The organism is Sphingobacterium sp. UBA1897, assembly GCF_002337775.1.
GTDB lineage: Bacteria > Bacteroidota > Bacteroidia > Sphingobacteriales > Sphingobacteriaceae > Sphingobacterium > Sphingobacterium siyangense.
This window is the reverse complement of the sequence record NZ_DDGR01000004.1, coordinates 160,025-255,749: the sequence shown is the minus strand read 5'-3', so window position 1 is coordinate 255,749 and position 95,725 is coordinate 160,025. Positions and strand designations below refer to the sequence as shown.

Annotated in this window: 89 protein-coding genes; 44 read left to right on the top strand and 45 right to left on the bottom strand. The window is 37.6% G+C overall.

Annotated elements, in window-relative coordinates:
* Window positions 1-726 precede the first annotated feature (726 nt).
* The 5 genes from B4N43_RS03900 to B4N43_RS03880 all read left to right on the top strand — a co-directional run bounded on the left by B4N43_RS03900 (window position 727) and on the right by B4N43_RS03880 (window position 4,597).
* On the top strand, window positions 727-1,560 hold the full coding sequence (locus B4N43_RS03900; protein ID WP_286732888.1) for an AraC family transcriptional regulator: 834 nt from the start codon (window positions 727-729) through the stop codon (window positions 1,558-1,560).
* 137 nt (window positions 1,561-1,697) lie between these two features.
* Complete coding sequence (ygiD, locus tag B4N43_RS03895; RefSeq protein WP_286732886.1) at window positions 1,698-2,555, top strand: 4,5-DOPA dioxygenase extradiol; 858 nt, start codon at window positions 1,698-1,700, stop codon at window positions 2,553-2,555.
* A 204-nt stretch (window positions 2,556-2,759) separates the two neighbouring features.
* Window positions 2,760-3,059: a SelT/SelW/SelH family protein gene (locus B4N43_RS03890; protein ID WP_075993960.1), complete on the top strand. Its 300-nt coding sequence runs from the start codon at window positions 2,760-2,762 to the stop codon at window positions 3,057-3,059.
* Between the two features lie 67 nt (window positions 3,060-3,126).
* Window positions 3,127-3,963, top strand: a complete 837-nt coding sequence (locus B4N43_RS03885) for a methylated-DNA--[protein]-cysteine S-methyltransferase (protein ID WP_286732883.1) — start codon at window positions 3,127-3,129, stop codon at window positions 3,961-3,963.
* Window positions 3,964-3,985: 22 nt separating this feature from the next.
* A complete protein-coding gene (locus B4N43_RS03880; RefSeq protein ID WP_286732882.1) occupies window positions 3,986-4,597 on the top strand; it encodes an alpha-ketoglutarate-dependent dioxygenase AlkB family protein in 612 nt (203 codons plus the stop codon).
* 121 nt (window positions 4,598-4,718) lie between these two features.
* Here B4N43_RS03880 and B4N43_RS03875 read toward each other — a convergent pair whose 3' ends face one another.
* Window positions 4,719-6,599 (bottom strand): M1 family metallopeptidase, encoded by a 1,881-nt coding sequence (locus tag B4N43_RS03875; RefSeq protein ID WP_075993962.1) that lies wholly within the window; start codon window positions 6,597-6,599, stop codon window positions 4,719-4,721.
* A gap of 198 nt (window positions 6,600-6,797) precedes the next feature.
* Here B4N43_RS03875 and B4N43_RS03870 point away from each other — a divergent pair, with 198 nt between their 5' ends.
* The 4 genes from B4N43_RS03870 to B4N43_RS03855 all read left to right on the top strand — a co-directional run bounded on the left by B4N43_RS03870 (window position 6,798) and on the right by B4N43_RS03855 (window position 14,419).
* Window positions 6,798-8,108 carry a BamA/TamA family outer membrane protein gene (locus B4N43_RS03870; protein ID WP_201667367.1) on the top strand — a complete coding sequence of 437 codons (1,311 nt, stop codon included), beginning with the start codon at window positions 6,798-6,800 and terminating at the stop codon, window positions 8,106-8,108.
* 107 nt (window positions 8,109-8,215) lie between these two features.
* Window positions 8,216-9,007, top strand: a complete 792-nt coding sequence (locus B4N43_RS03865) for a hypothetical protein (protein WP_286732880.1) — start codon at window positions 8,216-8,218, stop codon at window positions 9,005-9,007.
* A gap of 18 nt (window positions 9,008-9,025) precedes the next feature.
* On the top strand, window positions 9,026-11,095 hold the full coding sequence (locus B4N43_RS03860; protein ID WP_286732879.1) for a TonB-dependent receptor: 2,070 nt from the start codon (window positions 9,026-9,028) through the stop codon (window positions 11,093-11,095).
* A 9-nt stretch (window positions 11,096-11,104) separates the two neighbouring features.
* Entirely contained in the window at window positions 11,105-14,419 is a 3,315-nt protein-coding gene (locus B4N43_RS03855) for a DEAD/DEAH box helicase (RefSeq protein WP_286732876.1), read from the top strand.
* 74 nt (window positions 14,420-14,493) lie between these two features.
* Here the strand turns inward: B4N43_RS03855 and B4N43_RS03850 are convergent, their stop codons facing one another.
* Both B4N43_RS03850 and B4N43_RS03845 read right to left on the bottom strand, forming a co-directional pair.
* A complete protein-coding gene (locus B4N43_RS03850; protein WP_286732875.1) occupies window positions 14,494-14,979 on the bottom strand; it encodes a hypothetical protein in 486 nt (161 codons plus the stop codon).
* A 110-nt stretch (window positions 14,980-15,089) separates the two neighbouring features.
* Window positions 15,090-15,575, bottom strand: coding sequence for a hypothetical protein (locus tag B4N43_RS03845; protein WP_145328686.1), 486 nt, complete (start codon window positions 15,573-15,575; stop codon window positions 15,090-15,092).
* A 130-nt stretch (window positions 15,576-15,705) separates the two neighbouring features.
* On the opposite strand from B4N43_RS03845, the gene B4N43_RS03840 reads away from it, so the two are divergent.
* From B4N43_RS03840 to B4N43_RS03830, 3 genes are read left to right on the top strand one after another with little or no spacing between them, the layout of a single operon-like run.
* The gene (locus B4N43_RS03840) at window positions 15,706-16,152 is read left to right on the top strand and encodes a MarR family winged helix-turn-helix transcriptional regulator (RefSeq protein ID WP_286732873.1); all 447 of its coding nucleotides are present in this window, start codon (window positions 15,706-15,708) and stop codon (window positions 16,150-16,152) included.
* A gap of 47 nt (window positions 16,153-16,199) precedes the next feature.
* Window positions 16,200-17,261: an HlyD family secretion protein gene (locus B4N43_RS03835; protein ID WP_286732871.1), complete on the top strand. Its 1,062-nt coding sequence runs from the start codon at window positions 16,200-16,202 to the stop codon at window positions 17,259-17,261.
* A gap of 2 nt (window positions 17,262-17,263) precedes the next feature.
* Window positions 17,264-18,808 carry an MFS transporter gene (locus B4N43_RS03830; protein ID WP_286732870.1) on the top strand — a complete coding sequence of 515 codons (1,545 nt, stop codon included), beginning with the start codon at window positions 17,264-17,266 and terminating at the stop codon, window positions 18,806-18,808.
* Here the strand turns inward: B4N43_RS03830 and B4N43_RS03825 are convergent, their stop codons facing one another.
* On the bottom strand, window positions 18,809-19,558 hold the full coding sequence (locus tag B4N43_RS03825) for a class I SAM-dependent methyltransferase (RefSeq protein ID WP_088162758.1): 750 nt from the start codon (window positions 19,556-19,558) through the stop codon (window positions 18,809-18,811).
* Between the two features lie 17 nt (window positions 19,559-19,575).
* Complete coding sequence (radC, locus tag B4N43_RS03820; RefSeq protein WP_075993971.1) at window positions 19,576-20,274, bottom strand: RadC family protein; 699 nt, start codon at window positions 20,272-20,274, stop codon at window positions 19,576-19,578.
* Between the two features lie 164 nt (window positions 20,275-20,438).
* Here radC and B4N43_RS03815 point away from each other — a divergent pair, with 164 nt between their 5' ends.
* Together B4N43_RS03815 and B4N43_RS03810 are read left to right on the top strand one after the other, a co-directional pair.
* A complete protein-coding gene (locus tag B4N43_RS03815) occupies window positions 20,439-20,897 on the top strand; it encodes a peptidylprolyl isomerase (RefSeq protein WP_046671802.1) in 459 nt (152 codons plus the stop codon).
* Window positions 20,898-20,923: 26 nt separating this feature from the next.
* Complete coding sequence (locus B4N43_RS03810) at window positions 20,924-21,328, top strand: DUF5606 domain-containing protein (RefSeq protein WP_075993972.1); 405 nt, start codon at window positions 20,924-20,926, stop codon at window positions 21,326-21,328.
* A 67-nt stretch (window positions 21,329-21,395) separates the two neighbouring features.
* Here B4N43_RS03810 and B4N43_RS03805 read toward each other — a convergent pair whose 3' ends face one another.
* From B4N43_RS03805 to guaB, 5 genes are all read right to left on the bottom strand, one after another.
* A complete protein-coding gene (locus tag B4N43_RS03805) occupies window positions 21,396-22,328 on the bottom strand; it encodes a hypothetical protein (RefSeq protein ID WP_088162760.1) in 933 nt (310 codons plus the stop codon).
* Window positions 22,329-22,456: 128 nt separating this feature from the next.
* Entirely contained in the window at window positions 22,457-23,782 is a 1,326-nt protein-coding gene (murA, locus tag B4N43_RS03800; protein ID WP_070565984.1) for a UDP-N-acetylglucosamine 1-carboxyvinyltransferase, read from the bottom strand.
* A 210-nt stretch (window positions 23,783-23,992) separates the two neighbouring features.
* Window positions 23,993-24,823 (bottom strand): DUF4290 domain-containing protein, encoded by an 831-nt coding sequence (locus B4N43_RS03795; protein ID WP_070565986.1) that lies wholly within the window; start codon window positions 24,821-24,823, stop codon window positions 23,993-23,995.
* A 53-nt stretch (window positions 24,824-24,876) separates the two neighbouring features.
* Window positions 24,877-27,156: an ATP-dependent helicase gene (locus tag B4N43_RS03790; RefSeq protein ID WP_070565989.1), complete on the bottom strand. Its 2,280-nt coding sequence runs from the start codon at window positions 27,154-27,156 to the stop codon at window positions 24,877-24,879.
* 143 nt (window positions 27,157-27,299) lie between these two features.
* Window positions 27,300-28,775, bottom strand: a complete 1,476-nt coding sequence (gene guaB / locus B4N43_RS03785) for an IMP dehydrogenase (RefSeq protein WP_075993975.1) — start codon at window positions 28,773-28,775, stop codon at window positions 27,300-27,302.
* 224 nt (window positions 28,776-28,999) lie between these two features.
* On the opposite strand from guaB, the gene B4N43_RS03780 reads away from it, so the two are divergent.
* From B4N43_RS03780 to rodA, 11 genes are all read left to right on the top strand, one after another.
* Complete coding sequence (locus B4N43_RS03780; protein WP_070565992.1) at window positions 29,000-29,473, top strand: hypothetical protein; 474 nt, start codon at window positions 29,000-29,002, stop codon at window positions 29,471-29,473.
* Between the two features lie 259 nt (window positions 29,474-29,732).
* On the top strand, window positions 29,733-32,714 hold the full coding sequence (gene secDF, locus B4N43_RS03775) for a protein translocase subunit SecDF (protein ID WP_088162762.1): 2,982 nt from the start codon (window positions 29,733-29,735) through the stop codon (window positions 32,712-32,714).
* Window positions 32,715-32,828: 114 nt separating this feature from the next.
* The gene (locus tag B4N43_RS03770; RefSeq protein WP_286732867.1) at window positions 32,829-33,266 is read left to right on the top strand and encodes a MarR family winged helix-turn-helix transcriptional regulator; all 438 of its coding nucleotides are present in this window, start codon (window positions 32,829-32,831) and stop codon (window positions 33,264-33,266) included.
* 2 nt (window positions 33,267-33,268) lie between these two features.
* Window positions 33,269-34,273 (top strand): NAD(P)/FAD-dependent oxidoreductase, encoded by a 1,005-nt coding sequence (locus tag B4N43_RS03765; RefSeq protein ID WP_153847710.1) that lies wholly within the window; start codon window positions 33,269-33,271, stop codon window positions 34,271-34,273.
* A 2-nt stretch (window positions 34,274-34,275) separates the two neighbouring features.
* Window positions 34,276-34,608: a 2Fe-2S iron-sulfur cluster-binding protein gene (locus tag B4N43_RS03760; RefSeq protein WP_286732866.1), complete on the top strand. Its 333-nt coding sequence runs from the start codon at window positions 34,276-34,278 to the stop codon at window positions 34,606-34,608.
* Window positions 34,609-34,861: 253 nt separating this feature from the next.
* On the top strand, window positions 34,862-36,172 hold the full coding sequence (locus B4N43_RS03755) for an NAD(P)/FAD-dependent oxidoreductase (protein ID WP_286732864.1): 1,311 nt from the start codon (window positions 34,862-34,864) through the stop codon (window positions 36,170-36,172).
* Between the two features lie 441 nt (window positions 36,173-36,613).
* Window positions 36,614-37,639 (top strand): rod shape-determining protein, encoded by a 1,026-nt coding sequence (locus tag B4N43_RS03750; protein WP_046671815.1) that lies wholly within the window; start codon window positions 36,614-36,616, stop codon window positions 37,637-37,639.
* 91 nt (window positions 37,640-37,730) lie between these two features.
* Window positions 37,731-38,573 (top strand): rod shape-determining protein MreC, encoded by an 843-nt coding sequence (gene mreC, locus B4N43_RS03745; protein WP_075993981.1) that lies wholly within the window; start codon window positions 37,731-37,733, stop codon window positions 38,571-38,573.
* Entirely contained in the window at window positions 38,566-39,084 is a 519-nt protein-coding gene (locus B4N43_RS03740) for a hypothetical protein (RefSeq protein ID WP_046671817.1), read from the top strand. Before mreC ends, B4N43_RS03740 begins: the two co-directional genes overlap by 8 nt.
* 27 nt (window positions 39,085-39,111) lie before the next feature.
* Window positions 39,112-41,094: a penicillin-binding protein 2 gene (mrdA, locus tag B4N43_RS03735; protein ID WP_248932476.1), complete on the top strand. Its 1,983-nt coding sequence runs from the start codon at window positions 39,112-39,114 to the stop codon at window positions 41,092-41,094.
* Complete coding sequence (gene rodA / locus B4N43_RS03730; protein ID WP_075993982.1) at window positions 41,087-42,352, top strand: rod shape-determining protein RodA; 1,266 nt, start codon at window positions 41,087-41,089, stop codon at window positions 42,350-42,352. Before mrdA ends, rodA begins: the two co-directional genes overlap by 8 nt.
* A 102-nt stretch (window positions 42,353-42,454) precedes the next feature.
* On the opposite strand, the gene B4N43_RS03725 is transcribed toward rodA, so the two are convergent.
* The 4 genes from B4N43_RS03725 to B4N43_RS03710 are packed head-to-tail and all read right to left on the bottom strand — an operon-like array spanning window position 42,455 to window position 45,280.
* Window positions 42,455-43,309, bottom strand: a complete 855-nt coding sequence (locus tag B4N43_RS03725) for a nucleoside phosphorylase (protein WP_286732860.1) — start codon at window positions 43,307-43,309, stop codon at window positions 42,455-42,457.
* Complete coding sequence (locus B4N43_RS03720; RefSeq protein WP_286732859.1) at window positions 43,306-43,923, bottom strand: IMPACT family protein; 618 nt, start codon at window positions 43,921-43,923, stop codon at window positions 43,306-43,308. The genes B4N43_RS03725 and B4N43_RS03720 overlap by 4 nt, the downstream gene beginning before the upstream one ends.
* Entirely contained in the window at window positions 43,920-44,789 is an 870-nt protein-coding gene (locus tag B4N43_RS03715) for an EamA family transporter (RefSeq protein ID WP_286732856.1), read from the bottom strand. The genes B4N43_RS03720 and B4N43_RS03715 overlap by 4 nt, the downstream gene beginning before the upstream one ends.
* 14 nt (window positions 44,790-44,803) lie before the next feature.
* Complete coding sequence (locus B4N43_RS03710; protein WP_083663844.1) at window positions 44,804-45,280, bottom strand: thermonuclease family protein; 477 nt, start codon at window positions 45,278-45,280, stop codon at window positions 44,804-44,806.
* Window positions 45,281-45,852: 572 nt separating this feature from the next.
* Between B4N43_RS03710 and B4N43_RS03705 the strand changes: the two genes are divergently transcribed.
* The 5 genes from B4N43_RS03705 to B4N43_RS03685 all read left to right on the top strand — a co-directional run bounded on the left by B4N43_RS03705 (window position 45,853) and on the right by B4N43_RS03685 (window position 51,238).
* Window positions 45,853-46,677, top strand: a complete 825-nt coding sequence (locus tag B4N43_RS03705) for a prephenate dehydratase (RefSeq protein WP_046671823.1) — start codon at window positions 45,853-45,855, stop codon at window positions 46,675-46,677.
* A gap of 46 nt (window positions 46,678-46,723) precedes the next feature.
* Window positions 46,724-47,836 carry a chorismate mutase gene (locus B4N43_RS03700; RefSeq protein WP_046671824.1) on the top strand — a complete coding sequence of 371 codons (1,113 nt, stop codon included), beginning with the start codon at window positions 46,724-46,726 and terminating at the stop codon, window positions 47,834-47,836.
* Window positions 47,836-49,086, top strand: a complete 1,251-nt coding sequence (gene aroA / locus B4N43_RS03695; RefSeq protein ID WP_286732853.1) for a 3-phosphoshikimate 1-carboxyvinyltransferase — start codon at window positions 47,836-47,838, stop codon at window positions 49,084-49,086. Before B4N43_RS03700 ends, aroA begins: the two co-directional genes overlap by 1 nt.
* A gap of 204 nt (window positions 49,087-49,290) precedes the next feature.
* A complete protein-coding gene (gene aroC, locus B4N43_RS03690; RefSeq protein ID WP_075993987.1) occupies window positions 49,291-50,397 on the top strand; it encodes a chorismate synthase in 1,107 nt (368 codons plus the stop codon).
* Complete coding sequence (locus B4N43_RS03685) at window positions 50,384-51,238, top strand: ROK family protein (protein ID WP_286732851.1); 855 nt, start codon at window positions 50,384-50,386, stop codon at window positions 51,236-51,238. The genes aroC and B4N43_RS03685 overlap by 14 nt, the downstream gene beginning before the upstream one ends.
* Before the next feature lie 62 nt (window positions 51,239-51,300).
* Here B4N43_RS03685 and B4N43_RS03680 read toward each other — a convergent pair whose 3' ends face one another.
* Entirely contained in the window at window positions 51,301-53,715 is a 2,415-nt protein-coding gene (locus tag B4N43_RS03680; RefSeq protein WP_286732849.1) for an alpha-ketoacid dehydrogenase subunit alpha/beta, read from the bottom strand.
* 227 nt (window positions 53,716-53,942) lie between these two features.
* Between B4N43_RS03680 and B4N43_RS03675 the strand changes: the two genes are divergently transcribed.
* From B4N43_RS03675 to B4N43_RS03665, 3 genes are read left to right on the top strand one after another with little or no spacing between them, the layout of a single operon-like run.
* Window positions 53,943-55,133 carry a DEAD/DEAH box helicase gene (locus tag B4N43_RS03675; protein WP_286732847.1) on the top strand — a complete coding sequence of 397 codons (1,191 nt, stop codon included), beginning with the start codon at window positions 53,943-53,945 and terminating at the stop codon, window positions 55,131-55,133.
* A 52-nt stretch (window positions 55,134-55,185) separates the two neighbouring features.
* Window positions 55,186-55,932, top strand: coding sequence for a hypothetical protein (locus B4N43_RS03670; RefSeq protein WP_075993990.1), 747 nt, complete (start codon window positions 55,186-55,188; stop codon window positions 55,930-55,932).
* 38 nt (window positions 55,933-55,970) lie between these two features.
* On the top strand, window positions 55,971-56,426 hold the full coding sequence (locus B4N43_RS03665; protein WP_075993991.1) for an NUDIX domain-containing protein: 456 nt from the start codon (window positions 55,971-55,973) through the stop codon (window positions 56,424-56,426).
* A 455-nt stretch (window positions 56,427-56,881) separates the two neighbouring features.
* Here B4N43_RS03665 and B4N43_RS03660 read toward each other — a convergent pair whose 3' ends face one another.
* Window positions 56,882-57,331 carry a hypothetical protein gene (locus B4N43_RS03660; protein WP_286732846.1) on the bottom strand — a complete coding sequence of 150 codons (450 nt, stop codon included), beginning with the start codon at window positions 57,329-57,331 and terminating at the stop codon, window positions 56,882-56,884.
* A 253-nt stretch (window positions 57,332-57,584) separates the two neighbouring features.
* Between B4N43_RS03660 and B4N43_RS03655 the strand changes: the two genes are divergently transcribed.
* Window positions 57,585-58,310, top strand: a complete 726-nt coding sequence (locus tag B4N43_RS03655; RefSeq protein WP_286732845.1) for a hypothetical protein — start codon at window positions 57,585-57,587, stop codon at window positions 58,308-58,310.
* On the opposite strand, the gene B4N43_RS03650 is transcribed toward B4N43_RS03655, so the two are convergent.
* From B4N43_RS03650 to B4N43_RS03640, 3 genes are all read right to left on the bottom strand, one after another.
* A complete protein-coding gene (locus B4N43_RS03650; RefSeq protein ID WP_286732843.1) occupies window positions 58,311-58,760 on the bottom strand; it encodes a hypothetical protein in 450 nt (149 codons plus the stop codon).
* A 2-nt stretch (window positions 58,761-58,762) separates the two neighbouring features.
* Window positions 58,763-59,227, bottom strand: a complete 465-nt coding sequence (locus tag B4N43_RS03645) for a M15 family metallopeptidase (protein WP_286732890.1) — start codon at window positions 59,225-59,227, stop codon at window positions 58,763-58,765.
* 289 nt (window positions 59,228-59,516) lie between these two features.
* On the bottom strand, window positions 59,517-59,756 hold the full coding sequence (locus tag B4N43_RS03640) for a helix-turn-helix domain-containing protein (RefSeq protein WP_286732841.1): 240 nt from the start codon (window positions 59,754-59,756) through the stop codon (window positions 59,517-59,519).
* Window positions 59,757-59,831: 75 nt separating this feature from the next.
* Here B4N43_RS03640 and B4N43_RS03635 point away from each other — a divergent pair, with 75 nt between their 5' ends.
* Window positions 59,832-60,125 carry a hypothetical protein gene (locus B4N43_RS03635; RefSeq protein ID WP_286732840.1) on the top strand — a complete coding sequence of 98 codons (294 nt, stop codon included), beginning with the start codon at window positions 59,832-59,834 and terminating at the stop codon, window positions 60,123-60,125.
* Window position 60,126: 1 nt separating this feature from the next.
* Window positions 60,127-60,642: a hypothetical protein gene (locus tag B4N43_RS03630; RefSeq protein ID WP_286732838.1), complete on the top strand. Its 516-nt coding sequence runs from the start codon at window positions 60,127-60,129 to the stop codon at window positions 60,640-60,642.
* A 158-nt stretch (window positions 60,643-60,800) separates the two neighbouring features.
* On the opposite strand, the gene B4N43_RS03625 is transcribed toward B4N43_RS03630, so the two are convergent.
* From B4N43_RS03625 to B4N43_RS03570, 12 genes are all read right to left on the bottom strand, one after another.
* A complete protein-coding gene (locus B4N43_RS03625) occupies window positions 60,801-61,337 on the bottom strand; it encodes a hypothetical protein (RefSeq protein WP_286732837.1) in 537 nt (178 codons plus the stop codon).
* Between the two features lie 42 nt (window positions 61,338-61,379).
* The gene (locus tag B4N43_RS03620; protein ID WP_286732836.1) at window positions 61,380-61,805 is read right to left on the bottom strand and encodes a hypothetical protein; all 426 of its coding nucleotides are present in this window, start codon (window positions 61,803-61,805) and stop codon (window positions 61,380-61,382) included.
* Complete coding sequence (locus B4N43_RS03615) at window positions 61,805-62,362, bottom strand: hypothetical protein (protein ID WP_286732834.1); 558 nt, start codon at window positions 62,360-62,362, stop codon at window positions 61,805-61,807. The genes B4N43_RS03620 and B4N43_RS03615 overlap by 1 nt, the downstream gene beginning before the upstream one ends.
* 8 nt (window positions 62,363-62,370) lie before the next feature.
* Complete coding sequence (locus tag B4N43_RS03610; RefSeq protein ID WP_286732833.1) at window positions 62,371-64,209, bottom strand: hypothetical protein; 1,839 nt, start codon at window positions 64,207-64,209, stop codon at window positions 62,371-62,373.
* A complete protein-coding gene (locus tag B4N43_RS03605) occupies window positions 64,193-64,519 on the bottom strand; it encodes a hypothetical protein (protein WP_286732831.1) in 327 nt (108 codons plus the stop codon). The genes B4N43_RS03610 and B4N43_RS03605 overlap by 17 nt, the downstream gene beginning before the upstream one ends.
* 107 nt (window positions 64,520-64,626) lie before the next feature.
* Window positions 64,627-65,217: a hypothetical protein gene (locus B4N43_RS03600; protein ID WP_286732830.1), complete on the bottom strand. Its 591-nt coding sequence runs from the start codon at window positions 65,215-65,217 to the stop codon at window positions 64,627-64,629.
* 12 nt (window positions 65,218-65,229) lie between these two features.
* Window positions 65,230-66,129, bottom strand: coding sequence for a hypothetical protein (locus tag B4N43_RS03595; protein ID WP_286732828.1), 900 nt, complete (start codon window positions 66,127-66,129; stop codon window positions 65,230-65,232).
* Between the two features lie 24 nt (window positions 66,130-66,153).
* Window positions 66,154-66,741, bottom strand: coding sequence for a hypothetical protein (locus B4N43_RS03590; protein ID WP_286732827.1), 588 nt, complete (start codon window positions 66,739-66,741; stop codon window positions 66,154-66,156).
* A gap of 32 nt (window positions 66,742-66,773) precedes the next feature.
* On the bottom strand, window positions 66,774-67,385 hold the full coding sequence (locus B4N43_RS03585) for an XkdF-like putative serine protease domain-containing protein (protein ID WP_286732824.1): 612 nt from the start codon (window positions 67,383-67,385) through the stop codon (window positions 66,774-66,776).
* A gap of 61 nt (window positions 67,386-67,446) precedes the next feature.
* Window positions 67,447-70,188: a hypothetical protein gene (locus B4N43_RS03580; RefSeq protein WP_286732821.1), complete on the bottom strand. Its 2,742-nt coding sequence runs from the start codon at window positions 70,186-70,188 to the stop codon at window positions 67,447-67,449.
* A gap of 109 nt (window positions 70,189-70,297) precedes the next feature.
* On the bottom strand, window positions 70,298-70,663 hold the full coding sequence (locus tag B4N43_RS03575) for a hypothetical protein (protein ID WP_286732820.1): 366 nt from the start codon (window positions 70,661-70,663) through the stop codon (window positions 70,298-70,300).
* Between the two features lie 14 nt (window positions 70,664-70,677).
* Window positions 70,678-72,906, bottom strand: a complete 2,229-nt coding sequence (locus B4N43_RS03570) for a hypothetical protein (RefSeq protein ID WP_286732819.1) — start codon at window positions 72,904-72,906, stop codon at window positions 70,678-70,680.
* A gap of 117 nt (window positions 72,907-73,023) precedes the next feature.
* Here B4N43_RS03570 and B4N43_RS03565 point away from each other — a divergent pair, with 117 nt between their 5' ends.
* The gene (locus B4N43_RS03565) at window positions 73,024-73,464 is read left to right on the top strand and encodes a hypothetical protein (RefSeq protein WP_286732818.1); all 441 of its coding nucleotides are present in this window, start codon (window positions 73,024-73,026) and stop codon (window positions 73,462-73,464) included.
* Here the strand turns inward: B4N43_RS03565 and B4N43_RS03560 are convergent.
* Complete coding sequence (locus B4N43_RS03560) at window positions 73,461-73,874, bottom strand: hypothetical protein (protein ID WP_286732817.1); 414 nt, start codon at window positions 73,872-73,874, stop codon at window positions 73,461-73,463. The two genes, B4N43_RS03565 and B4N43_RS03560, sit on opposite strands and share 4 nt — an antisense overlap.
* Window positions 73,875-73,944: 70 nt before the next feature.
* Here B4N43_RS03560 and B4N43_RS03555 point away from each other — a divergent pair, with 70 nt between their 5' ends.
* On the top strand, window positions 73,945-74,436 hold the full coding sequence (locus tag B4N43_RS03555) for a hypothetical protein (protein ID WP_286732816.1): 492 nt from the start codon (window positions 73,945-73,947) through the stop codon (window positions 74,434-74,436).
* 185 nt (window positions 74,437-74,621) lie between these two features.
* On the opposite strand, the gene B4N43_RS03550 is transcribed toward B4N43_RS03555, so the two are convergent.
* From B4N43_RS03550 to B4N43_RS03525, 6 genes are all read right to left on the bottom strand, one after another.
* On the bottom strand, window positions 74,622-78,395 hold the full coding sequence (locus B4N43_RS03550) for an alkaline phosphatase D family protein (protein WP_286732814.1): 3,774 nt from the start codon (window positions 78,393-78,395) through the stop codon (window positions 74,622-74,624).
* A 3-nt stretch (window positions 78,396-78,398) separates the two neighbouring features.
* Window positions 78,399-79,643 (bottom strand): hypothetical protein, encoded by a 1,245-nt coding sequence (locus B4N43_RS03545; RefSeq protein WP_286732813.1) that lies wholly within the window; start codon window positions 79,641-79,643, stop codon window positions 78,399-78,401.
* A 57-nt stretch (window positions 79,644-79,700) separates the two neighbouring features.
* Window positions 79,701-80,333, bottom strand: coding sequence for a hypothetical protein (locus tag B4N43_RS03540; protein WP_286732811.1), 633 nt, complete (start codon window positions 80,331-80,333; stop codon window positions 79,701-79,703).
* 182 nt (window positions 80,334-80,515) lie between these two features.
* On the bottom strand, window positions 80,516-81,052 hold the full coding sequence (locus tag B4N43_RS03535; RefSeq protein ID WP_286732809.1) for a hypothetical protein: 537 nt from the start codon (window positions 81,050-81,052) through the stop codon (window positions 80,516-80,518).
* Between the two features lie 29 nt (window positions 81,053-81,081).
* A complete protein-coding gene (locus B4N43_RS03530; protein WP_286732808.1) occupies window positions 81,082-82,314 on the bottom strand; it encodes a terminase large subunit domain-containing protein in 1,233 nt (410 codons plus the stop codon).
* Window positions 82,307-82,672, bottom strand: a complete 366-nt coding sequence (locus B4N43_RS03525; RefSeq protein WP_286732806.1) for a hypothetical protein — start codon at window positions 82,670-82,672, stop codon at window positions 82,307-82,309. The genes B4N43_RS03530 and B4N43_RS03525 overlap by 8 nt, the downstream gene beginning before the upstream one ends.
* Before the next feature lie 127 nt (window positions 82,673-82,799).
* On the opposite strand from B4N43_RS03525, the gene B4N43_RS03520 reads away from it, so the two are divergent.
* Window positions 82,800-83,210, top strand: coding sequence for a hypothetical protein (locus B4N43_RS03520; RefSeq protein ID WP_286732805.1), 411 nt, complete (start codon window positions 82,800-82,802; stop codon window positions 83,208-83,210).
* Window positions 83,211-83,318: 108 nt separating this feature from the next.
* Window positions 83,319-83,507, top strand: a complete 189-nt coding sequence (locus B4N43_RS03515) for a hypothetical protein (RefSeq protein WP_286732803.1) — start codon at window positions 83,319-83,321, stop codon at window positions 83,505-83,507.
* Between the two features lie 51 nt (window positions 83,508-83,558).
* Here the strand turns inward: B4N43_RS03515 and B4N43_RS03510 are convergent, their stop codons facing one another.
* The 4 genes from B4N43_RS03510 to B4N43_RS03495 all read right to left on the bottom strand — a co-directional run bounded on the left by B4N43_RS03510 (window position 83,559) and on the right by B4N43_RS03495 (window position 86,778).
* Window positions 83,559-83,939 (bottom strand): hypothetical protein, encoded by a 381-nt coding sequence (locus B4N43_RS03510; RefSeq protein WP_286732800.1) that lies wholly within the window; start codon window positions 83,937-83,939, stop codon window positions 83,559-83,561.
* 3 nt (window positions 83,940-83,942) lie between these two features.
* Window positions 83,943-84,629, bottom strand: coding sequence for a hypothetical protein (locus B4N43_RS03505; protein ID WP_286732797.1), 687 nt, complete (start codon window positions 84,627-84,629; stop codon window positions 83,943-83,945).
* Between the two features lie 273 nt (window positions 84,630-84,902).
* A complete protein-coding gene (locus B4N43_RS03500) occupies window positions 84,903-85,712 on the bottom strand; it encodes a phage regulatory protein/antirepressor Ant (RefSeq protein WP_286732795.1) in 810 nt (269 codons plus the stop codon).
* A 112-nt stretch (window positions 85,713-85,824) separates the two neighbouring features.
* The gene (locus tag B4N43_RS03495) at window positions 85,825-86,778 is read right to left on the bottom strand and encodes a hypothetical protein (protein WP_286732793.1); all 954 of its coding nucleotides are present in this window, start codon (window positions 86,776-86,778) and stop codon (window positions 85,825-85,827) included.
* A gap of 951 nt (window positions 86,779-87,729) precedes the next feature.
* On the opposite strand from B4N43_RS03495, the gene B4N43_RS03490 reads away from it, so the two are divergent.
* Window positions 87,730-88,206, top strand: coding sequence for a hypothetical protein (locus tag B4N43_RS03490; protein WP_286732791.1), 477 nt, complete (start codon window positions 87,730-87,732; stop codon window positions 88,204-88,206).
* A gap of 5 nt (window positions 88,207-88,211) precedes the next feature.
* The gene (locus tag B4N43_RS03485) at window positions 88,212-88,502 is read left to right on the top strand and encodes a hypothetical protein (RefSeq protein ID WP_286732790.1); all 291 of its coding nucleotides are present in this window, start codon (window positions 88,212-88,214) and stop codon (window positions 88,500-88,502) included.
* Between the two features lie 102 nt (window positions 88,503-88,604).
* Here B4N43_RS03485 and B4N43_RS03480 read toward each other — a convergent pair whose 3' ends face one another.
* Together B4N43_RS03480 and B4N43_RS03475 are read right to left on the bottom strand one after the other, a co-directional pair.
* Window positions 88,605-89,735 (bottom strand): tyrosine-type recombinase/integrase, encoded by a 1,131-nt coding sequence (locus tag B4N43_RS03480; protein WP_286732789.1) that lies wholly within the window; start codon window positions 89,733-89,735, stop codon window positions 88,605-88,607.
* Window positions 89,736-89,877: 142 nt separating this feature from the next.
* Window positions 89,878-90,591 carry a class I SAM-dependent methyltransferase gene (locus tag B4N43_RS03475; RefSeq protein ID WP_075993992.1) on the bottom strand — a complete coding sequence of 238 codons (714 nt, stop codon included), beginning with the start codon at window positions 90,589-90,591 and terminating at the stop codon, window positions 89,878-89,880.
* A 141-nt stretch (window positions 90,592-90,732) separates the two neighbouring features.
* On the opposite strand from B4N43_RS03475, the gene B4N43_RS03470 reads away from it, so the two are divergent.
* The gene (locus B4N43_RS03470) at window positions 90,733-91,644 is read left to right on the top strand and encodes a LysR family transcriptional regulator (protein ID WP_237241803.1); all 912 of its coding nucleotides are present in this window, start codon (window positions 90,733-90,735) and stop codon (window positions 91,642-91,644) included.
* A gap of 83 nt (window positions 91,645-91,727) precedes the next feature.
* Here the strand turns inward: B4N43_RS03470 and B4N43_RS03465 are convergent, their stop codons facing one another.
* Window positions 91,728-94,244, bottom strand: a complete 2,517-nt coding sequence (locus tag B4N43_RS03465) for a TonB-dependent receptor (RefSeq protein WP_286732785.1) — start codon at window positions 94,242-94,244, stop codon at window positions 91,728-91,730.
* A 226-nt stretch (window positions 94,245-94,470) separates the two neighbouring features.
* Here B4N43_RS03465 and B4N43_RS03460 point away from each other — a divergent pair, with 226 nt between their 5' ends.
* Window positions 94,471-95,607 (top strand): serine hydrolase domain-containing protein, encoded by a 1,137-nt coding sequence (locus B4N43_RS03460; RefSeq protein ID WP_286732784.1) that lies wholly within the window; start codon window positions 94,471-94,473, stop codon window positions 95,605-95,607.
* Window positions 95,608-95,725 lie beyond the last annotated feature (118 nt).

Genomic DNA, 95,725 nt, shown 5'->3' with positions numbered 1-95,725 from the left:
TATTCCGATAGGCATTGCGCCCCTCTTTATCGTTTTGTTTTCCCCTTCGTTTCCGTTGGGACTGCAAAGGTAGAAATCTTTTCTGAACTTCCAAAAACTTTTTGAAGTTTTTTTTCTTTTCCCTTTTTTCGATTTCCGCGTTTAACTCTCGTTAAACCCTTCTTTTTTCATGGCTCCTTCTCTCGAAGTAACCGTCCCTCCCTTGCGGAGTGGTGCAAAGATAGGGAGTTTACTAACAAACTTCCAAGCCTTTTGTTCTTATTTATTTCATTTTGCCCTTAACTGCCTGGAACGGTGCGAGATTCTTTTTGTAAAACAGGTGATCGGAAGGCTGGGATGGCTGATCCGGCTGCCAGATTGGGCCTTCACAGACCCCCAGGTCATCATATATAGTATGGAGGCAGGCTTCGCGTCGGATCTATTACCAATTTCGTTTAACTTTTGTTCCTAATTAATAGGGGTATTACAGGGGGATAACAGGGGGTTAACAGGGGGTTAGCAGGGGTATAACCCCTATTAACCCCCTGTTAAAGCGGTGTAATAGTGCTGTTAATTACAAATCAGTATTCAATTTGAGCCTAAGCAACGCAACAACAGCCCTCCCCTCTTTGTCAAAACTGCCGCTGAAACAAGCAAAATATCAATATGAAAAGCCAAATGGTCTTTGACAAACAAAATGTAAATGAAACCGTATATTCGTAATAGCAAATTAAAATCTTCCTTATTTTGAACGGACTTTTCAAAATTTACAAAGTTGACGCCGATGAGGCACTGCGCATACAACAATCCAAAAACGAAATACATCAACATGATTTCGAGGAATTGATTATTGGTGTGGCAGGAAAGCTCGAACATTTTATCGATTTTAAAACAAAAACCTACACCGCTCCATTTATAAGTTTTGTCACTCAGGGCAAAACCCACCGCGTCAAACCTCTTTTGCATAATAATAACATTGAATTTTGGGTCGTTCGATTTAAAAGTGAATTTATCCCCGAAACGACTTTCCAGCTCTACGCCCACTTTCATGAAAATGCGACATTCACCTTCGCCAGCCCCAACTGCTTTGGGCGATTGATCGTCTTGTGTGAGCTAATGCAACAGGAATGCTCACAAAATAGCGTAGACTATGCGGTTATCAAGCAGCTATTGAGCACCATCTTTACCATGATTGAATCTGAACGAAAAAGGCAATTTCCAGACAGCCAACAGCAATTGAAAAATCAGAGTACAACGTTCACAAGCTTTCTATCTATACTGGAAGAGAACTACCGCCGTCCTGAAGGCGTTAATTTTTACGCGGAGAAGCTTTTTATGTCGACACGAAACCTAAATTTAATTTGTCAGAGCATATTACAACAAAGCGTTTCTGAGATTATCGAAACACGGAAACTTATTGAAGCAAAAAACCTCTTGTTGACAACGACTAAAACGATCTCGGAAATTGGTTTTGAACTCGGTTACCAAGATAAAGCCTACTTTACCAATGTCTTCAAAAAGAAAGCAGGCATGACGCCTTCGGAATTTAGAAATGAGATCCAAAAACTTATTTCCGAATAGCGTACAACAGATTTCCGAATAGTACAACAGATTGACAGGATAATGATACCGCCTAGCCAAGCCCATCCCCTACCTTTGTAGTAAAAATTGACGCAGCCACATCATATCAAATGCGTAGAAAGGATTTTATTAAAATTATGGCAACATTACCATTAGCTGGAGTAGCTCATAAAGCAAACTCTTTATATAAATTTTCCGAGGAACTGGAGGCAACGGACAAATTTCCGGTCTTATTTTTAGGACATGGAAGTCCCATGAACGCCATAGAGGACAACGAATTTGTCCGCGGATTCAAAAAAATTGGCCAAACTTTCGAAAAACCGAAGGCGATTCTTGTTGTCTCGGCACACTGGGAAACACGTGGAACATTTGTCACAGCGATGGAGCATCCCGCCACCATTCATGACTTTGGCGGTTTTCCTCAGGCATTATTTGATGTCCAATACCCAGCTCCGGGCAGCCCGGCGCTCGCTTTAGAAACACAGCGTACTGTCAGCAAAACAGACGTTCATCTCGACGACAAATGGGGGCTGGACCATGGATCATGGTCTGTAGTCAAACATCTATACCCTGATGCAGACGTTCCTATTATTCAAATGAGCATCGATTACACACAGCCTGCAGCATACCATTATGAAATTGCACAGCAATTAAACGCGCTAAGAAAAAAGGGTGTACTCATTATCGGTAGCGGCAATATGGTGCACAACTTACGGATGGTCGCCTGGGACAAACTCGATACGGCAGGCTATGCGTATGAGTGGGCTACTATAGCCAATGAAAAAATGAAGAAATTTATTCAGAACGGCAACCATCAGGCGCTCATAGATTTCAGAAAACAGGGCAAAGAGTTCGACTTGGCAATTCCAACTCCTGAACATTACCTCCCTTTAATCTATACCTTGGGTTTACAGGAGAAAAATGATGAGTTGTTTCTCTTCAACGACAATTCAGTGGCTGGATCACTGACCATGACCTCTTTGAAAATCGGTTAAGCCTCCAGCATACCTATCAGGAATATCCAACAATACCAGCCCATTCCATTAACCGAGAAAAAGGCCAATGGAATGGGCTTGTTGTATACAGTACTCCGCTGAGTTGGAAATAATCTCGAAATTTCCATGACAAAAAGTGCTTTGATTGCAGCGCTAGGATCGATAAATTTGTTTGAAACAAAACAACGTACTTGAACTTAACTCATGGCAACAAAACCTGTTATTGAAATTGAATATTGTCCAAAATGCAATTGGATGCTGCGCGCCGCCTATATGGCGCAGGAGGTACTGAGTTCGTTCACCGATGAGATCCATGGAGTGATGCTGGTCCCCAGCGAAATTGCAGGCCGTTATACAGTACGGGTAGCGGATAAGGAGATATTCGATCGAAAAAGAGCCGGTCGATTCCCCGAAATAAAAGAACTCAAACAACTGATCCGTGATCTGGTCGCACCAGATAAATCCTTAGGTCATTCGGACAAATCTCCTTCATCCAACATGTAATTTAGCATAAATCGGATTTTAAAGACTTCTTCTTATTAGCAACTTTGTATAAATTAAATGAACAATCATGACTATTCAACAAGAAGTAGATTTTCAACGTATCGCCAAGGCCATACATTTCTTACAGGAAAACTTTAAGTCTCAACCTACATTGGGTCAGATCGCTTCTCATGTTTACATGAGTGAAGCTCATTTTCAACGCATGTTTACCGCATGGGCAGGTACAAGTCCCAAGAAATTCTTACAGTACGTAAGTATAAATTATGCAAAATCATTGCTCAAGGAAAAAAACATTGCTGAAACAACATTCCAGCTTGGCCTTTCCAGCAGCAGTAGACTTCATGAACTATTTATCAACATTGAGGGGATGACTCCCGCTGAATATAAAAATGAAGGCTCCAATTTATTGATTTCCTACGCGTATTATCAGAGCTTATTCGGCACAATGCTAATTGCATCCACCTCAAAAGGTATTTGTCATATTGCCTACGCTGATGATAACATAACAGCTTTTGACGCTCTTCAGCAACGATTTCCGAACGCAACATACCTACAACAGGGGAACAGCATGCACGAGAATGCACTCAGCGCATTAAATCCCCAAGATAAAGATATCCGTCAGGTAAAATTACATTTAAAAGGCACTGATTTTCAATTGAAAGTCTGGGAAGCTTTATTAAAAATCCCTATGGGTAACTTAAGCACTTACGGTGCTATCGCTTCTCAAATCGGAAACCCCAAGGCTTCCCGTGCTGTCGGCACAGCTGTTGGAAGCAATCCGATAGCTTACCTTATCCCCTGTCATCGTGTTATACAAAACAGCGGTATATTTGGTGGTTACCGATGGGATCCAATGCGGAAAACAGCGATGATCGGATGGGAGACTTTGCATACGGCTATTTAGTAAACACACACAATACGATAACATGGAACTTTTCGACAATCTCTTCGATGGCAATAGAAATCTACTCCCTTACGATGGGACTGTCAATTATTATGGTAAAATACTACCTCCACAGGAAGCAAACCACTATTTTGATAGACTCATGGACTCGATCGAATGGGTAAATGACCGTGCCATTATTTTTGGAAACGAAATCGTCACCAAACGAAAAGTGGCTTGGTATGGCGACCAGGCTTTCGAATATAGCTATTCCAACACCACTAAAAGGGCGCTTCCCTGGACAAAGGAACTTCTTGAACTGAAAAAGATTGCCGAACAACAAACACAGGAGACGTATAATTCCTGCCTGTTGAATCTTTATCACAATGGCGACGAAGGAATGGCCTGGCACAGTGACGGTGAAAAAGACCTCAAAAAAAATGGAGCAATTGCTTCTTTAAGCTTTGGTGCTGAACGAAAGTTTGCCTTTAAACATAAAACGAGCAAAGAAAAAATAGACATCATCTTGGGCCATGGAAGTTTATTGGTGATGAAAGGTCTTACACAAACGTATTGGTTGCATCGGCTTCCACCGACAAAAAAGGTGTTCAGTGCACGAATTAATCTGACATTTCGAAGCATCGATCAGCTGTAATCTTACAGCCCCAGGGTAAGGCTTACAGGAATGGACACCTAGTTGTAGGCAGACTTCAACAGCATTCAGTCACCAATCGTGTCAACCTTTTCAAACATAAAGGCTGACACGATCGATCGGGTTATTTAATAACGTCCCAGCTGTTGTCCTTGGCGGTGTAATCCATAAAAATGCCACCGTCCAAGGTAATATTTTTCACCTTTTTAGTCGAAGTCCAAGTCAGGATTACCTGTTTTTCATTGTGTTGCCAAATTGACGGAGTTTGATGTTTTGTCTCCACCGATCCATCCGTATAGGTAATCAACACATCAAACGGAATTGCAAATCCCCCGATATTGGTGATCGTCAGTGTATTTTTACCAGCAAGCTGTTTAAAACCATTCACCTTAAGGTCAATGTAATTATTGGTGAAATACCAATTTTTCCAATACCAGTTTAAATTCTGCCCAGCTCCAGCATTGATGCTATAAAAGAAGTCCCAAGGCGTCGGATGTTTTCCATGCCATAGCTCCATGTAATGGTGTAGTGCTTTTTTAAACAGTTCATCACCCAGGTAATCCCGTAACGCAATATAAGACAATGCGGCCTTGATGTAGGCATTGTTGCCGTACCCTAAACCACTCAACTGAGAGGTCATGGTAATCAAGGGTTGGTCTTCTTCGGTAGAGGGGTCAAAGATATAGCGCTTTACACGGGCATCTTTGAAAAGTTCTTTATTTTTTTCGGCACCAATCTCCGCATTTCCAATCCAGAATTCCAATGCAGTAGCCCAGCCTTCATCCATATAACCGTATCGCGTCTCATTGATACCCATGTAAAAAGGGAAATAGGTATGTGCAATTTCATGGTCCGCTGTTTGCCGTGCGTCCACAAGATTATCTGGGACACTCGAATCGTTAATCATCATCGGATATTCCATATCTGCAAACCCCTGAACGGCTGTCATTGTTGGGTACGGATAGGTGACACCAGGCCAATTTTTAGAAAACCAGTCAATGCAATATTGCTGCCAACCAATGTATTGTTCAAAATCTGCTGTTCCGGCGACATAGCTTGACTGCACACTCACGCGCTTACTTCCCAAATCTACACTTCCGCCATCCCAGATATAATTATCACTCACACTGAAACAAAAATCAGGCACATAGGTTGCTTTAAATTTCCACTTATTCCAGGCTTCTTGTGTTGTCACTTTCCCCGCTTTCATTTCGGCATCTGTCGCGATATGTATTGGCGTATCGCTGACTTTTGATTTTTCGAAACGGTCCAGAATAGGTTTCTGCAGTACATCAGCCGCATTTGTCAATTCACCTGTCGCCCAAACAACAAAGTTCTTCGGAACAGATATCTCAAATTGATAATCGTTGAAACCATTGTAGAATTCTTGTCGGCCATTATGTTCCAAAAGATCCCAACCATTATAATCGTCGTATACAGACACACGCGGATAAGAGTAAGCACAATAAAAGGTGGAAGCATTCAACAGCCCTTCACGGTCGCTTTCGACAGATAACGGATATTCCCAGCTAATGTCCAATGTTGCAGTCCTTCCCGGAAGGATTTTCTGCCCAAAATCACCTAACTTCACCGTTCCCCAGTCCTTGCTGTTTACGTCGTAAACTTGACCATTCAGTTTAAACGATTTAATCTTTAGGCCCGAAGTCAGGTAGTCGTCCGAAGCGTATGCAGCACGTACCGCATTAGGTTTGTGCACATTGTTCACAAATCGGATAGCCAAGCGTTTCAATGTATCGGGACTATTGTTTGTGTACAGAATAGTCTCTGTTCCACTCACCATCTTTGTAGCCGGATCCAATTGCACCCGCACATCATACTTACCAAAATTCTGCCAATAGTTTTTCCCTGGTAGACCCGTTTTGGTACGGGTTCCCTTCTCGATCGCTTGCTGAATATTTCTCGGGGTATACAGTTCTTGCGCATGAGCTACCCCTGTCAATAAAAGCAAAGTCAATCCATAATTAAATATAGTGCGTCCTATCATATCCTAGTTTAAATAATCAAACTAAGATAAATTTGCTGTGATTTGCAAGTTTAATTCTCCTGCTTCGCAAGAAAAATAAACTTCTTCAACACAATACCACATTTGCATTTGTTCAGAGATCAAAAAAAGACAGGCTCCGAGTACTTGAGAAAACATTTTATTTTTTTTGACGTTTAGTTTTAAGATAGACCCGAATGTATGCATCAACTTTTACGTTTTAACGATTTCTTCCGACATGCTTTTTTAGGAATACTTTTAATTTCAATCCCTACGCTGCTCGCTGCTCAAACCGATGCAAAAACAGACTCTCTTGCACAGTACAAACATCAGCGTGACTCGGCCATGGCAAGTCAATACGATATATCGGATTTAATCGGAAGAATAATCCATCCCAAACGAAAAAAGGAACACGCGAGTAAACGCTCTCCCATCACCTTAATGCCCAACATTGCCTACAACCCAACCATAGGTGGTCAGATCGGAATCAAGGCTGTCGCGGGGAAAGTACTGGGTGACCCCAAAACAACGACCATGTCGATCGCAGCGACATCCGCCTCAATCACCACAAAAAACATCATGGTCTTCTATATTAGTCATAATATCTTTACCCCCAACAATAAACTAAATTTTCAGGGCGCTTTTGCACTTGTCAAAATGGTCGCTTTAGATGCGGGTTTGGGCATGACTCCCCATGGAAAATGGAACAATGCCGATGAAGAGATCCTTGCCAACCCCGACCATAAGAAATACGGAGCAAAATATAACGCGTTTACATTTAATGAAAAAGTCTATAAACGTATCGCCGACGGACTATTTGTTGGAGCCGGATTGGCGTTTGACTTACGACGAAAAATAACCAGCAGCGGCCCCAATGGCAACATTACACCCAATACCATCTACACCGAAAAACATGGCTTCGAGCCCGACAGTTATAATTCCAATGGACTATTGCTCAATATGCAATACATGACAAGAGACAACCCCAATAGGCCTTACAAGGGTATCTATTCGGATATCGGTGTGCGATGGAACACAACGCTGTTGGGCAGTAGCAAAAGTGCTGTACAGCTTACCACCGACTTTCGAAAATACTTTAGTTTATCTCAGTCCGACCCGGCTCATGTACTTGCCTTCTGGTATTGGGGCTCCTATAAACTCGGTGGTACACTCCCCTATTTTGATCTCCCCGGAACGGGAAGAGACGTAGCCGTCAGAAGCGGCCGCGGTTACACCATTGGTTATTTCAAAGGAATTTCTTTCGGTTATGCCGAAACAGAATACCGCTTCCCAATTTTAAAGAATCGCTTTTTGAGCGGAGCTGCTTTTTTTAACCTACAGACTGCCAGCGACGAACTGGGCACCAAACTTTTTGAAAGGTGGCAACCTGGGGGTGGTGCCGGATTACGGGTACTCTTTAACAAAGCAACACGCACAAATCTATGTCTGGACTATGCCTTTGGAAAATATGGTTCCCGTGGTTTCTTTTTGGGGCTGAATGAAGCTTTCTAATTCCAGATTGCGACAGCTTTGTTTGCCATAAAATAACTAAATTAGCCGATGTTGTTGCTCTTTCTATTCACGAAGAGTGACTGAATTGGCATTGACGATATTTCATCATGAATTTAAAAACCTTTTTTCTATACATTGTATTATTATCAGGTCTTGTTTCCTGTCATCAGACAAAGACGCCAAAAACAACGAAAAATGACGTACAAAAAAAAGAACAGGTAGTCCCTCCTGCATCACCACCGCTCCCATCGGATACTTCGAGCTACGATAGCCCCCGTTTTGCAGACCGAATAAAGGAACAAACGCAGCAGTTAATGAAAATGAACGATGCCGGCCTCTTCGATAAACTTCACCAGAAGTTAACGACAACACTAAGTGCAGACCAGAAAGATTATTTTCTTGGGCATCCTAACTTGGCTGTTTTAGCGATCGCGAAAGGGAATATCTTCAAAAATGGCCCCGGAGACTTTGGGTATATGCTGTACAACAAAGATAATCATCACATCGAGATCACCTTGTTCGATCATAAAAACAATACATACAACACACTGTATAAAGAGTTAAAAGTTGTCAATACCCTTCAAAATCTGGATTGTTCATCCAGCTTTGGATCGCTCGATTATCTCGTTGCTTCCGAACTGATTTATCAAGAGGATTATATTCGATTAAACAATTCAAATTACCTGATTGACGACAATTCCTTTGATGTGACCGATATTTCGACGAACAAAAACTTTGATTTGCAGCGGGGATGTCTGAACAAAAAATTCTCAAAAGAAGCCATGGCCAACAGTCTTTGTGTACCGACCAGCTCCGTATATGCGAATTTTCAATGCCTAAAATACAATAAGAAAAAGCAGATTTTTGAAATTTATTTCAGTCAGGAATTTGCAGACTAAGCCGACCAAACCCTAACGATGAAAAGATATTACCTACTTGCTACCCTTGGTTTATGTAGCAAATTATATGCGCAGGAAGTGGATACTACGACTAATCGGCTAGAACAAGTCGAAGTTAAAGCCTACTTCAATAAACAACCGCTATTGCGATTGACATCTTCTGCGGCTGTGTTAAGCAGCCAAATGATCCAATCCCAGCAGTCGCCCTCCTTTGTTTCAGCAATGAACAGGGTGCCGGGTTTACGCATGGAAGAACGTTCCCCTGGGAGTTACCGGCTAGCACTCCGTGGGAGTATGATCCGTTCACCTTTTGGTGTTCGCAATGTCAAAATATATCTGGACGACTTTCCATTTACTGACGCAGGCGGGAACACCTACCTTAACTTGATAGATCCATCCGCAATAGGGCAAATAAATATATTGAAAGGTCCAGATGGATCGATCTATGGGGCCAATTCAGGCGGTGTACTCTCCTTTTATAGTAAAGGATTTGATCGATCTGACAAACCTGAAGTCAACCTCCAATTAACGGGGGGCTCCTACGGTCTTTTCCAGGAACAGTTCAATGCAATATTACCCATCAACCAGACTCAGCAACTTGCTATCAATCAAAGTTGGACAAGAAGTGACGGTTATCGCCAGAATTCAGCCTTAAACAAAAAGAATATCCAACTCAATTACAATTGGCAATATGCAAAAACATCCGAATTAAAATTCACCGGTTTCTATTCGGATCTCGGTTACCAAACTCCGGGAGGGCTCACCGCAGCACAAATGGAGAGCGACCGCAGGCAGGCCCGGCCTAAGGGCGGACCAAATCCTGGTGCTGCTGAACAAAAAGCAGCAATCTACGATAAAACATTCTTTGGTGGACTGAGCAACCAGACGCATCTCAGTTCTAAGATGACCTTATTCGCCAGTGTATTTGGTTCATCCAATCAGATCAAAAATCCCTTCATCACCAATTACGAGAAAAGAGATGAAAAGAATTTAGGAACGCGCCTGTATTTATCTTATGTGGATCTGTTGAGCCAAGATTTAAAATATGAAGTCCAACTGGGCTTGGAAGCGCAAAAGGGATGGTATGCTATTGACAATTATGACAACGCCCAAGGTGTCGCTACCGATCCTCAGGCCAAGGACAAATTGGAAAACAGTCAGCAATCATTTTTTGCACGCACCCAACTGGAATGGCTAGAGCGTCTCCAGGTAGAGCTGTCGCTCGGATTAAATGAGAATAAAATTGGCTACCAGCAACGTTATCCTGTCGCACAAGAAAACAAAGAAAATATCGATTTCGGGAGTACCTGGATGCCACGAGCAGCACTATCCTATTTGATCACTCCAATGCTTGCACTTAGAGCATCGATTTCTAAAGGTTTCTCTGCACCAACTGTTGCTGAAGTCCGTTCGTCAGACAATACAATTAATACGATGCTGAAACCAGAAACAGGTACAAACCATGAATTTGGGCTTCGTTGGCATTTGTGGAATCGCCGGATTATTTTAGATGCAGCGGCCTACACGTATCAAATGAACAATGCCATCATCCGACAGGTACGGGATAATGGTGCTGAATATTTTCAAAATGCGGGTAAAATAAACCAAAAGGGATTGGAAGCATCGCTATTCATGTATTTGATCAGGCCTCAAACAACCGGTACGGTCCGTAGCCTACAGCTGACCAGTAATTTTTCCCTCAATGACTACAGTTTCAAAACCTATCAGGTAGGCGACAAAAACTATAAGAACAATAAACTTCCTGCGGTTCCTAAAACGGTATGGGTAAATTCGTTGAATATACTTTTCCCGGATGAATTCCAGTTGGATCTTCTTTCCAATTTAACAGCAGCAATACCACTGGATGACGCAAACACTGTTTATGCCAAACGGTATCATCTTTTACAAGGCAAATTATCCTGGAGCAAATCTGTCTGTTCACAGCATAAAATTAGATTTTTTGTTGGGGCCGACAATCTACTCAATGAAAAATATAGTCTTGGAAACGATATCAATGCTTTTGGAGGACGGTATTTTAATCCTGCCCCTTTACGTAATTATTATGGCGGAATGAGTTTTAATTTTTAACCAAGCATTATGGACTTCCATCAGTATACATTGACCGATATCGATTTCACCAAGGTGAGCCGTTATTCTTATTTTCCTTGGATGGACCTGACACTGGCCCATTTTCAGGTCAATGCGATGGAAATGGAGGTCAATCAGGCAACTTTTCAGGTACTGGAGAATTATACCGATTTTGAAGTGATGATCATCCATACGTTGCCCACAACAGCCGTCTTTTGCAATTGTCCACAAACAGGATTCTGCCGTCATCAAAAGGCGGCTTTAGGTAAACTATTTACACAGGAGAATTGGCTGGCATTTTTTGATCACAACCGCTATCAGCATCTACTCAAGAAGGTTGCGGCACAATATGGACTGGAAAAGGAATCGTCTTTAGAAAACTATTTTTCAGCCCAGATCAAAGCAGGGAAGCTGGAGTTTCTATTAAAAGACAAACAGCTAACCTCCATTGATGACTTTGATCTAGTGGAGGAATCTCTTGCCCCAAAGGCCAAGACGACAGCCGAACAGCAGCAGCATTTTGTGGTGTTAACGCGCAACCGGTATTACAAAAATCTACAAATACTCCTGTGCCAAGCTCCAATGACGAAATCCGGCCTACCTAAAAACCCGATTTCCGCCAGTGAGAGCCAGTCACGTATCTGGCAAAGCAGCTCGATTGAGGAAATGCAATTTTACACCGCTGTTTACCAATTTTCTCAAGCTGTACAACAGGATATCGAAATCAGCTCCAGTCTGAAGGCGGTTGCAAAAAACCCATTACACCTCGATTTTTATCTGCATGACTATGAAAAATCCGACAATATAACAGCCTCCACCTTATCGCCTGTTCAATTTAACCTAAACAAAGGTGATATTAAGCTCTTTATTTCAAAAAAAGGTGCGTTTTATACCATTCAAGGAGAAATTCATATTCATACGATAGCCTACAATTTACAGGATTTAGTCGTTCTTTTGGACCATTTCATTCTCATCAAAAATCAGCTTTTTCTGATTGAAAATAGGTTTCACCTCAAGTTGATCCGTTTGTTTGGCAACAAAGGTGAGCAATTGTTGATCCATCAGCGTAAGTTCGAAGAATTCAACAGGTTGTTTTTGGAACAGATAGCACATTCCGTGGAGTTAAATTTTAAAGATATTCCCAAAGCAAGCAAGCCACAGCTGAAGGAAAATCTGTATTATCAGGACATGCAGCCACTTTTGTTTCTGGAAGAATCGGAAGATTTTGTCAACCTTATTCCTGTCATGCGTTATGGTGAGGTCGAAATTCCTATTTTAAGTAAGCGGAATATATTTGGTACAGACAGCAAGGGTACACAATTTTTGGTCGATCGGAAACGTGAAGCTGAAACAAAAGTTATTTCCCTGTTACTGAAGCAGCATCCCTATTTTCAGGAGCAAATGGATGAGGGAAGCTTTCAGCATTTTTATTTGCATCGCAAATACTTTCTGGATAGCAACTGGTTCCTGGATGCTTTTGAGGAGTGGCAGCATCAGGGTATACAGATCATCGGATTTAATACGTTACGTGGAAATAAATTAAGCCGGTTTAAAGGGAAAATACATGTGGAGGTCCTCAGTGGACAAAATTGGTTCAACGCCAATATACAGGTCAAATTTGGCCCCAAAAGTGTCTCCCTAAAAAAACTTGAAAAGGCAGTACGGAACCGCTCGCAATTCATTACCTTGGATGACAGCACCCAGGGCATTTTACCGCAACAGTGGCTCGATAAATTTGAGGCCTATTTTAATGCAGCAGAATCGATAGCTGATGATTTCATTGAAATTCCAAAATACAAATTCAATGAGATCGATCACTTGTTTGATCAGGCTGAGCTAGACCCTATCGTGTTGGCGGAGCTCAGCACGTTGAGAAAGCAGCTCGCTAATTTTTCTTCGCTATCCGAGGTCCAGGTACCACCAACTTTTGTCGGAAACTTACGCCCCTATCAGCAACAAGGGCTACAATGGCTGCATTTCTTGGATGGGCTTAATTTTGGTGGCTGTCTTGCCGATGACATGGGACTTGGCAAAACGATCCAAATATTAGCCTTTCTGGCTACTCAAAAAGCAAAGGGACAATCTGCACCAACATTACTTGTACTTCCCACGACCTTAATTTTTAATTGGCGGCATGAAATCCAGCAATTCCTTCCATCTTTCCAAACGTTGGTTTTAGATGGTCCAAATAGAATAGAAAAAGGGATGCAGTTTGAACAATATGACCTTGTTTTAATTTCTTATCACAACCTGCTGACGGATATTAATACGCTAAAAAAAATAACCTTCAATTATGTCATATTGGACGAATCGCAGCAAATCAAAAACCCGGATTCCCAGCGATACAAAACGGTAAATTTATTAAAATCAAGAAATCGCATCATCTTAACAGGAACTCCTATCGAGAATAATACGATGGATCTTTATGCCCAGCTTTCCTTTATTGTGCCGGGTCTGCTAGGAAGCAAAAAATATTTCAAAGATGTCTATACGACTCCTATTGATGCTTTCCATGACCGCAAGAGAAAAAAAATGCTGAAAGAGAAAATAAAGCCTTTCATTCTTCGTAGAACAAAGCAGGATGTATTACGTGATCTTCCTGCAAAAAATGAACTGGTCCTTTACTGTGAGATGAAAACTGCCCAACGGCGAATTTATGATCTTTATGAAAAAGAGTTTCGGGATTTTATCTCTGCCAAAGATGGCGATGAAATCAAGAAAAGCCCCATGCATGTCCTAAAAGGTCTAACAAAATTGCGTCAGATATGTAATTCAAGCAAACTGCTCCAAAATGAAGATCTGACTAGCGCTGCGGACTCTGCCAAAATAGAAATGCTTATCGAGCAGATTCAGCATAAAAAAGACCAGCACAAAATGATCGTGTTTTCACAGTTTGTCAGTATGCTCAATCTGATTAAAGAGGCTTTGGATAAACAGGGTATTCGCGCGTTGATGCTCACGGGCCAATCCAAAAATCGAGGTAAATTGGTTAGTGACTTTCAATCCGACAAGGATATCCCCGTTTTTCTGGTTAGTCTAAAAGCCGGTGGTACCGGACTTAATCTTACCGCGGCCGATGTCGTGTACCTGGTAGACCCCTGGTGGAATCCTGCTGTTGAACAACAGGCGATCGATAGGATCTATCGCATGGGGCAACAAAAGACGGTCACCGCAGTCCGATTAATCAGCCCTAACACGGTCGAAGATAAAATTCAGACCTTACAGCAACATAAAAAGGAGATTAGCAACAGTATTCTGGATGACGGCGGAAGTTTAGATGTCTTTTATCTCGACAAAAGCTATTTAATGAATTTGCTACGCTAAACTATTGAAATCAAAAAAGGGGACATCGATCTGGACTGTCCCCTTTTTTGATATAATTCGTTTTCAGCTGCTCTTTACTTTTTGTCAGAAATGTACGTTTTGTTACCATTTCCGTTGATATAATATTTGCCACCTTTTGGACCGAGATAAACTGTATGTCCATTATATTTTTCACTTGTTGCTTTATCAGCTGTAGCTACGGCATCCTTTTTAACAGCAGCGGCTTGTTTTTCAGCTTTAGCACTTTCTTTTTTTACGGCTTTTTCCTTCGCTTCCATTGGTGCTGCTGGCGCTGTTTTTGTATCAGCCATCTTTTTCGTCTGCACTGACTTTTCCTTGACTGCAGCTTCCTTCTTCGCAGTAGCTTTCACCGGCGCTGCCTTCATTTTCGTTTCGGCCTCGTTGGCTTTAGTCTTTACTTCTTTTGCTTTTTGTTCAGACTTTTTGGCTTCTTTTTCCATTTTTTTAGGAGCCGTTTGTGCATAGGATTGTCCCAATCCCACTGCAGCGATCAAAGCTAATGCAGCTGTGATTTTTTTGAAACGATTTATTGCTTTCATAACTCAATTGTTATTTAAATAATTGTAAATAAAAGTATAATACAAATGCCGTATTTCGATTTAATTACCTGAAAAAATAATTTTAACAAATTTTTAACCTAGCCAAGGAATTATTCGACAACTTGTTTTCTAAATTTCGAATCAATTACATATTTTACCCCCTTCGCATCTATAAATACAGGCTTTCCATGGTAGTGCTCATTACTGCGTCGATCAATGGCAACACGATACCGGGTGGCGGAGCTAGTGGAGCTGTAGGTTATATTGCCAACCGATTCTCCAGGGCTCACGATTACTTCCGAACCTTCATATACGCGCTCACTCACCCTGCCGTTAAAACGCTGTTTTCCCGTTGACGTTTTTATTTTCTCCTGCTGCTCGGGCTCTTTATCGATCGGCGCAACGTCCAAGGTCATCACATCGACCTGTGGGCTTAAAGGGAAGAATGGATCTACCCACCGATATACAAAATGATAATCGGTTTCTAAGTTATTAAAAGCATGCATTTGCTGTGCCCTTACAACACTTATCCCACCTCCTAAAATCAGCAATGGCAGTAGGCAACGTCTAAAGAAGATTAATTCAACTCTTAACATATCTTTTTTTCCTTTCGTTTAAGTGCTTCCAAATAAAATGCCATCTCTCTCTAAAGCACTCATCTTTAACACATTTTTAACTAAAATAAATTAGTTTGATATTTAACTGTTTTATATTTAACTTTGTGCTATGAAAAACGAATCCATGAATCCAGTAAAACCCTTAGTGGATAGTATCATTGCTTTGCGAACGAGCTTAAAACAATACTATATCCAGAAAATAAAGGAACAGCAATTGGATATCACCTATGAAATGTTGCAAGTATTGGCAGCACTGTGGAAAAAGGAGCAAATGAATCAGCAAGATATAGCCACAGCAATACAGAAGAACAAAGCAAGTGTCACTCCGCTGATCGATAATCTTTGTAAACGGGATCTGGTTAGACGCGTCAGCGATCCCAGTGACAGGCGAAATAATTTAATCGAATTAACGGTAAAGGGAGACGAATATAGGACATTATTAGATCCCGTCCAACAAGACCTCTACCGTGTGATCCTGCAGGAGATATCAGAAAAAAAAGTATTGGAAATTACAGAAACTCTCGAAAAATTGACCGCAATTATTGATAAGCAATAGTATCGGGAGCCTTGATTTTCAGAAAAAAGAAGATAAGTAATTGAGTCATGAGCAATTCAACATTAAGTGAGAAAGAAATAAAACGAAGGCGGAAGATATGGATCATCAACATCCTATCTGCTGTCGTCATTGTGGTAACAATTATCTGGGGTATCTTAGTCTTTTTCCACATCAACGAATCTGTTTATACAGATGATGCCCAGGTAGATGCCCATATTACCCCTATAAATTCGCGTATCAGCGGTTATATCAAAACAATTCGATTTGATGAGCATCAAAAAGTTCACAAAGGCGATACACTCGTCATTATTGATGATGCTGAGTACAGAATTTTATTACAAAATGCACAAGCCACTCTTGCCGATGCCAAAGCAAGTAAAACTATATCGCAATCTGGAATTGCCATTGCCGGCAATAGTACTGCGATAGCAAATGCCAACATCGATGAGATGAGAGCCCGGCTAGATAATATGGAATTGAATTATAGGCGTTACGAGAGTCTGGTAAAAGATGAAGCAGTAACGCAATATCAATTCGATCAGGTAAAAGCAGATTATGAGGCCATGTTAGCCAAATATAAGGCACTTTTGGCGCAAGAGCGTGTATCGAAACTTAACACACATGAATCTGAACAGAAGCTGTCAATCAATGATGCCTCATTACTAAAGGCCGAATCTGCGATTGATCTAGCCAAGTTAAACCTTTCGTATACGGTTATCACGGCACCGTACGATGGTGTATTGGGACGGCGGACGATAGAAGAGGGCCAATTGGTACAAAACGGCACGCCATTGGTCAATATTGTACGTGATAAGCAGAAATGGATTACCGCAAATTATACCGAAAGTCAACTAAAAAATATTGCCCTCGGGGCAAAAGTCAACATTGAAATTGATGCATTGGCCGGGAAGACATTTGAAGGTGAAGTAGCCGCCATATCCGAAGCAACAGGATCTAAGTATTCTGCTGTTCCGGTTGACAATTCTACGGGGAACTTTGTTAAGGTACAACAGCGCATTCCGGTTAGAATTAATTTTACAGCATCCAATACCCCAAAAGATCTCGCCATGCTTCGCGTAGGTATGAATGCTATCATACGTATTAAATAATCATGAAAGATCGTATATTCAGAGATTGGTTGAGTTCAGGTTGGGAATTGTTCTTTCTGTTTGTACTCAATATTTTATTTTCGTTCAATAATGGAATCCCAACATCCATTAACACGTATGTCATGAATGGATACGCCGGTATCACCGCAGATCTGAGTATGGCTACATATTGTTATTATGCGGGAATGGTATGTGCCATACCACTGGTATTTAGGTTGTTGAAATTATTTTCCAAAAAGACGATATTAATTGTATCTATCTTCATTATCCTCGCTTCCAATGCGGTTTTGGAACATGCTAATAATGGTGTTAACATCTGTATGGCCACATTTTTTATCGGGAGTGCCAAGATTATTGTCACGATGGCTATCATTGGGGAAATGATCCCTTTTCTCATGCCACGTGGAGAACGGTATCAATTATATGCAGTCTACTACCCCATGACAATGATCATTCCTGCCTTGGCAAGTTATGTATCTGTTCTATTTGCAACACGTTTCTATTGGGAAACTGTCTTTTTATTTCAAAATATACTACTTGCAGTAGCGTTGTTAATCTGCATCATCTTTATGAAATCGTCAGATTTTAAAAAGGTACCGCTGTATCAATATGACTGGTTTGGAAGTATTTTACTTTGTATTTCATTATTGAATTTTGCCTATTTCAGCACATATGGTCTGACACAAAATTGGTTTCATTCCAGGTTTATTTTGGTCACCGGAATCGCATCGCTCTGTTTTTTTATACTTTTTATAAATAGAAGTGTACTAATCCGAAAATCACTCTTAAATTTTGAAGCCTTTTCAACACGGATTCTGCCTATCTCCATTGGAACAATTTTTATTTTCGGCATTTTTTATAGCTCGACCTCGCTGTACTCCTCCCTTTTGGGAATTACGCTTGGTACAAACCCCTTGGAAGTCGCCGAAATAAATACCTATGTAATTCCTGGTTATATGATCGGCGCAGTAATCGCTTATATTTATTTCAAAATAACAAAAAAATGCAAGTTCATTTTGGCATTCTCCGCAGCGTGTTATGCCCTATCTTGCTTTTTCTTTGCAAGGATTATCGACCAACAAACAAACACGGCTTTGTTCTATCTCCCTTTGACATTAAGAGGAATGGGCGTGATCACTTCCTACATTGGAATAGGCGTATATATGGCCGGTAATATTCCCAGCAAATATTACCTCTCTGGCTTAGTATTTTTGATTCTTACACGTTCATTTTTGGTGCCTGTAGTCTGGTCAAACATCATTACTAATTGGTATTACCACCTACAGATCCTTAATGCCAATAATCTTGCTGGTATAATCGATCGAACAAATAGCTTGGTGCTACAAAGAGGAAATATAATGAAATCGGTCCAAGTCCAAGCCTCGCTACTATCCATACGCGACGCCTACTCCGGGCTATTTATTATCGGGGTAATCCTAACGTTATTCATCTTAATCTTCCCTTTTCATTCTTCGCCTATACGAAGAGTTTTCGACTGGAAGAGAAAAAATGCAACGAAAGAAGCTTTGCAAATTCCCATTTCTTAGTTAACTGATATAAATTTCGGTTATATACTTGAATACGATACGCTCAGAGATTGCGTACTTATCGAAAAGTGTACGGAGATCGTCATAGAGCGTTTTGTTTTCAGCCTGCTCTTTGGGAAAATAAGATGATGAACGTACTCTTCCCAAAAACGACCGAAGGTCCAATATCTGTTGATTTGGTAAGGTTACCTTGGTCATTGAACGTGATCCAAAAAATTGTTTGAGATCATCATCACTGATATTTTTGTGGCTGACAGATTGATAACTTGGTATATGACTGAGCAGAAAATCTTCGTACTCCTGTTGAAAAGCATCGCCGGGATCACGCTGGTTCCAGACCAGTACAATACGTCCATTTTCTGTGAGAATGCGAGCGAACTCCCTCTTACATGCTTCCCGGTCAAACCAATGAAACGATTGCCCTGCAAAAATGAGATCTACGCATCCAGACTCAATAGATGTATCTTCGGCAGTCGCATTCAGCGCGATTAAATTCCGATAGGTTTTAAAATGATGCAGTAAAGATTCACGCATTTCCCGATTGGGTTCAACAGCAAAAACGTCATTCCCATTTTCGAGAAAAAGTTGCGTAGATAGCCCTGTACCACTACCGATATCGGCAACCAACCATTTTTTATCCAGCCCTATTTGTTCTTTAAGCACCTGAATAATCTCTTTTGGGTAACATGGTCTAAATTTCTCGTAATCGACAACCCTGTCCGTGAATCTATCAATACTGTTTTTGTTCATAATAAGAATTGCTGTAACTAGTCGATTATACCTTCATCTTTAAAACTATAATATCCGTTATCGGTAAAGATTAAATGATCGGCAACTCTAATATCCATAATTTTAGAGGCTTCAACAATTTTTTGCGTCAGAATTTTGTCAGCATTGCTTGGATACAAGGTGCCCGAGGGATGGTTATGAACTAATATAATTGCATGTGCTTTAAGGCTAAGTGCAGATCGTAATATAATCCGGACATCAACTGGCGTAAAATCATTACCCCCGCGTCCGATCAGTTGTTTGTCTAATATTTTATACCCCGTATTGAGATACAGAGTCCAAAACTCTTCATGGGGCAGATCCTGAAGTATGGGTTTCATAAAGTTGTAAACGAAGCGGCTGCTATTTACGAGCTTACGCTGTTCTACGGGCAGGTCGTTTTTCCGGCGTGCGAGCTCCAATGCGGCAAGAATAGCGATGGCTTTTGCCTCGCCTATCCCTTTATACATGCTCAGTTCTGAAACCTCCATCATCGAAAGCGTCTGCAGGTTGTTATTGACATCGGCCAATATGCGCCGGCATAATTCAACAGCACTTTCATTTTTGGAACCAGACCCGATTAAAATAGCCAGTAATTCGGCGTCGGTAAGCGCCCTACGGCCCTGGCTCAATAGTTTCTCTCTCGGACGATCGGCCTCTGCCCACTCCCGAATGACTAGTTTGTACGGATTTGACATCTACAGTTAATTATAATTGGCTAGCGTACATAAATATACAAAAATACTGTTACTTAATATCCTGAGAAATACACAATCTATCAATTAAAAAAAATTGGCAATCGGGATTTACTTCACATTTCACTCTGAAACGTTATCTTTGTATTTCATAAAAATTTTTGAATATGAGTAAAGCGATTATTAAAACAGAAAAAGGCGACATGACTGTGGAGTTCTACACAGCTGATGCTCCAAATACAGTAGCCAATTTTATCAAACTTGCTAAATCAGGATATTATGATGGATTGGCATTTCACCGTGTAATCCCCGATTTCGTTATCCAAGGTGGATGTCCAAATTCACGTGAAGGAGCTGCAGGAATCCCTGGAACGGGTGGCCCTGGTTATAAAATTGACTGTGAATTAACAGGCGAAAACCAATACCACGATAGAGGTGTATTGTCTATGGCTCATGCAGGCCGTAATACTGGTGGTTCTCAATTTTTCATCTGTCATAGCCGTAACAACACTGCTCACTTAGATCGTAACCATACTTGTTTTGGAAAAGTTATCGAAAACGTAGACATTGTTGACGATATCAGACAAGGTGACCGTATTTTATCAATTGAAGTTATCGAAGATTAATTCTTGGAGATTTAAATAGTATTAAAATGAATTTAAGAGCATTAGTATCCGTAACTGGTAAACCAGGATTGTTCAAATTGGTTGGACAAAATAAAGGTGGTTTTATTTTAGAAACCCTTGATCAGGCAAAAATTAAAACTGTAGTAAGTTTATCTTCTACAAAAATGGCGACTTTGGAAGATATCACCATCTATGGTGAAGAAGAAGAAATTCGTCTATTGAATATTTTTGAAACAATCAAAGAGAAAGGCATCGCTCTGCCAGATACAAAATCTGATGGCGCAACATTAAGAGATTTCTTCCGTGAAGTAGCTCCTGGCCATGATGAATCACGTGTTTATTCTTCGGATATTAAAAAGGTTATCACATGGTATAACATTATCAAGGAATTCCCTTTATTTGAAGAAGAAGCACCTGCTCCTTTAATGTAAACTTTTACATATATCCCAAATAAAAAAGGAGTTGATCATGTGATCAACTCCTTTTTTATGGTGTTTTCTAATGAAACACGACATCAAGTACATTTTTTTCGATGCTGTTTTGATCTTTGGCCCCGTCAAGTTTAGCATGGGCTTTTGTAACCTCAAATTCTTTGGGTTCAAATTGCTTTTCGACGACAGCTGTGGTTGTAAAGCGCAATAGGGAATTTTCATCTTCATTGAGATAGGCATCAATTTCAAGAATCCCTTCGTTTTCATCAAACACATAGGGGTGCAGCAGATTGATTCCCTTCGGGATCCGTGGGCTCTTCCAAACGACAAATTTAGGGAGCGTTTTATCCATTGCATCAATTTTATTGTAAATGGCCTGCTGACAGGTAATTCCGGCAATTACTTTTGTTTTTCCGGTCTTATCGATCATATACTCTTTGGGATTTATTCGTATCTGCACTTTCGCCAATCCATTAAGTTTCCCTTCTGGATAGTTCAGTCCTACATTGATAGTCTCGTTGCCACTATTTGCTAAAAAAGCCTCGCCTGAACCTTTGCTATAATTCACATAATTTTCCAGGCGGTACGTCAGGCCCGCAGCATCAGATTTCGCTTGTTGTTGATCAAATTTAATTTCCATCTTACGTAAAGGGGCAAGCATCAGCTCCATACGCTGCAGGGGATTTTCAATATCAAAGCTATCTTTCTTCATTTGTTCCGCCTGGGGTAGCGTGGATATTGCCTTCCACAATGCAGCAGGTGAACTATCTTTGGTCAGATTCATCAACCTGATTAGTTCAGCAAAAGGCATATTGGGAAAAGTAACTTTTTGTACGATTACCGCAGCATTGATCCGTTTAGAAGAGCGGATATCCGTTGTTGTATTTGATTCTTCATGTAGTTTAACCTCTTTAGGTGTAGAGGATTGACAATTGTGAAAAAGAAGTACTATGCCTAATAATGGGAAAACTAAGGCGTACTTTTTTAGATATTTTTTCATATCTATAGCTGTTTAAATGTAGTATAGACAAATTTACCTTATTTGACGCAGATATCACAAAAAAAGCCCCAGAATTTATATCCGGAGCTTCTTTTATCTTACACTAGCACATAGGCTATTCGCTTTAATTAATGACCTTTTGGTTCGGCATCGATACGTTTAATATCTGCTCCTAATTTACGCAAGCGTTCTTCGATATCTTGATAGCCACGCTCAATCTGTTCGATATTGTGGATCACAGATTTTCCTTTAGCAGATAGGGCTGCAATCAATAAAGAAACCCCGGCACGAATATCTGGCGAAGTCATCTCAATACCTCTCAGGTGGTGTGATTTATTCAGTCCAATAACGGTTGCGCGGTGCGGATCGCACAAGATAATCTGAGCCCCCATATCGATCAATTTGTCCACGAAGAACAAACGGCTCTCGAACATTTTTTGGTGGATCAATACGTTTCCTTTTGCCTGAGTCGCCACAACAAGTACTATACTTAATAAATCGGGCGTAAAACCTGGCCAAGGTGCATCTGAAATCGTCAGGATAGATCCATCGATAAATGTATCGATTTCATACGATTCTTGCGCCGGAATAAAAATATCATCACCGCGTAATTCAAACTTGATGCCTAAGCGCGAAAATACAGATGGAATAACGCCAAGTTCTTCGAAACAGACATCTTTAATGGTGATTTCTGAACCTGTCATTGCTGCAAGGCCGATGAAAGAACCTATTTCAATCATATCAGGCAACATGCGGTGTGAAGTTCCCCCCAGACGCTCTACTCCTTCGATGGTCAACAAATTAGATCCAATACCGGATATTTTAGCCCCCATGCGATTCAACATCTTACATAGTTGTTGTAAATAAGGTTCACAAGCAGCGTTGTATATCGTTGTTGTCCCTTTTGCCAATACAGCAGCCATCACGATATTCGCCGTACCCGTTACAGAAGCTTCGTCCAAAAGGATATAACTTCCTTTTAACTCCGTTGCATCAACGTTAAAAAAATGGGTAGTCGCATCGTACACAAACTTAGCACCCAATTTTTCAAAACCCAAAAAGTGGGTATCTAATCGTCTACGTCCGATTTTATCACCCCCCGGTTTCGGAATAGCGGCTTTTCCGAATCGAGCCAACAAAGGACCGACAATCATGATAGAGCCACGCAATCCACCACCTTTTTCTTTAAATTCAGGTGACTGGAAATAGTCTATATTTATATCTTTAGCTTCAAAAACGTATGTGTCCTTATCTATGCGATCAATTTTAACACCTAAAGCAGCCAATAGATCGATCAACTTATTGACATCCTTAATATCTGGGATATTACTGATGGTCATAGGTTCTTCTGTCAGTAAAACTGCAGAAAGGATCTGTAAGGCCTCATTTTTTGCTCCTTGAGGAATAATCTCTCCCTTTAACGGTTTTCCACCGATTATTTCAAATGCGTTCATTTATATATAAGTGATATCTTCTTAGTATCTTATCCCGGTTCTTGTACTAGCCTTGGGATATTTAGCCTTCCGCCTAACATACCGGGATCGGAGACCAAAGAACCTTGTTTTTTTATAAAACAGCGCGATTCTTAAAAAAAGAAGGCAATTGTAAAGAAATCTGTTAATCACTTCGCAATTGCCTGCTTCTTTAAACAAAATCTTTAAGAACTAGCCTCGTTTATTATTATAATTACCCTGCGGCTTTCTGTTTCTGTTATTGTTGTTATTGTTGTCCCTACCGTAGCTGTTGTTATTGTTATCCCTACTGTAGCTGTTGTTATTGCTTCCGTAGTTATTGCGCTTCGTATTATTGTTGTTGTTACTTGTCATACGAGGCTTGCCTCCACCTTTCGACTGGTGACCGGAATTATTATTATTGTTATTGTTATTATTTCCGCCTGAGTTACTGTTAGCCGGACCTTTAACGCGATTTCCCGGAGGCGGAGTTTTAAAGTCAAGTTTGGTCAATACAGTACCTTCTGGTAAGGTCAATTGATAACCTGACAACTCTTTGAGATCCTGGATGATCAACTCGTCCGAAACAGAATCCTTATTCCAGGTCAGGTAAGCCATTTTCATAAAATTGGCGATACCGATAACCATCTGCTCTCTTTTAGCCTCGTCATTAGCCAATAAAGCCTTTTCAATCATTTTCTCTACGGTAAAACCATAGTGCTTGAATCTAATGGAATGCTGCGGATAGCCCAAATGCTCAACTTCGTGTTTCACACTTTTCGCTGTAGCAATTGGATAAGGTGAGTCAATATCCAATTTAAAATCAGAGATAATCTGTAGGTGATCCCACAGTTTATGTTTAAAATCAGACACGTCTCTCAAATGTGGGTTCAATACCCCCATCATATCGATTACAATCTGCGCATGTTTATTTCTTTCTTCCTTTGTGGGTAAAGTACAGATGTAATCTACCATATTTTGCACATTGCGACCATATTCTGCAAGGATCAATTTTGGTCTAGTGCTGTTGTAGTCAAAGTTCATATAGCTAATATAAGTACCTAATTAAACGATCAAGATGCCGTTTTGGTATTTTATTATTGAATTATTCTAAGTTTTGCAAATTTAAGCAACAATTGTTTCTGTCCCAACTCTTTAAAGAAAATAGTTGCTTTTATATCTCCTTTGTTTCCTTCGAGATTAACAACTTTCCCAAATCCAAAACGTTCATGTTCAACTTCCATGCCGACTTGAAGATTTGATGTATCTGAAGGAGCAAAACCCGCAGTAGGTTTGTGGGCTTTCGGTAGTATTGATGTCGTTTTAACCATCGGCTTAGGCTTAGGTTTAGAAAACGTATCATCACTATCCTTTTGTTGCCATGCAATTCGTTCGCCTTGAAAACTTCCGGCTGAGGCAGAAGTTTGTCGTGGTTTAAAATCCAATGCAAGACATGCCGGATTCAATTCATCCAAGAAGCGACTGGGTTCGCAGTTATTCAGCGTTCCCCAACGATATCGCGAAGTAGCATACGAAAGTAGTAATTTTTTTTCAGCTCTCGTAACAGCGACATAAAAAAGTCTTCGTTCCTCTTCCAATTCCGACCTGGAATTCAACGACAACTGGGAAGGAAATAGGTTTTCTTCTAAGCCTACAATGAAAACAATCGGAAATTCCAATCCTTTGGAAGAGTGAATGGTCATCAATGATACAGTATCAGCATTTGGATCTTTATCATTATCGTCGTTTGTCAACAGGGCGATATCCTGCATATAGACATCAAGTCCACGCTCTTCGATATCTTCCCGTTCCGAAAATTCCTTGATACCATTGAGGAGTTCCTGGATATTTTCGTAACGCGCCAACCCCTCTACCGATTTGTCTTCATACAATTCTTTCAAAATACCACAGTGCTGCGCAATATGCATTGCCGTATCAAATGCGTTATTGTTTTTGGCAAGAGCCTGAAAACTCTGTATCATCTGTGCAAAACCACCGACAGAAGTTGCACTACGTCCGTCTAGAAACTGGGCTGCATTTGCAACAACATCCCATATACGGTATTGATTCTGATCTGCAGCGATCATGATCTTCTCTATCGTCGTATCCCCGATCCCTCTACGTGGATAATTGATAACACGCTTTAGTGCTTCCTCATCATTTGGGTTGAAGGTAAGTCTGAAATACGCGATCAGATCTTTAATTTCTTTCCGTTGATAGAAAGAAGTACCACCGTATATTTTATAGGGAATATTAATTTTGCGTAAGGCCTCCTCCATTGCCCTGGATTGGGCGTTGGTACGATACAAAATAGCAAAATCTTTATAATTAAGTCCTTTTAACGATTTCTCTTCAATGATCTGGTCAGCAACGATCTTACCTTCCTCATTGTCAGAGAAAGCACGTGAAACCTTGATCTTTTCGCCCTCTTCATTATCCGAGAAAACATTTTTTTCCAATTGATTCTGATTATTCGCAATCACCGAATTGGCCGCATTCACGATCATCTTAGTCGATCGATAATTCTGCTCCAGTTTAAAGATCTTCACATCTGGATAATCCTTTTGGAAATTCAGGATATTCTGAATATTTGCACCACGAAATGCATAGATCGATTGTGCATCATCCCCAACCACGCAGATATTTTCATTGACTGCTGCCAGGCGTTTGACAATAAGGTATTGGGAGAAGTTGGTATCCTGGTACTCATCGACCATCAGATAGCGAAATTGATGCTGATATTTATGCAATACCTCTGGATGCTTGTTTAACAAGACATTTGTTTTAAACAAGAGGTCATCAAAATCCATTGCTCCAGCACGGTAACAGCGTTGTGCATAGGTCATATAAATCTGCCCCAATTGACCACGACCATTGGAAATATCTTCGGCCAGTATGGCTTCATTCTTATTATATTCCTGCGGTGAGATCAAGTTGTTTTTTGCCTGTGAGATACGTCCATACACATGATTGACATTATACAGCTTATCATCGAGATTCATTTCCTTTAAAATGGCACGCAACAAACTTTTGGTATCGTCCGTATCGTAGATGGTAAAGTTTCTGGGATAACCGATCAATTCTGCTTCGACACGGAGTATCTTTGCGAATACCGAGTGGAATGTTCCCATCCAAATATTTTTCGCTTCGCTTCCAACAACAGAAACGATACGTGCGCGCATCTCTTTGGCGGCCTTGTTGGTAAATGTTAATACCAAGATATTGAATGGATCAACACCTTTTCGAATCAAGTGTGCTACACGATAGGTAATTACCCGTGTTTTTCCTGAACCAGCTCCCGCAACAATCATCACAGGACCTTCTGTTTGCTCTACGGCTCCTCGTTGTGAAGGGTTTAAACCCGCTAAATAATCCAAATTAACTCCTTAAATTTTAAAACCTGAGAATAGGGTATAAAAGTACAAATTTCCTATTGATCACTGGGGCTATCTTGCTAATATTTTTACACAAAAAAAACCGATAATCAAGATTATCGGTTTTTATATCATCCAAGCAACATCTAGCCTCTGCTGTTATAATTTGGTGCTTCCTTCGTAATGGAAATATTATGTGGATGGGACTCTCTCAACCCTGCTCCTGTAATACGGACAAATTGTGCTTCCTGTAATTTTTCAATTGTTGCAGCACCACAGTATCCCATAGAAGCGCGTAATCCGCCAATATATTGATAAACGACCTCAGCCAATGTACCTTTGTAAGGAACACGCCCAACGATACCTTCAGGAACCAATTTTTTGATATCATCTTCTACGTCTTGGAAATAACGATCTTTAGATCCTTTTTCCATGGCTTCGATTGAGCCCATACCGCGGTAAGATTTAAACTTACGTCCCTCATAGATAATTGTTTCACCCGGAGCTTCTTCCACACCAGCGAATAAAGAGCCAGCCATAATTGTGCTTGCTCCGGCTGCAATTGCTTTTGCAATATCACCGGTTTGTTTGATACCACCATCTGCGATCAATGGCACGCCAGTTCCTTTAAGTGCTTTGGCAACTTCATATACAGCATAAAGCTGAGGAACACCAACACCAGCAATAATACGGGTTGTACAAATTGACCCCGGTCCGATACCTACTTTTACGGCATCTGCACCTGCTTCAGCCAAAGCTGTTGCTGCTGCACCGGTCGCAATATTTCCAACGATTACCTGTAGCTCAGGAAACTGCGATTTCACCAATTTCAACTTATCGATTACACCTTTAGAATGCCCGTGTGCCGTATCGATTGTAACCACATCCACACCTGCTTTCACCAAAGCCTCAACGCGATCAAGGGTATCTGGTGTAACACCTACTGCCGCACCAACCAATAAACGGCCATGGCTATCTTTGGCAGCATTGGGATAATGTTTATATTTTTGGATATCTTTAAAGGTAATCAAGCCTTTCAAAATACCTTCTTCATTAACTACAGGAAGTTTTTCGATTTTTTCGTTTTGAAGAATCTCTTCCGCTTTCACCAAATCCGTTCCTTCGGGAGCAACAACAAGATTTTCCTTAGTCATCAATTCGTTGATTGGACGACTCATATCTTTTTGGAAACGAAGATCACGATTCGTTACAATACCAACCAATTGGCCTTTTTCGTTCACAACAGGAATTCCACCGATTTTGTGCTCCTTCATAATATTGAAGGCATCACCCACAGTTGCTGTTGCCAATAACGTTACTGGATCCTGAATCATACCGCTCTCCGAACGTTTTACTTTGCGTACTTCAGCAGCTTGTTCTGCAATCGTCATGTTCTTATGTAACATACCAATACCGCCAGCTTGAGCAATCGCAATCGCCAAATCAGCACCGGTTACCGTATCCATTGCTGCAGAAACCAATGGAATATTTAATTTGATTTTTTTTGTTAGCGAAGTGCTCGTATCAACGTCACGGGGTAAAATTTCAGAATAAGCTGGAATTAATAAGACGTCGTCGTAAGTGAGACCTTCTGCTACGAATTTTTGTGGATCTAATTGCATGGCAAATATGTATTGGGTTTTCTATTTGCCAGGCAAATTTAAGAAAAATAAGCAATAATAAAAAATAAAAGATACAAATTACAATCGGAAGACAAATTAGAAACGTTATGAATTAAGCATTCACCTAGGGTACGTCCCAGCCTTTATCATTTTTTGGCAGGCTATTTGCTTTTGGTAACACGAAAAGTTATTTTAATTAATGAAAATATAAAGATAAGATAATTATGAAAAAGACATTACTCTCATTAGCTGCCGTCGCAGCATTAGCATTTGGCGCACAAGAAGCGAAAGCTCAGTCTCCATTTAGATCAGCGATAGGTGTTGTATTCGATGGTACAACAACTGACTTATGGGGTGTTCAATATAAGCAATCTTTTGGTGGTGCCAACATGGGGCAAGCACAAGTGATGTTTGATGACCATGTTGTTGCTGTTGGTGCGGATTACCAATATGCAAGACCTTTCCAAGGTGTTAATGGTTTGGGATGGTATGCAGGTGTTGGTGCACAATTGACTTTTATTGACGTAGGTGATAACATTACAAACGTTGCATTACGCCCGCAATTAGGTTTGGAATTTAAAATTCCAGTTGCTCCGATTGCGTTCCACGCAGACTGGAAACCTGACTGGAGATTGAACCACAACAGTGATTTTGATGCTTCAACATTCTCGTTTGGTATCAAATACACATTGAAATAATATAAGACAACTAAACAGTATAAAAGGTCCTTCTCTATGTTGAGCAGGGCCTTTTTTTATAAATAAAATCAATAAATATTTCTTTTTTTCTTCAATTCTCCTATTTTTATGCCGTTGACCTGATTGGCGTAAATAAAACTTTTCATTCTACAAAAATTTTATACCTTTGCCATTCTTGGTAAAATGTGATTAAACGAGAACTAATTATCAATTACATAAACAGTATTTAACATTAAAATTAATACAATTATAACAGACGATGCAAGGTAAAGGGCTGATTAAACTTTTAGTGATAGTGGTGTCATTAGCGTGTCTATACTCCCTATCATTTACTTGGGTGACCCGCAATGTGGAGCGAGATGCTGAGAATTTTGCCAAAGGAGACTTGGCGAAAGAGAAAAGCTACCTCGACTCAATGGCCGGTGAAGTAGTGTACAATTTAGGTTTTGCAAAATACACCTATCGGGAAGCCAAAGCAAATGAACTCGCTTTGGGATTGGATTTGAAAGGTGGTATGAACGTGACCATGGAAATCTCATTGGACGAATTGATCCGCAATTTGGCGAACAATCCAAAAGATGAGAAATTCAACAAAGCGTTGGAGCAAGCAGTAGCAAAAAGCAAAACGAGTGCAAAAACAGTCGTTGCTTTATTTATGGAAGAGTACAAATCCATCGGTGCTACAACTCCACTTTCGACATTCTTTTCAACAAAAGATAACGCTGCTCTAATTAAACCTGGTGATTCAGACTCCAAAGTTGAATCATTCCTTCAAAAAGAAGCAGACAATGCCATCCAAAACTCATACAAAGTACTTCGTACACGTATCGATAAATTTGGCGTTGCGTCTCCAAACATTCAAATTCAACAAGGTACAAACCGTATTTTGATCGAATTACCTGGTGTGAAAGATGAAAGTCGTGTTCGTAACCTATTACAAGGTTCAGCTAAATTGGAATTCTACGAAACATATACAAACCAGGAAGTTTATCCAATACTGGAAAATATCGACAAAACTTTAGCATCAACGTTAAAAGCTGCTCCAGCTGCTACGACAAATGCTGCTGCAGATACAAGCAAAAAATCAGATGATTTATTGTCTAATCTAACCGGTGGTAAAAAAGATGCTAAGAAAGACAGTGCTGCTGTAAATCTAGGTCAGAAAAATCCATTATTTGAAGTATTACGTCCAGCTGTTTACATGGGCGAAAACCAACAAATGGCACTTATGCCAGGTTCAATGGTCGGTATTGCTTCATTAAAAGATACGGCAAAAGTAAATGCTTACTTGCAACGTCCTGAGGTGAAATCAATACTTCCTGGAAACTTAAAGCTTTTATGGTCTGTTAAACCAGAGCAAAAAACACCTGAGCAACTATCATTATACGCCATTAAAGGGTCTGGACAGGACAATGGTGCTGTATTGACGGGTGATGTGATCACTGACGCAACAGCAAACTTTGATGAGAAAAATCAACCTGTGGTTGGTATGCAAATGAACAGTGAAGGTGCTCATCAATGGAAGAAAATTACAGCAAAAGCAGCTCAAAACAGAGATGCGATTGCTATCGTTCTTGATAATGTAGTTTATTCTGCTCCTTCTGTAAACGGTGAAATTCCAAATGGTAGCTCATCAATCTCTGGATCCTTTACGGTAGAAGATACCAAAGATTTGGCGAACGTATTGAAGGCAGGTCGTCTTCCTACAACGGCTAAAATCGTTGAAGAAGCTGTTGTGGGTCCTACTTTGGGTCAGGCTGCCATCGATGCCGGTGTAAATTCTGCTGTTATCGGTATTATCGTGGTAATGATCTTTATGATCGCTTACTACAATACGGCGGGTATCGTAGCAAACATCGCGGTATTGTTAAACGTATTTATCATTATGGGGGTATTGGCATCCTTAAATGCTGTACTGACCCTACCTGGTATTGCCGGTATCGTATTGACAATGGGTACCGCTGTCGATGCAAACGTTTTGATTTATGAACGTATCCGTGAAGAACTGGGCTTAGGAAAATCGATCCGTCAGGCTGTTGCTGATGGTTACAAACATGCTTTACCGTCCATCCTGGATTCGCAGATCACAACTTTCTTAATTGGTATTATCCTATTTTTATTTGGTAGTGGTCCGATCTTAGGTTTCGCAACAACGTTAATGGTGGGTATTATTACTTCATTGTTTACTGCGATCTTAGTTACACGTGTTATCTTTGAATGGATGTTGGCGAAAGATTTCAAAATCAAAGTCTCTTTCCCTTGGTCTGCAAACACTTTGCATAACGCAAACTTCAAATTCGTGCAGAAACGTAAAATCTTTTACGCGATTTCAATCGTTGCTGTGTTAATTTCTGCTGCATCAATTTTCACAAAAGGATTCAGTTTAGGTGTGGATTTCCAAGGTGGACGTACTTATACTGTTCGTTATGATAAACCTGTGGACTTAGAAGCTGTACGTACAAACTTGGACGATATCTTCAAGAAAACAACAGAGGTAAAAGTATTCGGTGCAGCCAATCAATTGCGTATTACAACAACTTACCATATTGAAGAAACTTCGGACACTGCTGATAAAGAAGTATTAGACAAATTAAACCAAGGTCTATCGAAAGTAGATGCTTCCAATAAACATGAGATTCTTTCGTCTCAAAAAGTTGGACCAAGTATCGCTACCGACATCAAATCTAGAGCAACCAGCTCAGCAATTTTCTCCATCATCATTGTTGCAGCTTACATCTTGATCCGTTTCCATAAATGGGAATATTCAGTTGGAGCAGCTATTGCAACAATTCACGATGCGATCATTTTATTGGGATTATTCTCTATCTTGGATGGTATCGTACCATTCTCACTTGATATTGACCAACACTTTGTAGCAGCGATATTAACTGTAATTGCTTACTCGGTGAATGATACAGTGGTTGTATTTGACCGTTTACGTGAATTCGTATCGAAACCAAATGCACATAATGAAGATCTTGGCGATGTCGTAAACCATGCGATCAACTCGACATTAAGTAGAACAATTATCACATCATTGACAATCGTGTTTGTTCTTGCTGTATTGTTTATCTTTGGTGGTGAAGTTATCCGTGGATTCTCATTCGCGATCTTAATCGGTGTTATCGTAGGTACATATTCATCTATTATCTTAGCTGCACCTTCAGTATATGACTTACGTAAAGGGAAGCATTTGGCAGAAGGTAATACTGCTAAAAAAGCTGAAGTCGTAAGACCATAATAGCTGATATTGATAAAATAAAAAAGGGCGTTCAAATGAACGCCCTTTTTTATTGCATTCAAATTACTTGTCACACTAAATATTTTAAATATATTTGTTGTACTAAATATTTGTATGCTAAACGAAAAATTTGACCGCTACTCCTTCATCTTGGATCAAACAGCCAAGAAAGTAAAACAGTTCGCCCAATCTTCTTTTGCCGAGAAAGGATTTGATATTACTGTAGACCAATGGACCGTTTTAAAGGCTTTGTACGAAACAGATCAACTTTCACAAAAAGAACTGGCCAAGCGCTGCGGAAAAGACCAGCCCACACTGACACGGATCGTAGATATCCTCCTTAAAAAGAATCTGGCTGAGCGGATCACTGACGAAACGGACCGTCGGAGTCTATACCTCCATTTGACAGAAGAGGGAAAATTAAAAGTAGCATCGCTTACGCCAATTGTTACGGAGATTCGTATGAGGGCCTGGGAAAATCTAGCGGACGAAGATTTCGAAGCTTTCACAAGAATTTTGAATACAATATATAACAATTTAAATATAGAATAGCTATGATAAATACGGATATCTGTATCATCGGAGCAGGACCTGTTGGCCTATTCGCAGTTTTTGAAGCTGGGCTTTTAAAAATGCGCTGCCATTTGATTGATGTGTTACCCCAAGTGGGCGGTCAACTTTCGGAGATCTACCCCCATAAGCCTATCTACGACATTCCTGGTTATCCAAGTATCACTGCGCAGGAATTGATCGATAAACAGCTTGAACAGATTAAACCCTTTGACCCCACATTCACCTTAGGCGAGCGTGTGGAACATATAACAAAACAGGACGACGGTTCTTTTATTGTAGAAACCAATGATCATACGATGGTTCATACACAGGTCATTGTCATCGCCGGGGGCTTAGGTTGCTTTGAACCACGCAAGCCCGAAATTCCGAATCTTCATCTCTTTGAAGGAAAAGGCGTAGATTATATGGTAAAAGACCCAGCCAAGTACCGGGATAAAAAAATCGTCATTGCCGGTGGCGGTGATTCCGCGCTCGATTGGACCTTCCATCTCGCAGATATTGCGCAACAGGTCACTTTAATCCACCGAAGTGACTCCTTCAGAGGCGCTCCGGACTCGGCTGAAAAGGTTTTCAAATTGGCCCAACAAGGTAAGATCAACTTATTATTGTCCCACAATCTGACCAATATTCATGGCAATGACTACTTGTCCCATGTTGAAACAACCAATAAAGAAAAAGAAGTCATCGCAACAGATGCAGACTATTTTATTCCCTTATATGGTCTTACGCCGAAGCTTGGCCCAATCGCAGATTGGGGATTAAATATCGATAAAAATGCGATAGAGGTCAATACGTTTGATTACTCAACCAATATTGAGCGGATTTATGCTATTGGAGATATCAACACCTATCCAGGCAAACTGAAACTCATTCTCTGCGGGTACCATGAGGCTGCCCTGATGTGTCAGAGTGCTTTTAAATTTGTCTACCCAGATCAAAAATTGACATTCAAATACACCACTGTAAACGGTATAAATACATTCTAGCCATGGACGATAATTTAATTCAAGTCACTGTTATTGATCGTGATGGGACCGAAAATACGCTGGAAGTTCCTACCGATATCAATCTTTCACTCATGGAGATTTTAAAGGCATCCGAATATGAAATTCTGGCCACTTGTGGAGGTATGGCGCTGTGCGCCACCTGTCATGTCGAAGTTGTCGAAGGCCTGGATACGCTTCCTTCAGCGAGTGATCAGGAACTCGACATGCTGGACACGCTTCCGGATGCCGATGGCCAAAGCCGCCTTGCCTGTCAGCTTTATCTGCACAATAACAACAACGGTATGAAAATCAAGATAAAAGGTGCGCTACAATAGTGTTATCATTGTGTATTTTATACACAATGATAACACTATTAATCGTTTTTTTTTTGAGATAGCAATATCTACCATAAAGAACTAAAAATCAAATGAGTACAAAACATATTATTGAAAGAATTAGCTACTTAACAATAAAATTCACAACATATCAGCACAATAAATAAATATTTTTTAGCTTTTTGAGTCAAAATTTAAGATATTTGCAGCTTAATTCGATTGTACCGAATTTTTACAACAAACTATTAAAAATATGCCAAGCAATAGTTCAAATAGAAAATTCCCAAGAGTAATCATTATTGGTGCTGGATTTGGAGGAATTGAAGTTGCTAAAAAGCTTAAAAATAAGGAAGTTGAAGTTCTGTTGCTGGACAGAAATAACTTCCATACTTTTCAACCATTGATGTACCAAGTTGCCACGGGTACTCTTTCAGCTGACTCTATCTCCTTCCCTGTCCGCAAAATGTTCAAAGGCCAAGACAACTTTCATTTTAGACTTGCTGACGTAAAAAGCGTTGACAACGAGGCTAAGATTGTAAGAACAGATGTTGGCGATTTTGACTATGATTATTTAATTGTTGCTACAGGTGCTACGACGAACTTCTTCGGCAATCAACAAATCACAAAATATGCTTTGCCGATGAAAAACATACAAGAAGCATTAAATATTCGAAGCTATGTTTTACAGAACCTCGAAGAAGCAGTACGTATAGAAAACCCTGCTGATCGTAAAGCTAATTTGAATTTTGTAATTGTTGGCGGTGGTCCAACAGGTGTAGAACTTTCGGGGGCAATCGCAGAGATCAAAAACAATGTTCTTGAGAAGGATTATCCAGAATTGAAAAAATCTGAGATGTCGGTTTACCTGGTTGAAGGACTTCCAAAAGTATTGGCTAACTTATCTGAGAAATCTTCTAAAGATTCAGAAAAGTACCTCAAAGATTTAGGTGTAGAAGTATTATTGAATGTTCAGGTAACAGGATATGATGGCAATTCAATTACTTTCGCCGATGGCAGAAGCATTGAAACAAAAACGGTTATCTGGGGAGCAGGTGTAGCTGGGCAATATCCAAATGGTTTCAAAAAGGAGATTATCCAACGTGGTAACCGTATACAGATAGATGATCAATGTCGTGTTATCGATATGCCAGGTGTTTATGCCATTGGTGATGTTTCGGCATTTATCACAGATGACCTTCCTCGTGGCTTACCTGGTGTTGCACCGGTAGCGCAACAGCAGGGGGCATATGTTGCCAAACACATTCTTCAAACAATGTCCAATCAACCAACAGAGAAATTCAACTATTTCGACAAAGGATCCATGGCTACGGTAGGTCGTAATAAAGCTGTCGTTGACATGGGAAAAATCCATTTCAATGGATTTTTTGGCTGGATGACCTGGATGTTTGTCCACTTGATGTCCATCTATGGATTCAGAAATAAATTGATCACATTCGTAAACTGGTCGGTCAAATTTTTCACCAAAAACAGTGGTGTGCGTTTGATCTTCCACAAATATGATGAGCCGACTCCGGAAGAACAGCAGGCAGAAACAGCCCAATAACTTTCAATTGGAGTTTAGATAAACTATTTCAATACCCCGACAGCGCCATGATCCCAAACGATAATGGCGCTGTTTTTTACCTCTATTTTACCTGTTTAATCCATTCGCTAAAAACATATAACAACAGCGTGTAGGAACCCTTCGAAACAACAGCCCTCTCCAGATAGTTGTCAAAACCACCTTTTCCCGATTGGATTCTTTCTTCTCGCGGTCAATGATTTCAAAAACACCGGCTTAATTCTTTTTTAACACCGCATCCAATTAAAAATAACTTCACCTAGGACGTAAGAATTACAGATTATATTCGTTAAATTTAAAGACAGTTTTTTCCAGATAGAATTTACTTTCAGAATGTAGTTTTTTTTGATGTATAACCTCAAAAAGATTAATTTTTTTTGTGTAGGTTTGCATATTATTTTAAAATAGCTTAAGGATTAGCAGATGGGCTTATTTAATTGGTTTACGCAAGAAGTTGCGATTGACTTGGGTACTGCAAATACCCTAATAATTCATAATGACAAAGTAGTAGTGGATGAACCTTCTATTGTTGCATTTGACCGCACCACAAACAAAGTGATCGCCATTGGTCGCCAGGCCATGCAAATGGAGGGTAAAACACACGACAATATAAAGACAGTACGTCCTTTACGTGATGGGGTAATCGCTGATTTTACGGCAGCTGAGCACCTGATCAGAGGTATGGTAAAATTGGTAAACAATGGTAAGAGCTGGTTTTTCCCTTCCCTACGTATGGTTGTTTGTATTCCTTCCGGTATTACGGAAGTAGAGAAACGAGCTGTGCGTGATTCAGCAGAAATTGCGGGTGCCAAAGAAGTCTATTTAATTCACGAACCCATGGCTGCTGCTGTAGGAATCGGAATTGACGTGGAAGAACCAATGGGTAATATGATTATCGATATCGGTGGTGGTACCACTGAAATTGCTGTCATCGCTTTATCGGGTATTGTATGTGACCAGTCCATTCGTGTTGCTGGTGATAACTTCGACTCTGACATCGTTCAATACATCAGAAGACAACATAACATCATGATCGGTGAACGTACGGCTGAAAAAATCAAAATTGAAGTGGGTGCTGCTCTACCTGAATTGCAAGAACCACCGGCAGATTTTGCTGTTCAAGGCCGTGATTTGATGACAGGAGTTCCTAAGCAAATTACTGTTTCTTACACAGAAATAGCGCATTGTCTAGATAAGTCCATATCAAAAATTGAAGAGGCGATCTTAAAAGCACTTGAAATCACCCCACCAGAATTATCAGCGGATATTTATCAAACAGGTATCTATCTTACCGGTGGTGGTGCATTATTGCGCGGTTTGGACCGTCGTATACAAGCGAAAACTAAACTTCCAGTACATATTGCCGAAGATCCATTACGTGCTGTCGTAAGAGGAACTGGTATTGCACTTAAAAATATTGGACGATTTAAATTCTTGATGCAATCATAACGTTCGATAATTAATAACAATATTTTATTAAAGAGCGATATAATATGCAAAACTATTATATCGCTTGCTTATTAAATACCCACATTAAAAAATGAGAAACCTTTGGTTATTCCTGAGACGATACAATGCATTCTTCTGGTTTATCCTATTTTTTGGATTCTCGTTATTTTTGGTGATCACCAACAATTCTTTCCAACGTAATTCTGTTTTAAATTCTTCAAATAGTATCATCGGAGGCCTGTATGCAAAGGTCAATTCCTGGAAAAGCTATCTGCACCTCGGGGAGACTAATGATGCACTTGCAAAGGAAAATGCACAATTAAGAAAGGACTTACAAGCCTATCGATCAACTGACAGCATCAAGATCGGTCCTGTCCCAGCAATCGATAGCAGTGAGTTTGGGCGTTACGAATTTATTATTGCGAATGTCATCAACAATAGCATTCACCAAAAGGCAAATACGATTACACTCGATAAAGGCAGTAAAGACGGTATAGAGCGAGGTATGGGTGTTATCGCTCCCAACGGGGTAGTTGGTATTGTATTGAATGTTTCCCCTAACTTCTCTACCGTTCAATCCTTATTGCATCCAGATACGCGTATATCCGTTACACTGGGCCACACCGAGGTCTTCGGCTCGTTGGTATGGGGCAATAGCATGGATTACCGCGCGGCAATGGTCAAGGAAATTCCAAACCATATCAAAGTCAACAAAGGAGACAAAGTGTATACCTCCGGATATTCAGGACATTTTCCAAAGGGAATTTTTGTCGGAACGGTCATTCAGACAGGTATTTCTTCAGGAGATGCTTTTTTGGATCTTAGATTATTGTTGAGCACCAATTTCTCCAATTTGCAACATGTCTACGTTGTAAAAGACCTGTTAAATAAAGAATTAAAGACACTAGAAGAATCGACAAAGGACAATGGCTAGGATTTTAATATTTAATATTATTCGATTTATCGTTTTGATAGGTATGCAAGTTTTCCTATTTCAAAATATCGGTTATTACAATCTGGTCGCTGCATTTCCTTATATCTTATTTATTTTTTTACTTCCGACAGGAACACCTAATTTCCTGGTGTATTTGATCGCATTTCTTACGGGACTTACCGTAGATTCATTTTATGATACCCTTGGTGTCAATACCGCAGCCTGTGTTGCATTGGCCGCCTTCCGTATTTTCTTCATGAAAATTACGCTCGAAGTTGAAGAACGTGAATCTTTTTTTACCCCGATGTTGGGGTTTATGAATATTCGCTGGTTCTTTTCCTACATCTTTTTCGGAACATTGATCCATCATACATTTTTGTATCTCTTGGAATCTTTTTCCTTCCAGCACATCCAATACACCTTATTGAGTATAGTTTTAAGTTGTATATTTACAGTAATTATCATGCTATTATTTAGCATATTATTCTACAAAAAGAAAGATCGGTTGTAGTAGATCGATGGATAGAAATTCATTTCTATGAACAGTTTTTTTGCGCGTAAGTACGTCGTTTCGGGAATCTTTATTGCTATCACATTGACCTTGGTGGCCCGCTTATTCTATTTACAGATCATAGACGATTCCTATATACATTCCGCAAACAGCAATGTCATGCGCAAGGTCATTGTGTACCCGGCCAGAGGGGTTATATTGGACCGAAAGGGAAAGGTATTAGTTCAAAACGAACCGGTATATGACCTTATGGTTACTCCACGTGAGGTGAAAGAAATCGACACCGCTTTGTTTTGCAAATTGATAGACATTGACAAGGAAGGCTTTATTAAACGGATGGAAAAGGCAAGAGTACACTCGCCTTACCGTGCATCCATTTTTGAAAAACAGCTTTCTGTACGGACATGGGCCCAATATCAGGAATACCAATATCAATTTCGTGGTTTCTATGTCCAAAAAAGAACAATCAGAAGTTATCCCGATAGCATAGCGGCTCAATTTTTGGGTTATGTAAGTGAGGTAAATGATAAAGATATTGAACGCTCCAACGGGTTTTATCGTAGTGGTGACTATATTGGTCGCAGTGGTGTAGAACGTTCTTATGAAGACCTTATTCGCGGAAAACGTGGTGTCAACAACTTAATGGTTGATGCGCTGAACCGCCCGAAAGGGGTATTTATGGAGGGGAAATACGATACACTTGCTGTCGCAGGGGAAGGACTGGTTTCCTCTTTGGATAAGGACCTCCAGATTCTAGGGGAAAACCTCATGAAAAATAAATTGGGGTCCATTGTCGCTATTGAACCTGCAACAGGTGAAATATTGGCGTATGTAAGTAGCCCGAGTTACAATCCAAACATGATGGTCGGCAGACAGTCTGGCAATAATTATATGAAATTATTGAAAGACGACACCAAACCGCTTTTTAACCGTCCTATTCAAGCCTCTTACCCCCCAGGCTCTGTATTTAAGGTTGTTTCAGCACTGACTGCGCAGCAGGCTGGTGTTATTGATCGCAATACGGTATTTTTCTGCCCGCATGGATATAGCTATGGTGGTGGACGCGGCTGGATGGGCTGTACGCACTATCATGGATCAACTACATTACAGCGATCTGTAGCTGTATCATGTAATACCTACTATGGATTTACCTATGCTAAGATGATCGACGGACGTGGGCTTTCGGGACCTAAGGCCTACGATCTATGGCGCAATGCAGTAACACAGTTTGGAATTGGCCATAAACTTGGAATTGATCTGCCGGGTGAAAAACCAGGTTTACTACCTACGTCAGATTTTTATACCAAACGCTATGGTAACGATAAATGGCGTTCAAGTTTCAATATCTCCTTATCTATTGGACAAGGGGAAATGGGTATAACGCCCTTGCAAATGGCCAATATTATGGCTATCGTTGCCAACAAAGGTTTTTATTATAGACCCCATCTGATTAAAGGTATTGGCGCACAGAAGATTGCCAAGAAGGAATTTACCGAAAAAGTCAGTGCCGGCGTGGATGAGCGGTATTATCCTGTTGTTATCCAAGGGATGAGTGATGCTGTCAATACACCCGAAGGTACCGCATGGGCCAATCGTATCCCAGGCATCGAAATGTGCGGAAAAACGGGTACAGCACAAAACCCACACGGAGAAAACCATGCCGTTTTCTTTGCTTTTGCGCCTCGAGAAAACCCTAAAATTGCCATTGCTGTCTTTGTTGAAAATGCAGGTTACGGTGGAACCTGGGCAGGACCTATCGCAAGTATGATGGTTGAGAAATACCTCAAAGACACGATAACTGCACCAAAATATATTCAGGACCGCATTTATAAAGCGAATTTTCTTCCTGCACCAAAAAAGGTTGTCGATCCAAAGATTAAAGATGTAAAAAAGACTGATTCCGTAAAATCAAAAACGGATACGTTAAAATCAAAACGCCAGCTGGCAGCCTTAACAAAACCAAAGGAAACAATTGTTCACCATAGCGAGATAAAGAGAAGATATGAATAATCAAAAAACTAGTTTCTTTGGAAAGATAGACTGGCTAACCATCACTCTTTGGCTTGCGCTATGCTTAATTGGCTTATTCAATATCCGTGCGGCTGTATTTAATCCTGAACTACCCAATTTCTTTACCTTAGGAACCAATTATGGAAAACAGTCTTTATATCTTGTTTCCGCAATTATTCTAGGGGTATCCATTCTGATCATAGACGCGAAATTTTTCAGTTCCGCCTCACCGATATTTTATGGTATAACAGCTGTCCTGCTTGTCATCGTGCTCGTTGTAGGGCGAAATGTCGGCGGAAACCAGGCCTGGATTGACTTAGGTTTTTTCCGCTTACAGCCTTCCGAGTTTGCAAAACTTTCAACCTGTCTGCTCTTGGCTAACTTTCTAAGTTCTCAAAGTAACAAAGCGCCGACCATGCAGACACTGGCCATGGGTGCCGGTATTGTCTTATTTCCTGTATTTTTGGTTATGTTACAACCCGATACGGGATCTGCCCTTGCCTTCTTTTCGTTGATTTTTGTATTCTACCGCGAGGGCTATGTTAATAATGAACTGCTTATATTTGGCGGGCTATGCATTTTACTTTTTGTTCTTTCTTTATTGGTCAATCCTTGGATTCTTATCTTGATTTTAGCATTGCTCATTGGCCTTGTCATGTGGAATTACCGTAAGAGAAGAAAATACATTATCAATCTAAGTATACTTTTTGCAGCCTCTGCTGTATTTGTTCTCTGTGTGGACTTGGTCTATGAACATGTGCTACAACCCCATCAACGTGACCGTATTGACATTATCCTAGGCAAAATGGAAGACCCTAAAGGTAAAGGATATAATTTGAATCAGTCGAAGATTGCAATTGGATCGGGGCAGCTTCTAGGCAAAGGTTACTTACAGGGAACCCAAACGAAATACAATTTTGTGCCTGAGCAGAGTACGGACTTTATTTTCTGTACCGTTGGAGAAGAGTGGGGATTTGTTGGATCAGTTACCTTATTACTTATCTATCTCACCTTACTGCTACGCATTATTCATATCGCCGAACGACAGCGTTCAGCCTTCGCCAGGATATATGCATACGGTGTAGCGTCCATCCTCTTTTTTCACTTATTTATCAATATCGGTATGACAATAGGTATTGTTCCGGTTATCGGGATTCCGCTGCCTTTTATCAGTTACGGTGGTTCATCCTTATGGAGTTTCACCATTTTACTGTTTATCATGCTTAAATTTGATTCAAATAGAAAAGGAGTTGTCTAAAACAACTCCTTTTCTATTTGTAGCCTTATTTAGTTTTTCTCAACTCTTTTACTGCATCAATTGAGAAAAACTAAAGTCTCCCTTGCCTGCACAGACAAACGGTTAAATACGCTCCAAAACGAGCTGTATAGCTTTATCCACAACTTCTTCAGGTGCGGAAGAAAACCGGCCATCTACCCGACTTGCCAAAATTGCATTGATGGATAAAGCCTGATGTCCAAACATGTTAGCCAATGCATAAATACCCGCTGTTTCCATTTCCAGGTTGGTGAAACGCTGATCTTTATATTGAAAGGAGCTGATCAAGTTTATAAAATTGGGAATCGTATTAGTTGATCGGACAGTCCTTCCCTGCGGAGCATAAAATCCGGGCGCAGTCAAGGTTACTCCCTTCGGTAAATCAAAGGCTATTCGATCCAGAAGGCTTGCGCCAGCTTTTGCAACGTAGGGCTTTAAGTTTAATGCGGAAAAATATTCGGCTAGCGCAACTTGAAGCGCCTGCTCCTCGCCGTCGTAAGATCCCTGATAATAGTTCATCAATGCATCAAGACCTATTCCATATGCAGAGGCCAAAATAGTTCCCATCTCAACATCTTGTTGTACCGCTCCAGAAGTTCCAATGCGAATAATATCCAATGAAGTCAGCGAAGTCTTTACGGTTATATTGGCAAAATCAATATTCGCCAGCGCATCCAGTTCATTCAATACAATATCTATATTATCAGTACCTATACCTGTTGAGATTACCGTCAACCGTTTATTTCCCAGATAGCCGGTATGCGTAATAAACTCACGCTTCCCTTTTTTGAGTTCAATACGATCAAAGTGTTTCGAGACTTTCGCTACACGGTCTGGATCACCGACCGTAATTACTGTACTTGCCAGATCTTCCGGCAACAAATTCAGATGATATATACTGCCATCTGCGTTTAAAATCAATTCCGATTCGTTGATCATATCGTATATAAATAAGTTAACTGACAACCTTCTATTTTGGAAAACCGATCAACAACTCGATTGACTTGCATTTTTCGGACTTCAAACTCCAAATAACACTGATTATCAAATTCCTGCTTTTCAACTTCGACGCCCTCTTCCTTTATGATCCGCATAATATCATTCATATGGAGGTAATCGAAGGTAATACCATAATGGTCATTCACTGTACGCTCGATAATTTCTGCTTGGGTCAAAGCATCTTGGGTTGCTGATTTGTAGGCATTAATCAAGCCTGGGACACCCAATAATGTACCACCGAAATAGCGAACGACAATCACGATAACATTGGTTACACCCATCGACAGGAGAACGTTCAAAATTGGGCGTCCTGCTGTCCCCGACGGTTCTCCATCATCATTCACACGAAAAACAGCACGATCTGGCGTGAGACGATAAGCCCAACAATGGTGTCTAGCTTTCGGATGAATCGCTTTCACTTCCAAGATCAGATCTTTTAATTGGTCTTCGGATTTAAATGGAAAAGCATAAGCAATAAATTTACTGCCCTTATCCCTAAAAATTCCCTCGTATTTTGCATCAATAGTCCGGTAAGTATCTTCAAATAAACTCATAGATATGCTATGATTAAAACTGAAACAATAGAAAGCGCTATGCCTAAATAATTCAATAATGATAACCTTTCTTTAAAAAATAAGACGCCAATTAGAGCGCCCAATGAGATCACACCAATATTCATCCCAGTAAATACGACTGATGGATTGTCTGGTAGGGCACGATGCGCTTTCATATAGAATAGGATATTACAGAAGTTAAATACTCCCAAAACCAATCCATATCCCACAGCTTGCCTTGAAAAACGTTGCTTTTCCACAAAAAGGAAATACAGCAATAGCACCATTGCAATAAACATCGCCATCACAAAGATAATAAACATGGAACTGATATAAGGTATAATAACATGCAAGGCGACCTGTTTGAAGAGGATATCAATTATACCCATACCGATAAATACCAATAATGGATAAAGCGCTTTATAACGACTATCAGCCATCGAGCTATTATGCTGATTTTTTTGCCAGCCAATAGAACATAGGATAGCCAATAAACCAAGGACTATTCCGAGCATCTTATGCCCCTCCATTTTTTCATGAAAGAAGAAAAATGATGCAAGCAGGGGAATAAACAACGATAGGCGTTGTGCAATCTCTGTCTTGACCAAACCACTATAGCGAATGGACAAAGCTATAAAAACAAACATCCCTGGAAGTAGTATCGCCAGACTCTTATAGAACGTAACCGGCATAGCATCCCATACGAGCGATTTTAGATCCGGTTGCAATACAAAATAGGTCAGCGCAACCGCCATGGGGTAATTCCAAACAATAACTTGTTTAGTTTCGACTCCATTTTGTTTTGCCAATTTTAATAAAACAGCAACGGTTACGCTGCAGATGACACTTAATAAAACAAAAATCATGATTCAAAATTCATTTATTTCCAAAGGCCGCGTTTCTCCTGACGAGCCTGACGTTCCAATTTTACAAATAAATCTGCATATTGTACATTTGGTGCTAGTGTATAGGATACTGCATACCCCTGTTCAACCAAATCCCGATTGACGAATTTCTTTCCAATATACACATAGGCAAGAAGTCTTCCATACCGATCCCGTTTTCCAACGTCAAAGACTAACTTTACACTTTTTCCATTCAGCATTGCCGTTAAATACTGCTTTGCTTCTTGACCATAGTAACCGATTTCCTTGCGTGCTGTCCGTCTCGTTTCCGGGGCATCTACCCCTATCAACCTAACTTTCTCCCCTTTTGAGGTTCCATTTTCAATGACAAAGGTATCACCATCGATAACGCGCTTTACCTTCGCATCTTTTTCCTCTCCTTTAAAAGTAAAACCTGTCAATAAAAAACAGATCATACATCCACATACATAAAAATTACTTCGTTTTAGCATAAAATCCAGCGTTTGCCCAAAGGTAGTAAAATACTTTTTCAACAAAACAGTCAAAAAAAACGGAAATATTAATATTAAAAACACATAAATTTAATACAAAAAAAACAGTAAAAAATCACATAAAAATACAGTTATTTTCAATATAAAAAATAACACTAAAACATAATTTATTATAAAAGAAAAACAACAAAACAAAAACTTAAATAACTAAACAACAACACAATACCAACATTAAAGCAAAATAAACACTTTAAAAACATTACAAATAAATCACTAAAAATTAATCAAAAAAATCACATAAAAACACATAAAAAAATCATTAAATTAACTCAATATTTATAATAAAAAATTATTTTTTCCTTTGATATTTCAAAAACATTCGTACATTTGAAATGTCAAACAACAACAGGATGAACAGAACGTATACATATTTCTATTTTAACTTCTTTTATTTTAAAAATAAGAGCCGGGATTAGATTGTGTATAAATCATAAAAAATACAAACAAGAAGAGTCCCGGTTCAAATGATCGGGACTCTTTTTTTTGGAGACAACATAGCGAACAAAAAAACAATGAGTTTAAAAATTGCAATACAGGGAGCAAAGGCTTCATTTCATGAAGAGGCCGCATTTAAATTTTTCGGAAGAGAAGTTGAAATTGTAGAATGTGATTCATTTAAAAAAACTTGTGAATTGCTGAAGCAAAGAAAAGTCGACTATATCGTTATGGCGATCGAAAATTCAATTGCGGGAAGTCTATTACCGAATTATAATTTATTGAGAGACTACAAGTTCCATATCACTGGGGAAGTTTACCTAAACATTCAACAGAATCTCATGGTATTGCCAGGCGTTAAATTAAAGGATATTAAACACATCGAATCGCATCCAATTGCCATTCGCCAATGTGAAGAATTTCTTTCTGAACTTGAAGGTGTACGTATAACCGAGGGATCTGATACCGCTGCAACTGCGAAAATGATTGCGGAGCGAAAATTAACGGATACTGCTGCAATTGCTGGGACATTGGCCGCTGAAATCTATGGTCTTGAAATATTAGAAAAGAGAATCGAAACCAATAAAAAGAACGCAACGCGTTTCCTAGTATTATCTAATGAAGTTGTCGAACATAAGAATGCCAATAAAGCATCATTATCATTCCAAACAGGAAATACAGTAGGATCTCTGGCGACTATTTTACAATGCTTTGCCGAACAGAATATCAACTTGAGCAAAATTCAGTCAATGCCGGTAATCGGAAAACGCAATGAATATGATTTTTTCGTTGATGTAGAATGGAAAAAACAAACAGACTACGAAGCAGCAATACGTAAAGTACTCAAACATAGTGTCAATTTCAATATTATGGGCGAGTATGTCAAAAACGAAAAACTATAATTAACAATTTACGCATACAATATTAAAATAGATAATCAAACTTAACATGAAAAATACATTAGACATCACTCCTTTAAAATCTTGGTTGGACACAGGAGACAAACCTTTAATTATCGCAGGCCCTTGTAGTGCAGAAACAGAAGAGCAGCTGGTATCGACAGCGCATTTGTTGGCAAATACCGGAAAAGTAAATATTTTACGTGCTGGTATTTGGAAGCCACGTACTCGTCCGGGAGAATTTGAAGGTATCGGTTCAATTGGTTTGGAGTGGTTGAAAAGAGCGAAAGAAGAAACAGGTTTATTAACAGCTACTGAAGTTGCTACTGCAAAACACGTGGAAGAAGCTTTGGCTGCTGGTGTGGATGTACTATGGGTAGGTGCACGTTCAACTGCCAATCCATTTACCGTACAAGAAATTGCTGATGCTTTACAAGGTGTAGATATTCCAGTATTTGTTAAAAACCCTGTAAACCCAGATTTATCGTTGTGGATCGGTGCATTGGAACGTATCAACCGTGCTGGTATCAAAAAATTAGGTGCTATCCATAGAGGTTTCTCTTCTTACGAGAAAACAGCATTCCGTAATGAACCAATGTGGGATTTAGCGATTCAGTTAAAAACTGCTTGTCCTAATCTACCGATCATCAACGACCCAAGTCACATTTGTGGAAACCGCGAATTGTTACCATACATCGCACAAAAAGCAATGGATATGGATATGCAAGGATTGATTATCGAATCACATATTGATCCATCTGTCGCTTGGACTGACGCAAAACAACAAGTAACGCCAGCTGCATTGGCCGAGTTGATCGACCACTTGACGTTGCGTAAAGCAGCTTCTGACAATCCTTCATTCGAAGATAAATTAGCAGAATTGCGTAGCAACATCGACAAATTAGATGATTTGATCATCCAAAAAATTGGTGAACGCATGAAAATAGCTGAGAAAATCGGCGAATACAAACGCGATAACAACGTGACAATTTTGCAAGTTAACCGTTGGGATGAAATTGTTCAAAAACGCACTAAATTAGCGGAAGCGCTTTCTTTGGGTAGCGAATTTGCGACGAAATTCCTGGAATTAATTCACAACGAATCTATCCGCAAACAAAATGCGGTCATGAATACTCAGGAGCAACCAACAGCAGAAGCATAATGAATCAAGAAGTCATCACGCTGACGCATCCTTCAAAAAAAATACAGGGCACGGTCCAACTCACAGGTTCAAAATCTGAGAGCAACCGTGCTCTTATTATCCAATCGCTGAGTAAAGGACATGTTGAAATAGCCAACCTCTCTGAGGCTGCAGATACGGTTACCCTAAACCGCGTATTGCAAATCGCATCAGAACCGCAACCCGGTTATAATACGATTGACATAGGCCCTGCAGGAACGGCTATGCGCTTCCTTACAGCTTACCTCAACCTTGTTAAAGGAAATTTCATCCTGACGGGGACAGAGCGTATGCAACAGCGTCCAATCGGAATATTGGTCGATGCCATGAAAGAAATTGGCGCCGAAATCCATTATGAAAAAAAGGCGGGGTATCCTCCTTTGAAGATTGAAGGTGGATTATTTCAAGGAAAAGACCGTGTTAAGATCAAAGGAAATATCAGCAGTCAATACATATCGGCCTTGCTATTAATTGCTCCGGCATTAAAAAAGGGACTTACCTTAGAGATTGAAGGCGAATTAACTTCCAGACCTTATGTATCCATGACCTTAGATATGCTTAAAAGTGTCGGGATCCAACATGAATGGACGGAGAATGCGATTAAAATTGCACCGCAAGAATTTGAAAAGCAAACCATATATGTCGAGCCAGATTGGAGCGCAGCATCCTACTGGTATGCTATTGTAGCACTAGCCGACGCAACTGCATCGATTGTATTGCCCGGACTAAGACAACATAGTTTACAGGGCGATATTGCCATCACAGACATTATGGCACATTTTGGTGTTTATTCGAGCTTTGAATCGGATGGATTGCATTTAAATAAAAAAGAAATCAATTCAGACAAAACGTTGTTCGACTTTAAAGAATGTCCTGATCTCGCGCAAACAGTAGTCGTTGTCGCAGCGGCTTTAAAACGTGATGTTTCCTTTACAGGCCTAGAAACCTTAAAGATTAAGGAGACCGACCGTATCGCTGCATTACAGATCGAAATCGCAAAGTTCGGTGCTGAATTGATCGAAGATGGTGATACCTATCACCTGAAAACAGCAGGGGTATATCAGCCTGAAGATGTTACCTTCGACACTTACGAGGATCACCGTATGGCGATGGCATTTGCACCGCTGGCATTAGTTTTTGACCAAATCAAGATTGCTGAACCTCAAGTTGTAGAAAAATCATATCCTGATTTTTGGAAACATTTACAAGCGCAAGCTTTTGTAATTGACTAACATATTAAAAACAGGGATTAACATCAACATTAATCTCTGTTTTATTATTCAATCTCCCAGATAGCCTTTAGCCTGGGACAGAAAATTGTGATGTAATCTATAAGGCCATATACGAGTTACAGATCCATAAATTTGTAGTTAGTCTAGTGCTTTAGAATTGCATTTAAAGGCAAATTTATCTAAGTTTATTGAAATTTAATTTTTATGGCAGGAAATTCATTTGGCGATTTATTCAGAATTAGCACTTTTGGCGAATCACACGGCAAAGCTATAGGTGTAATTATTGATGGTTGCCCTTCAAATATAACAATCGACGAGGAATTTATCCAGTCTGAGCTCGATAAACGTAAACCAGGTCAATCTAAGATCACGACACAAAGAAAAGAAAGTGATACCGCACAGATTTTATCTGGCGTATTCGAAGGGAAATCAACGGGAACACCAATAGCAATTGTTATTCCAAATGAAGACCAGCGTTCGAAAGATTACACACATATCAAAGATATCTTCAGACCTTCCCATGCTGATTTCACCTATCAGATGAAATATGGTATCCGTGACTATCGAGGCGGTGGACGGTCTTCGGCGAGGGAAACCGCTGCCCGTGTTGCTGCAGGTGCAGTAGCAAAAAGCTTCCTGAATCAATTTGGTATAGAAATCTTTGCCCACGTTTCTGGGGTAGGCACCATAGAGGCGCCAAATGTAGATACCAAAGATCTAAAAGCTTTGCTTGAATTACGGGAAGCTAACATTGCACGTTGTGCAGATCCAGCAACAGCAAATGAAATGGTTGAGTTTATAGACTCGGTCAGAAAAGCAGGTGACACAGTTGGCGGACGTATTTCGGCTGTCATCAGACATGTCCCTGTTGGTTTAGGCGACCCGGTCTTTGATAAGCTCCATGCAGACCTAGCAAAAGCAATGATGAGCATCAATGCTGTACATGGTTTTGAATATGGTTCAGGTTTTGCAGGTTCGGAGTTGCGAGGTTCCGAACATAATGATATATTTGTAGCAGATGACCATGATTTAAATCGAGTGCACACACATACCAACTTCTCTGGAGGGATTCAGGGAGGGATTTCAAATGGTATGGATATTACTTTTAAAGTAGCATTTAAGCCTGTTGCCACTATCATGAGAGATCAAGAAACAGTGGATATCCATGGCAACCCTGCTATTGCAAGTGGCAAGGGAAGACATGACCCTTGTGTTGTTTCGAGAGCAGTAATTATTGTGGAAGCTATGGCAGCACTTGTAATCGCGGATCATCTACTTAAAAATCAAAGTTACAAACATGCTGCAAGATAATTATGTCGTAGGTGTTGATATTGGAGGCACACATATTTCTGCCTGTATCATTGACACAAAACAATGGAATATATACTTAGAAAACGTGGCCAGAAACCACGTTTTTTCTCAAGGAGATGCTAAAACGATTTTACAAACCTGGGCATCCGCTATACGCGATATCATAGCCACTTCTCCTGCTCCTATTCAGTTCATCGGCATTGCTATGCCGGGCCCCTTTGACTACGAAAATGGAATATCTAAAATACAGGGACAAAGCAAGTATGACAATCTTTACAATAAAGATGTCAAAACTCTTTTAGCTGAAGAATTGGGACTTTCGCCTACGTCTATTCACTTTATCAATGACGCAGCAGCCTTCCTACAAGGTGAAATATTCGTACAGAACTTGCAAACAAACAACCGGATATTAGGAATTACGTTGGGTACTGGACTTGGGTCTGCGGTATGGAATAAAGGTGAGAAGGCCTTTGATGCCGCCCTATGGAACAGCCCTTATGAAGATTGTATTTTCGAAGAATTTCTTGTCACACGGTGGTTCGTCAAGCGTTTCAAAGAAGTAGCAGGAAAAGATGTTACGGGACTTAAGGAGATTTTAGATAATCATCGGGAAACTGAGGAATTTCAAATTATCAGAGATGAATATGCTAAACATCTCTTTGATTTTATGCAGTTCTTCGCAGAGAAACATTCTTCTGAAATATTTATAATCGGTGGCAATATCGCTAAGGCGCTACCTATTTTCATTGGTGACCGAAAAGAATTTGAAAGATTTCAGATTTACACCGCAATACTTGGTGAAAAAGCAGCTATGATTGGTGCTGCGAGTATATTCAGTTAAGAAAAGATATCATTCCTCGTTGGAATACTTAGCTTAGTCAAACAAAAAAAGATATCCATCTATTAAAACATAGATGGATATTTTTCTGGATTAGCTTCATGCATAATGGCATAAACTGTCTCGACAACATCGTCAGAAGATGGCTTCGAGAAATAATCCCCGTCGGAACCATATGGTGGGCGATGTGCTTTTGCAGTCAGTGTCCTCGGCTGACTATCCAATAGATAGTAGCCATTTTGCTTCTCTAAGATCTCTTGTAAGATGAAAGCTGAAGCCCCGCCTGGCACATCCTCATCTACAATAAGTAGTTTATTTGTTTTCTTCAGCGATTCGGCGCAAAGTTTTCCTTTGTCAAAAGGCTGCAATGTCTGTGCATCAATAATTTCGATAAATATCCCCAAGCGCTCCAGTTCCACGGCTGCTTCTTCAACAACACGTAAAGTTGAACCATAGGATACTACAGTAATATCGCTTCCCTCTTTAACACATTCGGCATAACCGATTGGCACCGTAAATTCACCAACGTTTTCTGGTAGACGCTCTTTTAGACGATACCCATTCAGACATTCGACAACAATAGCCGGTTCGTCAGAACGGAACAACGTATTATACATGCCTGCTGCCTGTGTCATATTACGCGGCACACATACATGCAAACCTCTTAAGGATCCTAAAATTACCGACATAGGTGAGCCCGAATGCCATATACCTTCCAATCGATGACCCCGTGTACGAATAATTAATGGTGCTTTCTGACCAGCAAAGGTGCGGTAACTTAAACTTGCCAAATCATCACTTGCTACCGTAATTCCATAGATTAGGTAATCCAGGTATTGGATCTCAGCAATTGGACGAAGTCCACGGATTGCCAAACCTAGTCCTTTTCCTATAATTGAATTCTCCCGAATACCGGTATCAAATACGCGATGCACGCCAAGCTTTTCTTGTAAACCTGCAAAACCTTGATTCACATCTCCAATCTTACCGACATCCTCTCCAAATGCTAATAGTCTTTCGTCACGTCTAAAGTTCTCTTCAAAACATAGATTCAAAACCTCACGTCCATCGACCACTTTAGCTTCTTCACTATAGACTGCAGGTACGACCGTCACATGAGCAGGTGAATCTACACCATCTGTAAATAATTTCGAATTATAACGTTTCTCATTCAGTTCCTGCTTCTCTTTATACCAATTTAACAATTGCTGGCGCCCATCACTATGCTGACCTTTAAGCTCGTGCAATACCTTGCGAATCTGGCCGTAAACCTCTTTCAAAGAAGGCTCAACCATCGATTGTAATTTCTTTGACGCAAAATCAGCCCGCTCATTTGGAATACCCTGAAGTAAATCAATGGCTTCCCTAGCTTCAATGCTCAACGTTTTAATATAATCGGCCCAAGCTCGTTTTTGTTCTTGACGAACATGGTCTTTGGCATGTTGATCCAATTGATCCAATTCCGCTATGGTAGCAATACCAGAACTTAAGATCCATTCTTTCATTTTCGCTAGACAATCGAAGTCAGTTTCCCATTGTAATCTATCTTGCGATTTATACCGTTCGTGTGAACCTGAAGAAGAATGTCCTTGAGGCTGCGTCAATTCGGTCACATGAATCAAACATGGAATATGTTTCTCGCGAGCAATATGGGCAGCCTGTTCGTACGTTTCACATAAACCCGCATAATCCCATCCTCTCACTTTGAATATCTCAATTCCGTTTGTCAGTTCTTCCTTCTGAAAACCTTTGAGGACTTCTGAGATATCTCCCTTTGTTGTCTGAATTTCATTGGGCACAGATATCCCATATCCATCATCCCAAATAGAAATCACTGTTGGAATCTGGTGAACACCTACGGCATTAATAACTTCAAAAAATACGCCTTCAGAAGTCGCTGCATTTCCGATAGTGCAGAATGCAACTTCATTTCCTCTATTTGAAAAATAAGATAGGTAGTCTAAATTTCTATTCTGCTTATACAACTTAGAAGCCAAGCCCAAGCCCAGCAATCTTGCCATCTGACCACCGGTGGTCGAAATATCTGAAAACGAGTTTTTCTGAACCATTTGATCCAACCAGTTCCCTTGGTCGTCCACAACACGAGTCGAAAAATGGCAGTTCATTTGCCTTCCTGCAGAAGAAGGATCTGCCTCGACATCGGGATGGGCATATAATTGAGAGAAAAAATGGTAGACATCACTGATGCCAGAAGCAAATATAAATGTTTGGTCACGGTAATATCCCGACCGCCAGTCCCCATTTCTGAAAACTTTAGCCATCGCGATTTGTGCCAATTCTTTTCCATCGCCAAAAATACCAAACTTAGCCTTACCTGTAAGCACTTCTTTACGTCCCAATAAACTCACGTAACGACTTTCTAAGGCAGTTCGATAATCATTCACAATAATCTTTTTGAACTCGTCAAAGCTCAAAGTGGAAATAGATTCATTGTTTTGGTCAAATGCAGTATCAAACATATTCTTTTTTGTTTCAACAAATTTAACAAAAATATTATTCTATATAATTGGTGTTTATCAAATAAATTGATAATCAATAACTCAGATTTGAAATAGAATATTCTAATTTCTCAAATTAGTACTTTTTGACAAAAAATCCTAATTTTTACAGATTTTTAATTCCTATAAGCAGGCAAAAACACCATTGTCCTTTTTAATTTTTATTTTTGGGTTTTACATTCATTATTTTGAATTTTTCAGCACTTAAACTCGATAAAATCCTTGTCGCTAATCTTGAAAAACAAAAGCTTTCTTCGCTTACACCTGTTCAAGAAATAGCTATCCCTGCCATTTTGGAAGGTAGAGACTGTTTGGCGATTGCCCCAACCGGCACGGGAAAAACGGAGGCTTTCGCCATCCCTATTATTCAGCGCTTACGAACCAAGATTACCGCAGACCACTTATCGGTCCTTATACTCCTTCCTACACGTGAACTCTGTATACAGACCAAACAGCGCATATCAGGCCTTATCGATGGTTTGGATTTGACTATCGCTAGTTTCTATGGTGGGGGAACTTATGAAAGTCAGCTTGAAGTTTATCCGAAAGCCCAGATGATCCTTGCTACTCCAGGACGTTTGTTGGATTTTATTGAACAAGGTATTATCGATCTAAAAACGATAGATACATTGGTGATCGATGAATTCGATCAATTGTTGGATCTTGGTTTCACGAAAGAACTCAATAAAATTATCGGCACATTGCCCGCTGAGAGACAAACCATTTTCAGTTCAGCAACGAAAACCCTTGAAATCGAAAAAATTGTTCGAAAGAGATTAAGTAACCCTGTCGAGATCAACCTAGAAGCAAAGACCAAAAAAGGCCAAATAGAAGAATCTGTACTCTATGTCGATAAAAATGATAAAAAGAATCTTCTCCGTTATATCCTTGAGAACCGTGTTTCACGGCAGGTAATTGTTTTCACGCGAACAGTTCATGCAGTCGAACGGATCGCAACAGATCTAGATCGACACGGCATTTCTTGCTCTGCATTATATGGCGATAAATCACAGCAAAAACGAGAAGAGATTATTGATAAGTTCAGACAAAAAGAGGTACGTGTATTAATTGCGACGGACCTCTTGGCTCGAGGTGTAGATTTTCCAGACCTAGAGGCTATCATAAACTACGAGATTCCGGATAGCCCTGAGCTCTATACGCATCGAATTGGTCGAACAGGCCGTTCGGAAGCGGCGGGAAAGGCGTTTACCTTTTGCGATGCAGAGGACAATGAAAAGTGGATAAAATTACAGTTATCCTTAAAACGGCAAATTAAAATTGATGATCAACATCCTTATTTATTGAGCTGGGAGAAAATGCTTTCCAGTAGCCAAAACAATCAACGAAAAGGCGCCTCGAAATCAAGAAAACGTCGTTAATTAATAAATATTCTTTTACTTTTACCAGCAAATCAAAAAATCACAATCCGAGATGAATACAATACATTTATTTGACGATAGCAACAATGCGAATGATAATCGATTGGGAGACCTTGAAAAAACGATTATAATAAATAGCCTGATGGAAGTTCCCTTTGAAGAGCGGGATGAAGAGTGGCGTGATATATTTCTGGCTAATATTGCTGAATGTACCTTAAAATTAGCAGAAACAGAAGTGGTTGTTGGACCTGACGGATTTCCCTATTTTCAACTCGAAAGTGTTCCGAAGGATCAGAACTTTCAGGCTTTTGTCATTAAAAATCGGCTAAAGGATTTCGTGTTGCCAAAAGGTTTTGGTATTGCTATCAATACACAAAATGAAAACCCTGATTGGGTATTCACCTATGGCGACTTAGTTAACTACTTTTTAAACGGAGAGTTTTATACAGATGATAGTGTTTTCTCTAAGAAAAATGAACAAACGATTATAGGCAAAGATGAAGAAATATTAGTGGGGCAACCTGCAGAGACAATTCTTCCTCAGGCTGTCCGCAACCAATTACGTGAATTTTTGGATTATTATGGCGTAAAGAACACAAAGGTTATGCTCCTTGCCCGTAATTATAAAGATGAAGAAAATGCTTCACAAGATTTGGCATTCAATATCGTTGCAAACCAATTCAGGACTGAAAAAGAATTTACCAATATCATGGAAGCAATAGGCTGGTTTCTTCCCAGACATTATTCCTATATCGGATTGGATGAATTTGCAGTAGACAATGGTTTTATGCCACTGTAAAAAAACAGAAACTAAATATATACAAACATAATTAACCCATGTTTCCATTTAACGTAAGAGTGTACGGAATATTGATCAATGAAAATCAAGAGGTATTGATCAGCGATGAAAGAACGGAAAATGTTTCATTTACCAAATTCCCTGGTGGGGGCTTAGAATACGGGGAAGGCTTATTGGATGCTTTGATCCGAGAGTATCAGGAAGAATGTGATTTTGACATTGCTGTGGTTAAACATATTTACACCACAGACTTTTATGAGAAATCAAGCTTTAATGATAGCCAAATCATATCGATTTACTATCAGGTAAAGAATACCTCAGCTATTCAGATCAGAACGACTACCAAAGCTTTTGATTTCGATCCTGATCAGAGACCTGAAGATAATAAGCTCCAATCTTTTCGATGGGTACCAATTGAATCGGTTTTAACGGCAGATTTGACCTTCAAAACAGATCAAATCGCCTGGGAAGAATTCTTAAAAACAGTCAAATAATAATAATTTTTCAATTTTCATCATTTTTATTTGTATTTAAAAAATAAAGACATATCTTTACGTAAACCAATGGAAATACTTGATTTTTTTAAAGTATTGACCTTAATAATTACATTTTATTATTTATTTGACATCTCGCATGTGACGAGGAATAAAAGTAGAGAAGCGTGGGATGGATACATACATTGGTTTATTGAATTTGTAAATTCCTAGTCCTATAGGTTTTTTAATAGTTAGTGTGATTTTATGGCGATACTCCCCGTATCGCCTTATTTATTTGAAATCACCCTTAAAATGCATTTAAAGCTAGTTTTTCATCTAGAACATTTTAAATAAAATATCTTTTTCTTTTGTAACAACCCATCTTATTTTCGTTTAAATAGCGTTTTAGAACTTTTATAGAACAAAAAAAAGAGGTAAAAAACCTCTTTAATAATCATTAGAACAAGATTCTATTATAATAAACCTAATTTCATTTCATTCTCAATAAGTTTATCAAAGTCAATCTCACCTTTTCTAGTTTTAGAATTTACTTTTAGATTTGTTCTATTATCTTCTTTACCTTTCAATACTTCACGAATAATTTGAGGGGGGCTTAGCTTCCTAAAATCCTCAATCAATTGATAAATATTCAAATCTTTGGGAAATGTTGACCGACTATATTTTATTTTATACGCTTTGATTCCCTCCTCAACAGTATTGAACATGTCAATGACTTCATCATGTTCGACTTCTACCGTTGTCTTTACTTCCGTTCTTTTAGCTTCATTTACAACTTGCTTTAAAGCTTTATGAAGCCTTACAATGTTAGAGGTACTACAATCAACTCTGTACAATTTTGACACTGCTGTCAGTCTAGAAACTGTTAAATCTTCTAAGTTCCTAGCGATTTCATTGTTATTCATTTTTAATTACATAACTATTGGGGTACAACAATAAAAATATAACAAGCACCCCAACACGGCTATGTTATAATTCACATTTTAATAAAATCATTGTTTTGTTTTATGTCTTGTTTTCAGTAACTGGCATTACCATAAGCAAATATACTAAAAAACAGGCATATAGCCAAATTTTAGAAATAAGGAGTTTGGTAGTATTGAATATTCTTTACAAAATATGTATTTTAACGGCTAAATAATATTAGCCCCTATTCTCATGGATAAAAAATCAGGTTCTTGGTTTACTAGATTTAAACGTAAAAATGAAAATTTAGCTCTTATTCTTGTTGGCCTGTTTATTATTTCGCTTATTGTATTTATTGTTCTTATAGCTAGTAACCACCCTTGGATGCCATTTAAATTCAATCCAGAAGAATATGGCACTGTCTCCGATTGGGTAATGGTCATTGTTACACTAGTAACAGCAGTATTTTTATATCAAACATTACGTTCTCAAATGACTGTCCAAAGAGACCAAGAAAAAATTAACCGATTAACAGCTTTTGATATAAGAGCTAGATATAAGGCGGAAATTACTGTTGAAAATCCCCAACTTTTACCTTTAACTCCTTTCAGTTTTGATTATTTAACGTTCTCCATAGTCGACAATAACGCATTAGATATACAAATATCATCAATTGCAAAATTCAAAGTGGATAACTTTGAAGCATCATACAAAACAGTCGGTGATAAATATATCGCTCACATTTCAATGATAATGAAAGACAAAAAATTAAGGTTAGCAATAATTGATGAAAAAGTATTGCAAACTTTGTCTTTATTGAAATCAACAGACAAAATGAATCGTTTTGAAGAATTAATTAGGTTTGATTTAATTTACTTCGACAACTTTGAATTTCAATATTCAAAAACCTTTATTTTCTCCTATAATAACTTTACCTCGACATTGGAAAAAAGAGAGAGCAACACGGTATTTATATAATTAATTATTTGGTTCATTAATCTTAACCCAATTCCCCAAATACCGCTTTAATTTATCGACAATCCTCACTCCTGTATATCTTTCAACCGTTGCTACAATACCGAGTAATTCCGCAATAATTGGAATAGCAATAACCATTTTAAACAACTCAAAAGCTTCTTTAATCAGGTGCATTTGAACGCTGTTAACGGTTATTACTAGCACGGAATACATTATCAATTTGATTATGAAAGGCTTGGTTACATCCCAAACCTTGGTTGTTTGCTTATCAGCTTTAAAAAACCATACAGCTAAATCCATCAGATAATCAACCGAAACCAAGAATATAAGTAAAATATACAGCTCGTATATAGGGGCAAAGAAAGCAGATATAAAAAATATCAATTTGCTGATAAATGATGATGTGAGAAAGGAGTTAATGACCTCTTTTATAATTTTTAAAATATCCATTCTCAACCCCCTATTTTGATATATTTAACTCCATTATTGATAACTATATCATTGGCGTTGTATTTAGCTAATGCTTGGTTAATCGTCAATCCAAAAGTCTTTTCGAAGTGTGGTGAATCTTTAAAACTTCGAAAATCTCCACCCCAAAACCATCCTTTGGACTTGAAGTAATTGACAACCATCATAAAATACTTGTCTTCATCCCATGATGCAGTTTCAAAAGTTCCATTACTGTCTTTATCATATAGAATTACAATATCAAATGCACAACCGTAATTATGCCATGACGTACCACCTTTTGCATTGGTTACAATCTTACCTTTGGTTGTTCTGCCTTGTGCATAAAGTGCATTTTGTTCTTGCATGGTTCTTAATGTGTGGGTAAATCTCAATCGTACACCTTTAGGTAATTTGGTATTTATTTCAAGATATTGGTTAGTTAGTTCTTCCCTCAATAAAGGGTGCATTAAATCTATTCTATTGAGCGTTATGGAGTCCGCCCACTGTAGTCTTTTATCTTCCATTTTTTCCAATAAATATTGGACTGACGGCCAAAAGCACGGAGAAAAGTAAAATAAATTAGTTTTACCAAGAAAAGGGAGATTGCCGTCTAAAACGGACTACGTAAGAAGCCATATAAGGCATTATTTACAGCAATTAATAACATAAATCCATAAAGGCACAAAACCCCTTAAAATGCTTTAATTAGCGTTATAAAGAAAGGGCTTAAAATTAATGAAGGGTAATAGCGAATTACTAGTCTATTTCGATGGTTAAAAGCTTCTCAATAGGGGTATTTAAGGCTTTGGCAATGGCAAAAGCGGTACTTATTGAACAATTAACCTTTCCTCTCTCAATAGTGCTGATAGCACCATATTCAACATCACATTCTAAAGCTAATTCATTCATGGTCAACCCTTTTTCCAAACGGAATTTTCTTACATTTTGTCCAAATGCAACTATCAATTCTTCGTTCCTCGGGTTCTTCATTGCCATTAGAACAAAAATTGGGATAATATATTTTGAACTATATACGACATGTCGTACATTTACAATTAAAATTTAACTTATATGAAGAGAAAAATATTATCCTACACGCTCGTTGGAGTCGTGTCTTTACTTGCATCATGTTCAAAAAACAATCAGCAAGATTTAGCTAAAGAAGTCTGTGATTGTTATCGTAAGATGGACAACATTGCCAATCAAACAGGTCGTTTAGAACAACTAGCTCGTTGTCAAACACTTCAACAATCCAATATGGCAACCCTTGAAAGAGTTGGTGTTAATAAAAATTGGACGGACGAACAAGTAAAAACAGCTCGAGACCAATTTGATAAGATAATTGAAAACTGTAGTAACAAATGATATGGAACTTTTAGACAACGAAAAAGAAGTAATAACTATCCAAATTAATCACGAAAGATTTAAGCTAACTGATAAAAGATTGTTATACAAAAATGGCTCCCAAGAAGCCTTCATTGGAATTAATGAAATACGTGGAGCGAACTCGACCGAGCAAGAAGGCAAGCAATATACCTACAATTACAGTTCATCTAAAGTCGCTATTGGTACTACTGTAGTGGCATGTCTAATTATATTCGTATACAATATTTTAGTCAATGACGATGGTGGTATCAGTGGTGCAATTGTTGGTTCTATTGGGGGGAGTTTTTTCGGAATTTTCTATGGTATTGCAATTGGGGCTGTTGTAGGTTTAATCGCTTATATCATCCAAGAACTAAGTGCCAATAAAGTCAAAATGGTACATTTCACAATAACACAAAAAGACGGCAATTATTGGTATGACGGCCTTCGAAGCGACAATCACCGACAAGCACTTAATAAACTAAAAGAACACATAAATTCCTACATCTACCAATAATAAAAAAGCCCCATGAAAGGGGCTTCTTTATTTCTTTGAGACTGTCCAGTTTAGAATCCTGCCCTACATTTAAAAGGCTGTCCAGCTTCTTCCCCTGTCTCTGATAGTACAAATATATCAAACATAAATTAATATAAAAAATTTTTTATACAATTATTTTATATTGAATCTATATGTTTAAACTCAGGTCCAGCTTTTTTAGATAAAGTACTTGATTCTCCATCTAATGCGATTATGAATTGTCCATCACTTACTCTGAAATCATCAACACACATTGCGGTGTATACAGTTACTTCATACTTACTTTTTTCAATATGAAAGAATCCAACCACAATATTCAAAGTTCCAAAACTTGTTTGTGCTTTGATAACAAAACGCACTGCTCTATGTACACCTTCTTTATTAATAAAAGAAAAACTTGAAACACAAAATGAATAGTGAAATATATGACTAATTGAATCTGCTATTACTTCTTTAATTACATCTGGCGAAATCCCCTCTCTAACATCCCCATTGTCTTCCCCATGGTGATAACGTTCAGAATAATGCCTGTCAAACCAAATTTCAATATGAACCTCTTGCGTTTTATCTAATATCTTTTTTGCGCTTTTTGAACCTTTATTGGCTATATACATTTCGGGGTCAATAACGATTTCCCCTATCATTTCATTTGTTTTACGTGGTCTTGTCCCCATTTAGATTAATATAATGTGCAAATATAGCAATAATATTAACGTCTATAATGGCAATATATTCAAACAATTATTTCTGAATGATGAAAATGTAACAGTAAAAACATTACCGCTACATAAATCACCGAAATTGTCACTAAAGGGAACAACCGACACATTACCGTTAATTTCTAAATCGTTGTGATTTTCAAGGAATTTTAAAAAATCCTGTGCAATTTCATTTGTTGCATCAATTACGTCAAACTCCGTAATCTCGTCGCTTAAGTCCATTATAGCAAATTCCCATATAGTTGCATTGTCGTTACCTGCATTAAAATTTGATTTTACATACTCAAAGTTTAACAACGGATATTTCAGTTTTTTATATGTAGATAACTTATCACTATCCCCGAATTTAACATCATTAACCATCGGATGTAGAGCAAAATATTCTTCAATTATATTTTTGATATACTTTAAATTCCTTACCATTAGTAACCCCTCCTGTAATAGTTCACTTTGCTTGCACGCTCCTTATAATATTGGGCTGAATAGTCAATGTTATCACCAAGATAAATATTCATACTGTTGAATGTTGAATCAGCATCTATTGATGTATTTGTCGTATCGTCATTGTCTGTTGCAAAGTATTTAATCAACCTTGACTTATACCCATCCATTTTTTGTTTTACGGTCTGCACCGCTGAATCTTTATCTTTAATTGGCAATGCTGACAATGTTGCATCTGTTGAAACATTGATACCCTTATTGTTTATTTTTAGATGCAAATAGTCAATTGCATAGGCTATAGTAGCGTAAATTAGAAAAGGCTCGATTACTATATCCAAGACAAAATTATCTGTTTCCGTTGTCGTTTCTTCTGCAATCTTGGTTCTCATTGATGCAATATATTCAGCACCAATAAGCGGTTCAAGCTCTAAATCGGTTGCTTCATTTAATGCTATTTGAATGATATTTTCGTCAATGTTTTTTGGCAAAACACTATTATTTTTTATACTTTGAATTGATATTAAATTTACTTTTTCCATGTTAATAATTAAGGCTTAAATACCTTCACGGGTACCCATTCATGTCGGCAATGCTTGTTTACAACGCCTGTCTTCTTATTTTTCCAGTAGCCACCGCAGTGACTTTTTACATCATATCCGAACGCAATACTGAACTTTTGGATGTCCGAAGCACTATAATATTTGTTCGAATTTACTACGGCTTCACAAAAGTGACGTGTGGTTGGAATGATACTATTACCGTCAGCATCGTCTCTTTTTTGATAATCATAGTATACTTCAATCTTATTTGCATTCGCAATGCTCGATGGTGCAGTATGGATGATATTATTTGCTGTATTAGTTTTTGCACTAATTAGTCCTGCATTTTTAAGTAATTCTATCGCATTCTGTACTTCCTGCTTTGTGATATTTTGGTTTAACTCATTTCCGATTTTTATTGCAATTTCATCAAGTGTCATTCCCTCGATTTTATTATCAAGTAGATATTCCTCAATTGAATTATAATTTGATGCAAAATGATAGTGTCCGCAACCGCTGAATTTAGCTTTACCGATGACAATAAAATCCTCTTTATTCGTACCCAAATGCTTTACCTTTTCAAAATCTTCAATAGTAGCTGAATAAGATTCTATTTCATCATCATCTTTTTTTTTATCAGCGGAAAATGATTGAGTTGTGGTTAGTAACGTATCACCATCAGGCAAAGGGTCTAAACCTGCTTCACTACGTAGTTCGTTTACCGTCATTATTTTTTCCTTTGTAGTGCTGTCCAATTCAGGCTTGAAAAGTCTTTCTTTATCTTTCAAATCTATTATTGGTAATCGGTCATCTGCTTGAAAAAGTTTATTGAATGCGTTCACTATCTCGATACGCTTATCCTTTACGTAGTTGTTTTTGAAAAGCTGATATGCGTTTTCTAATTCTGTTGCATTGCCCAGGCTCCCCTCTTTCTCAATTCCGAATAAAATTGATGATGTTGCTTGATGTGCTGATAGAATATTACGTTCCGTTTTTTTGATTACTTCAATTAATTTAGATGCATAATCATCAGCTTCTATAGTATCAATTGCCATTGGTGTGCCATTAGGAGAATTGAATTCAACTAACAAATTTTCACCATCAGCACCCGAAAAAATGTCGCGAAATTTTTTAGTGATAATGCGCTGTTGGTCTTCCGATACCTGACCGTTAAAGGTTTTGATAACTTTGGTCAAAGAAAAGCCATTAGCAACATTATTTTTAAACAATGTGGTTACCAACATATCAGTTACTGCACTCTCGATACATTTATAATCTTGACTTGGATAGGTATTATTTACACTTACATTGTATGAGTTGAAATAGAAAATTTTAGGTTCTGTTGAATCGTTCGACTTTGGAAAATACTTTGGATAACTCAATACTGTACGAGGTGTATTTTTCCAATCCTTATTAACAAAAAATGTTGTTTTTGAATTGTTCAAACGCACGTGATGCAAAGGAACATGATAATAATTATACGGCTCCCCCAATTGATTAAACGTTACTTCCACCGCAAAAGCATTGAAATAAACCAAGTCATTAATACATTTTTTGATTAATTCGCTTAACGAATCATCTTCATTTACTTGGATTTCGTTCAAGAACTCGCCTGATTTTTTATCAATTAGACCATCACCGAAAACATAATTTGATTTACTATTCAAAATTGAACCGTGCAACGATGATTTATCAGCAATATCAATCAAAAAATTAGGGTATAAGTTATCTTCACCCCAATTTACGTGCTTATCTGCGTTGGTTTGCTTTGGTTCAGTCGGCAATGGTGTTATAAATCTTGCAAAGTTTTCTATTTTAATGTTATAATCGTTATTTCTTTCGTCCATCAATCACTTTTTTTACTGCTGTTGGTCGCTCAATAGCAACCTGTTGGTTTTCTCCGATGACTCGGATGAATCCACTATCAACCACGCTATCATTATAGATTAGTTGATACCTATATTTTCCTTCTTCAATTCCTCCAAATTCCTCTTTCACTTCAATAAATCGCTCCGTTATTTTGGTTGGAATAATTGTAAATGATGATTCCTTATTCGATGCTTCTTTGGTTAGCTTCAATGTGACTTCACCAACTATTATGTATGGTGCGACATTGAAAAACAAGGAATTTGAAAAGAGTTTTTTATCTATAATCATCTTCTTTTTGAATAAATATTGGCTCAATAAAAAAGGGGACTTGAATAAGCCCCCTCGAATAATAATTAAGTAATGAAAATTTTAAATTTTATAATCTAATTTGGGTATTAGATAAGAGTCGATAAGATTGTTTTGTCCAACTCTGGTGTTGGTGCATAGATTTCACCATTGAATGATAATGTTCGATTTAAATCTGTTGCTGAAATAGTTCCTACTGATTCTTTCAATTGGACGGTTCCGTCCAATCCACCGATTATATATGAACCATTAGCTAATTCAATGATGATTACAACAGCTTGACCAAGCAAGGAAGTAACAAATTGATTCGCTTCTGCACTATAACCAACCATTTGTGCAGTATATGCGAACGTACCGCTTATAATTCCATTATCACCGACTGTAATTGTATCGGTTACGTTATTTTGTTTATTCTCAACTTCGATTTTCACGAATTTCTTCGATGCTTCTAAACCTACTTCGCTCACTTTACCTGCCGTCATTGAGTAGACAGACGTTGAGCTTTCAATATTTTTTAAGTTAGAAAACGCAATCATATAAATGTTTTTCGTTCCGCCAATAAGCTTCTCACCACATTGTTTTACGTATCCAATTAATGAGCTTCCGCAATTTGCCATATTTTTAATATTTTTATATATAAAAAAGGATGGTGTTGTTATTGCACCACCCTTATATTTCAATTTTTAAGTAGCTTATGCTACGTCTAAAACTCCAATTTCTTGCTTGTAGATTGCTGTTGCACCTAGTGAAAAACGAGCTTGTACTTTTACTTCATCGTCATCTTTCGAATACCAATGTTCAAGTTCTGTAGTTTTTAAATCACCTCCTGTTTGGAAATTTCTCGCACGACCAAAAACAACTTTATTAGTTCCATTCAAACCATTTGCGATTTGGAAAATAGCAGTGGTACCAAACAATGTGTTATCATCAACGGCTTGGTAAATGTTCTTACCTGCTAATACAGCTTTATATTTATCGTACACCTCTTTTCCTAAAAAGATTCTGAAATCCTCTTGGTCTCTTACCTCAATAGGCATTGCCAAATAAGCATTTTGTAATTCTGCGATAATATCTGCACCTGTAACCGCTGATAAATCAAATGTCCCTGTTGCTAATTGCTTTAAGAAACCGTCAATAAACTTCATGTTACCTGTCTTAGTTTTATCGCCTTGCCATACTAATTTTTCAATTTCAGCTTGATTTTTACTTGCAACATCGTCACCGATATGCTCGATAAATAAAGCATCGTCAAAGCCATTTTCACCACGTTGTTTTGCTTTTAAGTCTTCTACAGCGTATGTTTTTACTAGTGTGCGTGCGCACAAAGGAAACTTCATTGCGATTGGTTGAACTACCAATACATTTTGCGCTAATGCCACACTACCGAGGTCACTTAGACGGCACACCGAGCCATCCTGCCAAATAATATCGCTCTCAAGTAATTGAATAGCTGTATTACCCATTGCTGTAGGGTCAAAAGAACCTTTTTCAGTTAAAAATTCAATTGTTTTTCCACCTAAGATGGATTTAAGCATAAACTTTCTTGACTGTTCGGAAGTATATGCAGGTAAACTAGTTACATTATAACTCATTATATATTTTCTATTTTTAATTGGTTAGGCAAGCTTTTTAGCAAGTGTTGCCCATTTGTCTTCTTTTACGTCTTCTGCTATCGTGTTTTGTTTGGAAAAACTAGCAGGCGTATTTTTTAGGATTGCTTTAAATTCTTCGATTTTGGTATCGATTTCTTTAGAAAATTCCCCTTTTAATTCTTTGATTGTAGCTTTTAAAGCTTCGATTTCAGCTTTTAATTCTTCAACTTCTTTGTTATCGGCTGTTGGTTCGTCGGATAATTTTTCTTTATCCTTTTCTTCCTCGTCAACGTTTTCGATAACTAAATCAATTGTTTCTTCTTCAGTCTTATCATCTTCAGCAGTCAATTCCTCTTCATCAACGTCATTAGCCACGGTTAACACTTCAGCAATTTTACCATCTGTTACGATAAAGCTATCGCCATTAGGTAATTCAACTTTGCCATCAGGAGCTAACTCACTACCTGTTGATGTACTTACATATACCTCTTCACCGACCTCATTTGCCGTATACTCATATACCGTTTCACCAACAGAATCTGACTTGAAAGAAAACTTAGATACTAGAGAATCGTATTTTGCTTTAATTTCTTTAAATGATTTTATATTCATTTTTGTCTTTCTTTCCAATAAATATTGGCTTGTTATTTTTTGGTATTTAGAGACTTTAAAGCATTGTCAATTTCTTGTTCAAGTGTGATTTGGGAGTTGAAATTTTGTGTTAATTGGTTGATAAAATACCCCTCTACACTGAATCCTGTATATGTTCCATCTTTGATAAATTTCCAAAGTTTTTGGGAACCTGTATCGTTTTTATCAAGTTGTACACCAACTATCCAAGTACCATCAACTGCGTTAATTCCGTTTGGAGCAGTTAAACCCATAGCAGAATCAACAATATAACTTTGCCACACATGTGCATTCACAAAAGTGTCTGAGTGTTGAAGATTGATTGAATGTTGATAGCCCGAATAAAAATAGTTTTGCGCTATAGTCCTAATTGTGTCCTTTGAGAAAAACACATCATATTCTTCTTTGGTGGCATCATCGTATCTTGGAATTATCTTATCAGGAATCATTGCAACACCGATTAATTCCATTCTGTCCTCATTGGCGACTGCAAAAGTTTCTTTCTTTTCCTGTTTTGAGAACGCTAAAAATGAACTCTCAACAGCGGGGGAATCAACGATACTAATCACGTTAACGTCCATTCCAATTGATGGGTTGATTTTTAGCTCATATAGTTTTCTATCCATATTTTTTTCCAATAAATATTGGATGACAAATAAAAAACCCCTCATTAAGAGGGGCTAAAAACTAATAGCTTGATGTTCGTTTAATGAATTGATTCTTTTGTTCGTTGGTTTCAATATCAGAATTAGTAATATAAGCTTTGACAACTTGATTTTCGTTGCTTTGGCTAATAACATCACTTAATTTGTCGGTTCCATTTTCAGCCGTTTTTAACACGGTCGAATTAATCACCGGTGCTTGCATTGTTGAACCTAATACACTGCTTGCATCTGCTCCTGCTCCGCCCGATGTATCACCATCGACTTTAACGGACATGATTTTTTTAACCGTGGCTAAACCCGATGCAATTGTAGTCGCTAATGCTACAAAGTTGAAAGGATAAGGCACCTCTTTCATTGCCTTAACCCCTGAAACATACGTATCTATAGTTGCAGTTGCGATGCCAGCGACCTTGCCTGCAACGGTTGACTCACCTAATAATTGTTGTGCTTGGTCGGTTGCTCCTGCAATAACTGACAGGTTATCAAGCTTAGCTTTTGTTTGTTCATCCAATAGCTTTTTCTTTGCCTTATTATTAGCTTTCTCCGCTTTTTGAATGTTATCATTATGCTTAACTGTAGCATCCTCAATGTCCTTATTATTTGCTTCAATAGCACCCAATTTTGCATTCAATTCGGCCTGCACATTGGTTATTTCATTCGCATTGATTGCAGGGTCTGCCATTAATTCCTTTAACCTCAATTGACCTTCTTCATATAACCTTTGAATCTCGCTATTTTCAAGATTTTTAGACTCTGTTGTTATAAGCAATAAGGTGTCTTCATAGTCCTTTGTTGCTTGCAATTGAGCATCAAGCTTTTGTTTTTGGATTTTAAAGCTATCATCTTCGTCTATTTCATTTTTGGTTGATGCGGAATTTAAATCCCTCTCCGCTTCCTTTTGAGCAATTGATAATTGTTTTAACTGTGATAAATATGTTAATTGATTACTCAATCTAACATCCAAGTCAGCTTTTTGGGATGCTGTTGCATTTTCTTTTTGCTTGGTATAAGATTCTATTGTTTCTAAATATTCTCGTGAAAAGTCATCGAGAAATTGACGGCTATTCCCTTTGATGTAATTAAAATATTCGTCATCATATTTTTTGTTGACAATATTGCGTTCTATTCGTTCCGCTTCTTCAAGCTTGGAAATATCTTGGTTTAGTTTTCGAGCTACTGCAATCTGTTCTTTGTATTTGTCGGATAAATTTTTTAAATCGGTTTGTCTGCTATTATGGTTAGCAGAATAAGTTATTTTTTCAGCTTCTTTTAGATAGCCTTTAAGTTGATTAAGCAAAGTATCATATTCTTGTTTTGCCTTATCTGCTCGCTCTTTTGCAAGGTCATTTATCCTTTTACGCTCGCTTAATATCAATACGTTTCGCTCCGTATTTAAATCAATTAATTGCTTTTGCTCTTCTTCATTTAATTGTTTATTAACTTTAGCCGTCTCAATTAAACTTTGTCTTTTTAGTGAGTTGCGTTTTAGACTTAATTCATAGATTTCTTTCTCTTTATCACCCATTGCTGATAGCATTTCGATTTGGCTATCAATCCCCGTTACAATACCTTCATTTAGCTTTTTCAAGCGTTCCAATTGCCTTTCAGCTTCTGAGGTAATCCCGATAAAGTCCGTTACTTTTTGGATAATATTACCAATGAATTCAGCTACATCTTTAAGCCCAGGAACGAGGTTAAAAACAACTTCTTTAAGCTTATCAAAATTTGCGATTAAATAAGTTAGTGCTGCCACGGCTAAGCCGATTCCAATTGATTTAAAGGCTAGACCAAAGCCCTCTGTTGCTGTTGTAGCCCCTTGCGTTGCTGTCGTTAATGTTCCTGTTGCATCACTTGCCGTTTCCGTCGCATCGGCTATATTGTTAATTGTATCGGTCGCTTCTTTTGCGGATTTAAATGATGAAATTAATGTTACCCATTGCTTACGGAATTGATTAAGGGATTGTAACCCTTGCATTATACTTTGCAGTTGCATCAACTTTGCAATGTTCTCTTCTGCTGTTTTACTCTCAATGCCCATTAATTGCATTGAAGCGGTAACAGCTCCAAAAATTCCAGTCATTGATTCTCCAACCTCGACAAATCTTGTCCATTTATCTACGCTTAAGGTGTCAACGGTCTTATCAACTTCAATAACTGCCTGCTTATATCTTGTTAACTGATTTAAAATTGTGGCGAACTCTTCACTATTTTGTTGGTTACTCACTGATAGTGAATATAACTTATCCTCTAACATAGAGATGGTTGCTGTAACGTCCTTATATCCATCCTCCATTGCGGTAATTTGCAAGGTTAGGCTCTTAGCTTCATTAGCTAACTGCTGTAAACGTAAAGGGTCTTTAGTTGTGCGTTGTTCATCTCTAAGTTTCTTCAATAAATCATCCATTTCATCAAGTGAAAGGATAGTATTTTTTAGGTCTTTATTATCTGATTTGGGCTTTAGCTTATTTTTATTTACATCGTCGATTGTCTCATTTAAATCTTCAACTACTTTACCAATATTTTTAACTTCTTCAACATTGGAAGAGGGATTGATAATTGTTTCATTGAGGTCTTTAATCGCTTTGGTCGTTTGCTCTATCTCCATATTGACCTGAGCAAGTGCATCGCCTGAAACTTTTAATTTCACTTCTTGAAGAGCATCAAGCTTTTTTTCAAGTTCTTGAACTTTCTTTTCCGCTTCTGCTACGTCGACCGACACGCCTAGTAATATTTCTTCTTTATTGTTGTTGCCTTTAATAGCCATATATTTTTTTCAATAAATATTGGCTCAATAGCAAAGGGTGGGTAACAAAAAAGGCTCCCCGATCAGGGAGCCTATACATACTCTGGTAGATATATGTGGGTGTTAAGTATTAATATTCTGCTTTGACTGCTTCGACCCCTTTAATTATTTTAAACATCCAATCAAGCTTCTTATTTTTGTTTATAACTATAGCGTAACTAATTAGTTGACCGTTACTAAAATTAAAATCAATAACCCCTATATCAGGCTCTAATATTATTCTATATGTATCATCGCGATTAAGCATTTTTAGTTGATAATACAATTCTTCACCGTAAATCTCTTTATATGCACCTCTAAGATTTGTTATAAATTCCATTTTAGAAATGCCCTTTTTAATTGTATGTTCATATTGGTATTTATCCCCTCCACAACTTGATAATATGGTTGAAGTCAGCCCAAAAATAACCAACAGTAATAATATAGCTCTTTTCATTATATAAATATATATTAAATCGTAATCTTCTGCAATTTGCACTTTGACAATAATGTATTGTTGTTATAATTTACCTCTAGAAGCTTAAAGTATGTATTACCGTCCTCATTCTCCACATAGATTGGCTTAGTAAAATCCAACTCTTCAATATCTTCTTTCGTTAGAAAAATTTCAACTTCCAAAATGGTCAAATTATTATCTGTCAACTCCTTTATCCTATTGGTGTAGTACAGATTGAATAATGATTTTGATTTACTAATTGCCGTAAAGTCATAGGTCATCAAATTGAAAGGAACATCAAAAAGTAGCATACTTTCAAACGTATCGGACGCACTCCATTTGAACATACTACAGTAATTGTAATTTGGTCGATAGCCTATTAATGTGTCACCATTTTTTATTTCATACGAAGGGGAAACAGGTTTTAATCCATTGTTGTACAAAATCCGAATGTTAGATTTAAAAGGCTTTTTGTCACCCATTAATGAATCACTTTCATATAATATAGGTAAGTTTTTAAGGTCTTTAGAATGCGATAAGTTTTGCGTTGGTGCAAATATTAATTCTACACTATTATCGTCTTCTGTTCCGTTTTCATTTAGTACTAAATAGTCGCCAAAATTTGATTTATAGGTTTCCTGATAATAGTTATTCATCATGTCTCCATCCTCTGTGAACTTGAATGAATAGCTTTTTGGAAGATTAATATTGGTTTTAAATTTAGCTTTGCTCCACTCAATTTTTTTGCTCCAGTCTACAGCATTTGAGGGGTTTAAAGTGATAATATTCTGATAGAAATTGTTATACGTATCTAAGACAAATCTATTGGGAATATCCTTATCTTGATAAAGATAAAGGTTGAACATTTGCATAATCGACTTTAGAAAATCCACAATCTTAACATCCTTTGGAATGTAGTTATATACGTCAATAGTGTCATTATAATCAACACTTATTTCAGTTGTTGTATTTGGTTTACCTACTTGAATGGCTATATTATCAAACTCAATTCCTGTTTCATTTTTTGAATTGGCTGCCGTCTGGTCCTCCCGAAAAAATACAAAAGCAAATTCACCTTGCAGGCTATCCACTTGCAAATCAAATTCCATATTGAATTCCTGACTTACATTAATATCTGTTTTTTGCACCTTTGTATAATGTTTCAATTGCCCCTGCTCTAGCTTGTTCGCTCCTGCTACATCAGCAAGCCCAACCATCCATGTGCCTGTAGTACCTTTCGGCATAACTAACCTAAAACGCAAATAGAGTGTACAATTTATATACTTATCGTTTGGTTTTAGTGTTGGCATTGAAAGTTGTGTTACTCCGCCCCCTCCGCTAGATTCCCATAATTTGAAATTTGTCTTTGTTCCTACTGTCCAAAAATCATCAACACTCGAATTAAATTGACTTGCAACACCATTGATTGTTTGCAGGTTTAAATTGTCTCCTGCTTGTGCAGGTGTAGACATTAAAATCTTTGTTATTATACCATCTTCACTACGAGTAAAGTTTTCAAAATTGTTGGGAATAAATATTTTATTGATGAGATTATCAATCTTTGATAATTCGACCGTATTATTATTCAATAGCGTGTTATCTTCCTTTTTTTGGGTGTAAATCTGCTTACCATCGTCAAATCGAAACCCCTTAAAAATAGCATTCAAATAGGATTTCAAATAAAATGCAGGACGTAAATTGTTGATGTCAAAATTATTATCATAGGGGTCATAATTACCTGTACGATAATCGACACCATAATCAACCATTGGAAAAAGGTAGCTACCTGAAAATGATGACCACGTTGGAGTAATGTAAGTGTAGTTAAATTGTACTGTTTCCGATAAGCTATCAAGTTCATGTAAGTAACGGTCTTTGATGTTAGCCATGAAGCTAACAACCTCGCCTGTAATAACTGCATTGTATGATAATTTATCAAAATCAACAATCTGCAATTTGCCTTTAAGGAGTTGGGTATTGTCTTCATAAAGTTGACAATTGACTAATTGATTAGGTGTGTAATTGTGACCTAACTGTTGACCGTATTGCGGTGATGAAAATGTTGAAATATCGAATAGATTACCCAAAGCAATATTGTTCGCTTTAGTACGCAATAACTTTATATCGTAGCTAATTGTATCATTCCGCTTTGTTATGTCTTGAAGGTTTTCAACTGCAAAAATAGTTGAGGTGTCGAACGAATCAATGTCAAGCTCAAAAACTTCGCTATCGTCGTCCGACATTATGAATAGATTGTATTTTTTAACCATTTTTTCCAATAAATATTGGCTTGATGGTGTGGGCAATATTCTTATATCTTAAATATCTTCTTTTTTCATATTTTAGTGAAAATGAATTTTATGTGTGATATTAATTGGATTGAACTTATTCTTGGTGCTGCAATAGGTTTCATAGTAGCGGTTCTATATGATGAATATAAAACGTCGCAAAGGAACAAGAAATTGAAAAACACTTATAGTCATATGGTTGGAAATTTTAAATCTTATGATGGCAAAGACGATAAGATTGAAAAATCTATTGCGAGAATCGTCTATAAAGAAGAAAATTTATTAGAAATTGAAGTCAAATATCAAACTGGCAGTTGGCAAGGTATAATTAGAATGGATACAACTCTTTTTGGTACATTATCCTTTTCTTCTAATGATGAAAAGAAAATTGACATGGGAATTAAAACAATTGTATATAACAAATCGCACAATTCTATCACAATGATTCCTGAGACATACTATTTAATTTCAGAAACTCCCCAATATAATAAAGAAACTTTTTATAAAGTCTAGGTTCGGACTCTTATGTTGACAAAATACTCTTCATGGTTGGTCATATTTAGGAAATCGGTCGGTAACACTTGTGTACAAATAATGTCTTCCAATGAGTCGTTTGAATATAGGCGCAATGCTTCACCTGACACAATGTGACCAGTTACAATACTACCATAGTCAAAAGCATACAAATCAGATTCTAACATATTGACCTTAGTTGCTTCAATCCAACTCCTTAATTGGTCTTTAGTGAATTTTAGAACCTTCATTTTCTTAGCTTTTTCCAAATCCTCTTTAACTGAATCAGGAAAATGTTCCAATAAAAATTGCTCATATTTTCTAAATTCTTGCGTCCGTACTGCTTCATTTTTCAATACCAAAGCCTGTCCAAATTCTCCCAATTCTTCCTTATATCTTTTCAAATCCATATCATTTATATTTCAACCAAAAATACTAAAATAATTAGCAAATACAGAAATCCATTTATAATTTTGCTACATGGAGAATTTGGATTTTGTATACAAGAACAAGCGGTACAAGGTAATGGTTGAGGTTATTGATGAAGGGAAAACAACAATTGATTATTACGTATATGGTAAGAATAATGCAAAATTCCTATTCAAACAACAATATCATCTGTGGCGGTTGGAAGAGGGGAATTTAAGCAAGGAATTAGAGAATATAATCATTGACGCTTTAATACATAAATATGAGACTAAAATGGTTTGCCTTGCTTACCACGGAGAAAAAAGAGAAGTAATTACAGTGGCAGACCTCAATTATACAGGGCAAAAATATGCTTATAGTTTTATGGTAAATAATAGCGACATGGGAAATATACACTACTGTGAAAATCAAGGTTGGGTAAATAATCTAACGCTTAAATTTAGCGCTCAATGGTTTACGGCTGCTGACTTGAATATTGTCATTGAAATGATAGAGAACAACCAATTTCCGTGGCTTAAATCCATAAATAAAAAACGCTCATAGATTGGGAGTCTATCGAGCGTTTACTACCTATGAAAAACTGTTTGATAACAATATACCACCCAATAAAGTTTTGAAAATTTTAAAACAAAAAACCCCTCGCATCCCGAAAACTACGAAGGGCTAAAAATTTCAATTTTTATGAAAGAACTTAAATATACAAATTATGTCCAAAACTTGGAAAATCTCTATTTCCAAACGTTGTTTGCTAAACTATTCGCTAAAACAAACCATGCTGTTGATGCAATAGCTTTATTGTTGGTAATTTCATAAGTCGCATCACGTAACGTTGCATATCGAAATGCTCCATCATCTTCTTTAAACCTATAAAGACCATCCAATAATTGATTATATTTTTCAACGTTACCTATTTTGTAATAAGCTAATGCCACCCCAAAACTACCTTCAAACCATACAGTATTTTTTGCATTCGGATAACCTAATTCCGCTGAATACGGCTTGTAGCCTAAAGCACCTGTTTCTTCGTCAACAGTTGAATAATACCGTTCGGCTCTTTCTAGGAGTTTAACCGCATATTCTCTTTGACTTAGAGCAACCATAGCGATAGCACCCCAAGAATTTATGTCTAATGCGTCCGCTGTATCGGGTGTTCCATCGGCATTGATACCTTGATACATTCGGTTTTCTGTGGAATTGTACAATCGTGTTATTATTGAGTTACCTATGGTAGTTGCAATAGTTGAATAACTTGTATTATCTAATACATTTCCTGCCTGCTTAAATGCAAAGTAAGCATCAATATTATGTTCTGTAGATATCCAAGGAATGATATAAGTCGGGTCGAATGTCTCAATTCCTCCGCTTGTTGTATATCGTCCTGAGCCACCTTTGATAAGCCCGCCTTTGGTATTGTCTTGAAGTGTTTTCAAGTATTCCAACGCTTTTATTAGGCACTGCTTTACATCTTCTTTAATTGATGATGTTGGATACATCTCTAAATAGTAACCCAACGCATAAGCAACCCAACAAATTGCCCCCGACCTCAAATATGCATCTGCACCAATTGGGTTAATGTGGTTCGTTGAAAATGGAAATGCTCCATTAGTCAATTGACTTTTTACAATCCCTTTTGCAGTTCTCTTTGCTCCCTCGCTATTTCCAACTCCTGCCAATGATATTAAAGACAATCCTGCATCGTATAGATAGCTTTTGCTAGCGAACGGTGTGATATAAGCAGGGTCATCTTTTTCAAGTGTGTACGAACGTGGTAGCCATCCTTTAACGGGTGTCTCTGCTAAGACCTCATTGGTAGTTTTGTTGATGATTTTGACTTTATAAATTTTGTCCTCATCGGTTGTGCTGACTTCGAATGAATAACCGCTAGTTACTCCAATCGTTGTGGCTCTTTGGTAATAATCAATATCAGACGTGATATATAGCTTAGCTTCTATATCGCTATAAGTTTCGCCATTGACACCATCGTTTATTACCTCTTCAATTAAGGTGTTGGTTGAGGAATTATAAATCTTGAATACAAGCGTTGAAATTCCTTTATTACCATTAAATGTAAACTCCCCTGTAGTACCGTTAACAGGACATTCACCCACTAAATAATCTTCATCACTTCGTCTGTATACTCTTACTAATCTATCCGTTTTCGTACCGTTTATTTTACCTGTTATTGGTGCTTTCCAATTGTTTTGGAAACTTACAGGAGATAAAAAAGTAATGGCTGCTGCTTTCTTATTGAGTGTTAAGTTGGTTTTTATTTTACCTTCTAATTTTTGTACTCCTGACTCATTATTGATTTCAGGTTTCGGTGCTTTTGTTCCTTTACATTGTCTGACAAATTCAAATTTATTCACTAATGTTTTTTCGGTGTAATATACTATTCCATCGGGCAAAGCATATTGCTTAACAATGACTTTAATCCATTCTGTACCGTTATCTTCAATTTCAAAAGTAGTATATGTTTTTTCACTAAGTACAGCAACTGAACCTGAATCGCCAATGTCATTAATTTGAAATGGTCCGCTACCTCTGTCAACATCTTTATGAAATGGTGAAGCTTCGATACATGGAGTTAACCTATTTTCGGGAAAGGTCTTCCAATCTAATAAAGTCGGTGAAGTAGTATCAAATATTGCGTTTCTCCCATCATCTATGGCCTGTTGATGGGTATCACCGTTAACAATAAACATGTTGGTAATATTATTGGAGTTCATCCACTGCCATAACTCTGTACGCTCTGCTTTATAAGCTGTCCAATGTTCACCGCTCGAACCATAATCCCACGAATAACCATTGAGGTCTTCACCTGTCCATGAACCAGGATTTAACCAACAAATCAAAGCAATATCATCATTGTTTTTGGCTGATAATAATGTTGATTTGAACCAAGCTTTTTGCGCATCGCCTAACATTTTTTTATTCAGGTCGTAATCGTCAATCAAAAAGTTATCCCTTTGAGACCGTAAATCAGTGAGTATAAATAATACTCGTCCTACTATCCAAGATTGACCAAGCGAATCGGTTAAGGGGCTTGAATTAGCATCGTTCAGAAACGGATAATGTGGGATATTTTCCAAATAAAAATTGGTTGAAGCTACCTTTGAAGGGGAATTTTTGTCCGAATTATTATCGCCGTAATCGTGGTCGTCCCACATATACATAAGTGGTACATTCCTATTCAAATCCCTTACCCTCGCCTGCCTTGCTGTTGTATTATAGGCATTGCGGAATAATTGAGAATCGTTTGTTGTAATATCCTCATAATGCCAATCACCAAGGTGTGACCAAAATAATGGCTCTTCGTTTCGAATCTCTTCGAATGTTTCGGCATTACTACCTGTGTAATTACATGAGCCTGCCACGAATTTAAAATTTGTTGGAGTTCCTACCAATGGAAATGTTTTAAACTTCAATACTTCGGGTTGCTCAACTCCGTCTGTTTCCATTTTGACGTAATATTGAGTATTGGAATTAAGACCTGTTAATGTATGCTTAGTAACTCCATTATTGCTTGAATTGTGTGGCAATAATGATGTGTAACTTGAATAGGCAAATGAGGAGTTTTTAGAGTACTTTAAACGAGTATTTCCCAATACAACATTAGGCGGATAACTGATACTATACACATCGCTAAAAGGAACTTGCACCTCGTTAAAGCCTGCTGTATTGATTCTGACAGCTAAATTGGGTTCACCACTATATTTTTTGATTCTTATAGCATTGTTATAAACCGTACCACCATCATTAATAGCACCTATAACCGTCTGGTCACCTGTCGTGTTATCGAAGGCAAAGACCATGAAAAAAGTAAAAAAGTCCGGGTCTCCAGTCTGTTTTAGACCTGCAACTTTATAATTATTTGTTCCATCAAAATAAAGTGCATTCTTACCTTTGAATTTATTCGTTGCTATAGTTGCAGGCAATGCACCAGTTGTTGGAATACCGTGTTTTAAAACCCCTCCAAACCCTACGAAATCATCCCATTTACTACACTTTCCACTACCATTGTTAACCATTGTAGTCTCATTCATTTGAAGCCATTGGATACGGTCAGGCATCGGAATCATGGGAAAAGAACCGCTTTCACTTGCCTTTACAACGTATCCATCATCTAGCACGGTTCCTGTAGTTAACCACTTATCCGCTAACCATCTTTCTTGTTCTATGATGTTATTATTCGTTGCTGTGTTTGGAGTTCCAAAATCATTAATGAAAGCTATTTCACAAATGTATCCTTTGAAATAAGCAACTTCATCGGCATCTGAACCTATCATTAAATTCTCAATGTACGCAAAATTCCCTGTCTTACTGTTATCTGTTGCTTCAAGTTTTCCATTTACATATACCTGCATCCCCAAAGTCGAATGGTATCTAATTCTTAAAATCTTTAACTCGGTACTGTTAGGTGTCGGAGCTGGGTAATCGTACTTGCTTGTTATTGTTGCGGAGTTTGGTGTTATAGCCCCGATTAAATTATATTGAATTGCCATTTGTTAAATTATTTCTATACCCTTATCATTTTCAACCAAACTCCAAAAATTGCTTAGTATATAGTTGATTTGGGGATTCTCATCTCTGTTAGCTATTAGTATTTGCTTGAATAAATCAATACTGAATGCAACACTAAAATCAATAGTTAATCGACTTCTTTTAAATCCGTTGTTGCGTTGCTGTAATACCTTGTAGGTTTTCACATCTATAGCTATTTCTACAAAATACTCTTCAATTTGAATATAGACTTTGTTTGCTATTAGCAACTCCTTTATTAAACTTGCATCATGGTCGCTTAACACATCACTATATGCATTATAACTATACTTCGAATCGACATTGATTAACTCCTTATCATTAAATAACACACTGTTAATTGCTGTTTGCGCTCTCGATTTATTTAGGTACGTTTTATTGATTGTTAAGGTCTCAACCCTATTATTAAAGGTGAATGTATCCCAACCGCTTACAGGATTTTTATAGATTAAGGTGAAGTCATTTTTATTACAATCTCTTTTAATTATGTATCCCTTAAAATCACTGACTTCAATATTGTCACCATCGACAATCACAACCCTATACCTGTCAATGTTGTCGGTTCCACTAGGGAAAAGTATTGAAGGGGAAACGTTTATATTTATAACATTTCCTGTTGTTGGAATATCATAAAAGGTATCTGTACCCACGTTATTAATGTACTTTGTTACCTTTATTTTCTTACCGATTTTAGCGGTATCGAATATCTTTAAAAACTCCTTCTGCTCCGATGACACATAATTAATGTTTGCTTTATTTGTTAAAAATACAGCCTTGTTTAATGTTGTATTGATATTGTATTTATTCGGCTGATACTTTAAAAAGTCCATCAATCCCATTTCACAATCAAAGACGTATTTAACCCCTGTTGATATGTTACTACCAACCGTTACCAATCCTGTTGTTGAATTAATTAGATATTCTGTTATCGTCAATTCATAAGCATACAAATTACTAGTGGTTACTACGTCATTAGAATTATTCAATTTCGATTCTACGACATTGGTTAAAACGCTATATAAATCAACCGCTAATGCAGTCGCTAATGGCTTTGGAAACACTTTCTTTTTCGCTATTATTTTACCTGTAATAGGTTCCTTCACCTCAACTATGCAATAGATTAATTGTGAACTATCAGAACTGAATTCCCATTTATTTGTATTGCCACTTGGATTTATATTGTTTGGTTGCCCTGTTATTATTATTGCCATTTATTATAATTTTTAAAATTCCTCATTACATTATAAATTTTATAATAGAGGGATTTACTATTGTTTCTTTTGAATATTGTCGCCATACTTGTTAAATATGCGGTAACGTACTTGTGAAGACAAATTTGCCTGAATGCGTGTGTTGAGTTCGTTCTTTAACCAATCGACATTTTTATCCCAATACCCTTTACCCTGAAAACCCTTCTTATATATTTTGCTTCGTATTGCGTATGCCAATTGGGTTTTCTTCTCCGTATCTGTCATATCATCGAAAACAGCTGATTTAAAAAAATTTCCGTTATTGGCTGATATTAGTTGACGGTTTTCTATCCATTCTAAAATCGGTGCAACAGGGGGTTTATACTGTCCGTATGAATGTACACTACCATTGTTTTGCTCAACTCCGTTAACTCCTCGTGATTGGTATATTATATGTTCTAATCCTAATATTTCAACCTCATTCATATTATTAACTTTGATTGAAAGCTCTTCAATAGAGCCTGTAACCAAGAAATCACTAATACTATTTATTTCTGTTTTAACACGCTCTATAAACTCCGCAACTATCTCCTCTAACACATTCATATTAAATGAAAACGCCCCCTTATCTTCTCCCACGGTTGCAACAAGATTATCAATTAGGTTATTGAATTGTGCCTTTTTACTAGCCTGTTTTAAACTCTTCGCCATGCTTTATTTCTTTAATATGTTTACCTTATCTTTCAGCAATGAGCTATAAACAAACACATCGACCGCAAACATTTTCATTCCTTCGAGCATCGTTACAAATAAGTATTCGCATACATTATGAAGCAATTCAAAATACCCCCATCGTCTGTAAAACTCCTTCTTTAAATATTGCTGTGATGCTTCTATTGCGCTTTGTGCTTCTTCTTCAACTTCTCCATCAAAGAGATTTCCAAAGCTGTTAAATAATTGGTCAACTGCTTTTCGAGAACAAAAAAAAACCTGTTGGCTTCTGCCATTGTCATATTGTCCTCGATGTTATCGATAGGAGTTTTCAATAGAATGTTTATCATCTCTCCCCAATTGGATATATTATTTTGCTCCTGCAGGTTCATATATTTTAAAAGGTCTTCAAAGACTATTTCATCAAATCCCTTAACTAGGCTTTCATCAATATCTGCTGTTGTATTAGATTCGTCATTCTCGAACTGATTAAAACGTTCAGCAACTTTGAAATAATCCATCTCCTTGAATCCCTCCACATCGATAATATTAACCCCTGTAAAGACATAAAAATATATGTCGAGAATATTCCTATACACCTTTTCGAACTCCTCTACACCGCCTAATTTGTCTATCAAATTCCTGAATGTTATATACTGCTTTAATGTGATATCAGCCCATTTTGAGGGGAGTTTATTTAATAATTCTTCTTTTGTCATTCTTAATATTTCCAATAAATATTGGTTATTTACCAACCGTATTTAGCAAGGGGATTGCCGTTAGAATCGTGCATGGCTTTACCTTCATCTAAATAGAAATTGGCTAAGGATAAAGAAATTACGGTGTCATCAAAACACCCCGATATTGAATTGAAGCTAATATTATGTGTTTTGGGATTAAGTGTTGCAATGTATGTACTTAACTCCTTTGCGGTTAGTTCATTGAATTTAAGTTTATCAGTGTTCAAAGACACCCTTAATTCCGTAATTAAATTTAGCTTGGTTGATGAATCGAAATGTACACCTATTACATTTTGCGCTACCATTTGCAGGCGATAAAATAAACCATCACCTAAGCCTGTTTTATCAATTGCCTTTATAACTCCGCTCGGTAAATTCCTTATAATCCCCTCTAATAGATTAGAATCAAACCCCCTATAGTGTTGATGCTCGGTCATGTGTCCATTACTATCTAAGCCTGTTATACTTGTGTAGTCACCATTAGGAGAGGTTGCAATATCAATCCCATATACCACTGTTGGAAGGGTGGATAATTCCGTTATCGTATTTCTTTCTATGACATCGCTATCAACAATGGCACTTGCATTCTCTCCTGCAATCGCTAAATATTCTTGATTGAATTGTGCCTTTGATAATTGTTGTCGAAACCTATCAATTACTTCTTTTTTAATGTAGGGATTATCGTATGTGGTGTAATGAAAATGCGACCATAGTACACCATCATTTTTTTGACAAAGTTCAAACCAGTAGTTTTTACCATAAGGCGTTGAAATCATCAACAATCGTCCATCTCTATCGGTTAGTGTCGCACCAATTGCACCATCAAGCTTTTCTTGAAGATTCGCAATAAATGCACTTTCATCAATAATGACCAAATCATAATTACGTCCCCTGATAGTACCGTCCAGACTATCGCCATTTCCCGAATAGAATTTGATTTGACCGCCTGTAATGAATGATATTTCTAAATCTGATTTATTGCTTTCGGCTACGTTAAGGGGTAATAGCTTTAATATTTCATTGAAGAAAAATTTAGCTTGTGAATATTGTGGACATATATAAGCTATTTGCTTTCCGTTGCAGGCTTCAACAATTCCTATGATAGACATTATTGTACTCTTCCCACCCCTACGTCCTGCATTAACGGTTATGTTTTTAACTCCGCTGTTGAAGTAGGCATTTAATATTTCTTTTTGCTTTTGATGAGGAATTGGGAGTTTAATATTAAATTCCTCATTCATTATTATTGTCCTCGTTCTCCTCCTCAGTAGAGGAATTTATGAGGTCTCCAAATGAAATATTTATTTTAACGTCACCTTTAACGTTTGTTTCTTGCTCGATTTTATTCGCTGATAATTTGGGCTTTTTATAACCTAAAAGATTCCAATATAATTCACTTGCTTTAGATGGTGAAAGGGATTTAATCACATCGTCACCGTCCATCATACGCTTTTCAAGTAGTTGCATTATCTCTTCGTATGCTTCTCTAACTTCTTTAGTTCGTTTGTTTTCGCTCCCTTTTGGACGTCCATTAGGGTTTCTAACCTCACCTTTTTTTATACTTGTTTCGTTTGCTTTTTGGGGTTGCTTACCTCGCATATCCTATTACATGCCATTTACTATATAGGCATCTCCATGAATAAATATTGGATTGGTTTGTATGTAACTTGATAATGAAATAATAAAGCCGTATGTTTATTAAATAACAACAAAACACCTATTAACCATGAAAGAAGTACCTTTAGGAAAAGAAAGAGATGGAGTAATTGAGGAGATTCTTACCGATGAAAATCTTAAAAAGTGGTATGATAAGTTTCCAAATCGTAAAACATACTCTAAAAGACATAGAGACTATGTTTATCAAGTATTTATAACTAACAAAGTCCTTGGCTCCCAAATAGATAAGAATAAAGATTTGATTATTAAAGTATTTAGATTCTCTGATTTCAATCAACATGCTATCGATGTTCTAATTAAGGATAATATAGAACAAATCAATTCCGCAAGATTATACCATTATACCGATAAGGATTTTACAAAGTATATAAAATTTGAAGGGGTTATTTACAAGGTATTATTTTTAGATATTGATACCGAGGTTAAAAGAGTCGGTGATTTTTGTCTTGCTACCTTATAATAAAGGAAAGCAATTAAACTGTTCCAAAATTTATATTCAACTCGACTATAGTTAATTTGATGATTAAATAATAAATAGCTATTTTTAAAAAAATCATATATTAATTTTATGGAACCTCTTGTAAGTTTTTTATTAGCTGTTGGAAATGATTTGTTATCATTTTATCCAAATGAATCTTTCGCAACTCTTTCAATTAGTGGTGTAACTTATCGTTTTATCTTTTTAAACGGTGTAGTATCACAAATTAGGTCTTTAAATGGAGATGGAACAACATCGGCAATATTATATAACCTATAAAAAAAGGATAGCCATTAAGCTATCCTTTAAACATTTTTAAAACTCCTCTTCCTACTTTCTTCTTCTCTTCGTAGTAGTCTTCTTGGTCGGCTCTGGCACCTCTTCTTTGGTGGCATTTTTTAACTCCTCCTCTGTTGCATTTTCGATTATTTCGAACATTTCACCGACCATCTCGATTTGCTTCTCCTGCTTGCTCAATCGGTCGAATACAGGCAACAAATCACTTAAAAAATTCCGAATACATCCTGCACACGAATCAATTTTCAATGGATACTTCACACTTGGATAAGCAATTTTTAACTTTCCCAATATCACATTCAACTGTTGTTGAGTGGCGATGTTAACCATTAAATCACCACCATTTTTAAAAGTCATTAAAACCCCTTTTATTTTATTCATTTCTTCTAATACTTCTCTTTCTTGTACTGTCATATTTTATCTATTTAAATCGTTTTTTATGCGGTTACATATTCCGTTGATTTCATCAAAAATCTGTTTATAATGCTCTTTATCTGCATTCGTATATCTTCCTTTTTGGCCTGTACCTTTCTTGTTTAAGTAACTATAAAAAAGGTCTTTTTCTTTTTCTGTCATCATGTTGATGAACTTATCGCATGTTATACCATATTTAGTTCCAAATGGGTCAATCGCAATATCTCCAACAATAAACTCCCCTTCTATATCCAAAAACTCATTGTGGTTAACCCTCTGTGTCTCTCTATCCAAAGTGGTAGAAAAGAGCTTATTTTTCTCGTAGTATGACTTTGCCTTTGGATACTTTTCATTAACATCTCTAAATAGATGCCTTTGTGCAATTAAGCAAATAGTCGCTGTTAACTTTTTGGGATTGTCTAATAATTCCTCCCATTTTTCAAGTTTGATTAGATGTACTTCCTTAAATAATTCGTTATAGTAGTCATCCATTTCTTGCTCAATAGCCTTGTCTTTAAACCCCTTCATCTTTAGCCATCCACTGATATAAGCTTTGATTGGATTGTCTTTACACCTCGATTCTTTACCCATATACAAGCCCTTGTAACGGCCTGTTAGGTACAATTCATTTATTGCTTCTTCTTTTCTCTTTTGTAAATTTTTATCAAATTCTTCTTTATTTAAATTCAACTTCTGTTATTTTATCCGAATTGGAAGCACATTCTTAATGCGTTCCATAATGTCAGCAACATAAGGTGCTGAGACTGTTACAAGCATCCATTGATACAATGGTAGTGGTTGTAAATTAAATGCCCCGACTAGGACACAAATCCAAAAACTTAGACAAAAAACACATGAAAACGGCTTGCCTAGTCTATCGAGATAAGACCATAAAGGAATGGAAGTGACTGTATTAACTCCCATCCCGATTAGTATTATATATATTAGTATATCTAGCATATTTTAATTTTTATATTTTTTAACAAACTTGTTCACGAAATATTCTTGTCCCAATGGCGTTACCATGCACGTAGCATTGATTCGTGTTGCTTTCTTATAGGTGTCGTTGTAAGTGGAATATTTAATCTTGAAAATTCCTCTATCAATATATGTCTGTGCAGGAAGGTTATATTGCTCCCGACGACTTAGCAAATAGCCGTTATCTCGGAGTATTGAAAAGAGCTTATTTTGTCCAATACTTTTACTTGTAGCTTGGCTGATTACCTTTGCTAATTGCCCGATTTGCACATCAGTTTCAGCACTCACAATTGCTTCTGCAAATACTACTTTTGGTGCCTGGTCCGTGATTGTATTTTGGAGCTTTTTATATATCAATTGGGATTGATATACTTGTTTTTCTTTCTCTTCAATTTGTTTGGTTTGTTCGGTCAACAACAGTTGTTGTTGTTCTATCTGTTCAGCCTGTTGTGATGCTAATAATAACGCACCGCTTAATGTAGTAGGGATTTGGAATTGGTTATTTTGAACTTGTTGTTCTAATTCCTCCCATCGGTTAATCAATTTCGCTCTTACAACATCATTATATTTGGTTGCTATATATAATGTTTCTTTTTTGGTCAGGTGATATTCAGGTCTTTTTTGACCTTTATTATCAATATAATCAACCAATCCAAATTTGGTTCCGTTAACGTTAATCCAAGCATCTTCCATGTTCCGAATATCACGCATTACATGGTGGTGTGCTTTTCCTGTGTCTTTGGCAATCTCTCTGCTACTTAATGTTTGTTCATTCTTATTTTTTAAAAAATTCATACTTAATTAATTACTCTTTTGCGCTCCATGTTGGTAGCTACTTATCGCAATCGGTCTTTGATTGCTCCTTTTCTATAAATAGTTTGTTTTTTGAAAAACGACCATTTTTATTTCATTTTTTTTGATAATTTTTAAAATATTCTTTTAAATACTCTTCATACACAACTACTTTGTTTAGTTCTTCAACTAAAATCGCTTTGTCAAGCGACCTAAACCTTTGCGCATAACATAATAACCCTTCTTTATCATAATCATTGGTCTTGCTATAATATGCGCTTATCACTCGGTAATAGTCTGTATTCCTGTCGTATGGTCTATCTCTTAATTTTGATTTATCTTCTACAACAATTGGCTCAGATTCCGTTATTATTTCAATCTCTTCTTCAATTAGGTCTCTATCATCTTGTAGATATTCCTCAATGGTAGCAGTTGAAAGTTCTTCTTTTTTACTTTCCTCTATTACAATAGGTTGAGATTGAATAAGTGATTTGATTTGCTCTTTTAATTCTTTATTCTCTTCTATTAACTTATTTATAAGCTCCTCATATTTAACCACCCCCAAAGGCTTAACATCCTTAACAGCAAGGGGTTTAGGTCGTTTGGTAGATAACGGCAAAATCAAATACTTAAGAGCTTGAAAGTGCTTAGCAAAAGTGTATATATTAATATCAAAATGAATCAATTCATTTGATTTATTTTTCAGCTCCCACCCTTTAATTACCCTATATGTACGTGCTTTTTTGCTGTCTGTCCCATATTCTCCAATAACCTCAATTAATTGATTCTCTATAAGGAATTTAGTTAATTTCTCTAATTCATTTTTGGTTGTGAATACTTGTTTATGCGCTCTGACATGTAGTTGATAACTATTTGAATAGTAAGAGTTTTGACCTATAACTCTATCCCCTCTGTTGATTAACCATATTAAAAAGTATAGTTTTGTCTTGAAAAGTGGTGTGCAGCTGACTGCTTTTTTGTTTATTTCTCCAATTACCGTCATTGGTAATGAGATAGTGACGATGTTTTTATCGTCAGTGGCAATTATGCCATTCACGTCTATTTCCATTTTTTTAGTTTTTAAAATTTAATTTTTTTAGCTGTGTCCAATTTTAATTTTTTTAGCTATGATAAAAAGCTAAAGGGTACAGTAGCTACTCTGTACCCATCTTAAAACTAAAATTTGGAAGTATCTTTTATTATAAATAGTATCGCTTTTGAGAAAGCATCTATTTTTTTAATAAAAAATGTATAATAATATACTTTATATTAATATATATTATTTTTTATAGAAAGTCAAGTCTAAATATTTGTATTTTTATTATTTTATTTAAATAAATTACACCAAACATTATAACCTACATCCTAGCACACACAATGGCCTACACCATAAACTACACTATAACCTACACTATAGCCTACATTATAACCTACACTATAGCCTACACTATAGCCCATCATCTAATGGTAATGGTTATTATTATGGAAATGATTTTAAAATGAATTTGATTATGGTTTTGATTGTGGTTTTAATTCCATAGAGAGTTGAAGGAATAAGAAATAATATAATTTTTATAAATTTTAAATTCCTCTATGCAATAGATAAGACGAATATCTTTATTACTACATAATACTCTATATTTTCAATTATTTTATAAAAGTTGATATAGGTATCCAAATGACACGAAAGTGTCTTAAATCCCTTACTATATAGCTAATATTGAATATATAATTTAATCTAACTTTATTCAATCCTGAAAGGAATATTTTTTTGAATTTCAATATATTTTAATTTTTAAAAATTCTCAATATATCTTTAAGAAATCCTTCAATTCAGGTATCAGGCGGAGCCTGTAATCAGTTATAATATTAAAGTTAACTTCCTATTCAATTTCAACTTAAACTCTCTCAAGTCGTCTTAAATAGAGCCAAATTTATGTCGGAGAGGTTCCGCCCCGATTCGCATTAAATTCCTATTTTTTATATATTTGATTAAATATTAACCAAAAAAGGGGAATTCATGAAAAGAACTATATTATCAATTGCTCTATTATTGGGCATAACTTCATTTGCAAGTGCACAATTATCCGTGTCTAAGACACCAAAAATGGAAACTATTAGTAAGGTTGCACCGCTTGGAGTGTTAAGAATGGAACTAAAAAGAGGAATTACAAACGGTGATACCACTTACATGCTTATCTACCCAAATAATGCTTTTAAACAACTATCCAAAAGGGGTGAATTCCACCTTAAGGCTTCAACACAAGACATGTTAGACCTCGAAAAAGTCATGCTTGAAGTACTGGATAACAAAGAAAGTAAAGAACATGTAACTGTGACACTTGGTGAAAAAGAATATTATTTTAGCCGTACAACGATGATGGGATTTCCTTCATTAATGATAGCACAAAATCCTGATTACGATTACACGTACATTTCTGAAAAGGAAATCAAAAAGATATTCTCGCCTTTCCACGATGATAAAAAGAAAAAGTAAGCATTATGAATTTGACAGTAGTAAGTTTAATTATAACAGTCTTTACCTATTTAGTATCACATAAGAGTCTGAGAAAATTTGAAGACGCTGGTTGGATTTCCGTTCTTATGGGACTAGTGGGTGGTTGTATTTATGAAGTGATAAAAAGAGACGGTTTAAAAAATCTTCCTGCAACAGCGAGCAAAATAAATATCTTTGCTAGCATGATTGGTGGCTCATTAGCAGGGGCAATTATTGGCCTAATCATTATCATTTTTATAGATAAAAAGCTATACGGAAAAAATCCAAGAAAATAAGTAAGGGGCTATCAAAGCCCCTTTTTCTTTACTCATCTTTAACGGTATATGCATAAACCATGAAGCCATTTGAATCACGTAATTTAAATTTGCCAGTACTCCTTATATTGTTCTACTGGTTTTATTATCAATTTCTGTTACCTTTGTAATCTTAGCTAAGTAAGCTAAAGTCTGGTCAATAGATGAATGTCGATTAAGCTTCTGCAATTCCGCTGGCTTCCAAGAATCATTTACTTTATGGATATTGCTTGTATGCTTTACACAATAGATTGAATAGCCTGTATTATCGTGTAATTTTAGTTCCTTTAGTACGGCTCTAAACCAGTCGGCAAAGAAGTCTTTACGATGCTGACGTTTGCCAAAAACTGTTTTCTTTAACGATTTGGAATCTATCGAAAAAACATAATCTTCATCTTCTGCTTCACTTAAATTCATTTGGTTAAGAATGTTCATTAAAGCAGGATAAATAGGCACATAGTCCAACTTATTAGACTTTGCAACAGATGCCCTTATCCTGATTTTTTTATGTGTAAAGTCGATGTCTTTAATTTTTAGATTTCTTAGCTCGTTGGGACGGATACAGCCATGATATATGAAGTTAACAAAGTAATATAAATTAGGGTTTTCCAATTCCTTTACCTTCTTCATTATGGTTGTAAAATGGCTATCATTGATTGGATTTAAACGTTCATTTACGTCTTTATCACTATTCAATTTTGCTACGTCAGCAATAGGAGACTTTTTAATTAAAGCTTTTCTAAGGCAGTAATTAAAAAAAACAGTATAAGATTTTCTTGCTTGATTAAGGGTACTTTGTGCGTAGCTGCCATCTTTGACTTTATCCCCTAAAAGTTTTTCTATATCATCTGATTTGATATTTTCCAAATGTACACCACCAAATAAATTGTCAATATCCTGCAACTTATATTTATAAGCGTTAAGGGTGTTAGGGCTACCGATAAAATCAGCCTGAAACATTTTATATGCTTCGTTGAAAGTTATCTTTTCAGTGATTTTAAAGTGTTTCTTTTTATCTTCAACATCGAATGGATTAATGTCTTTACTCAATAATTCCACCCATTTTGCACGTAATTTTTCAGCATATTCTTTTTGTTGCTTATGGGTGAACTTTTTTGAAATTCTCTTTTTGTGTTGAGTTCCATCCACCGAAATATGCAAAACATACGCATCGGGTTTACCTGTTAATTTTGGCTTTGTAAACTTATATTTCATGAAAAAATGTTCTAAAAATCGATATTACAAATTTAGAACATTTTCCAAAAATTTAGAACATTATCGTTTGATATGGCAAAATAAAACACATTTGCTATCCTCCCCGTATCGCCTTATTTATTTGACACTCGTTTTCCAGCCCCTATTTGAATCCCATATAAGAAGCAAAACAAAGGTTTTTGTGTAGAACATCAACATTTTTAAAGCCAACTTGTGTCAATAAGTTTAGTTGATAGATCAGCGATCTTGGTGTATCCTCGTGTTCGATATAGTCAAAAACATGATCACGATACTGCTCATCCTTCAGGTTAGTTAAGTATTCACCATATTTTTCCCTGTAAATTAATTTTTGAAGCTGTTCATTATTTTGCTCAATCAAATCAAAAATCCACAGACTTCCTCCGGTTCTTAATAAGCGGAACAGCTTGCTAAACGCATTTTCCCAATCTTTATCATCTCGAAGATGATGTAAAACGGATGTTGCGATAATGACATCAAATTTGTTTTCCTCTAAAGCTGCGGCACGAAAGTCGCCTTTAATCAACTGAATTTCTCCCTTGGTTAATTTTCCAACGCGTTCCCTTGCTCTATTTAACATTGGCTGGCTCAGGTCCAACAGACTAACATTTGGATTAGACTCCAATTTTTGCAATAGTTTTACGTCGTAATTGCCAGCTCCGCATCCAATGTCCAATATATTTTGAGCGTTTGGATAAAGACTGACAATGGCATCCGTAATAAGCTCCATGTTCCATACCGCATCCAATGTGGTTGCTTGACCTGTTTCTAAATTTGAGAACCGCTCGACATCGTTGTCAAACCGTGTTTCAATCTCTTGTAGCGTCGCTTTGTTCATCTGTAAATTGTTTATTCTCTAAAGTTCAGATAGATTCCCCCGCACAGCAGTATCTTAAACTGTCTGATCGGCGGTATTTCATCCATTAATTTTTAATAATTTAAAGGTAGGACTAACTGGAATTCATTAAAAATATTTATTTTGTCATCAATTCATACCAAAAAAGTATCGATGGAAATCCGACATCTCATTTATTTCAAAACAGTAGCCGAAGAGCTTCATTTTGGCCGAGCAGCAGAACGCTTATTTATGTCCCAGCCCCCATTAAGCCGGCAGATTAAAGATCTAGAAGACGAATTAGGTGTTATTCTTTTCTTCCGAACCAACAAACGCGTCGAGCTAACGGAAGCAGGTAAATACTTTTTGGAGGAGGTTGTGGAGATCCTACAAAATATCGAACACAGCAAAACGATCACCAAACAGATCCACAACAATATCTCAGGAGAATTCAAACTGGGCTATATTAGTTCGACACCTAAGAAAATGCTTGCTACGGTATTAAAGCAAATTCAATTGAAATTTCCATACTTAAGAGTTAGTCTTTTCGAAACATCGACGCAGAAACAAAAATTAGCACTCGAAAACGGAAAATTGGATCTGGGTATTATGCGTGCTCCAATTTATTCAAGTGAATTGCTTACCACTCCCCTTTTCGAAGACCCTATGGTTATTGTAGGTCATTCACAGGTGAAATTTAATGCGATCAACTTTTTTAATGAAAGTTTCATTTCTTTCAATCAGAAATACGCATCGGAATATCACCGACTTGTTATTAATACCTGTAACCGCATGGGATTCGAACCCAAAATTGTACATCAGAGCAATTCGATGTCTTCCATCCTTGAGTTGGTGTCACAAGGCCTGGGCCTGGCAGTCGTCCCTTCGTCCACCATCAAACAATACCCACATTTAAACCTAAAAATCATGAAGCTTGAGGATATGGATAGCAAAACAGAAGTGATCCTGGTCTCTAATATAAAAAGTAAAAACAGTGCATTAGGCGAATTTATAGCCTGTATCCAGAAAGAGTATCTTGATTTTAATGCGTCCTAAAGTGGCATCGATTGAAATTCCAGCATAAAAAAACGGAGTCAGCATGTTGCTGGCTCCGTTTTTTTATGGGTTGAAGAGCGATATTACCTCTTCTCAAATTTATACGCTAAAGTTGCCATAAAACTACGCGGTGGAATCGGATTCACACTATAGTTTTCATGGATATAATAGTTAAACGCGTTGGTGATATTGGATAATTTACCCAAAATACTCCAGTTTTTATACGCATAACCAGCGGAGAAATCTATGGTTGTAAATGGACTAACGGAGATCAAACGATTAAGACCGTCGCGTACGTTGATCTTTGTATTATTCCAACCTGCATTACGTCTACCTGTATAAAATGCAGAAAAACCTAATTTCAGTCCCTTAACTGCTCCATTTTGAATGGTATAAAACACGGTTCCATTAGCCGTATGTGCTGTAGTTCCTACCAAACGTACATTTTCTTCGTTTCCAGAGATTTCAGTCACTTTCTCCTTACCATCAACGATGGTTGTATAACTTGAAATTGGATTGGTTTCGGTATAACGCATATAATTGTAGGAATAACCGGCGATAACATTCAATCCTGGAAGTAAGGTTCCAGTAACATCAACTTCCAATCCGCTTGAAGCCGTCTTTCCAGAAAATTCTTTCATATTTGCATCGCTATTGCTTGTTCCATCCGGAAGTACCAATAATTGTTGGGCAAAGCGATTGTTATTAATTCTATACCAAGCAACATTTGCGGATAACCTACCATTGAAAAAGTCATTTTTCACACCTGCTTCATACTGATCGATGATGGAGGGAGCCAAGGGTTGATAATTCACATCGTATCCCGAATTCGATGTAAAGTTATTTGCATAAGTAACATAGACACTCGATGAACGGATCGGCTGATAGATCAATCCAAATTTAGGTGACCATGCTTTGTCGACTTTTGCTCCGATCGGATTTTTTTGACCATCTAGATTAATAATCTCTTCCGATTGATTCGTCGCATAAGTATACTTTTCCGAATTCGGTGTACGCTGATACGTATAGCGAATCCCAGCCAATACTTTAAATTGTTCAGTAACTTCTATTAAGTCCTGAAAAAATGCACCGTAACGGAAGATATCCGTTGTTGTTTTGGTCAATAGATCCGCTTGTGGCATATCTGTCCGAAGTCCATTTCCCGAAACCAAATGCTGCGCAGTTTGTGAGGGATTAAAGACATAAATTGAATCGTATACGCCACCCACATTTTTAGATGCATCAATTTTATAGGCATATGCATTTGAATGCGATTGATCGGCATCTGCTCCCACCAGGATCTTATGCTTGATCGATCCTGTTTTTACAGTTCCGGTTAAATTCAATTGTTGGTTGGCCGTAAACTCATTTGATTTGGACCGGGTTAAACTCCGCGGAGCAATTCCATTTTTATTTGCTTGAATCCGATCTGATCCATAATAATCACGATCGTATGTTTGGTAGCTTGCTATTGCGTTTAAATTCCATGAATCATTAAACTTATGGTTCAAATTGATCTGCCCGTTTGAGGTATTTGTTCTGTTGAAAGCAAAAGGCACATTCATAAAAGTGTTTCTGCCAACTTCATTATTCAACTTTCCATCCACAGTTCCCATTCCAAAGTCTGGAGTAAAATCACTTTTTAAGTAATCGAATGTAAAGTTGAGATCAGTTTTATCGGATATTTTATATAAAATAGAAGGATTTACATAAGTACGTTTTGATGTGACCTGATCCCTAAAGCTACCCGCTTTTTCATAAGTTCCGATAACGCGGAATGCAACCTTATTGGAAATTGGACCATACACATCCACTGTTGGTTTATAGAAGTCATAACTTCCTACGCGCATTGAAGCCTCGCCTCCATAATAAAATTTAGGCTTTTTCGTAACCAGATTTACAACGGCCCCACCAGATACACCGCCATATAACAAAGCAGAACTTCCTTTTAAAATCTCTACAGATTCCAAGGTGCTCGCCTCAATCGAACCTCCATTGTTGGTTCGCGCACCATTTTTAAATATATTATTCCCGCCTAAGCTATAGCCCCTTGCGTAAAAATTTTCGTTGACCCCACCGCGATTTGCTCCCATCGCGACACCGTTTGCATTTTTTAGCGCATCACTCAAGCGATTAACCTGTTGATCTGCAATAACCTGTTCGTTTATAATTTGTACACTCTGCGGCAAATCCCGATCAATAATACCTGCTTTACCGACATTAACTGTTTTACTGTTATGCGAGTTGTAACCTACCACTTCCACTTGTTCCAATTGAGATTCAGAAATATTCAAAGAAACATTAATAGCTGTCGCCTTTCCATTTTTAACCTCGATAGTACGCTCCTCAGCTCCATTTCCGATACTTTTGATCCGAATAGTATAGGTTCCATCTGGAAGATTAGAAAAATGGAAGCTTCCATCACCGGAAGTCGACGTAGACCTACCTAAAGAAACTATGGTTACTGTAGCCGATTCAATTGGTGCACCATCTTTGGTTTTAACACGGCCATGTATCCCCTTACTTTGCGCCGATGCATCCAAATGAATTGCTCCTACCAATCCTAGACTTAAAACAAGTCCTAGAAAAGTTCTTTTCATGTTAATAAATTGTGAGTTCGTAAAAATTATTTGTCGGCGCAAACATACGATATTATTTTATTGTTTAGAATAGTTTTAAATAAAAATAGCTTGTTGTTGTAATATGTGAATGATTCAGCTATGTAGCATTTATTATATGTTGCAAGGATTCATTGTAACTATTTCTATTAATCGTAAGGATTTCCTTACATTTATACCATAACTAACATCCCAACTAATCAATTCAATGATAACGCATAAGCTCCTACTCTCCGTTTTTATTTTTCTATTCTTTCCCACATTTTTGCTGGGCCAGCAAACACAGGTTGATCATGATCTCACAGCAATTATGCATCGTTATAATGCTGTCGGGCTCAGTGTGGTCGTCGTCAAAAACAATAAAATTGAGTATCACAAAAATTATGGTTACAAAAACTTGGAAACCAAAACGGCTCTCGGAGAAAATGACCTCTTTAGGATTGCTTCTATTTCAAAGTCATTCACTGCAACATCATTAATGCAATTAATAGCAGATGGCCGATGCAAGTTAGACGACGACTTTGGGGATTTGATCGGTTTTCCAATGAGAAACCCCAATTATCCTGGAAAAAAAATAACACTCCGGATGATCCTTTCCCATACGTCCAGCATCAATGATAAAAACGGTTACTTCAACCTTGATGTCATCAATCCATCCAAAAACCCAAACTGGAAAGATTCCTACAATCTTTATGAACCCGGCACACAATACCAATATTGTAATCTCAATTTTAATATGGCAGGAGCCGTCCTAGAGAAACTGACCAATACACGTGTCGACAGCTATATTGTTAACCATATCCTCAAACCGCTCAACTTATATGGTGGTTACTGTATAGACTCCTTGGATCAGAAAAGATTGGTTTCGTTATATGCCTTTGATGAAAAGGGAAATCCCCATGAAGAGCCGAGTGCGTATAATCCACGTCGGGAAGAACTCAATCAATATATCCTGGGCTATAGCACTCCTGTGCTTTCTCCGACAGGTGGAATGAAAATATCTGCCTTAGATTTAGCCAGATACATGATGATGCACATGAACTACGGCCACAGTCAAGGAAAAAACATCATCAGTAAAAAATATGCGAAGATTATGCGGACAGCTGTAAATAAAGAATCAGGCTATGGATTAGCGATTATGAACAATGCAAAAATTGTCCCCGGTGTTACCCTGACAGGACATACCGGTTCGGCATATGGACTATATAGTGCCCTGTTTTTCAATCCAAAGAAAAAATATGGATTTATTGTGATAACCAATGGCTGCAATATTCCCGATAGCGATGACTTCAACCCTTTGCTTAAAGATTGTATAGGAGCCTTGTACGATGCATATATCAAATAGGTAAGAGCTTACATCAAGTAAACAAAAGCCAACCCATAAACTATAACCTTGTCGCTAAGCTTTATGGGAAAACCAGAGGCCCTCGGATCGACTCGACAATAACAAAATAAAAAAGCTG

Bases quoted from the DNA above. Each gene is read 5' to 3' on its own strand.
- B4N43_RS03610 (WP_286732833.1), bottom strand. From the start codon at position 64,209: ATGGACGAAAGAAATAACGATTATAACATTAAAATAGAAAACTTTGCA.
- B4N43_RS03655 (WP_286732845.1), top strand. From the start codon at position 57,585: ATGGATAAAAAATCAGGTTCTTGGTTTACTAGATTTAAACGTAAAAAT.
- B4N43_RS03475 (WP_075993992.1), bottom strand. From the start codon at position 90,591: ATGAACAAAGCGACGCTACAAGAGATTGAAACACGGTTTGACAACGAT.
- B4N43_RS03645 (WP_286732890.1), bottom strand. From the start codon at position 59,227: ATGCACCCTTTATTGAGGGAAGAACTAACTAACCAATATCTTGAAATA.
- B4N43_RS03715 (WP_286732856.1), bottom strand. From the start codon at position 44,789: ATGATTTTTGTTTTATTAAGTGTCATCTGCAGCGTAACCGTTGCTGTT.
- B4N43_RS03530 (WP_286732808.1), bottom strand. From the start codon at position 82,314: ATGAATGAGGAATTTAATATTAAACTCCCAATTCCTCATCAAAAGCAA.
- B4N43_RS03525 (WP_286732806.1), bottom strand. From the start codon at position 82,672: ATGCGAGGTAAGCAACCCCAAAAAGCAAACGAAACAAGTATAAAAAAA.
- B4N43_RS03720 (WP_286732859.1), bottom strand. From the start codon at position 43,923: ATGAGTTTATTTGAAGATACTTACCGGACTATTGATGCAAAATACGAG.
- B4N43_RS03860 (WP_286732879.1), top strand. From the start codon at position 9,026: ATGAAAAGATATTACCTACTTGCTACCCTTGGTTTATGTAGCAAATTA.
- B4N43_RS03550 (WP_286732814.1), bottom strand. From the start codon at position 78,395: ATGGCAATTCAATATAATTTAATCGGGGCTATAACACCAAACTCCGCA.
- B4N43_RS03620 (WP_286732836.1), bottom strand. From the start codon at position 61,805: ATGGTAAGGAATTTAAAGTATATCAAAAATATAATTGAAGAATATTTT.
- B4N43_RS03535 (WP_286732809.1), bottom strand. From the start codon at position 81,052: ATGACAAAAGAAGAATTATTAAATAAACTCCCCTCAAAATGGGCTGAT.
- B4N43_RS03835 (WP_286732871.1), top strand. From the start codon at position 16,200: ATGAGCAATTCAACATTAAGTGAGAAAGAAATAAAACGAAGGCGGAAG.
- B4N43_RS03865 (WP_286732880.1), top strand. From the start codon at position 8,216: ATGAATTTAAAAACCTTTTTTCTATACATTGTATTATTATCAGGTCTT.
- B4N43_RS03830 (WP_286732870.1), top strand. From the start codon at position 17,264: ATGAAAGATCGTATATTCAGAGATTGGTTGAGTTCAGGTTGGGAATTG.
- B4N43_RS03750 (WP_046671815.1), top strand. From the start codon at position 36,614: ATGGGCTTATTTAATTGGTTTACGCAAGAAGTTGCGATTGACTTGGGT.
- B4N43_RS03555 (WP_286732816.1), top strand. From the start codon at position 73,945: ATGGAGAATTTGGATTTTGTATACAAGAACAAGCGGTACAAGGTAATG.
- B4N43_RS03880 (WP_286732882.1), top strand. From the start codon at position 3,986: ATGGAACTTTTCGACAATCTCTTCGATGGCAATAGAAATCTACTCCCT.
- B4N43_RS03465 (WP_286732785.1), bottom strand. From the start codon at position 94,244: ATGAAAAGAACTTTTCTAGGACTTGTTTTAAGTCTAGGATTGGTAGGA.
- B4N43_RS03825 (WP_088162758.1), bottom strand. From the start codon at position 19,558: ATGAACAAAAACAGTATTGATAGATTCACGGACAGGGTTGTCGATTAC.
- B4N43_RS03680 (WP_286732849.1), bottom strand. From the start codon at position 53,715: ATGTTTGATACTGCATTTGACCAAAACAATGAATCTATTTCCACTTTG.
- B4N43_RS03725 (WP_286732860.1), bottom strand. From the start codon at position 43,309: ATGATCAACGAATCGGAATTGATTTTAAACGCAGATGGCAGTATATAT.
- B4N43_RS03635 (WP_286732840.1), top strand. From the start codon at position 59,832: ATGAAGAGAAAAATATTATCCTACACGCTCGTTGGAGTCGTGTCTTTA.
- radC (WP_075993971.1), bottom strand. From the start codon at position 20,274: ATGTCAAATCCGTACAAACTAGTCATTCGGGAGTGGGCAGAGGCCGAT.
- B4N43_RS03560 (WP_286732817.1), bottom strand. From the start codon at position 73,874: ATGGATTTGAAAAGATATAAGGAAGAATTGGGAGAATTTGGACAGGCT.
- B4N43_RS03565 (WP_286732818.1), top strand. From the start codon at position 73,024: ATGTGTGATATTAATTGGATTGAACTTATTCTTGGTGCTGCAATAGGT.
- B4N43_RS03855 (WP_286732876.1), top strand. From the start codon at position 11,105: ATGGACTTCCATCAGTATACATTGACCGATATCGATTTCACCAAGGTG.
- aroA (WP_286732853.1), top strand. From the start codon at position 47,836: ATGAATCAAGAAGTCATCACGCTGACGCATCCTTCAAAAAAAATACAG.
- B4N43_RS03840 (WP_286732873.1), top strand. From the start codon at position 15,706: ATGAAAAACGAATCCATGAATCCAGTAAAACCCTTAGTGGATAGTATC.
- B4N43_RS03795 (WP_070565986.1), bottom strand. From the start codon at position 24,823: ATGAACTTTGACTACAACAGCACTAGACCAAAATTGATCCTTGCAGAA.
- B4N43_RS03815 (WP_046671802.1), top strand. From the start codon at position 20,439: ATGAGTAAAGCGATTATTAAAACAGAAAAAGGCGACATGACTGTGGAG.
- B4N43_RS03460 (WP_286732784.1), top strand. From the start codon at position 94,471: ATGATAACGCATAAGCTCCTACTCTCCGTTTTTATTTTTCTATTCTTT.
- B4N43_RS03850 (WP_286732875.1), bottom strand. From the start codon at position 14,979: ATGAAAGCAATAAATCGTTTCAAAAAAATCACAGCTGCATTAGCTTTG.
- B4N43_RS03640 (WP_286732841.1), bottom strand. From the start codon at position 59,756: ATGGCAATGAAGAACCCGAGGAACGAAGAATTGATAGTTGCATTTGGA.
- B4N43_RS03520 (WP_286732805.1), top strand. From the start codon at position 82,800: ATGAAAGAAGTACCTTTAGGAAAAGAAAGAGATGGAGTAATTGAGGAG.
- B4N43_RS03650 (WP_286732843.1), bottom strand. From the start codon at position 58,760: ATGGATATTTTAAAAATTATAAAAGAGGTCATTAACTCCTTTCTCACA.
- murA (WP_070565984.1), bottom strand. From the start codon at position 23,782: ATGAACGCATTTGAAATAATCGGTGGAAAACCGTTAAAGGGAGAGATT.
- B4N43_RS03605 (WP_286732831.1), bottom strand. From the start codon at position 64,519: ATGATTATAGATAAAAAACTCTTTTCAAATTCCTTGTTTTTCAATGTC.
- B4N43_RS03710 (WP_083663844.1), bottom strand. From the start codon at position 45,280: ATGCTAAAACGAAGTAATTTTTATGTATGTGGATGTATGATCTGTTTT.
- B4N43_RS03575 (WP_286732820.1), bottom strand. From the start codon at position 70,663: ATGAAAAGAGCTATATTATTACTGTTGGTTATTTTTGGGCTGACTTCA.
- B4N43_RS03515 (WP_286732803.1), top strand. From the start codon at position 83,319: ATGGAACCTCTTGTAAGTTTTTTATTAGCTGTTGGAAATGATTTGTTA.
- B4N43_RS03580 (WP_286732821.1), bottom strand. From the start codon at position 70,188: ATGGCTATTAAAGGCAACAACAATAAAGAAGAAATATTACTAGGCGTG.
- B4N43_RS03545 (WP_286732813.1), bottom strand. From the start codon at position 79,643: ATGGCAATAATAATAACAGGGCAACCAAACAATATAAATCCAAGTGGC.
- rodA (WP_075993982.1), top strand. From the start codon at position 41,087: ATGAATAATCAAAAAACTAGTTTCTTTGGAAAGATAGACTGGCTAACC.
- B4N43_RS03885 (WP_286732883.1), top strand. From the start codon at position 3,127: ATGACTATTCAACAAGAAGTAGATTTTCAACGTATCGCCAAGGCCATA.
- B4N43_RS03770 (WP_286732867.1), top strand. From the start codon at position 32,829: ATGCTAAACGAAAAATTTGACCGCTACTCCTTCATCTTGGATCAAACA.
- B4N43_RS03660 (WP_286732846.1), bottom strand. From the start codon at position 57,331: ATGAATAACAATGAAATCGCTAGGAACTTAGAAGATTTAACAGTTTCT.
- B4N43_RS03765 (WP_153847710.1), top strand. From the start codon at position 33,269: ATGATAAATACGGATATCTGTATCATCGGAGCAGGACCTGTTGGCCTA.
- B4N43_RS03570 (WP_286732819.1), bottom strand. From the start codon at position 72,906: ATGTCGGACGACGATAGCGAAGTTTTTGAGCTTGACATTGATTCGTTC.
- B4N43_RS03740 (WP_046671817.1), top strand. From the start codon at position 38,566: ATGGCTAGGATTTTAATATTTAATATTATTCGATTTATCGTTTTGATA.
- B4N43_RS03540 (WP_286732811.1), bottom strand. From the start codon at position 80,333: ATGGCGAAGAGTTTAAAACAGGCTAGTAAAAAGGCACAATTCAATAAC.
- B4N43_RS03495 (WP_286732793.1), bottom strand. From the start codon at position 86,778: ATGGAAATAGACGTGAATGGCATAATTGCCACTGACGATAAAAACATC.
- B4N43_RS03585 (WP_286732824.1), bottom strand. From the start codon at position 67,385: ATGGATAGAAAACTATATGAGCTAAAAATCAACCCATCAATTGGAATG.
- B4N43_RS03875 (WP_075993962.1), bottom strand. From the start codon at position 6,599: ATGATAGGACGCACTATATTTAATTATGGATTGACTTTGCTTTTATTG.
- B4N43_RS03700 (WP_046671824.1), top strand. From the start codon at position 46,724: ATGAAAAATACATTAGACATCACTCCTTTAAAATCTTGGTTGGACACA.
- B4N43_RS03705 (WP_046671823.1), top strand. From the start codon at position 45,853: ATGAGTTTAAAAATTGCAATACAGGGAGCAAAGGCTTCATTTCATGAA.
- B4N43_RS03630 (WP_286732838.1), top strand. From the start codon at position 60,127: ATGGAACTTTTAGACAACGAAAAAGAAGTAATAACTATCCAAATTAAT.
- B4N43_RS03485 (WP_286732790.1), top strand. From the start codon at position 88,212: ATGAATTTGACAGTAGTAAGTTTAATTATAACAGTCTTTACCTATTTA.
- B4N43_RS03595 (WP_286732828.1), bottom strand. From the start codon at position 66,129: ATGAGTTATAATGTAACTAGTTTACCTGCATATACTTCCGAACAGTCA.
- B4N43_RS03890 (WP_075993960.1), top strand. From the start codon at position 2,760: ATGGCAACAAAACCTGTTATTGAAATTGAATATTGTCCAAAATGCAAT.
- B4N43_RS03870 (WP_201667367.1), top strand. From the start codon at position 6,798: ATGCATCAACTTTTACGTTTTAACGATTTCTTCCGACATGCTTTTTTA.
- B4N43_RS03510 (WP_286732800.1), bottom strand. From the start codon at position 83,939: ATGACAGTACAAGAAAGAGAAGTATTAGAAGAAATGAATAAAATAAAA.
- B4N43_RS03845 (WP_145328686.1), bottom strand. From the start codon at position 15,575: ATGTTAAGAGTTGAATTAATCTTCTTTAGACGTTGCCTACTGCCATTG.
- B4N43_RS03685 (WP_286732851.1), top strand. From the start codon at position 50,384: ATGCTGCAAGATAATTATGTCGTAGGTGTTGATATTGGAGGCACACAT.
- B4N43_RS03625 (WP_286732837.1), bottom strand. From the start codon at position 61,337: ATGGGGACAAGACCACGTAAAACAAATGAAATGATAGGGGAAATCGTT.
- guaB (WP_075993975.1), bottom strand. From the start codon at position 28,775: ATGCAATTAGATCCACAAAAATTCGTAGCAGAAGGTCTCACTTACGAC.
- B4N43_RS03480 (WP_286732789.1), bottom strand. From the start codon at position 89,735: ATGAAATATAAGTTTACAAAGCCAAAATTAACAGGTAAACCCGATGCG.
- mreC (WP_075993981.1), top strand. From the start codon at position 37,731: ATGAGAAACCTTTGGTTATTCCTGAGACGATACAATGCATTCTTCTGG.
- B4N43_RS03490 (WP_286732791.1), top strand. From the start codon at position 87,730: ATGAAAAGAACTATATTATCAATTGCTCTATTATTGGGCATAACTTCA.
- B4N43_RS03805 (WP_088162760.1), bottom strand. From the start codon at position 22,328: ATGAAAAAATATCTAAAAAAGTACGCCTTAGTTTTCCCATTATTAGGC.
- ygiD (WP_286732886.1), top strand. From the start codon at position 1,698: ATGGCAACATTACCATTAGCTGGAGTAGCTCATAAAGCAAACTCTTTA.
- B4N43_RS03665 (WP_075993991.1), top strand. From the start codon at position 55,971: ATGTTTCCATTTAACGTAAGAGTGTACGGAATATTGATCAATGAAAAT.
- B4N43_RS03810 (WP_075993972.1), top strand. From the start codon at position 20,924: ATGAATTTAAGAGCATTAGTATCCGTAACTGGTAAACCAGGATTGTTC.
- B4N43_RS03590 (WP_286732827.1), bottom strand. From the start codon at position 66,741: ATGAATATAAAATCATTTAAAGAAATTAAAGCAAAATACGATTCTCTA.
- B4N43_RS03760 (WP_286732866.1), top strand. From the start codon at position 34,276: ATGGACGATAATTTAATTCAAGTCACTGTTATTGATCGTGATGGGACC.
- aroC (WP_075993987.1), top strand. From the start codon at position 49,291: ATGGCAGGAAATTCATTTGGCGATTTATTCAGAATTAGCACTTTTGGC.
- B4N43_RS03780 (WP_070565992.1), top strand. From the start codon at position 29,000: ATGAAAAAGACATTACTCTCATTAGCTGCCGTCGCAGCATTAGCATTT.
- B4N43_RS03670 (WP_075993990.1), top strand. From the start codon at position 55,186: ATGAATACAATACATTTATTTGACGATAGCAACAATGCGAATGATAAT.
- B4N43_RS03500 (WP_286732795.1), bottom strand. From the start codon at position 85,712: ATGAATTTTTTAAAAAATAAGAATGAACAAACATTAAGTAGCAGAGAG.
- B4N43_RS03615 (WP_286732834.1), bottom strand. From the start codon at position 62,362: ATGGAAAAAGTAAATTTAATATCAATTCAAAGTATAAAAAATAATAGT.
- secDF (WP_088162762.1), top strand. From the start codon at position 29,733: ATGCAAGGTAAAGGGCTGATTAAACTTTTAGTGATAGTGGTGTCATTA.
- mrdA (WP_248932476.1), top strand. From the start codon at position 39,112: ATGAACAGTTTTTTTGCGCGTAAGTACGTCGTTTCGGGAATCTTTATT.
- B4N43_RS03755 (WP_286732864.1), top strand. From the start codon at position 34,862: ATGCCAAGCAATAGTTCAAATAGAAAATTCCCAAGAGTAATCATTATT.